Annotated in this window: 88 protein-coding genes, 1 tRNA gene and 2 pseudogenes (2 of these 91 only partly in view); 40 read left to right on the top strand and 51 right to left on the bottom strand. The window is 71.5% G+C overall.

The window, feature by feature from the left end; all coding sequences use genetic code 11:
- From OCT49_RS24880 to OCT49_RS24870, 3 genes are all read left to right on the top strand, one after another.
- Positions 1-273 carry the 3' portion of a sensor histidine kinase gene (locus tag OCT49_RS24880; protein WP_283854045.1) on the top strand. The gene continues 924 nt to the left of window position 1, outside the view, so the window shows 273 of its 1,197 coding nt (coding positions 925-1,197); its start codon lies beyond the left edge, outside the window; the stop codon is at positions 271-273.
- Complete coding sequence (locus OCT49_RS24875) at positions 270-923, top strand: response regulator (protein WP_283854044.1); 654 nt, start codon at positions 270-272, stop codon at positions 921-923. The genes OCT49_RS24880 and OCT49_RS24875 overlap by 4 nt, the downstream gene beginning before the upstream one ends.
- 176 nt (positions 924-1,099) lie before the next feature.
- Positions 1,100-2,971 (top strand): glycoside hydrolase family 18 chitinase, encoded by a 1,872-nt coding sequence (locus OCT49_RS24870; protein ID WP_283854043.1) that lies wholly within the window; start codon positions 1,100-1,102, stop codon positions 2,969-2,971.
- Positions 2,972-3,423: 452 nt separating this feature from the next.
- On the opposite strand, the gene OCT49_RS24865 is transcribed toward OCT49_RS24870, so the two are convergent.
- From OCT49_RS24865 to OCT49_RS24745, 25 genes are all read right to left on the bottom strand, one after another.
- Positions 3,424-3,870, bottom strand: a complete 447-nt coding sequence (locus tag OCT49_RS24865) for a DUF2550 domain-containing protein (protein ID WP_283855933.1) — start codon at positions 3,868-3,870, stop codon at positions 3,424-3,426.
- A gap of 142 nt (positions 3,871-4,012) precedes the next feature.
- Positions 4,013-4,387, bottom strand: coding sequence for a F0F1 ATP synthase subunit epsilon (locus OCT49_RS24860; RefSeq protein WP_259931878.1), 375 nt, complete (start codon positions 4,385-4,387; stop codon positions 4,013-4,015).
- 111 nt (positions 4,388-4,498) lie between these two features.
- On the bottom strand, positions 4,499-5,941 hold the full coding sequence (atpD, locus tag OCT49_RS24855) for a F0F1 ATP synthase subunit beta (RefSeq protein WP_283854042.1): 1,443 nt from the start codon (positions 5,939-5,941) through the stop codon (positions 4,499-4,501).
- The gene (locus OCT49_RS24850; protein WP_148839237.1) at positions 5,941-6,855 is read right to left on the bottom strand and encodes a F0F1 ATP synthase subunit gamma; all 915 of its coding nucleotides are present in this window, start codon (positions 6,853-6,855) and stop codon (positions 5,941-5,943) included. Before OCT49_RS24850 ends, atpD begins: the two co-directional genes overlap by 1 nt.
- A 3-nt stretch (positions 6,856-6,858) precedes the next feature.
- Positions 6,859-8,430, bottom strand: coding sequence for a F0F1 ATP synthase subunit alpha (gene atpA / locus OCT49_RS24845; protein WP_148839236.1), 1,572 nt, complete (start codon positions 8,428-8,430; stop codon positions 6,859-6,861).
- 135 nt (positions 8,431-8,565) lie between these two features.
- On the bottom strand, positions 8,566-9,381 hold the full coding sequence (locus OCT49_RS24840) for a F0F1 ATP synthase subunit delta (RefSeq protein WP_283854041.1): 816 nt from the start codon (positions 9,379-9,381) through the stop codon (positions 8,566-8,568).
- Positions 9,378-9,926 (bottom strand): F0F1 ATP synthase subunit B, encoded by a 549-nt coding sequence (locus OCT49_RS24835; RefSeq protein WP_283854040.1) that lies wholly within the window; start codon positions 9,924-9,926, stop codon positions 9,378-9,380. The genes OCT49_RS24840 and OCT49_RS24835 overlap by 4 nt, the downstream gene beginning before the upstream one ends.
- A 38-nt stretch (positions 9,927-9,964) precedes the next feature.
- A complete protein-coding gene (locus tag OCT49_RS24830; protein ID WP_072483720.1) occupies positions 9,965-10,198 on the bottom strand; it encodes an ATP synthase subunit C-like protein in 234 nt (77 codons plus the stop codon).
- 72 nt (positions 10,199-10,270) lie between these two features.
- Complete coding sequence (atpB, locus tag OCT49_RS24825) at positions 10,271-11,107, bottom strand: F0F1 ATP synthase subunit A (protein ID WP_283855932.1); 837 nt, start codon at positions 11,105-11,107, stop codon at positions 10,271-10,273.
- A 210-nt stretch (positions 11,108-11,317) separates the two neighbouring features.
- Entirely contained in the window at positions 11,318-11,755 is a 438-nt protein-coding gene (locus OCT49_RS24820; protein ID WP_283854039.1) for a Cg1360 family ATP-synthase-associated protein, read from the bottom strand.
- 263 nt (positions 11,756-12,018) lie between these two features.
- A complete protein-coding gene (locus tag OCT49_RS24815; protein ID WP_283854038.1) occupies positions 12,019-13,410 on the bottom strand; it encodes an MraY family glycosyltransferase in 1,392 nt (463 codons plus the stop codon).
- Positions 13,411-13,574: 164 nt separating this feature from the next.
- Positions 13,575-14,840 carry a serine hydroxymethyltransferase gene (glyA, locus tag OCT49_RS24810; protein WP_283854037.1) on the bottom strand — a complete coding sequence of 422 codons (1,266 nt, stop codon included), beginning with the start codon at positions 14,838-14,840 and terminating at the stop codon, positions 13,575-13,577.
- 197 nt (positions 14,841-15,037) lie between these two features.
- On the bottom strand, positions 15,038-15,679 hold the full coding sequence (locus OCT49_RS24805) for an arsenate reductase/protein-tyrosine-phosphatase family protein (RefSeq protein ID WP_283854036.1): 642 nt from the start codon (positions 15,677-15,679) through the stop codon (positions 15,038-15,040).
- Positions 15,676-16,323 carry an L-threonylcarbamoyladenylate synthase gene (locus OCT49_RS24800; protein WP_283854035.1) on the bottom strand — a complete coding sequence of 216 codons (648 nt, stop codon included), beginning with the start codon at positions 16,321-16,323 and terminating at the stop codon, positions 15,676-15,678. Before OCT49_RS24800 ends, OCT49_RS24805 begins: the two co-directional genes overlap by 4 nt.
- A gap of 64 nt (positions 16,324-16,387) precedes the next feature.
- A complete protein-coding gene (gene prmC, locus OCT49_RS24795; RefSeq protein WP_283854034.1) occupies positions 16,388-17,233 on the bottom strand; it encodes a peptide chain release factor N(5)-glutamine methyltransferase in 846 nt (281 codons plus the stop codon).
- Between the two features lie 40 nt (positions 17,234-17,273).
- Positions 17,274-18,350, bottom strand: a complete 1,077-nt coding sequence (gene prfA / locus OCT49_RS24790) for a peptide chain release factor 1 (RefSeq protein ID WP_283854033.1) — start codon at positions 18,348-18,350, stop codon at positions 17,274-17,276.
- Between the two features lie 152 nt (positions 18,351-18,502).
- Positions 18,503-18,727: a 50S ribosomal protein L31 gene (gene rpmE, locus OCT49_RS24785; RefSeq protein ID WP_283854032.1), complete on the bottom strand. Its 225-nt coding sequence runs from the start codon at positions 18,725-18,727 to the stop codon at positions 18,503-18,505.
- Positions 18,728-19,019: 292 nt separating this feature from the next.
- Complete coding sequence (locus OCT49_RS24780; RefSeq protein ID WP_283854031.1) at positions 19,020-20,123, bottom strand: LCP family protein; 1,104 nt, start codon at positions 20,121-20,123, stop codon at positions 19,020-19,022.
- Positions 20,124-20,535: 412 nt separating this feature from the next.
- On the bottom strand, positions 20,536-22,536 hold the full coding sequence (gene rho / locus OCT49_RS24775; RefSeq protein ID WP_283854030.1) for a transcription termination factor Rho: 2,001 nt from the start codon (positions 22,534-22,536) through the stop codon (positions 20,536-20,538).
- 383 nt (positions 22,537-22,919) lie between these two features.
- Positions 22,920-23,837, bottom strand: coding sequence for a homoserine kinase (thrB, locus tag OCT49_RS24770; protein WP_283854029.1), 918 nt, complete (start codon positions 23,835-23,837; stop codon positions 22,920-22,922).
- Positions 23,838-24,388: 551 nt separating this feature from the next.
- A complete protein-coding gene (gene thrC / locus OCT49_RS24765) occupies positions 24,389-25,459 on the bottom strand; it encodes a threonine synthase (RefSeq protein ID WP_283854028.1) in 1,071 nt (356 codons plus the stop codon).
- 6 nt (positions 25,460-25,465) lie between these two features.
- Entirely contained in the window at positions 25,466-26,794 is a 1,329-nt protein-coding gene (locus OCT49_RS24760; protein WP_283854027.1) for a homoserine dehydrogenase, read from the bottom strand.
- Between the two features lie 95 nt (positions 26,795-26,889).
- Entirely contained in the window at positions 26,890-28,281 is a 1,392-nt protein-coding gene (gene lysA, locus OCT49_RS24755; RefSeq protein WP_283854026.1) for a diaminopimelate decarboxylase, read from the bottom strand.
- A 26-nt stretch (positions 28,282-28,307) separates the two neighbouring features.
- Positions 28,308-29,306 carry an ArgS-related anticodon-binding protein NrtL gene (gene nrtL, locus OCT49_RS24750; protein WP_283854025.1) on the bottom strand — a complete coding sequence of 333 codons (999 nt, stop codon included), beginning with the start codon at positions 29,304-29,306 and terminating at the stop codon, positions 28,308-28,310.
- 55 nt (positions 29,307-29,361) lie between these two features.
- Complete coding sequence (locus tag OCT49_RS24745) at positions 29,362-29,796, bottom strand: response regulator (RefSeq protein ID WP_283854024.1); 435 nt, start codon at positions 29,794-29,796, stop codon at positions 29,362-29,364.
- A 231-nt stretch (positions 29,797-30,027) separates the two neighbouring features.
- Here OCT49_RS24745 and OCT49_RS24740 point away from each other — a divergent pair.
- Together OCT49_RS24740 and OCT49_RS24735 are read left to right on the top strand one after the other, a co-directional pair.
- A tRNA-Arg gene (locus OCT49_RS24740) sits at positions 30,028-30,099 on the top strand.
- A 471-nt stretch (positions 30,100-30,570) separates the two neighbouring features.
- Positions 30,571-32,763, top strand: coding sequence for an ATP-binding protein (locus tag OCT49_RS24735; RefSeq protein WP_283854023.1), 2,193 nt, complete (start codon positions 30,571-30,573; stop codon positions 32,761-32,763).
- A 418-nt stretch (positions 32,764-33,181) separates the two neighbouring features.
- Here the strand turns inward: OCT49_RS24735 and OCT49_RS24730 are convergent, their stop codons facing one another.
- On the bottom strand, positions 33,182-34,435 hold the full coding sequence (locus OCT49_RS24730) for a hypothetical protein (protein ID WP_283854022.1): 1,254 nt from the start codon (positions 34,433-34,435) through the stop codon (positions 33,182-33,184).
- 393 nt (positions 34,436-34,828) lie between these two features.
- On the opposite strand from OCT49_RS24730, the gene OCT49_RS24725 reads away from it, so the two are divergent.
- Positions 34,829-38,002, top strand: a complete 3,174-nt coding sequence (locus OCT49_RS24725) for an AfsR/SARP family transcriptional regulator (RefSeq protein WP_283854021.1) — start codon at positions 34,829-34,831, stop codon at positions 38,000-38,002.
- 34 nt (positions 38,003-38,036) lie between these two features.
- Here the strand turns inward: OCT49_RS24725 and OCT49_RS24720 are convergent, their stop codons facing one another.
- Complete coding sequence (locus OCT49_RS24720) at positions 38,037-38,339, bottom strand: hypothetical protein (protein ID WP_283854020.1); 303 nt, start codon at positions 38,337-38,339, stop codon at positions 38,037-38,039.
- A 120-nt stretch (positions 38,340-38,459) separates the two neighbouring features.
- A complete protein-coding gene (locus OCT49_RS24715; RefSeq protein ID WP_283854019.1) occupies positions 38,460-38,840 on the bottom strand; it encodes a hypothetical protein in 381 nt (126 codons plus the stop codon).
- Between the two features lie 697 nt (positions 38,841-39,537).
- On the opposite strand from OCT49_RS24715, the gene OCT49_RS24710 reads away from it, so the two are divergent.
- The 7 genes from OCT49_RS24710 to OCT49_RS24680 all read left to right on the top strand — a co-directional run bounded on the left by OCT49_RS24710 (position 39,538) and on the right by OCT49_RS24680 (position 48,831).
- Complete coding sequence (locus tag OCT49_RS24710) at positions 39,538-41,730, top strand: HEAT repeat domain-containing protein (RefSeq protein ID WP_283854018.1); 2,193 nt, start codon at positions 39,538-39,540, stop codon at positions 41,728-41,730.
- The gene (locus OCT49_RS24705; protein ID WP_283854017.1) at positions 41,727-42,050 is read left to right on the top strand and encodes a zinc ribbon domain-containing protein; all 324 of its coding nucleotides are present in this window, start codon (positions 41,727-41,729) and stop codon (positions 42,048-42,050) included. Before OCT49_RS24710 ends, OCT49_RS24705 begins: the two co-directional genes overlap by 4 nt.
- Before the next feature lie 311 nt (positions 42,051-42,361).
- Entirely contained in the window at positions 42,362-43,120 is a 759-nt protein-coding gene (locus OCT49_RS24700; protein ID WP_283854016.1) for a hypothetical protein, read from the top strand.
- Positions 43,121-43,335: 215 nt separating this feature from the next.
- Positions 43,336-44,655, top strand: coding sequence for an ATP-binding protein (locus OCT49_RS24695; RefSeq protein ID WP_283855931.1), 1,320 nt, complete (start codon positions 43,336-43,338; stop codon positions 44,653-44,655).
- 142 nt (positions 44,656-44,797) lie between these two features.
- The gene (locus tag OCT49_RS24690) at positions 44,798-46,177 is read left to right on the top strand and encodes an FtsW/RodA/SpoVE family cell cycle protein (protein ID WP_283854015.1); all 1,380 of its coding nucleotides are present in this window, start codon (positions 44,798-44,800) and stop codon (positions 46,175-46,177) included.
- Positions 46,178-46,280: 103 nt separating this feature from the next.
- A complete protein-coding gene (locus OCT49_RS24685) occupies positions 46,281-47,738 on the top strand; it encodes a peptidoglycan D,D-transpeptidase FtsI family protein (RefSeq protein ID WP_283854014.1) in 1,458 nt (485 codons plus the stop codon).
- Between the two features lie 4 nt (positions 47,739-47,742).
- Positions 47,743-48,831, top strand: coding sequence for an amidase (locus OCT49_RS24680; RefSeq protein WP_283854013.1), 1,089 nt, complete (start codon positions 47,743-47,745; stop codon positions 48,829-48,831).
- A 193-nt stretch (positions 48,832-49,024) separates the two neighbouring features.
- Here the strand turns inward: OCT49_RS24680 and OCT49_RS24675 are convergent, their stop codons facing one another.
- Together OCT49_RS24675 and OCT49_RS24670 are read right to left on the bottom strand one after the other, a co-directional pair.
- Positions 49,025-49,924, bottom strand: coding sequence for an ADP-ribosylglycohydrolase family protein (locus OCT49_RS24675; RefSeq protein WP_283854012.1), 900 nt, complete (start codon positions 49,922-49,924; stop codon positions 49,025-49,027).
- Positions 49,925-50,105: 181 nt separating this feature from the next.
- On the bottom strand, positions 50,106-51,224 hold the full coding sequence (locus OCT49_RS24670; protein WP_283854011.1) for a ferritin-like domain-containing protein: 1,119 nt from the start codon (positions 51,222-51,224) through the stop codon (positions 50,106-50,108).
- A 179-nt stretch (positions 51,225-51,403) separates the two neighbouring features.
- Here OCT49_RS24670 and OCT49_RS24665 point away from each other — a divergent pair, with 179 nt between their 5' ends.
- Positions 51,404-52,339 carry an AurF N-oxygenase family protein gene (locus OCT49_RS24665; RefSeq protein ID WP_283854010.1) on the top strand — a complete coding sequence of 312 codons (936 nt, stop codon included), beginning with the start codon at positions 51,404-51,406 and terminating at the stop codon, positions 52,337-52,339.
- A 118-nt stretch (positions 52,340-52,457) separates the two neighbouring features.
- Here OCT49_RS24665 and OCT49_RS24660 read toward each other — a convergent pair whose 3' ends face one another.
- The gene (locus OCT49_RS24660) at positions 52,458-52,955 is read right to left on the bottom strand and encodes an SgcJ/EcaC family oxidoreductase (RefSeq protein WP_283854009.1); all 498 of its coding nucleotides are present in this window, start codon (positions 52,953-52,955) and stop codon (positions 52,458-52,460) included.
- Positions 52,956-53,023: 68 nt separating this feature from the next.
- Here OCT49_RS24660 and OCT49_RS24655 point away from each other — a divergent pair, with 68 nt between their 5' ends.
- The 5 genes from OCT49_RS24655 (at position 53,024) to OCT49_RS24635 (ending at position 58,860) form a co-directional block, all read left to right on the top strand.
- Complete coding sequence (locus tag OCT49_RS24655; protein ID WP_283854008.1) at positions 53,024-53,488, top strand: MarR family winged helix-turn-helix transcriptional regulator; 465 nt, start codon at positions 53,024-53,026, stop codon at positions 53,486-53,488.
- A 43-nt stretch (positions 53,489-53,531) separates the two neighbouring features.
- Positions 53,532-54,311 carry a TetR/AcrR family transcriptional regulator gene (locus OCT49_RS24650; RefSeq protein WP_283854007.1) on the top strand — a complete coding sequence of 260 codons (780 nt, stop codon included), beginning with the start codon at positions 53,532-53,534 and terminating at the stop codon, positions 54,309-54,311.
- Positions 54,308-54,574, top strand: a complete 267-nt coding sequence (locus OCT49_RS24645; protein ID WP_283854006.1) for a DUF8847 domain-containing protein — start codon at positions 54,308-54,310, stop codon at positions 54,572-54,574. The genes OCT49_RS24650 and OCT49_RS24645 overlap by 4 nt, the downstream gene beginning before the upstream one ends.
- Positions 54,575-54,710: 136 nt before the next feature.
- Positions 54,711-57,386: an outer membrane protein assembly factor BamB family protein gene (locus OCT49_RS24640; protein WP_283854005.1), complete on the top strand. Its 2,676-nt coding sequence runs from the start codon at positions 54,711-54,713 to the stop codon at positions 57,384-57,386.
- Between the two features lie 298 nt (positions 57,387-57,684).
- Positions 57,685-58,860 (top strand): C40 family peptidase, encoded by a 1,176-nt coding sequence (locus tag OCT49_RS24635; protein ID WP_283854004.1) that lies wholly within the window; start codon positions 57,685-57,687, stop codon positions 58,858-58,860.
- 122 nt (positions 58,861-58,982) lie between these two features.
- On the opposite strand, the gene OCT49_RS24630 is transcribed toward OCT49_RS24635, so the two are convergent.
- The 5 genes from OCT49_RS24630 to OCT49_RS24610 all read right to left on the bottom strand — a co-directional run bounded on the left by OCT49_RS24630 (position 58,983) and on the right by OCT49_RS24610 (position 65,151).
- A complete protein-coding gene (locus tag OCT49_RS24630; protein ID WP_283854003.1) occupies positions 58,983-60,221 on the bottom strand; it encodes a styrene monooxygenase/indole monooxygenase family protein in 1,239 nt (412 codons plus the stop codon).
- 104 nt (positions 60,222-60,325) lie between these two features.
- Positions 60,326-60,976, bottom strand: coding sequence for a GTP-binding protein (locus OCT49_RS24625; protein ID WP_283854002.1), 651 nt, complete (start codon positions 60,974-60,976; stop codon positions 60,326-60,328).
- Complete coding sequence (locus tag OCT49_RS24620; protein WP_283854001.1) at positions 60,957-61,370, bottom strand: DUF742 domain-containing protein; 414 nt, start codon at positions 61,368-61,370, stop codon at positions 60,957-60,959. Before OCT49_RS24620 ends, OCT49_RS24625 begins: the two co-directional genes overlap by 20 nt.
- A complete protein-coding gene (locus OCT49_RS24615; RefSeq protein ID WP_283854000.1) occupies positions 61,367-61,846 on the bottom strand; it encodes a roadblock/LC7 domain-containing protein in 480 nt (159 codons plus the stop codon). Before OCT49_RS24615 ends, OCT49_RS24620 begins: the two co-directional genes overlap by 4 nt.
- On the bottom strand, positions 61,843-65,151 hold the full coding sequence (locus OCT49_RS24610) for a sensor histidine kinase (RefSeq protein WP_283853999.1): 3,309 nt from the start codon (positions 65,149-65,151) through the stop codon (positions 61,843-61,845). Before OCT49_RS24610 ends, OCT49_RS24615 begins: the two co-directional genes overlap by 4 nt.
- 366 nt (positions 65,152-65,517) lie before the next feature.
- On the opposite strand from OCT49_RS24610, the gene OCT49_RS24605 reads away from it, so the two are divergent.
- Positions 65,518-66,303: a protein phosphatase 2C domain-containing protein gene (locus OCT49_RS24605; RefSeq protein WP_283853998.1), complete on the top strand. Its 786-nt coding sequence runs from the start codon at positions 65,518-65,520 to the stop codon at positions 66,301-66,303.
- Between the two features lie 184 nt (positions 66,304-66,487).
- Here OCT49_RS24605 and OCT49_RS24600 read toward each other — a convergent pair whose 3' ends face one another.
- Positions 66,488-66,970, bottom strand: coding sequence for a MarR family winged helix-turn-helix transcriptional regulator (locus OCT49_RS24600; protein ID WP_283853997.1), 483 nt, complete (start codon positions 66,968-66,970; stop codon positions 66,488-66,490).
- Positions 66,971-67,209: 239 nt separating this feature from the next.
- Between OCT49_RS24600 and OCT49_RS24595 the strand changes: the two genes are divergently transcribed.
- Both OCT49_RS24595 and OCT49_RS24590 read left to right on the top strand, forming a co-directional pair.
- Positions 67,210-68,067 carry a lysozyme gene (locus tag OCT49_RS24595; protein ID WP_283853996.1) on the top strand — a complete coding sequence of 286 codons (858 nt, stop codon included), beginning with the start codon at positions 67,210-67,212 and terminating at the stop codon, positions 68,065-68,067.
- Positions 68,068-68,368: 301 nt separating this feature from the next.
- On the top strand, positions 68,369-69,049 hold the full coding sequence (locus OCT49_RS24590) for a polysaccharide deacetylase family protein (RefSeq protein WP_283855930.1): 681 nt from the start codon (positions 68,369-68,371) through the stop codon (positions 69,047-69,049).
- Between the two features lie 207 nt (positions 69,050-69,256).
- Here OCT49_RS24590 and lon read toward each other — a convergent pair whose 3' ends face one another.
- Positions 69,257-71,701 (bottom strand): endopeptidase La, encoded by a 2,445-nt coding sequence (lon, locus tag OCT49_RS24585; RefSeq protein ID WP_283853995.1) that lies wholly within the window; start codon positions 71,699-71,701, stop codon positions 69,257-69,259.
- Between the two features lie 200 nt (positions 71,702-71,901).
- Here lon and OCT49_RS24580 point away from each other — a divergent pair, with 200 nt between their 5' ends.
- From OCT49_RS24580 to OCT49_RS24545, 8 genes and pseudogenes are all read left to right on the top strand, one after another.
- Entirely contained in the window at positions 71,902-72,663 is a 762-nt protein-coding gene (locus OCT49_RS24580) for a TnsA-like heteromeric transposase endonuclease subunit (protein ID WP_283853994.1), read from the top strand.
- Between the two features lie 68 nt (positions 72,664-72,731).
- Positions 72,732-74,696, top strand: a complete 1,965-nt coding sequence (locus OCT49_RS24575; RefSeq protein WP_283853993.1) for a TnsB C-terminal domain-containing protein — start codon at positions 72,732-72,734, stop codon at positions 74,694-74,696.
- Positions 74,693-75,751, top strand: coding sequence for a TniB family NTP-binding protein (locus tag OCT49_RS24570; RefSeq protein ID WP_283853992.1), 1,059 nt, complete (start codon positions 74,693-74,695; stop codon positions 75,749-75,751). The genes OCT49_RS24575 and OCT49_RS24570 overlap by 4 nt, the downstream gene beginning before the upstream one ends.
- 46 nt (positions 75,752-75,797) lie before the next feature.
- Positions 75,798-76,973 (top strand): hypothetical protein, encoded by a 1,176-nt coding sequence (locus OCT49_RS24565; protein ID WP_283853991.1) that lies wholly within the window; start codon positions 75,798-75,800, stop codon positions 76,971-76,973.
- A 149-nt stretch (positions 76,974-77,122) separates the two neighbouring features.
- A pseudogene (locus tag OCT49_RS40155) lies at positions 77,123-77,587 on the top strand (DUF4259 domain-containing protein); the annotation flags it as partial.
- A 109-nt stretch (positions 77,588-77,696) separates the two neighbouring features.
- A complete protein-coding gene (locus OCT49_RS40150) occupies positions 77,697-77,789 on the top strand; it encodes a hypothetical protein (RefSeq protein ID WP_502963412.1) in 93 nt (30 codons plus the stop codon).
- 216 nt (positions 77,790-78,005) lie between these two features.
- Positions 78,006-79,715 (top strand): AIPR family protein, encoded by a 1,710-nt coding sequence (locus tag OCT49_RS24550; protein ID WP_283853988.1) that lies wholly within the window; start codon positions 78,006-78,008, stop codon positions 79,713-79,715.
- 427 nt (positions 79,716-80,142) lie between these two features.
- The gene (locus OCT49_RS24545; protein ID WP_283853987.1) at positions 80,143-80,646 is read left to right on the top strand and encodes a YfbM family protein; all 504 of its coding nucleotides are present in this window, start codon (positions 80,143-80,145) and stop codon (positions 80,644-80,646) included.
- A gap of 230 nt (positions 80,647-80,876) precedes the next feature.
- On the opposite strand, the gene OCT49_RS24540 is transcribed toward OCT49_RS24545, so the two are convergent.
- The 3 genes and pseudogenes from OCT49_RS24540 to OCT49_RS24530 all read right to left on the bottom strand — a co-directional run bounded on the left by OCT49_RS24540 (position 80,877) and on the right by OCT49_RS24530 (position 84,654).
- Positions 80,877-82,880: a DUF6571 family protein gene (locus tag OCT49_RS24540; protein ID WP_283853986.1), complete on the bottom strand. Its 2,004-nt coding sequence runs from the start codon at positions 82,878-82,880 to the stop codon at positions 80,877-80,879.
- Positions 82,881-82,898: 18 nt separating this feature from the next.
- A pseudogene (locus OCT49_RS24535) lies at positions 82,899-83,272 on the bottom strand (hypothetical protein).
- Positions 83,273-83,556: 284 nt separating this feature from the next.
- Positions 83,557-84,654, bottom strand: a complete 1,098-nt coding sequence (locus OCT49_RS24530; RefSeq protein ID WP_283853985.1) for a Gfo/Idh/MocA family protein — start codon at positions 84,652-84,654, stop codon at positions 83,557-83,559.
- Between the two features lie 155 nt (positions 84,655-84,809).
- Between OCT49_RS24530 and OCT49_RS24525 the strand changes: the two genes are divergently transcribed.
- The 10 genes from OCT49_RS24525 to OCT49_RS24480 all read left to right on the top strand — a co-directional run bounded on the left by OCT49_RS24525 (position 84,810) and on the right by OCT49_RS24480 (position 97,161).
- Positions 84,810-85,652: a nucleotidyltransferase gene (locus OCT49_RS24525; RefSeq protein ID WP_283853984.1), complete on the top strand. Its 843-nt coding sequence runs from the start codon at positions 84,810-84,812 to the stop codon at positions 85,650-85,652.
- A 65-nt stretch (positions 85,653-85,717) separates the two neighbouring features.
- Positions 85,718-86,329 carry an RNA polymerase sigma factor gene (locus OCT49_RS24520; RefSeq protein ID WP_283853983.1) on the top strand — a complete coding sequence of 204 codons (612 nt, stop codon included), beginning with the start codon at positions 85,718-85,720 and terminating at the stop codon, positions 86,327-86,329.
- Positions 86,326-87,294 carry a hypothetical protein gene (locus OCT49_RS24515; RefSeq protein ID WP_283853982.1) on the top strand — a complete coding sequence of 323 codons (969 nt, stop codon included), beginning with the start codon at positions 86,326-86,328 and terminating at the stop codon, positions 87,292-87,294. Before OCT49_RS24520 ends, OCT49_RS24515 begins: the two co-directional genes overlap by 4 nt.
- Complete coding sequence (locus OCT49_RS24510; protein ID WP_283853981.1) at positions 87,291-88,127, top strand: ABC transporter ATP-binding protein; 837 nt, start codon at positions 87,291-87,293, stop codon at positions 88,125-88,127. The genes OCT49_RS24515 and OCT49_RS24510 overlap by 4 nt, the downstream gene beginning before the upstream one ends.
- The gene (locus OCT49_RS24505) at positions 88,124-89,515 is read left to right on the top strand and encodes a hypothetical protein (RefSeq protein ID WP_283853980.1); all 1,392 of its coding nucleotides are present in this window, start codon (positions 88,124-88,126) and stop codon (positions 89,513-89,515) included. The genes OCT49_RS24510 and OCT49_RS24505 overlap by 4 nt, the downstream gene beginning before the upstream one ends.
- A 71-nt stretch (positions 89,516-89,586) precedes the next feature.
- Positions 89,587-90,195, top strand: a complete 609-nt coding sequence (locus OCT49_RS24500) for a hypothetical protein (RefSeq protein ID WP_283855929.1) — start codon at positions 89,587-89,589, stop codon at positions 90,193-90,195.
- Positions 90,196-90,373: 178 nt separating this feature from the next.
- Positions 90,374-91,072 (top strand): spermidine synthase family protein, encoded by a 699-nt coding sequence (locus OCT49_RS24495; RefSeq protein ID WP_283853979.1) that lies wholly within the window; start codon positions 90,374-90,376, stop codon positions 91,070-91,072.
- Positions 91,073-91,295: 223 nt separating this feature from the next.
- Positions 91,296-92,033 (top strand): response regulator transcription factor, encoded by a 738-nt coding sequence (locus tag OCT49_RS24490; protein ID WP_148839177.1) that lies wholly within the window; start codon positions 91,296-91,298, stop codon positions 92,031-92,033.
- Positions 92,030-93,106: a HAMP domain-containing sensor histidine kinase gene (locus OCT49_RS24485; RefSeq protein WP_283853978.1), complete on the top strand. Its 1,077-nt coding sequence runs from the start codon at positions 92,030-92,032 to the stop codon at positions 93,104-93,106. The genes OCT49_RS24490 and OCT49_RS24485 overlap by 4 nt, the downstream gene beginning before the upstream one ends.
- 257 nt (positions 93,107-93,363) lie before the next feature.
- Complete coding sequence (locus tag OCT49_RS24480; RefSeq protein ID WP_283853977.1) at positions 93,364-97,161, top strand: multifunctional oxoglutarate decarboxylase/oxoglutarate dehydrogenase thiamine pyrophosphate-binding subunit/dihydrolipoyllysine-residue succinyltransferase subunit; 3,798 nt, start codon at positions 93,364-93,366, stop codon at positions 97,159-97,161.
- Between the two features lie 119 nt (positions 97,162-97,280).
- Here the strand turns inward: OCT49_RS24480 and fxsT (OCT49_RS24475) are convergent, their stop codons facing one another.
- From fxsT (OCT49_RS24475) to OCT49_RS24430, 10 genes are all read right to left on the bottom strand, one after another.
- Positions 97,281-100,748, bottom strand: a complete 3,468-nt coding sequence (fxsT, locus tag OCT49_RS24475; RefSeq protein WP_283853976.1) for an FxSxx-COOH system tetratricopeptide repeat protein — start codon at positions 100,746-100,748, stop codon at positions 97,281-97,283.
- Positions 100,745-102,085 (bottom strand): CHAT domain-containing protein, encoded by a 1,341-nt coding sequence (locus OCT49_RS24470; RefSeq protein ID WP_283853975.1) that lies wholly within the window; start codon positions 102,083-102,085, stop codon positions 100,745-100,747. The genes fxsT (OCT49_RS24475) and OCT49_RS24470 overlap by 4 nt, the downstream gene beginning before the upstream one ends.
- Positions 102,075-103,931, bottom strand: a complete 1,857-nt coding sequence (locus tag OCT49_RS24465) for a hypothetical protein (protein ID WP_283853974.1) — start codon at positions 103,929-103,931, stop codon at positions 102,075-102,077. The genes OCT49_RS24470 and OCT49_RS24465 overlap by 11 nt, the downstream gene beginning before the upstream one ends.
- A gap of 7 nt (positions 103,932-103,938) precedes the next feature.
- The gene (locus OCT49_RS24460; protein ID WP_283853973.1) at positions 103,939-104,898 is read right to left on the bottom strand and encodes an AAA family ATPase; all 960 of its coding nucleotides are present in this window, start codon (positions 104,896-104,898) and stop codon (positions 103,939-103,941) included.
- Positions 104,895-105,308, bottom strand: a complete 414-nt coding sequence (locus OCT49_RS24455) for a CU044_2847 family protein (protein ID WP_283853972.1) — start codon at positions 105,306-105,308, stop codon at positions 104,895-104,897. Before OCT49_RS24455 ends, OCT49_RS24460 begins: the two co-directional genes overlap by 4 nt.
- 85 nt (positions 105,309-105,393) lie before the next feature.
- Positions 105,394-108,387, bottom strand: a complete 2,994-nt coding sequence (gene fxsT, locus OCT49_RS24450) for an FxSxx-COOH system tetratricopeptide repeat protein (protein ID WP_283853971.1) — start codon at positions 108,385-108,387, stop codon at positions 105,394-105,396.
- A gap of 81 nt (positions 108,388-108,468) precedes the next feature.
- Positions 108,469-109,914 carry an aKG-HExxH-type peptide beta-hydroxylase gene (locus OCT49_RS24445; protein WP_283853970.1) on the bottom strand — a complete coding sequence of 482 codons (1,446 nt, stop codon included), beginning with the start codon at positions 109,912-109,914 and terminating at the stop codon, positions 108,469-108,471.
- Positions 109,911-111,263: a radical SAM protein gene (locus OCT49_RS24440; protein ID WP_502963411.1), complete on the bottom strand. Its 1,353-nt coding sequence runs from the start codon at positions 111,261-111,263 to the stop codon at positions 109,911-109,913. Before OCT49_RS24440 ends, OCT49_RS24445 begins: the two co-directional genes overlap by 4 nt.
- Before the next feature lie 214 nt (positions 111,264-111,477).
- A complete protein-coding gene (fxsA, locus tag OCT49_RS24435) occupies positions 111,478-111,687 on the bottom strand; it encodes an FxSxx-COOH cyclophane-containing RiPP peptide (protein WP_283853969.1) in 210 nt (69 codons plus the stop codon).
- 311 nt (positions 111,688-111,998) lie between these two features.
- A protein-coding gene (locus OCT49_RS24430) for an SAV_2336 N-terminal domain-related protein (RefSeq protein WP_283853968.1) crosses the window boundary here: on the bottom strand, positions 111,999-115,343 show its 3' portion. 108 nt of this gene lie beyond the right edge of the window; the window shows 3,345 of its 3,453 coding nt (coding positions 109-3,453); its start codon lies off the right edge, out of view; it ends in the stop codon at positions 111,999-112,001.

The following is a 115,343-nucleotide window of genomic DNA, read 5'->3' as shown; positions in this document are numbered from 1 at the left end:
TTGACCAATGCGCTCAAGCACGCCGCGCCCGGCCCGGTCGGGGTGCGGCTCGGCCGGGCCGGTCAGCTGCTCACGATCGAGGTCAGCAGTGTGATCGAGGAACGTCCCGGGCCCCGCGCGCCGGGGTCGGGAGCCGGTCTGGTGGGGATGCGGGAACGGGTGGCGCTGCTGGGCGGGACCATCGAGGCGGGCCCCTCGGTCGGCGGTGACGGAACGAGAATATGGCGGGTACGGGCCGAACTGCCCGTGACGGAAGGGACATCGAGAACATGACGATCCGGGTGGTGGTCGCCGAGGACCAGTCGGCCGTCCGTGCCGGGCTGGTGCTCATCCTGCGCAGTGCGGCCGACATCGAGGTCGTCGGCGAGGCCGGGGACGGCGAGGAGGCGGTGCGCCTGGCCCGCGAACTGCGTCCGGACCTGGTGCTGATGGACATTCAGATGCCGCGGCTGGACGGGGTGTCGGCGACCGGGCAGGTGGTGTCCGAGCAGCTCGCGGACGTCCTGGTGCTGACCACGTTCGACCTCGACGAGTACGTCTTCGGGGCGCTGCGCGCGGGGGCCGCGGGCTTCCTGCTGAAGGACACCGACGCGCACGACCTGATCGAGGCGGTGCGCACGGTGGCGCGCGGCGAGGGGCTGATCGCCCCGGCCGTGACGCGGCGTCTGATCGCGGAGTTCGCCGGAACCGCCCCCGCACGGCCGGCGAGGACGCCCGATCCCTCGGTGCTGGACGCGCTCACCCGGCGGGAGCGGGAGGTTCTCGGCTGTCTCGGCGCGGGGTTGTCGAACGCCGAGATCGCGGTCCGGCTCTCCATGGCGGAGGCGACGGTGAAGACGCACGTCAGCAGGCTGCTGGGCAAGCTGGAGCTGCGCAGCCGGGTCCAGGCGGCGGTGCTGGCACAGGAGTTGGGCGTGCTCTGAGCGAACGGTCACGAAGCGATCTTTGGTCTGGACCTCTTGACGATTGGTCCAGACCTTCCTAATCTCACCGGACACACTGCGGTGAGTACGCCATGACAAGGCGCGCTCAGGGCGGCGCAGGGTTTGCAGTCCACGGACCACCCCCCGTTTGTCCGGACCTCACCCGAGGAGCACCGTTGAGCATGGAAACCCCCCTACGCCGTACCCGACTCAGATTCGGGCACGGAAGAGCCAACAGATCCAGAGCGGTCGCGGGCCTCACCGCCCTGATCCTTCCGCTCGCCGCGATGGTCGGCCTGGCCTCCCCCGCCGAGGCCGCCACGTCGGCAACCGCCACCTTCACCAAGAAATCCGACTGGGGCAGCGGCTTCGAGGGCCAGTGGACGGTGAAGAACACCGGCACCACCGCCCTGTCCTCCTGGACCATCGAGTGGGACTTCCCCTCCGGCACCGCGGTCGGCTCCGCCTGGGACGCCACCGTCACCAACTCCGGAACCCACTGGACCGCCAAGAACCTCGGCTGGAACGGCACGGTCGCCCCCGGTGCCTCCGTCAGCTTCGGCTTCAACGGCACCGGCCCCGGCGCCCCGACCGGCTGCAAGCTGAACGGCGGCTCCTGTGACGGCGGCAGCGTCCCCGGCGACAACGCCCCCTCCGCGCCCGGCACCCCCACCGCGAGCGCCGTCACCGACACCTCGGTCAAGCTGAGCTGGTCCGCCGCGACCGACGACAACGGCATCAAGAACTACGACGTCCTGCGGGACGGCGCGGTCGTCTCGACGGTCACCGGCACGACGTACTCGGACTCCGGCCTCACCGCCGGCACCGACTACTCGTACACCGTGCGGGCCCGTGACACCGCCGACCAGACCGGCCCCGCCAGCGGCGCGGTCAAGGTGCGCACCACCGGTGGTGGCGGCACCCCGGGCACGGGCGACAAGGTCAACCTGGGCTACTTCGCCAACTGGGGCGTCTACCAGCGCAACTACCACGTCAAGAACCTGGCCACCTCGGGTTCCGCCGACAAGATCACGCACATCAACTACGCCTTCGGCAACGTCCAGGGCGGCAAGTGCACGATCGGTGACGCGTACGCCGACTACGAGAAGGCCTACACCGCCGACCAGTCGGTCGACGGCGTGGCCGACACCTGGGACCAGGAACTGCGCGGCAACTTCAACCAGCTGCGCAAGCTGAAGGCGAAGTACCCGCACATCAAGGTCCTGTGGTCGTTCGGCGGCTGGACCTGGTCCGGCGGCTTCGGTGACGCCTCGAAGAACCCGGCCGCGTTCGCCGAGTCCTGCTACAAGCTGGTGGAGGACCCGCGCTGGGCCGATGTCTTCGACGGCATCGACATCGACTGGGAGTACCCCAACGCCTGCGGTCTGACCTGTGACACCAGCGGTCCGGACGCGCTGAAGGGCCTCGCCTCGGCCCTGCGCACCAAGTTCGGCAAGGACTACCTGGTGACCGCCGCCATCACCGCCGACGCCTCCGATGGCGGCAAGATCGACGCCGCCGACTACGCCGGCGCCGCCCAGTCCATGGACTGGTACAACGTGATGACGTACGACTTCTTCGGCGCCTGGGCGGCCAAGGGCCCGACGGCCCCGCACTCCCCGCTGACCTCGTACGACGGCATCCCGCAGGCCGGCTTCAACTCCGCCGACGCCATCGCCAAGCTGAAGGCCAAGGGCGTGCCCGCGTCCAAGCTGCTGCTCGGCATCGGCTTCTACGGCCGCGGCTGGACCGGTGTGACCCAGTCCGCCCCGGGCGGCACCGCCACCGGCCCCGCGGCCGCCACCTTCGAGCCGGGCATCGAGGACTACAAGGTCCTCAAGAACACCTGCCCCAGCACGGGCACGGTCGCCGGCACCGCCTACGCCCACTGCGGCACCAACTGGTGGAGCTACGACACCCCGGCCACCATCACGTCCAAGATGACCTGGGCGAAGAACCAGGGCCTGGGCGGCGCGTTCTTCTGGGAGTTCAGCGGTGACACCGCCAACGGTGAACTCGTGGGTGCCATCCACAACGGCCTGAAGTAGTCCGTACGGCACCACGCCACACCCCGCAAAGCAGCCGGGGAGACAGGTCCGCCCCCTGTCTCCCCGGCTTTCGCATGCCCACGCTCCCCGCTCGCGTACGGCCGCGCTCCCCCTCCCCCGGCTCCTGTACGGCCCGCGCTCCCCGCCGGTTTCCGTGTCTCCCCGGCTCTCGCACCCACGCCGCTCCCCGGCTCGCGTACGGCCGCGCTCCCCCGCGGGCTTCCGTACCGGACTTCCGTACCGGAGTCCCGTCCCGTAGTCCCGTACCCGTTCCGCCGCCTCCCGACGGGACGGCACAAGGCTTCGCACCCCCTCGCCCGTCCTCCGGACGGCACGAGGCCCCGGGTGCGATCTCTCGCACCCGGGGCCTCGTGGGCGATCCGTCGTTCGTCGTCCGGGGCCGGACGGACGGCCCGCCGTACAAGCCCTCGGGCTCCCGGCCTCCCGGCCTCTCAGGCCACGTTGACCCGCTGGCCGGGCGGGGCCGCCTCCAGCCAGGCGAGGAAACCGGTCAGCGCGTCCTCGCTCATGGCCAGCTCCAGGCGGGTCTCCCGGTGGAGACAGCCGAGCACCACGGCGTCGGACAGGAGCGCCAGTTCCTCCTCGCCCTCGGGCATCCGGCGGGCGATCACCTCGATCGCGGAACGCTCCAGGCCGCGGCGCGGACGGGGCGAGTACGAGAAGACCCGGAACCAGTCGATCCGGTCCTCGCTGTACCGGGCGACCCCGTACACCCAGCCCTTGCCCGAGAGATCGGGCTCCTCCGGCACGTTCCATCGCAGGCTGCAGTCGAAGGTTCCGCCGGAGCGCTGAATCAGCCGCCGGCGCAGACCGAAGACGAAGAGCCCGATCAGAATCAGTGCGACGACCAGGGCGCCCACCCACAGCGCGAGGAACATCTCCACCGACCTCCTCGCGTCGTCGAGTAACGGATACCACCAGGAATACAACCCGCACCTGCATCGCCTCAGCCGCGACACGGTCTGGAGGGTTCTCCAGCTCGGGCCGCGGCTGAGGGTAAAGCTACGTGGTCGCGGTGCGCTAGCGCACCGCCACCGCGCGCAGTCGCACTTCGGCGCGCCGCTCGGAAGCGGCGTCCGTGTCCGACTTCGCACGCTCCAGCGCACGCTCGGCGCGCTGGACGTCGATCTCGTCCGCCAGCTCCGCGATCTCGGCGAGCAGCGAGAGCTTGTCGTCCGCGAACGAGATGAAACCGCCGTGCACAGCGGCGACCACGGTCTGGCCGTCGCTCGTACGGATCGTCACCGGGCCCGACTCCAGCACACCCAGAAGCGGCTGGTGACCGGGCATGACGCCGATGTCGCCGGACGTGGTGCGCGCGACGACCAGGGTGGCCTCGCCGGACCAGACACTGCGGTCCGCGGCGACCAGCTCGACGTGCAGCTCAGCAGCCAAGGGTGGCTCCTCGGGTCACCACCCGGCCGTTCGAGCCGGGTGTTGGGTCAATTCTAAGGGGCGTGGTGAGGGGGACGGGACCACACCCGTCCCCCTCGGTGAGCCATGGGCTCAGGAGACGCCGAGCTCCTTGGCGTTGGCCTTGAGGTCCTCGATGCCACCGCACATGAAGAACGCCTGCTCGGGGAAGTGGTCGTACTCGCCGTCGCAGATCGCGTTGAACGCGGCGATCGACTCGTCGAGCGGGACGTCCGAACCGTCCACGCCGGTGAACTGCTTGGCGACGTGGGTGTTCTGCGACAGGAAGCGCTCGACGCGACGGGCACGGTGGACGACGAGCTTGTCCTCCTCGCCCAGCTCGTCGATACCGAGGATCGCGATGATGTCCTGGAGGTCCTTGTACTTCTGGAGGATCCCCTTGACGCGCATGGCGGCCGCGTAGTGGTCGTCCGCGATGTAGCGGGGGTCCAGGATGCGGGACGTGGAGTCCAGCGGGTCCACGGCCGGGTAGATGCCCTTCTCGGAGATCGGACGGGAGAGAACCGTCGTCGCGTCGAGGTGGGCGAAGGTGGTGGCCGGGGCCGGGTCGGTCAGGTCGTCCGCGGGGACGTAGATCGCCTGCATCGAGGTGATCGAGTGACCACGGGTCGAGGTGATGCGCTCCTGCAGCAGACCCATCTCGTCGGCCAGGTTCGGCTGGTAACCCACCGCGGACGGCATGCGGCCGAGCAGGGTGGACACCTCGGAGCCGGCCTGGGTGTACCGGAAGATGTTGTCGATGAAGAAGAGCACGTCCTGCTTCTGCACATCGCGGAAGTACTCCGCCATGGTCAGACCGGCCAGCGCGACGCGAAGACGCGTGCCCGGCGGCTCGTCCATCTGACCGAAGACCAGCGCGGTCTTGTCGATGACGCCCGAGTCGGCCATTTCCTCGATGAGGTCGTTGCCCTCACGGGTGCGCTCGCCGACACCGGCGAACACCGACACACCGTCGTGGTTGTTGGCCACGCGGTAGATCATCTCCTGGATCAGAACGGTCTTGCCGACACCGGCACCACCGAACAGACCGATCTTTCCACCCTTGACGTACGGGGTGAGGAGGTCGATGACCTTGACGCCGGTCTCGAACATCTCGGTCTTGGACTCGAGCTGGTCGAAGTTGGGCGCCTTGCGGTGGATCGCCCAGCGCTCGGTGACCTCGGCCTCGGCCTCGGGCTTGTTCAGGATCTCACCGAGGGTGTTGAACACCTTGCCCTTGGTGATGTCACCGACGGGGACCGTGATGCCGGTGCCCGTGTCGGTCACCGGGGCCTGGCGGACCAGACCGTCGGTGGGCTGCATCGAGATCGCGCGGACCAGGCCGTCGCCGAGGTGCTGGGCGACCTCGAGGGTCAGCGTCTTGAGCTTGCCGTCCTCGGCCGGGTCGGCCACCTGGACGTTCAGCGCGTTGTAGATGTCCGGCATCGCGTCGACGGGGAACTCCACGTCGACGACCGGGCCGATGACCCGGGCGACGCGGCCCGTGGCAACGGCCGTCTCAACTGTCGTCGTCATTACTTGTCACTCCCCGCGGTCGCGTCGGCCAGCGCACTGGCACCACCGACGATCTCGCTGATTTCCTGGGTGATTTCGGCCTGGCGGGCCGCGTTGGCAAGCCTGGAGAGCGTCTTGATGAGCTCACCGGCGTTGTCGGTGGCCGACTTCATCGCGCGGCGGCGGGCGGCGTGCTCGGAAGCAGCGGCCTGCAGCAGCGCGTTGTAGATCCGGCTCTCGACGTATCGCGGAAGCAGGGCGTCGAGGACGTCCTCCGCCGACGGCTCGAAGTCGAACAGCGGAAGGATCTCGCCCTTGCCGCCCTCCTCCTTCGTGGCATCGAGACTGAGCGGCAGCATCCGGTTGTCCACCGGGTTCTGCGTCATCATCGACACGAACTCCGTGTAGACGATGTGCAGCTCGTCCACGCCGCCCTCGGCGGTCTCCTGGGTGACCGCCTCGATCAGCGGGGCCGCGGCCCGCTTGGCGTCCTCGTACGACGGGCTGTCGGTGAAGCCCGTCCACGAGTCCTCGATCTTCCGCTCGCGGAAGCCGTAGTAGGCGACGCCCTTGCGGCCGATCACGTAGGTGACGACCTCCTTGCCCTCGCCCCGGAGCCGCTCGGTCAGTCGCTCCGCGGCCTTGATGGCGTTGGAGGAGTAACCGCCGGCCAGACCGCGGTCGCTCGTGACGAGCAGGATCGCGGCCCGGGCCGGGGTCTCGGCCTCGGTGGTCAGCGGGTGCTTGGTGGTGGAGCCGGTCGCCACCGCGGTCACCGCGCGGGTGAGCTCACTGGCGTACGGCGTCGATGCCGCCACCTGGCGCTGCGCCTTGACGATGCGCGAGGCGGCGATCATCTCCATCGCCTTGGTGATCTTCTTCGTGGCGGTGACGGAGCGAATGCGGCGCTTGTAAACGCGAAGCTGAGCGCCCATCGATCAGCCCTCGCCCAGGAGCTTGCCGTCCGAGGTCTCGAACTGCTGCTTGAAGGCGGCGACGGCGTCGGCGATCGCCTGCAGCGTGTCGTCGGACATCTTGGCGCCCTCGCGGATGCTGGTGAGGAGGTCCTTGCGCTCGCGGCGCAGGTACTCCAGCAGCTCCGTCTCGAAGCGGCGGATGTCCTCGACCGGCACGTCGTCCATCTTGCCGTTGGTGCCGGCCCAGATGGAGATGACCTGCTCCTCGACCGGGAACGGGGCGTACTGCGGCTGCTTCAGCAGCTCGACCATGCGCTTGCCGCGCTCCAGCGAAGCCTTCGAGGCCGCGTCCAGGTCGGAACCGAAGGCGGCGAACGCCTCCAGCTCGCGGTACTGGGCGAGGTCCACGCGCAGACGGCCGGAGACCTGGCGCATCGCCTTGTGCTGGGCGGAACCACCGACGCGGGAGACCGAGATACCGACGTTCAGGGCCGGACGCTGACCGGCGTTGAACAGGTCGGACTCCAGGAAGCACTGGCCGTCGGTGATGGAGATGACGTTGGTCGGGATGAACGCCGACACGTCGTTCGCCTTGGTCTCGACGATCGGGAGGCCCGTCATCGAACCGGCGCCCATCTCGTCGGAGAGCTTCGCGCAACGCTCCAGCAGACGCGAGTGGAGGTAGAAGACGTCGCCCGGGTAGGCCTCACGGCCCGGCGGACGGCGCAGCAGCAGCGACACGGCGCGGTAGGCGTCGGCCTGCTTCGAGAGGTCGTCGAAGATGATCAGGACGTGCTTGCCCTGGTACATCCAGTGCTGGCCGATGGCCGAACCGGTGTACGGCGCCAGGTACTTGAAGCCGGCCGGGTCGGACGCCGGGGCGGCGACGATGGTCGTGTACTCGAGCGCGCCGGCCTCTTCGAGGGCACCGCGCACGGAGGCGATGGTGGAGCCCTTCTGACCGATGGCGACGTAGATGCAGCGCACCTGCTTGTTCACGTCGCCCGAGCGCCAGTTGTCGCGCTGGTTGATGATCGTGTCGACGGCCAGGGCGGTCTTGCCCGTCTGGCGGTCGCCGATGATCAGCTGACGCTGGCCGCGGCCGATCGGCACCATGGCGTCGACGGCCTTGTAGCCGGTCTGCATCGGCTCGTGCACCGACTTGCGGACCATGACGCCAGGGGCCTGCAGCTCGAGGGCGCGGCGGCTGTCGGTCGCGATCTCGCCGAGACCGTCGATCGGGTTGCCGAGCGGGTCGACGACGCGGCCGAGGTAACCCTCGCCGACGCCGACGGAGAGCACCTCACCGGTGCGCTGCACCGGCTGGCCCTCTTCGATGCCGCTGAACTCGCCGAGGACGATCGCACCGATCTCGCGCTCCTCGAGGTTGAGGGCGAGACCGAGGGTGCCGTCCTCGAACTTCAGCAGCTCGTTCGCCATGGCCGAGGGAAGACCCTCGACCTTCGCGATGCCGTCGCCGGCAACGCTGACCGTACCGACCTCCTCGCGCGAGGCCGCGTCCGGCTTGTACGCCTGGACAAAGTTCTCCAGCGCGTCCCGGATCTCCTCCGGCCGGATCGTGAGCTCCGCCATCTGGGTTCCCTGCTCTCCTTGTTGGGCCCGAAGTTTCTTAAGGGGGTCTGGGGGCCGACCCCCAGGAATCTTCTGCAATTTCTGCACGGCCCAACCGGGCCGCTGGTCTTGCTCTGTCTTTGGTTGCTGCGTCGGTCAGCCGGCCATGCGACGGGTCGCCTCTTCGAGGCGCTCCGCGATGGTGCCGTCGATGACCTCGTCACCGACCCGCACCGCGATCCCGCCGAGGACCGCGGGGTCCACGTCGAGGTTCAGGTGCATCGGGCGGCCGTAGATCTTCGTCAGCGCGGCGCCGAGGCGCTGCTTCTGCCGATCGTTCAGCGGCACCGCCGAGGTGACCACCGCGACCATGCGTTCCCGGCGCTCCGCGGCGAGCTTGGAGAGGGACTCGAGTCCCGCTTCCAGGCTACGTCCACGCGGCTGGGTGACAAGGCGGACGATGACGCGCTCGGTGGCGGGCCGCGCCTTGCCGCCGAGCAGGCTGCGCAGCAGCTGCCCCTTGGCGGCGGTGGACGCGGACCGGTCGGTGAGCGCGGCGCGGAGCTCCTTGTCGGAGGCCACGATCCGGCCGAACCGGAACAGCTCGTCCTCGACGTCGTCGAGGTCACCGCTGCGCTGGGCGGCGGTGAGGTCGGCGATGTTCGCCAGTTCCTCGACCGAGTCGACCAGGTCGCGGGACTGCGACCAGCGGGAGCGGACCATGCCGGAGACCAGGTCGACGGTCTCGCCGCCCACCTGCCCGCCCAGCAGTCGTCCCGCCAGCTCCGCCTTGGCCTCGCCGGCCTGCGACGGGTCGGTCAGGACCCGCCGCAGCGACACCTCGCGCTGGAGCAGCGCCGTGACGGCGGCCAGCTCCTCGGCGAGCTTCGCCGCGTCGACCGACGTGCTGTCGGTCAGCGCGTCGAGACGCTCACGTGCGGCAGCCAGTGCCTCGCGGCTCGAGCCGTTCATCGGACGGCCTCGGCCTTCGCCTCGAGCTCGTCGAGGAAACGGTCGACGGTGCCGCTCTGCCGGGCGTGGTCCTCGAGGGACTCGCCGACGAGCTTGCCGGCCAGGTCGGTGGCGAGCTTGCCCACGTCCTGACGCAGCGCGGCGGCCGCGGCCTTGCGGTCGGCCTCGATCTGGGCGTGGCCGGCAGCGATGATCTCCTCGCGCTGCCGCTGGCCTTCCGCCCGCATCTCCTGCAGGATCACGGCGCCCTGCTCCTGTGCCTCCTGGCGCAGGCGCGCGGCCTCGTGACGGGCCTCGGCGAGCTGAGCCTTGTACTGCTCGAGCACGCTCTGGGCCTCGGTCTGGGCCGCATCGGCCTTTTCGATACCGCCTTCGATGGCCTCGCGGCGCTCTTCCAGAACCTTGTTGATGTTCGGGAGGAGCTTCTTGGCGAGGAAGCCGAAGACGATGACAAAGGCGATGAGGCCGATGACGAGCTCGGGGATCGGCGGAACGAGCGGGTTCTCCGCACCTTCCGACGCGAGCTGCTGAACCAGGGGGTTCACATCAGTGCCTTCCGTCGAATGGGCTGTTCGCGACCAGGTCAGGAGGTCGGGTAGACGAACGGCATGACCAGACCGATCAGGGCGAGCGCCTCACAGAAGGCGAAGCCGAGGATCTGGTTGGCGCGGATCAGGCCGGCAGCCTCGGGCTGACGGGCGAGGGCCTGGGTGCCGTTACCGAAGATGATGCCGACGCCGACGCCGGGGCCGATGGCGGACAGGCCATAGCCGACGGAGCTGAGGGAACCGGTGACGGCGGCAAGGGTCTGGGACATGCCAGTTCTTCCTTCTCTTTCACGGACCGGCGGGGGTTGGCCACCGGACGACTGGGGGTAGGGCAGGCGCGATCAGTGGTGCTCGGCGACAGCGCCCTGGATGTAGGTGCACGCCAGGAGCACGAAGACGTACGCCTGAACGGCCTGGATGAAGAGCTCGAAAGCCGTCATCACGATGACCATCACGAACGACACACCCGCGTAGGCGATGCCGATGCCGTTGAGCAGGTACCAGCTGGCGATGGTGAAGAGCAGCAGCAGCGTGTGACCCGCGAACATGTTCGCGAAGAGTCGGACCGCGTGCGTGAAGGGACGGACCAGGGTGTTCGAGAAGAACTCGATGACCATGATCAGCGGCAGGACCGGGCCGAGCGACTTGTCGTAGCCGGTCAGGTTCTTGAAGCCGCCGACGAAGCCGTGCCGCTTGAAGGTGAGGCTCATCCAGAGGATGTAGACGATCAGCGCCAGGGCGGCCGGGTACGCGATGATCGACGTCACCGGGAACTGGGCGAGCGGGATGATCGACCAGAGGTTCATCATCCACACGAAGAAGAAGATCGAGACCATCAGCGGGACGTACTTCTCGCCCTCGCGCTTGCCGAGCGTCTCGTAGACGATGCCGCGGCGGACGAAGTCGTAGCCGGCCTCGGCCACCATCTGCAGCTTGCCCGGAACGATCTTCGGCTTACGGAAGGCGGCCCAGAAGAAGCCGACGATGATGACCGTACCGAGGAGCGCCAGCAGCATCGTCTTGTTGAAGTAGACGTTGCTGTCCGCGTCACCGAAGATCGGCTCGAACAGGAAAGAGTGCAAGCCGGGACCCGGGAAACCACACCCGTCGAAGATGTGGCAATCGGTCTCGAAGGCGAGCACCTGCGTCGGGTCAGCACTCACCGCGGGCTCCTTCAGCGTGGCGCATAGGTACGGCAACCTCGTTGTGTCGGCGCGGCGCGCAGCCGCGGTTCGGCACTGGACTGGTGTTACGGATGTGTGAGCGGCAGTCAGGCATTGAGCCTCGCGATCGAGCAGGCGTCAGCTCACATGCCCGCGCCCGCAGTGCCGCAGTTGGAACCGGACGATAGCAGGGTCTTGAACCCGCACTTATCCCGCCCCTACCCTTCACGACTTCGAGCCCGTGTTCTTGGGCTTTTCCGCCTTGTCGGACTCGGGTTCGACGTAAAGGATCTTGGCCTTCATGTGCGCGCGCGTCTGCGCGCCGATCCACACGAGGGTCAGTGCGACCAGAGTGATCGCGAACGCCTTCGGGTTGAACATCGTCGTGTCCTTGAAGACGGCGACGAAGACGAACAACAGCAGAAGTTGCGTCGTGTAGAGCATCAGGCCCATTGCCTGGAACAGCTGGGGCAGGGACCGCGCGGTCCGCTGCAGGACGACCAGGCCGATCCCCATGAAGAGGACCACCACGAGCGTCGCGACGAGCGCGCCGATGGCTCCCTTGCCGCCCGCGACACCAGCGCTGACGGCGACGGCGACGGCGCCGGCGGCAGCGGTGGGTACGGCGGTCTGGAGGAGAGTCCGGGCGTCGTTGGACGGCATGGCGGCAGCTCCGCTTGCAGGGGGTGGGCAGGGTGTCGTCATGGACGATCGTAGGCCCGGTCCGGGGCGATGCCTCGGGCCGATGGACCGCGCTACTACAAGTCCTTCGGCTCCGTCACCGGGCTTCGTGAACGGTATCACAAACTATTTGATGAGGTCTTTACCAAGAAAGTGTGCTCACAGTCACACGTGAGAGTGAATCTGCGCATGTGAGCAAGACAACTCAATATCTTGCCTGGTATTGCCCTCTGGTGACCGAATCATCAACGTGCGGATTCGGCCTTGCCTCTGTCCGAAAAATGAGTTCGCCCGCCGATCGCGGTCGCTCCGTTGACGCCGGAGACTCCCACCACGACCGGGGGCCGCTCCGTCGTCCCCGGCCCCTCGGCCCGCCTCATCTCCCCTGCCGCGGCCCCCTGTTGGGCTTCGGGAGCCGCCGGAAGGGGCGCCTGGGGATCACCGTCCCCCGCGCGGCGCCGACGGCGGTAGCGGGGCGGCAGGAAGCGTTCCGCCCAGTACGGCGCCTTCGGCGTGAAACGGGGCATCAGCAGCAGTACGAGGCCCAGTGCGCTCAGCCCCATGATGACCAGGACGATCCACAGCGACGTCGAATGCACGGAATATCCGACCGCACCGAAGGCGATCAGGGCCGACCAGAAGTACATGATCAGCACCGACCGGCTGTGCGAATGGCCGATCTCCAGCAGCCGGTGGTGCAGATGGCCGCGGTCCGCGGCGAACGGCGACTGCCCGTTCCAGGTGCGGCGCACGATCGCCAGCACCAGGTCCGCGGCCGGGACCGCGATGACCGTCAGCGGCAGCAGCAGCGGGATGAAGACCGGCAGCATCGCGTGCGTGGCCTCGCGCTCGCTGCCCGCGAAGAGCTTCATCGTGTCCGGGTCGACCTGCCCCGTGACGGAGATCGCCCCGGCCGCCAGCACCAGGCCGATCAGCATCGAGCCCGAGTCGCCCATGAAGATCCGGGCCGGGTGCATGTTGTGCGGCAGGAAGCCCAGGCACATGCCCATCAGGATCGCCATGAAGAGCGTCGCCGGGGCCGCGGCCTCGATCGTGTGCCCGTACCAGAGCCGGTACGTGTACAGGAAGAACGCGGCGGCCGCGATGCAGACCGTGCCGGCCGCGAGGCCGTCCAGACCGTCGACGAAGTTGACCGCGTTGATCGTGATGACGACCAGGGCGACCGTGAGCAGCGTGCCCTGCCACTGGGTCAGCGCGACGGTGCCGACACCGGGGATCGGCAGCCACAGGATCGTCAGCCCCTGGATGACCATGACCGCGGCGGCGATCATCTGGGCGCCGAGCTTGATCAGGGCGTCCATCTCGAACTTGTCGTCCAGCACCCCGATCAGCCAGATCAGGGCGGCCCCGGAGAGCAGCGCCCGCGGTTCGTTGGAGAGCTGGAAGACCCAGTCGAGGTTGTGGAGATGGGCCGCGACGATCAGCCCGGCGCACAGGCCGCCGAACATGGCGATGCCGCCGAGCCTCGGTGTCGGTTCCCGGTGGACGTCACGCGCACGGATCGCGGGCATCGCCCCGATCGCGATGGCGAACTTGCGCACCGGGCCGGTCAGCAGGTAGGTCACCGCAGCCGTGACACAGAGCGTCAGCAGATAATCACGCACGGGCTGCCCCATAGATTTCGCCGGCCATCTCAGCCCACACCTTAGACCGTCCGGCGCTTGCGGACGGCCGTGGTGCGTCGGCCTCACAGGTGAGGACACGGGGACCGGACCCCACGGTTGCACGGAGGGCGACCAGGGGTTTTCCGGCCGGGTCCGGCCCGTCCGGACGGCTCGCCCTACCCCGGATAGGGCGGGTGCTTCCCGACCAGTTCCCGCACCTCGTCACGGACGTCGCCCTCCTGTCGCACCGCCGTCCCGAGGAGCGCCGCGAGCCGCGCCATGTCGGTCTCGTCCATGCCCTGGGTGGTCACGGCCGCGGTCCCGAGCCGGATGCCGCGGGCGTCCCCGTACGGCAGCGCGCAGGTGTCCAGCACCACGCCCGCCGCCGCCAGCCGGGCCCGGGCGCCCGGCCCGTCGACGCCCAGCGGGGCCGGGTCGGCGACGATCAGGTGGGTGTCCGTGCCGCCCGTGGTGATCTCGAAGCCCTCCGCCTCCAGGCCGGCCGCCAGCGCCCGGGCACGCTCCACCACCCGGTGGGCGTAAGCCGTGAACGCCGGGGTGGCCGCCTCCCCGAACGCGACGGCCTTCGCGGCGATCGTGTGCATCTGCGCACCGCCCTGGGTGAACGGGAAGACCGCCCGGTCGATCCGCTCCGCCAGCTCCGCCCCGCACAGAATCATCCCGCCGCGCGGCCCGCGCAGCACCTTGTGCGTGGTCGCGCAGACCACATCGGCGTACGGCACCGGGCTCGGCGCCGCTCCCCCGGCGATCAGCCCCATCGGGTGCGCGGAGTCGGCGATCAGGTACGCGCCCACCTCGTCGGCGATCTCCCGGAACAGGGCGTGGTCGGGATGGCGGGGGTAGGAGATCGAACCGCTCACGATCGCCTTGGGCCGGTGCGTACGGGCCAGGGCGCGCACCTGCGCGTAGTCGATCAGGCCGCTCTCGGAGTCCACCCCGTAGCCGACGAACTCGAACCAGCGGCCGGAGAAGTTGGCGGGCGAGCCGTGGGTGAGGTGGCCGCCGTACGGGAGTCCCATCGCGAGCACCGTGTCGCCGGGGCGCAGCAGGGCGGCGTACGCGGCGAGGACCGCGGAGGAGCCGGAGTGCGCCTGGACGTTGGCGTGCTCGGCGCCGAAGAGGGCGGTGGCCCGGCGGCAGGCGATGCGTTCGGCGGCGTCGGCCTGTTCGCAGCCGCCGTGGTGGCGGGCGCCGGGGTAGCCCTCGGCGTACTTGTTGGCGAGCGGCGAGCCGAGGGCGGCGAGGACCGCGGGAGAGGTGAAGTTCTCGGCGGCGGTCAGCTGGAGGGTGTCCGACTGCCGGCGCAGCTCCCCCAGCAGCACGTCGGCGATCTCCGGGTCCTCCCGGCGCAGGGCGTCGAAGTCCTGCGGCAGGGCGGTCCCGGGGGCGGAGGGGGGTGCGGCGGGGGTGGTGACCGGCATCGGGGAACTCCGGACCTGGAGGGGGTGCGCTGGCGTCAGCTCCAATGTAGGCCCGCGACGGCCCCCCTGCCCGCTGTGCGGCGCCGTCGTCCCTCCGTCGGCCCCTTGGGTGCCCGGCCGGTGCGTACGGCCGCCGGAGTGGCACGGGCGGGCCTTGCGGGGCGGGCGGGCCTTGCGGAGGCGGGCGGGCGCGCGCGTCAGTGGTGTGCGGGAACGCCCGTCAGCGCGGTGACCACCGGGTCGAGGGCCTGGTTGATTTCGTCGCCGATGGAACGGAAGAAGGTGATCGGGGCCCCGTACGGGTCGTACACCTCGTCCGCATCGGCGGTGGGGGCCAGCAGCCAGCCGCGCAGCGCGGCGGCGGCGCGGACCAGCGCGCGGGCGCGCTCCACGACGCCCTCGTCCCGCGGGTCCGGCAGGGTGGCGGGGTCTATCGCCCGGACCAGCCGGGTGAATTCCTTGAGGGTGAAGGTGCGCAGGCCGGCCGAGTGCCCCATCGAGATCACCTGGGCGCGGTGGTCACGGGTGGCGGTGAGCACCAGATCGGCGCGGATCACGTGCTCGTCGAGGAGTTCCCGGCCGACGAAGCCGGCCGGGTCGGCCCCGAAGTCGGTGAGGACGGTCTCCGCGTTGGCCTCCATGGGTGCCCCCTCGTGCCCCCAGGTGCCCGCGCTCTCCACGATCAGCCCGCCGCCGAGCGGATCGCCGAGGCGGTCCACCAGGGCGTGCCGGGTCAGCCGCTCGGTGATCGGTGAGCGGCAGACGTTGCCGGTGCTGACGTGGAGGATGCGGAAGGTGTCGGCCCGCCCCGTTATGCCACGCCCCTCAGGGGCGGTCAATTCGCCACCTCGAGGTCGGGTACCACCTTGCGGAGTTCCTCGACGGAGAGCGCGCCGGCCCTCAGCAGCACGGGGACCTTGCCGGTCACGTCGACGATCGACGAGGGCACGATGCCGGGCGTCGGGCCGCCGTCCAGGTAGACGGAGACGGAGTCCCCGAGCATCTCCTGGGCCGCGTCGCAGTCCTCGGGGGCCGGGTGGCCGGTGAGGTTGGCGCTGGAGACGCCCATCGGGCCGACCTCCGTGAGCAGCTCGATGGCGACCGGGTGCAGCGGCATCCGGATGGCGACGGTGCCGCGGGTGTCGCCGAGGTCCCACTGGAGCGACGGCTGGTGCTTGGCGACGAGCGTGAGGGCGCCGGGCCAGAAGGCGTCGACGAGCTCCCAGGCCTGCTCGGAGAAGTCGGTGACCAGGCCGTGCAGGGTGTTCGGGGAGCCGATCAGGACCGGGGTCGGCATGTTGCGGCCGCGACCCTTGGCGTCCAGCAGGTCGGCGATGCCCTCGGCGCTGAAGGCGTCCGCGCCGATGCCGTACACGGTGTCGGTGGGCAGCACGACCAGTTCGCCGCGGCGGACGGCCGACGCTGCCTCCCGCAGGCCCGTCTTGCGGTCGGTCGCGTCGTTGCAGTCGTATCGCCGTGCCATCAGTCGGCCTCCTCGAGCGTGTACGGGTATGACGGGTACGGGCCGGACGTACGGTGGTCCCCGGTCACGGCATGGCCTTGCGGGCCGTGGCGAACCTCGGCCGGTTGTTCAGGTCGGGGTGGTCGGCCGCGTCCGCCCAGCCCCGTTCCTCGGTGAAGATCCACGGCACCTGGCCGCCCTGGGTGTCGGCGTGCTCGATGACGACGAGTCCGCCGGGGCGCAGCAGGCGGTGCGCGGTGCGTTCGATGCCGCGGATGGTGTCGAGGCCGTCCTCGCCGGAGAACAGTGCCATCTCCGGGTCGTGGTCGCGGGCCTCGGGCGCCACGTACTCCCACTCGGTGAGCGGGATGTACGGCGGGTTGGAGATGACCAGGTCGACCTGGCCGTCGAGTTCGGGCAGGGCGGTCAGCGCGTCCCCCTGGTGGACGGTGACCCTGGACCCGTCGGCGTTCTTCCGGGTCCACTTCAGGGCGTCGTCGGAGAGCTCTACCGCGTGCACGCGCGAGCGCGGCACCTCCTGGGCCATGGCCAGGGCGATGGCGCCCGAGCCGCTGCAGAGGTCGACGACGACCGGTTCGACGACGTCCATCGCGCGCACGGCGTCTATCGCCCAGCCGACGACCGACTCGGTCTCCGGGCGCGGCACGAAGACGCCGGGGCCGACCTGGAGCTCCAGGTAGCGGAAGAAGGCGCGGCCGGTGATGTGCTGGAGCGGTTCGCGGGCCTCGCGGCGGGCGACGGCCTCCCAGTAACGGGCGTCGAAGTCCGCGTCCGGCACCCGGTGCAGCTCGCCCCGCTTGACGCCGTGCACGAACGCGGCGAGTTCCTCCGCGTCGAATCGCGGCGAGGGCACACCGGCGTCGGCCAGCCGCTGGGTGGCCTGGGCCACCTCGGCGAGCAGCAGGTTCATCGCGGTTCTCCGTACGGTGTTACGGGCGGGGCTGACTTGTTTACGCGGCGGCGAGCTTGGCTGCCGAGTCGGCGTCGACGCAGGCCTGGATCACGGCGTCCAGGTCGCCGTCGAGCACCTGGTCCAAGTTGTACGCCTTGAAGCCGACGCGGTGGTCCGAGATCCGGTTTTCCGGGAAGTTGTACGTACGGATCTTCTCGGAACGGTCGACCGTGCGCACCTGGCTGCGACGTACGTCCGAGGCTTCCTGCTCGGCGGCCTCCTGCGCGGCGGCGAGCAGCCGGGAACGCAGGATGCGCATGGCCTGCTCCTTGTTCTGGAGCTGGCTCTTCTCGTTCTGGCAGGAGGCGACGACGCCGGTCGGCAGGTGGGTGATGCGGACCGCGGAGTCGGTGGTGTTGACGGACTGGCCGCCGGGGCCCGAGGAGCGGTAGACGTCGATGCGGAGGTCGTTGGCGTGGATCTCGACGTCGACCTCCTCGGCCTCGGGCGTGACGAGCACACCGGCGGCGGAGGTGTGGATGCGGCCCTGGGACTCGGTGGAGGGCACCCGCTGCACGCGGTGCACCCCGCCCTCGTACTTCAGCCGGGCCCACACGCCCTGGCCGGGCTCGGTGGCGCCGTTGCCGCCCTTGGTCTTCACGGCGACCTGGACGTCCTTGTAGCCGCCGAGCTCGGACTCGGTGGAGTCGATGATCTCGGTCTTCCAGCCGACGCGCTCGGCGTAGCGCAGGTACATGCGCAGCAGGTCGCCGGCGAACAGGGCGGACTCGTCGCCGCCCGCGCCCGCCTTGATCTCCAGGAGCACGTCCTTGTCGTCGCTGGGGTCGCGGGGGACCAGGAGGAGGCGGAGCTTCTCGGTGAGCTCCTCGCGCTGCTTCTCCAGCTCCTTGACCTCGGCGGCGAAGTCGGGGTCGTCGGCGGCGAGCTCGCGGGCCGTCTCGATGTCGTCGCCGGCCTGCTTCCAGGAGCGGTACGTCGCGACGATCGGGGTGAGCTCCGCGTAGCGCTTGTTGAGCTTGCGCGCGTTGGCCTGGTCCGCGTGGACCGCCGGGTCCGCAAGCTGCTTCTCCAGATCGGTCTGCTCGCCGATCAGTTCCTCGACCGCCTCGAACATCTTCGGGCTCCTGGTTCCTTCACTCTGCGTGCCTGCTGGACGGCGTGGGGCCGGCCGGGCGGGAACGTGGTGGGCCCTGCGGCCCCCGGCCGGAAAAAACGCCGGTCTCGATGCCCCCGGAAGAGGGCACCGAGAACCGGCGCAGTGGCTCGCTACTTGCTGGCGGAGCCGGCAGCCTTGCCGAAGCGGGCCTCGAAGCGGGCCACGCGGCCACCGGTGTCGAGGATCTTCTGCTTGCCCGTGTAGAACGGGTGGCACTCGGAGCAGACGTCGGCGCGGATGCTGCCGCTCGCGAGGGTGCTCCGGGTGGTGAACGACGCGCCACAGGTGCAGCTGACCTGCGTCTCGACGTACTCGGGGTGGATGTCGCGCTTCAAGGGTTTCTCCTAGGTTCGGGAGGGCGCCGGGTCGCACGCACGGATTGCGCGTCCGTGAACCGGGGCCGACGTACCAGTCTGCCAGGACCGGCCGTATCTCCCAAAACCGGGGGCGGTCCGCAGCTATTCCCGGCTTGTCCGGTCCTCCGCTCCCCCGCCTTCCGGGCATCCCTTCCCGGTCCGCCGGTCAGCACTTCCGCGCTTCCGGTCGGCGCTTCCCGGCCCACCGGTCGTCGCGCACGGCCCGCCCCGCCCGGGTCGCCCGGTCATCCGTTCCACGGCCGCCCCGGGGTCACCGGACGATGCCGCCCGCGACGCCCTTGTCGCCCGCCGACCCCCGGGTGGCGGAGGCGGGGATCGGCCGGTCCGCCTTCAGCGCCGCCCACACCTGCCGGGCGGACTTCTCCAGCGGCACGACGCGGTTCGGGTCGGCCGGGTCGTACTGCACGGGCAGGGTCACCATGTGGACGTCCTTCGGGGCGAGGCCCTTGAGCCCGTTGGCGAAGGAGGTGAGCTCCTCGACCGAGCCGAGGTCGGAGTCGGTGGTGACGGCCTTGGTGGCGGTGTCCGCGAGGTCGAACAGCTTCTTCGGGTTCGAGAACACCCCGACGCTCCTGACCTGCTCCATCAGTGCCTTGACGAACGCCTGCTGGAGCTGGATGCGGCCGAGGTCGCTGCCGTCGCCGACGCTCTTGCGGGTACGGACGAGGCCGAGGGCCTGCTCGCCGTCCAGGGTGTGGGTGCCCGGTTCGAGGTTCAGGTGGCTCTTGGGGTCGTCGATCGCCCGGGTGGTGGTGATCTCCACACCGCCCAGCTCGTCGATGAGCTTCTTGAAGCCGGTGAAGTCGACTTCGAGGTAGTGGTCCATGCGGATGCCGGACATGGACTCGACGGTCTTGACCGCGCAGGCCGGCCCGCCGGCCTCGTACGCCGTGTTGAACATCGCGCGCTGCTCGCCGGCGACGGGCTCCCCCGTGGTGTCGCTGGTGCAGTCGGGGCGGGTGATGAGGGTGTCGCGCGGGATGGAGACGACGGAGGCCGTTTCGTGGCCCTTGTTGATGTGCAGGACCATCGCGGTGTCGGAGCGCGCCGTGCCCTCGTCGACGCCGTACTCGGAGTTGGCGCCGGACCGGGAGTCGGAGCCGAGCACGAGGATGTCCTCGGAGCCGTCGTCGATGTCGTCGGGGCGGTCCTTGCCGAGCGCCGCGTTGATGTCGACGGCCTTGAGGTTGCCGTTGAGCGTGACGTAGGCGTATCCGAGCCCGGCACCGCCGAGGACCACGACACCGGCCAGGCTCCAGGCCGCGATCACTGTTGCCCTGCGGCGACGGGAGGGCTTCTTCCGGCGCTTGCCGGTGGGGCGTATTCGCCCGCCGCCCCCTCTCTGCTCGGCCACGGCCACCCCTCTCCCTCGCTCGTCGGCGTCCGCCGGACCGCTCGGCCCCGGCCGCCGGACGGGTCCGCGCCGACGGCACGCCCCGGTCCCCTTTTCGCCGTCTTTGGCGACTTGTCGGTACTTGGTACGACGCGGCGGTACGAAGAAGGGTTGCACAGCCGACTGTTGGGTCCGTGTGAGGAAATACGGAGCGGTCGACACCGGTGGACAGTCGGTCACACCCCGCTCACCTGCGGTTTCTCGCTCTTTGCGGGCACCGCTGCGGCGTCCGGTGCGACGGCCGCCGTGTGGCGAAGGTCTCGGACCGGACGAACGGGCCGGCGGGGCCGGTACGCGGAACGGGGCCGCCCCCGTCACCGAAGTGACGGGGGCGGCCCCGCGGTTCGACCGGTCCGGCCGGTCCGCTGCGACGTCAGTCGTTGCCGTTGCCCGGCGCCGGCGTCGTCTTCTGGATCTGGAGCAGGAACTCCGCGTTGGACTGGGTCTTCTTCATCCGGTCCAGGAGGAGCTCGATCGCCTGCTGCTGGTCGAGCGCGTGCAGCACCCGGCGCAGCTTCCAGACGATCGCCAATTCCTCGCCGCCCAGCAGGATTTCCTCCTTGCGGGTGCTGGACGCGTCGACGTCCACCGCCGGGAAGATGCGCTTGTCCGAGAGCTTCCGGTCGAGCTTGAGCTCCATGTTGCCGGTGCCCTTGAACTCCTCGAAGATCACCTCGTCCATGCGCGAGCCGGTCTCGACGAGCGCGGTGGCCAGGATGGTCAGCGAGCCGCCGTCCTCGATGTTGCGCGCCGCGCCGAAGAAGCGCTTCGGCGGGTACAGCGCGGTCGAGTCGACACCACCGGACAGGATGCGGCCGGAGGCGGGGGCGGCGAGGTTGTACGCGCGTCCCAGACGGGTGATCGAGTCCAGCAGGACGACCACGTCGTGACCCAGCTCGACGAGGCGCTTGGCGCGCTCGATGGCCAGCTCGGCGACGGTGGTGTGGTCCTCGGCGGGGCGGTCGAAGGTGGAGGAGATGACCTCGCCCTTCACCGACCGCTGCATGTCGGTGACCTCTTCCGGACGCTCGTCGACCAGGACGACCATCAGGTGGCACTCGGGGCTGTTGACCGTGATCGCGTTGGCGATCGCCTGCAGGATCATGGTCTTGCCGGTCTTCGGCGGGGCCACGATCAGACCGCGCTGGCCCTTGCCGATCGGGGCCACCAGGTCGATGATCCGCGTCGTCAGGACGTTGGAGTCGGTCTCCAGACGGAGCCGGTCCTGCGGGTAGAGCGGCGTCAGCTTCTGGAACTCCGGGCGGCCTCGGCCGCTTTCGGGCGCCATGCCGTTCACCGAGTCCAGACGCACCAGGGCGTTGAACTTCTCACGGCGCTCGCCGTCCTTGGGCTGGCGCACCGCACCGGTGACGTGGTCGCCCTTGCGCAGGCCGTTCTTGCGGACCTGGGCGAGCGAGACGTACACGTCGTTCGGGCCCGGCAGGTAGCCGGAGGTCCGGATGAACGCGTAGTTGTCGAGGATGTCCAGGATGCCCGCGACGGGGATCAGGACGTCGTCGTCCGAGACCGGGACCTCGCCCGCGAACTCGTCGCGGCCCCGACGGCCGCGGCGGTCGCGGTAGCGGCCCCGACGGCCGCGCCGGCCGCCCGCCTCGTCGTCGTAGCCGTCGTCCTGCGGGCCGCCGCCGCCCTGCTGGCCCTGGCGCTGCTGGCGCTGGCCGGCCTGCTGGCCCTGGTCGTCGCCCTTGCCGCGGCGGTCGCGCTGCCGGTCGCGGCGATCCCCGCGCTCGCCGCGCTCCTGGCGGTCGCCGCGCTGGCCGCGCTCCTGGCGGTCGCCGCGACGGCCCTCGGCCGTGTCGGCGGCCGTCTCGGCCTTGGCCTCGGCACGCTCCTCGCCCTTCGGCTCGGCCGGCGCCTCCGCCTTGGCCTCGGCGGGCTTGCTCTCGGCCTTGGTCTCCGGGCTGCCCGCCTGCGCGGTCGCACGGCGCCGACGGCGCTCGCCCGTGGGCTGGTCGTCGCTGGCCGGCTGGCCGGGGATGTCGATCTGCTGCTGGGCCGCGGCCTTCTCGGCGGGCGCGGCGGCGGAGTCGTCCCCGGTGCGCGCCTTGGAGGTGGCCCGGCGCTTGGGCTTGGTCTCGGCCTCCGCGGCGGGCGCGGCGGCCTTGGGCGCGGCGGAGCTACCGGCCTGCGCCTCCTTGATGACCTCGATCAACTGGCCCTTGCGCATCCGCGCAGTGCCCCTGATACCGAGGCCGGACGCGACCTGCTGCAGCTCGGCCAGGACCATGCCGTCAAGGCCGGTGCCGGAGCGGCGGCGCCGTGTGGTGGTGCCAGTGGCAGCACCTTCGGCGGGCGCGGCGCTGTCGACGCTCTTGTCGGCAGTCACGCCCATCAGATCGGTGGTGTCGCTCACGAAGGGTCCTTCCCTGGAGCGGACGTCGGCCTTCTGGCTCGGCGACCGGTTGTGCTGTCCGACTGCGGTCTTTTCTTGCGGACCGTGCCGGGGCGGTGGTCCGCCGGGTACGGCGGAGAGATGAAGGTGTGCAAGGGCCCGGCGCGAGATCCCCCTGCTCGGCCCACTCCTGGACGAGCGAGGGGTGTCGTGCCGGTTCCGGAGCGTGCACGAAACTGCTCAGGCGGGCTGCTCAGGCAGTTGGGGAGGCTCCCGGAAGAATTGGTGGTCCCGGAAAGGGACACGAAGCAACGCGCCACATAGACGTCGGTTGCAGACTTGAGGTTAACACTACCGGCTCCAACAAACATTCCCCCTCTCACTCACCGGCAATCACTTCTCGGCTACGGGGCGAGCGGCAGCACACTCGCGCCCGGGGCGTCGAGGGCGAGACGGTTGGCCGCCCACCCCTCGCCCGCCAGCTGTGCGACCTTGTCGGCCGCACCGTCCTCGGCCAGTGCGAGCACCGTCGGCCCGGCACCGGAGATGACCGCGGGAACGCCCTCGGCGCGCAGTCGGTTCACGAGCTCCACGCTCTGCGGCATCGCCGGGGCGCGGTATTCCTGGTGCAGCCGGTCCTCGGTGGCGGTGAGCAGCAGCTCCGGCCGCCTGGTCAGGGCCTCGACGAGGAGTGCGGCCCGGCCGGCGTTGAAGGCGGCGTCGACGTGCGGGACCGTGCGCGGCAGCAGTCCGCGGGCGGTCTCGGTCAGGACCGGCTCACTGGGTACGAAAACCACCGGAACGATGGATTCTGCGGGGTCCATCCTGATCGCGCGCGCCGATCCGCCGTCCATCCACGCAAGGGTGAATCCGCCGAGCAGACAGGCCGCGACGTTGTCGGGGTGGCCCTCGATCTCGGTGGCGAGCTCCAGCAGCGCGGCGTCGTCGAGCCGGGCGTCGGCGCCGGTCGTCACGGCGCGGGCGGCGACGATCCCGGCGCAGATGGCGGCCGAGGAGGAGCCGAGGCCGCGCCCGTGCGGGATGCGGTTGGCGCAGACGATCTCCAGGCCGCGGGGCTGTCCGCCGAGCAGGTCGAAGGCCGTGCGCAGGGAGCGCACGAGGAGGTGCCTCTCGTCGCGGGGCAGGGTGTCGGCGCCCTCGCCCGCGATGTCGATGTGCAGTCCGGAGTCGGCGACGCGTACGACGACGTCGTCGTAGAGACCCAGCGACAGGCCGAAGGCGTCGAAACCCGGGCCCAGGTTGGCGCTGGTCGCGGGGACGCGCACCCGGACGGCGGCGGCTCGGAAGGCAGGACCGGCCATCGGTTGGACGACTCTCCTTGTGAGGCGGCGGGGGTGGTGAAGCGATGTGGCTGTCGGCGGGAGGTTGTGGCGGCGGGGAGTGGAATTCCGGGGAACCCGATGGCCACAACGGCCCCTGCACCGCGGCAGATGCGGTGGTACGGCTTGAGTACAGCTTATCGAAGGAAGGTTCTGTGGCGACATAGGGCGCACAGGAGGCGCACGATGCGTGTCGCACGCCTCCTATGCGCTCTCCGTCCCGAAAAGGGCGGTTGAGCTGGATTCCGCTCACCGGGGAAGGCTTTCCGGCAACGCCGTACGGGCGTTTGCCGACTGGGACGCCGGGGTTTGCGGAGCGGCTTTGCCGGGCAGCTCCGCGGGCCTTCGCCGAACGAATTCACCGGGCCCTTCCGCAGCAGGACTTTCCGGCGCCGGAACGGGGTTCCCCTTCCCTCGGCGGCAGCGGGCCGGATTTCCGTCGGCCGCTCGCCCCGGCCCGCCGCGAACGGCCGGCGCGGGCGCTTCCGGGCCCGGCCGGCCGGAAAGAGCCGCACCGGCCGGGCCCGGAAGCCCTACGCGAGGCCCAGCTTCTCGGCGGCGGTGGCCGCGTCGACGGGGACCGTGACCGGCTGCGGGGCGCCCGCGACGGCCCAGTCGGGGTCCTTGAGGCCGTTCCCGGTGACCGTGCAGACGATCTTCTGGCCCGGGTCGACCTTGCCCTCCTCGGCGGCCTTCAGCAGACCGGCCACGGACGCGGCCGACGCGGGCTCGACGAAGACGCCCTCCTGCGAGGCCAACAGACGGTAGGCGGACAGAATCTGGCGGTCCGTCACCTCGTCGATGAAACCGCCCGATTCGTCCCGGGCGTTCAGCGCGTACTGCCAGGAGGCCGGGTTGCCGATCCGGATCGCGGTGGCGACGGTCGACGGGTCCTTGACGATCTCGCCGCGGACGATGGGCGCGGAGCCGGACGCCTGGAAGCCCCACATGCGCGGGGTGTGCGTGGACACGCCGTCCCCGGCGTACTCCTTGTAACCCTTCCAGTAGGCGGTGATGTTGCCCGCGTTGCCGACCGGGAGGACGTGGACGTCCGGGGCGTCGCCGAGCGCGTCGACGATCTCGAACGCGGCGGTCTTCTGGCCCTCGATGCGGACCGGGTTGACCGAATTGACCAGCGCCACCGGGTAGTTGTCCGAGAGCGAGCGGGCCAGCGTCAGGCAGTCGTCGAAATTGCCGTCCACCTGGAGGATCTTGGCGCCGTGCACGAGTGCCTGGCCCATCTTGCCGAGCGCGATCTTGCCCTGCGGCACGAGGACGGCGCAGACCATGCCGGCCCGCACCGCGTACGCGGCGGCGGAGGCGGAGGTGTTGCCGGTGGAGGCGCAGATGACCGCCTTGGCGCCCTCCTCCTTGGCCCGGGTGATGGCCATCGTCATGCCGCGGTCCTTGAAGGAGCCGGTGGGGTTGGCGCCCTCGACCTTGAGGTGCACCTCGCAGCCCGTGCGCTCGGAGAGGACCTGGGCGGGGACGAGCGGCGTACCGCCTTCACGGAGCGTGACGACCGGCGTCGTGCTCGTGACCGGAAGGCGGTCCCGGTACTCCTCGATGATGCCGCGCCACTGGTGGGTGCCCTTGGTGGTCATGGGTCTTTACTCCCCTTCAACACGCATGATGCTGGCGACACCGCGCACGGTGTCGAGCCCGCGCAGCGCTTCGACGGTCGCCGAGAGGGCGGCGTCGGCCGCGCGGTGGGTGACGACGACGAGGGAGGCCTCGCCGCCCTGCCCGGCGGTGGCCTCGTCGCCGCCGCTCGGATTCCTGCCCTGCTGACGGACGGTATCGATCGATACGCCCTGTTCGGCGAAGACCGTCGCGACCTGGGCGAGCACGCCAGGCTTGTCGGCCACGTCGAGACTGATGTGGTACCGCGTGACGACGTCGCCCATGGGGCTCACCGGCAGTCGGGTGTACGCGGAGTCACCGGGGCCGGTGGCCTCGTTGAGCTTGTTGCGGCAGACCGCGACCAGGTCGCCGAGGACCGCGGACGCGGTGGGCGAGCCGCCGGCGCCGGGGCCGTAGAACATGAGCTGTCCGGCCGCCTCGGCCTCGACGAAGACCGCGTTGTACGCCTCGCGCACGGAGGCCAGCGGGTGGCTCAGCGGGATCATCGCGGGGTGCACGCGGGCGGTGACGGAGTTTCCGTCGGCGGCGCGCTCGCAGATCGCGAGGAGCTTGACGGTGCAGCCCATGCGGCGGGCGGAGACGATGTCGGCGGCGGTGACCTCGGTGATGCCCTCGCGGTACACGTCGCCGATCCTGACCCGGGTGTGGAAGGCGATCCCGGCGAGGATGGCGGCCTTGGCGGCGGCGTCGAAGCCCTCGACGTCGGCGGTCGGGTCGGCCTCGGCGTAACCGAGTGCGGTGGCCTCGTCGAGCGCCTCGGAGTATCCGGCCCCGCTGGTGTCCATCCGGTCGAGGATGAAGTTGGTGGTGCCGTTCACGATGCCGAGGACCCGGTTGACCTTGTCCCCGGCGAGGGACTCGCGCAGCGGCCGGACGAGCGGGATGGCACCGGCCACGGCGGCCTCGTAGTAGAGGTCCCGGCCGTGCTGCTCGGCGGCGGCGTGCAGGGCCGCGCCGTCCTCGGCGAGCAGCGCCTTGTTCGCGGAGACGACGCTCGCGCCGTGCTCGAAGGCGGTGGTGATGAGGGTGCGGGCGGGCTCGATGCCCCCGATGACCTCAATGACGACGTCGATGTCGCCCCGTTTGACCAGGGCCGTCGCATCGGTGGTGATCAGTGCGGGGTCGATGCCCTCGCGCACCTTGGCGGGCCGGCGCACGGCGACCCCGGCGAGTTCGACCGGGGCACCGATGCGCGCGGCGAGGTCGGCGGCGTGCGTCGTCATGATGCGCGCCACCTCTGAGCCGACCACTCCACAGCCCAGCAGCGCCACCTTCAGCGGACGCGTACGCATCATCCGACCTCGTTTCCTTTACATCCGATGTGTGGACCAGTCTCACTCACCGGACGGGAGTTTCTGCTACCCGTCCGGATCCTGAGACATCTATTTCATCAACCGACATCGAGACGCAGGAGATCTTCCTCCGTCTCGCGCCGGACGATCACTCGCGCCGCCCCGTCGCGCACGGCGAGGACGGGCGGACGCAGGGCGTGGTTGTAGTTGCTCGCCATCGAGCGGCAGTACGCGCCGGTGGCGGGCACCGCGATCAGGTCGCCGGGGGCGATGTCGGAGGGCAGGAACGCGTCCTTGACCACGATGTCACCGCTCTCGCAGTGCTTCCCGACGACCCGGACGAGCATCGGCTCGGCGTCGGAGGTGCGCGAGGCGAGCGCGACGGTGTACTCGGCGTCGTACAGCGCGGTGCGGATGTTGTCCGACATGCCGCCGTCGACGCTGACGTACGTGCGCAGCCCATCCAGGGGCTTGACGGTGCCGACCTCGTACAGCGTGAAGGCGGTCGGTCCGACGATGGCGCGGCCCGGCTCGACGGAGATCCGCGGGGTGGCGAGCCCGGCGGCCTCGCACTCGCGGGTCACGATGTCGCCGAGGGCCTTGGCGATCTCGTGCGGCTCGCGCGGGTCGTCCTCGGAGGTGTACGCGATGCCGAGGCCGCCGCCCAGGTCGATCTCGGGCAGTTCCACGCCGTGCTCGTCGCGCACCTCGGCGAGCAGCTGCACCACGCGCCGGGCGGAGACCTCGAAGCCGGCCATGTCGAAGATCTGCGAGCCGATGTGCGAGTGGATGCCGATGAGTTCGAGCCCGTCGAGGGTGAGCGCCCGGCGCACCGCCTCGGCGGCCTGTCCCCCGGCCAGCGCGATGCCGAACTTCTGGTCCTCGTGCGCGGTGGCGATGAACTCGTGGGTGTGCGCCTCGACGCCGACGGTCACCCGGATCTGGACGCGCTGCCGCTTGCCGAGCCGCTGGGCGATGTGCGAGACCCGGGCGATCTCCTGGAAGGAGTCGAGCACGATGCGCCCGACGCCGACGGTGACCGCCCGCTCGATCTCCTCGGCGGTCTTGTTGTTGCCGTGGAAGGCGATGCGCTCGGCGGGCATCCCGGCGTCCAGGGCGCAGGTCAGCTCTCCGCCGGAGCAGACGTCGAGGTTGAGTCCTTCTTCCTTCAGCCAGCGCACGACGGCGCGCGACAGGAACGCCTTGCCGGCGTAGAAGACGTCGGCGTCCTGTCCGAAGGCGTCGGCCCAGGCCCGGCAGCGGGCCCGGAAGTCGCTCTCGTCGAGGACGTAGGCAGGGGTGCCGAATTCCTCGGCCAGCCGGGTGACCCCGATCCCGCCGACGGTGACCGCGCCGTCCTCGTCCCGGGTGACGGTACGGGCCCAGACCTTGGGGTCCAGGGCGTTGAGGTCGGCGGGCGGGGCCGTGTAGTGGCCCTCCGGCATGACGTCGGCGTGGCGGGGACCGGCGGGGTGTGCGGATCGGCTCATGGTGTTGCTCTGCTCTCTCGGGTCTCTCAGAGGACTTCGGGTGCGCTGACGCCGAGCAGGGACAGGCCACCGGCCAGCACCGTCCCGGCGGCTTCGGCGAGGGCGAGCCGGGAGCGGTGGGCGGCCGAGGGTTTCTCGTCCCCGACGGGGAGCGGCGAGGCACTGTCGTGGAAGTCGAAGAAGGCCGCCGCGACGGCCTCCAGCTGCCGGGCGACCCGGTCCGGCTCGCGGTGCCGGGCGGCGGCGGCGAGCACCTCGGGGTGGTCGGCGAGCAGCGCGCCGAGCGCGGGCGCGTCCACCTCCTGCTCGTACCCGGCGTCGAACCCGAGCCGGCGGGCGTTGCCGCTCAGCGCGCGGGTCCGGGCGTACGCGTAGCGCACCCGGAACAGCGGGTTGCCCTCCTGCTGCACGAGCAGTTCCGTGCCCCCCGTGCCCCGGGGCCGGTCGTGCGGGGCGGCCCGCAGCAGCGCCCAGCGCGCGGCGTCGGTCCCGAGCCGCTCGTAGAGGTCGCGGTCGGCGGCGGGCACCGGCACCACGTGCAGCGCCTCCCCGTCCGCGGTCCGCTCCCCCACCGTCGCCCCCCGGGCCCGGAGCAGTCGCTCGACGGTGTCGGTGACGACCCGGGCGCGGAGCTCCTCGACGGGTGCGAACGAGACGGAGGTGCCGGCGAGGGCGTCCCCGTGCCCGTATCCGGTTCCGCGCTCCCGGATGGTCCGGACGAGCGGCCCGAGCCCGCGCGCGGCGGCCGGCAGGGTGAAGTTCAGGAAGCCCGGTCCGGTGACCTCGACGCCCGCGATGCCCGGCGCCTCCCGGATCCGTTCCCGGAGGATCTCGGCCACGTCCCTGGCGGGCAGCGCGGCGGGTCCGGCCAGCTGGAGCGCGACGGCGCAGGCGTAGTGCCCGCGCCCGCCGGGCCTGGTCCGCTCCACCCGCACGCGCGCGGGGACGGGCGCGCGCAGGGCGTTCTCGTCGACCGCGCGGCGCACGGCGTGCAGCACGGTCCTGGAGAGATCGGCGGGGGTCACGGGACAAGCGTAGGGGAGAAAGGGGGGCACATCGCGACCCCGTTTCGCCATGCGGTCACCCCGCGGCGCTCTCCGCCCTCCCGGCTCCGTGCCTGCCGTCGAGCGACGAGGGCGCCTCCCGCTCCGCCAGCCGCCGCACGAGCCGTACCAGCTCGCTCGGCTCGAAGGGCTTCGCCAGGAACGCGTCGACGCCCGCGGCGACCCCGCTGTCCACCTCGTAGGGCGTGCAGGCGCTGATGATCGCCACGGGCAGATGTCTGGTCTGCGGGTCGGAGCGCAATCTGGTGGCGGTCTGCAGACCGTCCAGCCGGGGCATGACGACATCGAGCGTGATCACATCGGGAAGGACCCGATGCACCAGATCCAGACACTCGACACCATCGGTCGCGGTCACGACCTCGAAGCCCTCGAGCTCGAGATTGACCCTGATCAACTGCCGGATGACCTTGTTGTCGTCGACAACAAGCACGCGGCCACACGCCCCTGACACACTCCGAGAGTAGGGGCGCCCCCGTGGCTGCGTCCGGGTTTTACCCACTTCCGCCCCCGGACGGGTGGCGCGAGGCGGTGGCCGGATGCATCCGGCGCACACTGCACGCCCCCTCCCCGACCCTCCGCCCGGCCCCCTCGACGCCGCTCCCGGCGGCCCGGAAATACCTGTTCACGGACACCCTCCGGAAGCTGGTAGTGTTTCCCCCGTCGCCGAGCAACACAGCGATACGCCCCCGTAGCTCAGGGGATAGAGCATCGGCCTCCGGAGCCGTGTGCGCAGGTTCGAATCCTGCCGGGGGCACCTTGCAAAAGGTGCCGAACAGGCCCTCTGATCAGGCAGCAAGCCCGATCGGAGGGCCTTTTTCGTGGACCTCCACGGACGGGTCCGTATGGCCCGGCGCGACCGGTCCCCGGTCTTCGGTCATGCGCCCCGCCCACCGCGGCCGGTTCTGAATTTTTGACGTCTCCCGCCCTGCGGCGCCGCCGGGCCGGTTCGGGCGACCCCGGAGGCAGGCTGCGGGCACGCCGACGGCCTCACCGGCCCGCTCCGAGCACCCGGCGGTCACCCGTACCGGGGTGATGGCTGCCTTTCACGCCCCCGCCCGAGCCACCCGTGGTAGTCATATGCCATCGGCATGCACCAAATCGTCCATCCCTTGGGCAGTATCAGGACATGAGGCGAAGTCGGGTATCCGGTGGGCCGGGTACCGGACGCCCATACGGAAAGGATGTCCCCAAGGGACATTGCCGGTGACCGTTCGTAGGGGGACCGATGCGGGGGCACGAACGCAGTGACAACGACCTGAGCGGCACGGTGGAGGGTCCCGCGATCCAGGCGGGCACCGTGCACGGGGGCATTCACATCCGGTCGGTCGTGGAACCGGCCGACGAGCCGGGCACATCGCCCTGGCAGCTGCCGCCCTCGATCCGGATCGTCGACCGGGCGGCCGAGGTGGGCACGCTGGAGAGGCATCGGACCAGGGCGAGGCTGGAGGGTCGGCCCGCCCTCGCCGTGGTGAGCGGGCTGGGAGGGGTGGGCAAGACCGCGGTCGCGCTGTCCTGGCTGCACAGCCTGCGTCCGCACTTTCCCGGTGGCCAGCTGTACGCGGACCTGCGGGCCCAGGCGCCGGGTGGACCGGTCGATCCGGCCGAGGTGGTGGGGCGGTTCCTGCGGGCGCTCGGCGTGCCGGATCCGCAGGTGCCCGGCGGATTCGCCGAACAGCTGGCGTTGTACCGGTCGTTGACCGCCAACCGACGGCTGGTGGTCATGCTCGACGACGCGGCGACCGCGGCCCAGGTGCGACCCCTGCTGCCCGCGGGGCAGTGCGTGACGGTGGTGACCAGTCGTCGGCGGTTACCGGGGCTGACCGTGGACGGCGGGCAGGTGATCCACCTGGAGCCCCTCGCCCCTGAGGCGGCGGTCGAGTTGCTGGACTCCACGCTCGCCGACGGACGGGTGGCCGCGCAGCCCGAGGAGGCGCGCGCCCTGGTCGAGCTGTGCGCGGGACTGCCGCTCGCGGTGCGCATCGCCGGTGCCCGGCTGGCGGCACGTCCCCGGCACGGCATCACCACCATGGTCCGGGCACTGGCCGCGGAACACGACCGGCTGGAGGCGCTCGCCATCGAGGGCGACCACGACGTCCAGGCGGCACTGGATCTCTCGTACCGGGGGCTGCCGGACAGCGCCGCCCGCCTCTACCGGCTGTTGGGGCTGCACCCCGGGCGGGAGTTCGGCGGGCCGGTGGGCGACGCGGTCCTGGGCGAGGACGCCTCCGAACCGCTCGACGTGCTGTACGACGCGAATCTGCTGATCGACGCGGGTCAGGCGGCGGGCAACGAACGGTACCGCTTCCACGACCTCGTACGACTGCACGCCATCACGCAGGCGAACCGGGACGATTCCCCCGAGGAGCGGGACGCGGCACTGCGCCGCATCGGGTGGTACTACCTGGCCAGTGCCACCCGGGCGGAGGGGATCATCGACCCGCAGCACCGCACCATGGCCCGCTCCTACGGTCCCGGCCCGTCCGTCGTCGCGGACTTCGGGGACGGTCCGGACGCCGCTCTGGACTGGCTGGAGCTGGAGCTGCCCAATCTCATGGCGGTGCTCCGGCAGGCCCGTTCCGCCGGGGTCCCGGAGCTCGCCTGGCAGCTCGCCGACGCGATGTGGCCGTTGTTCCTGCGGCGCAAGTTCTACGCGGAATGGCGCGAGGCCCACCGGGAAGGGCTGCTCGGGGCGCAGGAGACGGACGACGAGGCGGCGGTGTGCCGGATGCTCACCTCCGGCGGCCTGGGCGAACTCGACATGGGACGTCCTGGACCGGCGCTGGAGATGTTCGAGCAGGCCGCCGAGCTCTTCCGGCGTTCGGGCGACGCCCTGGGACACGCGCGCACACTCAACTACCGCGGCCTGGCCCATCAACGGCTCGGCGAGCCGGACCTGGCCGCCGGGTTCTTCGGCCGGGCGGCCGCCGAACTCCTGGACTGCGGGGACCACCGGGCCGCCGGGCTGGCCCGGTTCAACCTCGCCGATGTCGCCGTGTCGCGGGGGCGGTACGAAGCCGCCGTGCCCGATGCCGATGCCGCCCACACCGCGTTGCGGGAGGCGGGAGACACCTACAACACCGCACGCGCCCTCGCGTTGACCGGGCGGGCGCACCTCGGCCTCGGGCGGCTCGACCGGGCCGAGGAAGTTCTGCTGGCCGCCCTGGAGACGCTGCGGTCCATGGCGGCCGATCACGAGGCCGCCCGCGCGCTGGGAAGCCTGGCACAGGTCTCCGAGCGGCGCGGACAGCCGGAACTTGCCGGTGAGCGTTACCGGAAGGCGCTGGTCCTGTACTCCGAGGCCGGCCAATCGGACTCGGACGAGGCGCGGGAGGCGGGTGACCGGCTCAGGGCACTGGACCCGGAACCGGGGCCGGACGGCGGGGGCAGCGACGGTCCGGCCGCCGACCCCGCGGGCTGAACGCGGACGGTTCTGATCACACGTACCGGCGCCGTGCCGAACTCCGCCGTGGGCAGCCCGGCCACCAGCCAGGCGTGGGCGAGCGAGGCCCGAACCGCCCAGGACGGTCCGGGGCCGCGGGCCTCCAGCAGCACCCGCCCGTGGCGGCCGAGCCGCAGCCAGCAGCGAGCCCCCCGGTGCACCGCCACGACCAGTGCCGCCGGGTACCGCGCCGCCAGGGCCGCGACGCCTCCCGGTCCGTCCCCCCGGGCCACGAGCACATCGGCGAGTCCGGGCAGCGGAGGTGGCGCGGGCAGCCGGACCCGGAGGTGCTCGTCCACCAGCGGGACACCGGAGCCCGGGAGCAGCAGTGCGACACCGGTGTGGCGGAACGGTCCCGGGGCCCCGGGGTCCTCGGACAGCACCATGGTGACCGGTGTCATCGGATGCTCCTGCCCGGCTCGTCGTACCGCAGAGTGAACGGCAACGGCGCATGCTCCGCCGCGGGCCGGACGGCCGGCGCACGCAGTCTGAGCTTCCGGTAGATCAGCGCGCGCATCCGGCAGGCGAACCTGCCGGGCTCGGAGGTGATCCGGGCGGCCACCTGCTCGTACCGCTGCTTGCGGTACAGCGCTGTCGCCCGGCTCAGCTGCCGGCCGATCGGACGGTCCGCGTCCAGCCTGGGTGCGATGGCGGCCAGTTCGGCCACCGGTGAGCCGGGGTCCACATCGGCCTCCGGGGCGCCCGCCATCAGTACGGGCACGCCGGTCGTCGCACCGTAGAGCGAGACGGAGCCGTGGTCGCCGACGACGTAGTCCGCGGCAACCAGGGCCCCGACCCAGTCGGCGTACTGGCTGATCACCGTCAGGCCCACCCGGCCGGGGCTCGCGAGCCAGCTGCGGATCTGCCACTCCCCATGGGCGTTCCAGATGTTCGGGTGAAGCAGCACCGCCACCCGGTAGTCCTCCTGCGGCAGTTCGGTGACCAGCCGTTCCAGGAGTTCCGGGGCCCGTCCGAACAGGGAGCGCGTCCCCCAGGTGGAACAGACGAGCACCAGCCGCTGCCGGGCCCCGGTGCGCAGTGCCTCGCGGTAGAGGGCACGCAGGGGCAGGCTCGCCGCGATGCGGTCGTAGCAGGGGTCGCCGATCACTTCGGCCGCGGGCAGCGCCTCGGGGCAGTCACGGCCCAGGCGGTGCAGGTCCTCATGGTGCGCCAGCACGATCGACTCGGGCACCAGCCTGCCGTCGCGGACGAGCCACTCCCGGTTGAGGCCGTACACTCCCCGCTCCGCGACCGGCCGTCCGCGTTGCCCGCCGGGGACCTTCTTGTTGTGTCCGGCGCCGTGCGGCAGCACGATCACCGGGGCGTGCAGGTCGTCGAGACCTCCGTGGGCCGCGGCCAGCGCCAGGTCGAAGGGCATCTGACACGCTTGCGGCCAGGGCAGGACCAGCCCGTTGAGCTCCTCCAGGAAGGAGTGCACGCCGTGGCTGAACACATCGGGCGCCGCGGTGAAGAACACCTGCACCCGGGCGTCGCCCTCCAGTAGCCGGATCGCCTCCAGCAGCCGTTGTCCGGAGGTCACCGTGTGCACCACGGCCAGGACCGTTCTGCGGATCTTCCGGGTGATCCAGCGTTCCACGTCCAGGCGTATCGGCACGGGCGGCCGATGGGTTTCGGCCATTGTCGGACTCATCGAATCGATCCCCCGATTCCTCTCCCCCGGACCGGCGGTTCCGGCCGGGACCGCCGCGCCGTTCGCGGCGTTCGGTACAGGGGTGCCCTGCGGAGTTGACGGGTTGCTTGAAGGAATCCTGCACTCCGGGTGCGGCCCGATCCGGGCTGCCGGGGCCCCGGTTCCGGTTGCCGATTCCGGTCGTCGGACCGGTTCGGAGGTGCGCCCAGCACGCCCCCATGCGCCCCTGTCCGCTCCCCGAGCGGGGCGAGTAACAGTGAGAGGTCCTGCACATGTGTGCGGGCGCTGCCGACGGCAGCAGGAAGTAGCACACCCAGCGGGGGCGATGTGGAACTTCTTGCTCTGGGACCTCTTGAACTATGGCATCAGGGCCGGCAGTGCCCGCTCGGTTCGGTGAAAACGCGCTGCGTACTGGCGGTGCTGCTGCACGCACGCGGTGAACCGGTCTCCATGGAGGCGCTGATCGACCGGGTCTGGGGCGACGGCCCGCCCGTCACGGCCGTGGACACGATGCAGAGCTACGTGTCGCGCCTGCGGGGCCTGCTGCGCAAGGCGGTCGGTGACCTCGTCCAGGTGGATCGCCCGTCGCCGCGCCGGTACCAGCTCTGGCTCGATCCCCGCGTCGAGGTCGACCTGAGCCACTTCCGGCGGTTGCGGAAGGAGGCCCGCGCGGCGGCCGGGCAGGGCAGGCAGGAGCTGGCCGTCGGTCTGCTGCGCGCGGCGGAGGACAGATGGCGCGGCGACCCCCTGCCGGAGTCCACGAGCGACTGGGCGGATTCGGTACGGGGCCGCCTGGTGGAGGACCACCGCAGCGTACGGGGGGAGCGCATCCGGTTGGAGCTGGAGCTGGGGCGGCACGCCGATCTCATCGGGGAGCTGCATGAACTGGCCGCGGAGAGCCCGCTGGCCCAGCAGGTGATCGCCTCGTTGATGCTGGCCCTCTACCGGTCCGGCCGACCCGACGAGGCGCTCCAGGTCTACCGGAACACACGGCAGCGGCTGCGGGACGGGCTGGGTATCGAACCAGGCCCCGACCTGCAAGAACTCCATCAGAGCATCCTGAAGCAGGACCGTACGCTCACCAGGACGGCGACCGTCGTCGAACTGTCGGCGGCCCGGGAGCCACGTTCCAACCTTCCGCGCGACAGCCGGGACTTCACCGGGCGCACGGAAGAACTCCGCCTGTTGCTCGGCGATGCGGAGCACCTCGCCGCCGATGCCGGCACGAGAGCCGATGCCGGCAGAGCAGCCGCCGGTCCCCGCCCGCACGACGCCACCCGGTACGCCATGCCACTGACCGTGATCCACGGGATGCCCGGCATCGGCAAGACGGCGCTCGCCGTCCATGCCGCGCACCGGCTCCGCGCCGCGTACCCCGGGGGTCTGCTCTACGTCGATCTGCACGGGTACAGCGGACGGCCGCCGTACGAGCCCGCCGAGGCGCTCGCGGTGTTGCTCCACGCGGCCGGGGTCGACAGCGGGCTGCCGGATCCCGTCGACGGCGAACCGCCGGATCCTGTCGATGTGTGGGCTGCCCGGTGGCGGGAGTGGACGTCACGCCATCGGGTGCTCGTGGTGCTCGACAACGCCAGAAGCTCTTCCCAGGTGCGTCCGCTCCTGCCCGGATCCGCCGCCTGCAGGGCGATCGTGACCAGCCGGAAGCGGCTCGCCGGACTGGACGGGGCCACCGCCCTGCGGATGGAGGTGCTGCCGGGTCCGGAGGCCGCTGCCCTGTTCACCCGCATCGCGGGAGCGGACCGGGTCCCCGCCGACCCCGGGGCCCTCACGGCCGTGACGGATGCCTGTGGCTGCCATCCACTGATGATCCAGCTGCTGGCGAGCCGCTTCCGGCACCGGAAGTCCTGGGATCTGGGCCATCTGCTGGACCGGCTGGCCGCCGCCGCGGACCCGCTCGACGAGTTCGACGACGGTGAGCTCGTCTCGGTGATGCGCTTCTCCTACACCGAACTCGCCCCTCCCACCCGGTCGTTGCTGGCCCGGCTGGCACTGCACCCGGGTCCCGACATCACCGTCGCCGCCGCCACCGCACTGGCCGGGACGGCGCCGGACGGTGCCCTCGTCCGGCGCAGCGTGGACGAGCTCCAGGACTTCCACCTGCTGGAGGAGCCCTCTCCCGGCCGGTACCGCCTGCACGAGCTGACCAGGGCCTTCGCCCTGCGGGAGCTCACCCGTACGGAGCCGCCCGAGGCGCGGACGGAAGCACTGGACCGGCTTTTCGCCCATTACCTCACCACCGCGCACCACGCGGACCGGCACACCCGTCCCCTGCGCCGACGGCTGCCGTCGGCAACCGAACACGTCTCCGCGTACGCACAGGACTTCGCCTGCGCCGACGACGCCGCCGAGTGGCTCGTCCTGGAACGGGCCAACCTCCTCGCGGTCGCGGTCGCGGCGGCCGGCGAGGCTTCCAGGTACGCGGCGTTCTTCCCCCATGTGATCGCCCCCGAACTCAAGCAGTGGGGTACCTGGGCCGTCACCAACAAGCTGTACGGAGCGGCCGTACCGGCCCTGCGTGCCCGCGGCGACCGGTACGCACTGGCCCAGACCCTGGTGGAGGCGGCCGAGGCACTGGCTCAGACCGGCCACGACGAGGCCCTCAGCTGTGCGAACGAGGCACTGGTCCTGTTCCGGCGGCTGGACCGGCCGGACGGTTGTGCGGACGCCCTCCTCCAGGCGGGCCGGGCGCATCTGGCGGCGGGGCGCGGAAAGGCGGCACTAAAGGTCCTCGACGACGCGCTGACGGAGTGCCGGCGCATCGGCATGCGCGAGAGGGAAGCGGACGTGCTGAACGTCCAGGGGGCCGCGCTCTTCCAGGCGGGGCGGTACGGCGAGGCCCTGGACAAGGTCCGGGTGATGCTCGGCATCCATCAGGAAACCGGGAACTTTCTCGGGCAGATCCACGCGCTGAACAACTCGGGCGACGTGTGCGCGTCCCAAGGACGGTATCCGGAAGCCCTCGAATTCTACGAACGCTCCCTGGAGCTGGCCCGGCTTCACGGCGGACGCCAGGAGCTGGACATACTCGACACCAACATGGGGGCCGTGTACCAGGCGACCGGGCAGACCGCCCAGGCCCTGGCGTGCTTCCAACGCTCCTTGGAGAGCCATCGCGCCCACGGCGACGCGCTGGGCGAGATCAACGTCCTCATCCAACTGGGAAAGACGCATGCGGAGCTGGGGCGGCGGGACGAAGGGCTGGCCCATCTGCTCACGGCGGTGGAGGTGGCCCGCAGGATCGACAGCCCGTACGAGTGTCAGCGCGCCCTGCTCGGTGCGGCCGATGTCCAGTACGCCTCGGGGCAGTTCGCCGCGGCGGCCCGGGGGTACGAAGAGGCACTGGCGGTCGCCCGCGCGGCGGCTTCCCTGCTCGGTTGCGCACGGGCGGTCGCGGGACTGGCCCGCACGGCTCTGCGCACGGGCAACCTGGGGCTGGCAAAGCGCCGCACGAGGCTGGGCGCGGCCCTGTACTCCAGGCTCGCCATGCGGGAGGAGGCGGATGAGCTGCGAAACCTGCTGCGGGATCATCCTCGGGTGGCCGACTCCTGAACGGATGCCCCGGAGCCGGCCGGCAATGAGTCGATCAGACCTCGATCAGGCTGTCCACGACGTCTTCCGGCGCCGCCGGTGCACTCCCGGCACCCACCGGGATCATCCACATCCACTGGTCCTGCCCGGTGCGCACGGGTATGACGGCGGCCGTACGCGCGGCCGTCGGCTGCGCGACGGCCTCCCGCTCAGAGGTGGCGGTCAGGACCGGCATGGCCTCGCGGGGCACTTCGGTGGCGTGGTGGGACCCGACCGTCAGAACTCCGGCGACGACAAAGGCAGCAGCGGTTGCTTTCGCAACAGTACCGAAGGCGCTGTACAACTCTTCAACTCCCATGGCTGTATGTGAATTCGAGGGGAGCTCCCTCGATATACCATTCACGGGGGCAACCACTGTTGGTCACCCCTGGAGCGAACCTACCGCATCCAGGGGAACACCGAACGTAATATATTCGGGCTACGCTCCCGGCTCCTCCGGCCCCCCGGAGGAGCCGATTTGTTCGGCCTTCAGGGCCAGGTCCTGGAGCACGTCGGCGGAGGTCACGTCCGTCCGGCCGGAGTCGTGCACCTGGGCCAGCATCGCGAAGGCCAGGGTGAACGCGCCGACCAGTTGTTCCACCGCGGCGCCGACCTCGCGGCCGACGAGGGTCGCGACCTCGTCGATCGAGGCGTTCTCGGGTACGGAGATCCGGGGCATGGTCTCGTTCAGGAGGACCGTCACCACGCCGGGGTCGGTGTCCAGGTCATCACGGTCGGCATTCTCCTCCAGGAGCCGACGGATCTCGCCCGCCTCCGTGAGGATGCCCACCACGCGCTTCACCACTTCGCTCTGCTCCATCCGGTGAGCATAGGTGCGGGGTGGCGCGACCGGCCCGACGCCGGGATCACCGACACGCCGTCACCCGTACCCGGCCACGGGGACCGAACCGTGATCTCGCAGTGATCCGTGTCGTTTTCGCCAACGGCGTGGACGCTTCGGGCGGCCTGCCGGCATCGGTGGGGAGCCCGGGCGAGGGCGAATCGCCCGGGCGATCGAGGGCTGCGACGACGCGAGGGGGGTTGGTGCTCCGGCGGCCGGAGGCGTCTACTCGCACCGGCCGCGCCACCGGCTCCGCCGACGCGGCACCGGTACGGCCGGGGGCGACTTTGGGGGTGAACCTCCTTGCGGGCACGTGTCGTTGGGCGTTAGCCCCTCCGTGTCGGCACCCCTTCGCGCTGGTGGATGCGCGCCGGTGGACGCGCCCCCGAGGGCGCGGCGCGACACGTATGCGCCGATGGCCGTTCGGGGCCGGCCCCGGGGTGGCCGTCGTGTGCGTACAAGTGTGCGGAGGGTACGCGATGCGGTTTCCGACAGGTAGTCAGAAAGCTTTCCATTGGCTGGTTCTGGCTGGTCGTCAGCGGGTGTTGATAGCGCATGGAACCAGCCTTTGTCATGCCCGCCAGGAAAAGACCGCATGTGGAGGGCGGATCGTCCGACCTGTGGTGCACACTCCTCGCAGACACTGCTTCGTTGAATTGCGTGGGGAGGCGATGGCGTGTTCGCAGGAATCGACGAGGTCGACTGGGCCTCGATGGAGCATGCCTACGGGCCGGCCGATGACGTGCCCGCGATGCTGCGGGGGCTGGCGTCCGCAGACCCGGCGGAGCGCGAGACGGCCCTGGACGGGATGTACGGGGCCGTGCACCACCAGGGCGATGTGTACGCCTGCACACTGGCCAGTATTCCTTTTCTCTTCGAGCTGGTGGCGGATCCGGGCATCCAGGACCGCGGCAGCATCGTCGAGTTGCTCACCAGCATCGGCGGCATCGATCTGGACGAGGACGACGAGGAGGAGATCGACGAGGAGGAGATCGAGGGCGCGGCCAACTACGCGATGGCGGCGACCGCCGTCACCGCGGGGGCCGGGGTCTTCTTCGAGCTGATGGCCGACGAGGATCCGGGGGTCCGGCTCGCCGCTCCCCTGGCGCTCGCCGCGCTGCACGGCCGCCCGGACCGGGTCCTCGCGCTGTTGCGGGAGCGCATGCCGATCGAGCCGGCCGAGGAGGTGCGGCTCGCCCTGGTCGAGGCCGCGGGGCGGGTGGCCCTGCGCCACCGCGCGCTGGCCGGGCAGGCCGCGGCGTGGCTGAGCCGGCTGGCGGGCGAGGGTTTCCCGCCGGGGCTGCGGCTGGCCGCGCTCGCCCAGCTGGCGCGGTGCGCGCCGGACGCGCTGCCCGGCGACGTCGTACGGGTGGTGACGGGGCTGCTGCGGCAGCTGCGCTCGAAGCCCGACCGCCGGGGCGGGGCGGGCGCCGGGAGCGGGACGGCCCCCGCGGCCGACGCGCAGCCGACCGAGGCGGGCGGGGCCGTGGAGGCACACCCGGACACGGGCGGGACCGGCGAGCCGCCCGTCGAGGAGCGGTCCGTTCCGGTGACCCTGGTGGGACAGTGGCGGGGGCTGTCCGACGGGGAGGGCGCAGGACATCCCGCCCCCTGGACCGCGGATCTGCTGCGCACCCTGCACGTCGGGCTCGACGACCGGGTCGCCGAGCGCACGGCGCTGCTGGCCGACCAGCTGCGCAGCCCCGACCGCCGGCAGCGGATCGACGCGCTCCGGATGAGCAGCGGGCTGATCCGGGCCTGGCGCGGTTCGTACGGGGAGCTCGTCCGGCTGGTCGGTGAGCAGCTCGCCACCCCCGATCCGCAGCTGGCCGAGGCCGCCTCGCACGTGCTGGAGGACCTCTTCGGGCTCGCGGCGCCCGCGGCCGACGCGCTGGCGGCTCGGGTGGCGGCGGACCCCGGTGCCTGGGTGAAGGACTGGTCGAGCGGGCCGCCGGAACTCGGCGGCGCGGTGAAGGCGCTGGCCCGGCTGGGGGACGCCCGGTCCCTGCCCGCGCTGGCCGCCGCGCTGGAGCGGCCCGAGGTGCCGCACGACGTGGGGTTCGCCATCGGCTTCCTGGGGGCGGCGGCCGACCCGCTGGCCGAGGTGCTGTGCCGCAGGCTCGGCGAGGTCCCGCTGGACGGGAGGGCGCACGACCGGGCGGGCCCGCTGCTCACCGGGCTGGCCGCGCTGCGGGCGAAGGAGGCGCTGCCGGAGGTGCTGCGGATACTGCGGGGCACGCCGGCGCACCGGGGCGAGTGGCTGCGCACCGCGGCGCTGCGGGCGCTCGCCGCGTTCGGGCCCGCGGCGCACGGTGCCGTGCCGGAGCTGCGGGCGCTGCTGCGGAGTCCCGGGGCGGCGTCGGCGACGGAGGTCGCGCAGGCCCTGTGGGCGGTCGACGCCGACGCCGACGCGGTGCTGCCGGTGCTGATCGAGGGCCTCCAGGCGGAGCGCGTCCACGAGCGGCGGTCCGCGGTGAACGCGCTGGGCGGGCTCGGGGCGTGGGCGGAGGTGACCGCGCCGCGGCTGCGCGCGCTGCTGCGGCACGAGGATCCGTGGCTGCGGCTGGACGCGGCGATCGCGCTGTGGGACGTGACCGGGCGGGCCGACGAGTCCGTACCGCTGCTCCTGGCGGCCTGGGAGGCGAACCGTCACTCCAGGGTCCGGGTGGCGGAACGCCTGGCGCAGTCGGGGGTCACTGGTGCAGGGTCGGAGTCGGCACGCGCGCTGCGCGCCGAACTCGCCTCCGTCCGCCGCCACAACGCGATGGACGGCGGATACGGCAGCCACGACACATACGAGGACGAGAAACTGCTGGCGCTCTGTCGGCAGGCCCTTCGGGGCAGTACGGGGAAGGGACCCGCCACATGATCATTTTCGGCACGCGAGGCTATCTGTACCAGCTGGCCGTATTGACGCTCGTCTGCGGCTGGTGCGGCAATCCGGCCGCCCACACGCTGCGCAAGAGGGTCACGAAGTTCACCCTGTTCTTCGTGCCGCTGTTCCCGTTCTCGACGAAGTACGCGACCCAGTGCACGTTCTGCGGCGGCGAGCAGCAGATACCGAAGGAGCAGGCCGACCAGCTGCTGGCGCAGCAGGCTGCCGCGCAGAACGGCAACCCGTTCGGCGGGCCGCAGGGGCAGCCGGGGTACGCGCAGGGCGCCCCGGGGCAGAACCCGTACCAGAACTGAGATCCGTACCCGTACCGGCGGGGAGGACCTGGGCCCTCGTCGGCACCGGGTCGGTGGTCGGCATCGGCCGGGGTCGAGCGGCCCCGGCCGATGCCGACGCCGAGCGGCGGCCGAGTGGCGGCCGAGTGGCGGCGTCCCCGACGTCCCACAGCGTCCATGGCGTCCCCCGGTGCCCCACAGCACCCACGGCGTCCCACAGTGCCCCCGGCATCTGCCGGCACCGGACCACCCCTTCTCTGTACTGAACGGGCGCAACGGACTTACCTCCCCATAAGGTCTATCTGGTATGGACCGCCGGAAGGGAGGGAGTCATGCGCCCGCATCGCCGGACATGGCGCCGTGCGGCGGTGCCCCTCGGCGTCGCCGCCGGTTTCGCGCTGTCGTCCGGCTGCGGCGACACCGGCGGGCTGCACAGCGCCGGGCCGACCCCGACGGCCATCGGTCCCACCCGGCTCTGGCCCCGGCTACCGCCCGCCTCCGCCGCCCCGTACGACTACGGCGAGGGCGAGACCGCCCGCATCCCGGGGATCGTGGTGCCGGACGGCGACGTGCGGCGGCTGGATCCGGTGGCGGTGGTGCGGGCCGGCATCAGGGCCCGTACCAACCGGACCAGCAGCACGGCCGATCTTCCCGCCGATGTCGTCCGGAGGATCGAGGCGTGCCCCGCCGAGCCGGCCTCCTGTCCCGTGCTCCCGCCCCACTTCCGCGATCTGACGGGCGACGGCCGGGAGGAGATGGTCCTCGGCATCGAGCTGCCCGGCCGTCAGGTCTCCATCCGGGTGTACATGCCGGATTCGGGCGGGCTGACCCGGATCCTGTCCACCTCGGACGCCGTGATCAGCGTCGAGCTGGCCGGGCGGGACCTGATCGTGCGGGTGCTGTCGGCGATCACCGGGTACGAGTACCGCACCGCCTGGTCCTGGGACGCCGGGCAGCGCGCGATGCTGCCCGCCCGGGACGAGATCCTGCGGATGCCGCCGTCCCGGGCGCCGCAGCCGTCCCTCACCACCTCACGGCCCGCCGTCCCTCCCCCGGCCACGTCGCCCGGGGTCCTCGCGGAACGCCGATGAGCCGCCGCGCCGCGGGCGACCGGGAGCCGGGCCGGAGCGGCACAGGGCGGCCCGGCACGGTACGAGGCGGCACGGGAACCCGGCGGTCCCGCCGGAGCGGCGCGGTACGGGGCAGTGGGGGAACCCGGGGGTCCGGCCGGAGCGGCTCGGCCCGGCGCGGTACGGACGGGGCCGCGCCGCGTCGGCGCAGGTTCCGGTTGCCCGCCTGGACCGCGATGCTCACCTGGAAGTCGGCCCTCTTCATCACCGTGATGTGCTGCGCGCTCGCCGCGCTGCTGGGCGCGCTCGTGCACACCGGAATGACTCGCGAGACCGTCGGCCAGTCCCGTGAGAAGGCCCTGGCCCGGCTGGCGGACGCCACCGTCGCGTACCAGGCGGGCGAGGCGATGCCGCCGGGGGCGGGGCTCGATCCGCCCGGACTGCCCGCCGGGCTGCGCGCCCTGGCCGTGAGCGGCGAGCGCGGCACGCTGGTCGGCGACCTGGCTGGCCGTCCGGTCATGTGGGCGGCGGCCCCGGCGGACGGCCGGGCGCTGGCCGTGGCGGTGGACCACGGCCAGAGCGCCCGCACGATCGACAACCTCGACAGGGCGATCGTCGGCTCCGCCCTGCTGGCCATCGCCGTCACCGTGCTGGTCGGCGCGTTCGCCGTCACCCGGGTCACCCGGCGGCTGCACCAGACGGCCCGGGTGGCCCGCCGGATCGGCGCGGGCGACCTGGACGCCCGGGTGGCCGACCCGCGCACGACGGACCCCTCGCGGCCGCAGGACGAGGTCGCGATCGTCGCCGGGGCGCTGGACACGATGGCCGCCACGCTCCAGCGCAAGCTGCAGACCGAGCAGCGTTTCACCGCCGACGTGGCGCACGAGCTCCGCACCCCGCTGACCGGCCTCTCGGCCGCCGCCGAGCTGCTGCCGCCGGGGCGGCCGTCGGAGCTGGTGCGGGACCGGGTCCGGGCGATGCGGGCGCTGACGGAGGACCTGCTGGAGATCTCCCGGCTCGACGCCCGCACGGAGCGGGTCGATCTCGCCGTGTACGAACTGGTCCCGCTCGTCGAACGGGTGGTGCGCGCCTCCGGGACGCAGACCGCGGTCCGGATCGCGGACCCGTCCCCCGACCGGCCGGGGCGGCCCGCGCGGGTGCGGGTGGAGACCGATCTGCGGCGGCTGGAGCGGGTGCTGGGCAATCTGATCGCCAACGCCCACAAGCACGGCCGTCCCCCGGTGGTGCTGACGGTCGACGGGCCGGTGGTGACCGTGCGCGACCACGGGCCGGGTTTCCCGGAGTACCTGCTGACCGACGGCCCCCAGCGGTTCCGCACCGAGGGTGCCGGGCGGGGACACGGCCTCGGGCTGACCATCGCCGCCGGGCAGGCCGGGGCGATCGGCGCCGAACTCGTGTTCCGCAACGCCCCGGACGGCGGGGCGATGGCCCGGGTGGTGCTCCCCGAGGCCCCGGACCCGGACGGCGGGACGCCAGGCGGTGGGGCGAGGAGCGGCGGGGGCGGCTCGGAATCCGGCCCGCACGAGGAGGGGTGACGGGCCGTCGGGCGCCGCCCGGAAGCAGGTCCGGCCGGGACCGGGCGGAGCCGGGGCCGGTCCTCGTCCGTCGTCGGCCCGCCCGGACATACTTGCTACGACATAAGGGAAATAGGCACCAGCTCTTGCTACGTTGCGTGGCATGACCGCAACGACGGCGGACGCGCTCCCGCCCGCTCTCCGCCTGCCCAAGCGGCGCGGGGTCGAGCTGCTGCTCCTCGTCGGGGCCGTTCTCGTCCCCGTCCTCGGTTACACCGCCGTCGGCCTGGCCAGGAACGGCGCGGTGCCGCCCGATGTGGCCGGTTACGGGGCGGGCCTGGGGCTGCTCGCCCTCCTCGCCCATCTCGCGGTCCGGTTCCGCGCCCCGTACGCCGATCCGCTGCTGCTGCCCATCGCCGTACTGCTCAACGGGCTCGGCCTGGTGCTCATCTACCGGCTCGACCTGGAGACGCCGAAGGACCAGGCGGCCCCCACCCAGCTGATCTGGTCCACGCTCGGCGTGTCGCTGTTCATCGCCGTGGTGGTCCTCCTGCGCGACCACCGGGTGCTCCAGCGGTACGCGTACCTGTCGGTCGCCGCGGCCCTGGTGCTGATGATCGTGCCGATCTTCTTCCCGGCGGTGAACGGGGCCAAGATCTGGATCCGGATCGGCGGTTTCTCCTTCCAGCCGGGCGAGTTCGCCAAGATCCTGCTCGCCGTGTTCTTCGCCGCGTACCTCGCGGCGAACCGCAACGCGCTCGCGTACACCGGCCGCCGGTTCTGGAAGCTCCAGTTCCCCACCGGCCGGGTGCTCGGCCCGATCGTGGCGATCTGGCTCCTCAGCGTCGGCGTGCTGGTCCTGGAACGCGACCTGGGCACCTCGCTGCTCTTCTTCGGCCTCTTCGTGATCATGCTGTACGTGGCGACCGGCCGGACCGGCTGGATCGCGGTGGGCCTGCTGCTCGCCGCCCTCGGTGCGTTCGTCGTCGGCTCCTTCGAGCCCCATGTGCACAGCCGGGTGCAGGACTGGCTCGATCCGTTCGCCTCGATCGACGCCGGTCGGGGCCCCGGCCAGCTGGCCCAGTCGCTGTTCGCGTTCGCCGCGGGCGGGATGCTCGGCACCGGGCTCGGCCTCGGCCACTCCATCCTCATCGGCTTCGCCGCCAAGTCCGACTTCATCCTGGCGACGGCGGGCGAGGAACTCGGGCTGACCGGGCTGACCGCGATCTTCCTGCTGTACGCGCTCCTGGTGGCCCGCGGCTACCGGGCCGGTCTCGCCCTGCGCGACCCCTTCGGGCGGCTGCTGTCGATCGGCCTCGCCTCGATCCTGGCGCTCCAGGTGTTCGTGATCGCGGGCGGGGTGATGGGGCTGATCCCGCTGACGGGCATGGCGATGCCGTTCCTCGCCCAGGGCGGTTCGTCCGTGGTCACCAACTGGATCATCGTGGCGCTGCTGATCCGGGTCAGCGACCAGGCCCGCAGACCGCAGCCCGACGCCGTGGAGACCGGAATCATCGCGCGGGTGCCGGAGGAGGACCGGTGAGCCCGTCCCCCCGCCCCCGTGTCGCGCCGCTCCCGTCCCCGTACCCGCACCTGTCGGCCGGGCCCCCGTACCCGTGCCCGCCCCGAGCACCGGAGGTCCGGTCGTGATCCGCTGCATCCGCCGCGCCGCCGCGCTCTGTCTGCTGCTGCTCGTGGCACTGCTCCTGAACGCCGCCCGCATCCAGGTCTTCGAAGCCGACAGCCTGGACCACAACCCCGCCAACCGCCGCCTGACGATCACCCGTTACGGCCAGCCGCGCGGGAACATCCTGGTCGACGGCAGGTCCGTCACGGGTTCCGAGGACACCGGCGAGCAGCTCAGGTACGAGCGCACGTACCGGAACGGTCCGCTGTACGCCCCCGTGACGGGCTACGCCTCGCAGACGTACGGCACCTCCCTGATCGAGTACACCGAGGACGACATCCTCTCCGGCACCGATCCGATGCTCGCCCCGTTCCCGCTGTGGAACGACATCACCCGCGCCCAGCAGCCCGGCGGCAACGTCGTCACGACCGTCGAGGACGCCGTGCAGCGCGCCGCCTACGACGGGCTCGGCGGACGACGGGGCGCGGTCGCCGCCCTGGAACCGGCGACCGGGCGCGTCCTGGCGCTGGTCTCGACCCCCTCGTACGATCCCGGGCTGCTCTCGGGCACCGGTTCGTCCGTCACCGACGCCTGGCAGCGGCTGAACGCGGCGGAGAGCCGGCCGATGCTCAACCGGGCGATCCGGCAGACCTATCCGCCGGGTTCCACCTTCAAGATCGTGACGGCCGCGGCGGCGCTCGACGCGGAGGTCGTCACAGATCCTTACGCGGAGACCGACACCCCGTCCCCGTACGTGCTGCCGGGTACGACGACGACGCTGCCCAACGAGTCCCGGGGCTGCGAGCAGGCGTCGCTCGCCGAGGCGATCCGGATCTCCTGCAACACCGTGATGGCGGATCTGGGGGTGCGGGTCGGGCTGGCGGACATGGTGGAGGCGGTGGAGAAGTTCGGCTTCAACGACACCGGGCTGAAGATCCCCCCGGGGGTGGCGAAGAGCAACTTCGACACCGGGATGTCCGAGGACCAGCTCGCGCTGTCCTCGATCGGGCAGTTCGACACGACGGCGACCCCGCTCCAGATGGCGATGGTGGCGTCCGCCGTGGCGAACGGCGGCGATCTCAAGTACCCGTACCTGGTGGACCGTACGACCACCCGGAGCGGGGCGACCGTCCGCCAGAACGGGTCGCGCACCTACCACCGGGCGATGAACCCGCGGACGGCGATGCAGCTGCGCGAGATGATGGTGGACGTCGTCGAGAACGGCACCGGCTCCAACGCCGCGATCGACGGGGTGACCGTCGGCGGCAAGACCGGCACCGCGCAGCACGGCGTCGACAACACGGGAACACCGTACGCCTGGTTCATCTCCTGGGCTCAGGCACCCGGTTCGGCGCAGCCGGCCGTCGCGGTCGCCGTGGTCGTCGAGGACGCGGCGGCGAGGCGGGCCGACATCAGCGGCGGCGGCAGCGCGGCCCCGATCGCGCGTGCCGTCATGGAGGCGGCCCTGCGAGACTGACCGGATGAACGACACGAGGGACGGGGTGCGCCGGACGCTGGAGCGGATCGACCGGACGGACCCGTGGCTGTGCGCGTTCGTCGAGGTGTGGCACGAGCGGGCGCTCGCCGACGCCGGACCGGCCCGTCGACTGCCCCTGGCCGGTCTGCCGTTCGCGGTCAAGGGACGCTCGGGCATCCGGTCGTACGCGGCCCGGCGGCTGATCGCGGCCGGTGGGGTCCCGGTCGGCTCGACCTCGGTGCCCGGCCCCGGCACGCCCTGGCAGACCTGGGGGCTGGGCGCCCACGGCCGTACGGTCAACCCGTGGCGCCCCGACCGCACCCCGGGCGGCTCCTCGGCGGGCTCGGCGGCCGCGGTCGCGGCGGACCTGGTGGAGCTGGCGACCGGCAGCGACGGGGCGGGATCGGTACGGATTCCGGCCGCGTGGTGCGGGGTGTTCGGCCTGAAGACGACGAACGGCCTGCTGCCCTCCCCCGATCGTTCCGGACTGGCGTCCGCCGGGGTACTGGCCCGGTCGGCGGCCGGGGCCGGAACGTATCTGCGCGCCGTCCTGGGCGAGGACGAAGACGAGGAAGAGGACGAGCCGGTGCCGCCGATCCTTCCTGTGCCGGCCGTCTTCAGCCCGGATCTGGGGTACGCCGAGGTCGATCCGGAGGTCGCCGCAGTGGTGCGGCGCGCGGTGGAACGGCTGGTGGCGGCCGGGGTGGTGCGGCTCGTGGGCGGTGCGTGCGAGCTGCTCGACCCGGGCGGGGCGTGGTCGGCGGTCCGGGGCGGGGAGGAGTCCCCCGCCGCCGCGGAGGTCCGGCGCGAGAACGACCTCCGGCTCGACGCGCTGTTCGCCCGTGCCCCGCTGCTGCTCACCCCGACCACGCCCAACCGCCCGCATGGGCACGACGGTCCGGGCGAGCTCTACTCGACTGCGCTGACCTGGGCGTTCAACCTCAGCGGGCATCCGGCCGCCAGTGTGCCGGCGGGCTTCACGGCGGACGGCTGCCCGGTCGGGCTGCAACTGGTCGCGGAGCGCGGGGCGGACGTCTCACTGCTCGCGGCGGCCGGCGCGGTGGAGAGCGCCCTGCCCGCCGTACGACCGTGACCCGATGGCCCTCCCGTCGGCGGTGACGGCTTGTGGCGATGGGGGCCGGCGGCGGTGAGGGCCGGCCGGCCACGGCTCGTGCTCGGCGGTGGCCGGCCACGGCTTGGGGCTGGTGGTGGCGCGAGCGGGACGCGGTGACGGACGGCAGGCGGTGGGTGGCGGGCGGAACCGGACCGTCCGCCACCGTCCCCGCTCAGCCCAGCGGCTCGCGGCGCCGCAGCCACGGTTCGGGCGCACCGTCGATTCCGGTGGCCGCGCCCACGACGCCGCCGGTGATGGCGCAGGTCGTGTCGACGTCGCCGAGGCCCTCGGCCGTCGCCCAGAGCGCCGCCTCGAGGTCGTCCGGATGCCGGGCCGCGGTCCACAGGGCGAACGGGACCGTGTCGTCGGCGCGGATGCGCTGTCCGTTGCCCAGCAGATCGGCCGCCTTCCACGGCTCGGTGGTGAAGGGGACGTCGACGGCCCGGCACAACCCCTCGTGCACGAGTCCCCCGGGGGTCCGGTCGGCGACCGCGGCCAGGGTGAACTCGCCGCGGACCATCAGCGCCGCCGCGACCGCCACCGCCACCGCACCCGCGATCCCCTCCGGGTGGGCGTGGGTGACGGTCGCCTGCAACGTCGCCTGTTCGGCGGCGAGCCCGACGTCCCGGTGGAAGTACGCGCCGAGGGGTGCGACCCGCATCGCCGCGCCGTTGCCGAGGCTGCCGCCCTCGAAGAGTCCGGGCGCCAGGGTGCGCCAGTCGGCCGGTGCGGCCAGCAGCTGGGGCAGCAGCATGTGCATGCCGTGTCCGTAGCCACGGGCCCGATCGGCCTCGTAGGCGAGGGCGAAGCAGAGCGCGAGGTGGTCCTGCTCGACCCGGCCGTGCTCCTCCAGGGACCGCAGCAGGGCGCGGGCCAGTGCGGTGTCGTCCGTCCAGTGCCAGTCGGGTTCCTCGGGGGTGCGGCGCGCCTTGATCTCGTTGAACGCCCGGCGGGGCTCACGGAAGAGGGGGAACCAGCGCTCGCCGAACGCGTCGCCCAGGGCCAGCGCTTCCAGGCTGCGGCGGGCGGCTGCGGGGTCTGCGGCGGCGGGGAGCGGGGGCGGTGGCGTCATGCCGTCATCCTCCCCGCCCCGGCCGAGGGCGTGCATCCGTTTGCCCTGTCGTCCCGCGAAGACGCCCCGTTCCGTCGCACCGCCGGGGTGCCTCCGGGCAACCGTTCCTGCCGGGCGGCTCCTCACCTCCGGACAGCTCCTCGCCTCCGGGCGGTTCCTCGCCCCGGGGGCCGACGTGGCGTCAGTCCCCCGGCGTGCCGGAACCGCCCCGGGTTATCGCCTCCTCGACCTCGGCGACCCTGGCCCGTTCCTCCACCGCGAAGCGGTCCCGGTCGAGTTGTTCGGCTATTTCCTCGTCCTGGGCCATCAGCAGGTCGAGGTTGGAGTCGCCGAGTTCGAGGACGCCCATGTCGACGTATGCCTTCTGGAGCCGTACGCCCCACAGTCCGATGTCCTTGACGCACGGCACTATCCGGCTGAACAGCAGCTTCCGGAAGAGCTGCAGGAACTCCGAGTGCTCGGAGAGGTCCTTGGCCTCCTGCTTGCCGATGCCGAAGTTCTCCAGCACCTCGACCCCGCTGAGCCGGTTCCGCATCAGGTAGCAGCCCTCGATGACGAAGTCCTCGCGCTCCCGCAGTTCGGCGTCGCTCAGCTGCTTGTAGTAGTCGCGCAGCGCCATCCGCCCGAACGCGACGTGCCGGGCCTCGTCCTGCATGACGTACGCGAGGATCTGCTTGGGCAGCGGCTTGGTCGTCGTGTCGCGGATCATGCCGAACGCGGCCAGGGCGAGCCCTTCTATGAGGACCTGCATGCCGAGGTAGGGCATGTCCCAGCGGGAGTCGCGCAGGGTGTCGCCGAGCAGCCCCTGGAGGCTGTCGTTGACCGGGTAGAGCATCCCGACCTTCTCGTGCAGGAACCGGCTGTATATCTCGGCGTGCCGGGCCTCGTCCATGGCCTGGGTCGCGGAGTAGAACTTCGCGTCCAGGTCGGGGACGGACTCCACGATCCTGGCCGCGCACACCATGGCACCCTGCTCACCGTGGAGGAACTGGCTGAACTGCCAGGCGGTGTAGTGCTTGCGCAGCTCGCCCCGGTCCTTCTCGGTCATCTTCGCCCAGTGCGGGGTGCCGTACAGGGTGAGGGCCTCGTCCGGGGTGCCGAGCGGGTCGGCGGGATCGACCTCCAGGGACCAGTCGATGCGCTTGTTGCCGTCCCACTGCTTGTCCTTGCCCTTCTGGTAGAGGGCGAGCAGCCGGTCCCGGCCGTCGTCGTAGTCCCAGGTGAAACGGGCGGCGCCGGAGGCCGGCACCTGCCACAGCGGTGCTTCGGGGGCAGTGGTGTAGAGCTCGTGGGTCGCCATGGACGGCTCCTTCGCCTGGCATGTTTTCGGCAATTCCCGTGGCGTCAGCGTCAGTGGGCAGGTTCACACGTTGGTAGACACCGGGTCAACAAGTCGCACCAGAGGGATTGACGACCTTACTGACGAGGCGTCTCATAAGGGGTGACCACCGGTAACCCACGCGCGAGGTGCCTCCAGTCATGACCACCGTGTCCGAACACGACATCCAGCTGCTGCGCGACGCACTCGGCCCGCTCCGGGACCGGGAGCAGGTCGCCGAGCGGCTGCTCGAATCCTCGGCCAAGCACTCCTTCGACCCGGACAAGGAACTCGACTGGGCCTCGGCGGTCGAGGAGGGCAAGTGGTTCTGGCCGCCCGAGCTCGTCTCCCTCTACGACACCCCGCTGTGGCGGAAGATGTCCGAGGAACAGCGGCTCGACCTCTCCCGGCACGAGGCGGCGTCACTGGCCTCGCTGGGCATCTGGTTCGAGATCATCCTCATGCAGCTGCTGGTCCGGCACATCTACGACCGCCCGGTGACCAGCAACCACGTCCGCTACGCGCTCACCGAGATAGCCGACGAGTGCCGGCACTCGATGATGTTCGGCCGCATGATCAAGTGGGGCGGGACGCCCGATTACCCCGTGCCGCGCGTCTACCACAACCTCGCACGCGTGCTGAAGACCATCTCCACCACGCCCGGTTCGTTCGCCGCGACACTGCTCGGCGAGGAGATCCTCGACTGGATGCAGCGGCTGACGTTCCCGGACGAGCGGGTCCAGACGCTGGTGCGCGGCGTGACCCGCATCCACGTGGTCGAGGAGGCCCGGCACGTCCGGTACGCCCGCGAGGAGTTGCGCCGGCAGATGGTGACCGCCCCCGCCTGGGAGCGCCGGCTGACCCGGCTGAGCTGCGGCGAGGCGGCCCGCGTCTTCTCCGTCTGCTTCATCAACCCCCAGGTGTACGAGAACGTCGGCCTGAACCGGCACGAAGCCGTCGCCCAGGTGAAGGCGAGCGGTCACCGGGCGGAGGTCATGCAGACCGGCGCGAAGCGGCTGACGGACTTCTTCGACGACATCGGGGTGCTCAACGGGGTGGGGCGCAGGATGTGGAAGAAGTCCGGCCTCCTGGCCTGAGCCGCCCGGCCCGGGCGGCCCCGCCCCCACCCACGCGCGACCCCACTCCCGACACCGACACCTACGCCTGCACCGGTGTCGACACCGACACCGGCTCCGCTCCCGTCCCGGCCCCGGCTCACGGCAGGGTGACCTCCCGCGCCCGGCCTATGCCGAAGCGCTGCGCGAGCCGCGTCATGCCCTGCGACATCCTCGACGGCATCGAGCCCGGCTCCGGTATGGTCACCGGCCGCTGCCGCCCGTTCTGGATCGCCGCTATCCGCCAGCCCCGCGGGGTCCGGACGCAGACGATGACCTGGCGCGACAGCCGCCGCTTCGGCAGCTTGTCGCGCCAGGGCATGAGGACCGACCCGTTGCCCACCAGCACGGCCACGGAGTCGGTGACGAAGCGCAGGGACTCGATCTCCCCGACCATCGCCGAACCGGCGATCACGCCGCGGAACAGCTTGTCGTGGTTGTCCTCCAGCTTCGCGGCGCCGGCCGCCCAGCTTCCGTCGTAGGAAACGTAGTCGGCGTCTTCGGTGAACAGCCGCCCGAATCCGGCGGAGTCCGCCTCCGTCCAGGTCCTGCAGTACTCCGCGAAGAGCTCGCGGATCTCGGTCTCCCGGGTGTCCATGCGCTTCCCTCTCCCCCGTCCGCCTCTGCTATTATTTCGTTCGGTCGAACTAAATATAGGGAGCGCTCATGGGAACGTCAAGGGAAGAACTCCTCGCCCGGCTCGGGGAGGCAGGACGGGTGCACAGCAACGCGGCCGTCATGTACCACGCGGCGATCAGCACCCGGATGGGTCTCAGCACGGTCGAGGAGAAGACGCTCGACCTGCTCCAGCGGTCGGGCGCGCTCAGCGCGGGCGAGCTGGGGGAGCTCACCGGCCTGGCGCCGGCCTCCGTCACGGGGCTGGTCGACAGGCTGGAGCGCAAGGGGTTCGCCCGCCGGGTGAAGGACCCGCAGGACGGCAGACGGGTCAACGTCGAGATCGACCCGGGCATCGAGGCCCGGTTCGCCCCGCTCTTCACCCCCTTCGCCGCCCATCTCGCCGAGCTGTACGCGGAGTACTCGGACGCGGAGCTCGCCGTGATCCTCGGATTCCTCGACCGCTCGGCGCACATACAGCGGGAGGCCACCCGCGCGCTCGGGGAGCAGCCGTGACGGTCCGCTCCCCGCCGCGCCCCCGGTCGTTAGGCTTCCGGTCATGACTGCCGCCACCGTGCCGCCGACCCGCGCGTACCGAAGGCTCAGCGTCGAGGAGCGCCGCGCCCAGCTTCTCGGCGCGGCCCTCACCCTCTTCGCCCACCGGGCCCCCGACGAGGTCTCGCTCGACGAGGTCGCCACGGTCGCCGGGGTGTCCCGGCCGCTCGTCTACCGCTACTTCCCCGGCGGGCGGCAGCAGTTGTACGAGGCGGCGCTGCGGTCCGCCTCGGACGAACTGATCCTGTGCTTCGCCGAGCCGCCGGTGGGGCCGCCCACCGAGCGGGTGGCGCGGGTGCTCGACCGCTATCTCGCCTTCGTCGACGAACACGACACCGGGTTCAGCGCGTTGCTGCGCGGCGGCAGCGTCGTCGGGACGTCCCGTACCACGGCGATCGTCGACGAGGTGCGCCGCGCGGCGGCCGAGCAGATCCTGCTGCACCTGGGCAGGTTCGACGCGGGCGCCGGGGCCACGCCCGGCCCCAGGCTCCGGATGATGGTGCGCACCTGGATCGCGGCGGTCGAGGCCGCGTCCCTGATCTGGCTGGACGAGGGGAAGCAGCCCGCCGCGGCCGAGCTGCGCGGCTGGCTGGTCGATCAGCTGCTCGCGCAGCTGGCCGTCACGGCCACGACGGACCCGCAGACCGCGTCGGTGGTGGAGGCGCTGCTTCCGTTGGAGGACGCCGGGGGCCCGGCCGGGCGGCTGGCGGAGCGGCTGGCCGCGGTGGCCGACGGGGCGGGCCACCTGCTGCCCGCGGACCCATCGGTCAGACTGGGGCGGTGAGAAGCGAGAACACCCCCTTCACCGGTGGTCCCCTGGACGGGCGGGTGCTGCCCGTCCTGGTGGGTGCGACCGGCCATCCTCCCAAGTGGTACGAGGTCCCGGTACCGGCCACCGACGGCGGTCCTCCGACCGTGTACGCCTACCGTCGTGCACCGGCCGGTCACTCCAAGCGGCTGGGCATTCCGCGCGGCTGGGTGTACGAGTACGTCCCCGAGGGGCGGGTACGGAACACCCCCAAGTGGCCCTGGTCCAAACCGCACTGAGAGCGCGGCGGGTGCGGGCCCCGCGCCGGTTTCCGAACGCTCTAAGATCGACGCTCCGGTGCTCGGGCACGGTCAGCGAGGGTCTTTCGTTCGGATCCGGCCTGATCCAAACGAAAAACCCTAGGGGGGATGCGCCATGGAGGCGCCGCGTCAGGACGATCCACGCCGCTTCGGTCCGTACACCGTGCTGGCACGGCTGCGCGAAACCGCGAGCGCCGTGCGGTACCTCGCGCACGACCCGGCGGCCGACGACCCCGTGGTGATCACCGCGGCCCGTCCCGAACTCGCCCCGCTGCCCGCCTTCCGGCGCCGTTTCCAGGCGGAGGCCCGTACCGAGGAGCAGCTGGCCGGCGACGGCCCCCGGCCGGACGTCCCGGCCGACGCCCCGGACTCCGAACTGCCGTGGACGGCCGGGCCCTACGTACCCTCGATGACGCTCTCCGAGGCGATCGGTTTCACGGGGCCGCTTCCCGAGCACGCCGTGCGGATCCTGGGCGCGGGCATCGCCGACACCCTCGCCCGGGTGCACGCCACCGGCGCCGTGCTCCAGGGCCTGGCCCCCCGGACGGTGCTGCTGGCCGCGGACGGGCCGCGGCTCACCGCGTTCGGCCCCCTGGGCGCCGCGGCCTCCGCCGAGGCCCGGCCCGGCGGGCAGTTGTCCGTACGGCTCGGCTACCTCACCCCCGAGCAGGTCGAGGGCGAGGAGCCCGGTCCGGCCTCCGACCTCTTCGTGCTGGGCCTGCTGCTGGCGTACGCGGCGACCGGTACCACCCCGCTCGCCGACGGTCCGGCCGCCGAGGGTGCCGAGCGCATCGCCCGCACGGACCCCGAACTGGGTGCGGTTCCCGAGGAGTTGCGCGATCTGATCGCCCGCTGCCTGGCGAAGGACCCGGCCGACCGGCCGAGTGCGGAGACGGTGGCGGCGGAGCTGGCCCCGGAGGGGGTCGCGGAACTCGCGAAGGACGGCTGGCTGCCGGAGCGGCTGGTCGCGGCGCTGGCGGAACAGGAGGCGCGGGTACGGGAGTCGACGGCGTCGGGCCTGCCGCTCGCGGCCCAGCCGGAGGCTCCGACAGAGGCCCCGGCCGAGGCCCGTGCCGAGGCCCCGGCCGAAACCCCCGCAAGCACCTCGGGCGAGGGAGTAACCGACGGGTCGGGGGCCGGAACCGCCGAGTCCTCCTCCCTCGTCGGGGACACCCGGACCACCCAGCTCAGCGGCATCGGACGGCACGTCCCGAGGACCGACCGTCCGACCACCCAGCTGTCCGTGCCGCCCGAGCTCACCGGCCCGCAGTCGGGCCCCGCCCCGGCCCCGCCGACGGGCTCCGGCCCCGGCACGGACCTCGTTCCCGCTGTTCCCGCGCTTCCCGCCGGCTCCGCCCCCGCTCTTCCCGCGCTTCCCGCTGCACTCCCGCCCGCCGTCCCGCCGACGGCGGCTCCCCCGCTTCCGGTCCCCGCCGGGCCCGCTTCCGCCCCCTCCCCCGCCCGGCGGCCCGTCGAGGCCGCGCTCGGCCGGCGCGGGCTGCTCGTCGGGCTCGCGGCCGGGGCCGCGGGGCTGCTCGTCGGCGGGGGCGGCGTGCTCGCGCTGGGCGACGGCGACGGGTCGACGGACGACCCCAAGCCCGCACCGAAGCGCAGCGTTCCCCGCCCCGCCGGGCTGCCGCCGTCCCCCCGCTGGATATACGCCCACCCGGATTCCCTGCCCGCGCCGCTCACCGCCACCCTCTGGAACGACCGGCTGCTGGTGCTGACCGGGGAGAACGGGGCGACCGCCGTCGATCTGCAAACCGGCCGCCATGCCTGGGAGAACGCGGCCGCGGCGCGGGGGAAGGCGGCCGTCACCGCCGGGGATTCCGTCTGTTTCGTCATCGGCCCGACCGAGTTCCTGTGGCTCTCGGCGAAGAACGGCAAGGTCACGCACCGGGAGGCCCACGCGGACCTGTTCGCCGGGGCGCCGGGCCTCACGGTGTCGGAGATCGTCGGCTCGTCCGACCCGGTGGTCTGGTTCACCGGCTCCCACAAGGTCACCGTCAAGGCCCCGCCGCCCAAGAAGGGCAAGAAGCGCGGCAAGGACAAGCAGGTCGTCAAGTCGTACCTCTTCGCCTACGACATCGCGCGGCGCAAGGAGCTGTGGCGGGCCGCCGTGCCCAACGGGCGCGGCGGCGCCCCCGTCCACCGGCTGATCGCGCTCCGGGAGAACGACATCGTCGTGCGCCAGACCCCGGGCACGCTCTCCCCCGGCGATGTGCGCGCCGCCAAGGGGAAGGCCCTCTTCCGGTGCTTCGACCGGAGGACCGGCAAGCAGCTGTGGAGCAAGCCCTTCGGCTCCGTCGCACCGGACGGGGCGGCCTCGGGCGACGAACAGGGGCTGCTGTACGCGGCGGTGGGCGACGACCTCCTGGCGTTCGAAACCCCGTCCGGCAAGCCGAAGTGGACGCTGAACGGCACCGGAAGCCCGTTCGGCACCCCTGTCGTCAGCGGGGCGCTGCTCCACACCGCCAACCGCTCCCAGGAGGTGGGGGCGGTCGAGCGGGAGACCGGGCGGCTGCGCTGGCGGCGCTCCACGGAGGTGCTGCCCGGTGCCGCCGCACCCGCCGTCTCGCTCAGCACGACCGGCAAGACGCTGCTGGCCTCGGACCGGTCCCAGGTCACCGCGTTCGCGGCGCAGGACGGGCGACGGCTGTGGAAGTTCCAGGACATCGGGGTCCAGGACCCGAAGGGCCCCGCGGTCACCGCCCCGTACCGGGTACTGCCGACCGGACGGCTGGTCGTCGTGCAGCGCGACCGGATGTTCTACGCGCTGCCCGTCGACTGAACCCGGGGCCCCGGGGCCCCAGTCCCCTTCGTCCGGAGCGGCGCGTCCCGGCAGCCGCTCCGGACGAAGGGGACCGGAACCCGGACCGCCCCCGGACGAAGGAGGCCGGAACCCGGGCGGCGCACCGGACAAAGGAGGCCGGAACCCGGGCGGCGCACCGGCCCCGCCGCCTTCCGGGCGAACCCGTCCACCGCCGCACGCCCGGTTCTTGCATCTCCCGGCACCGAGTGACCGTATTGACCCGTTGCGCTCACTCATGGGGTAGTTCCGCGACCGCCCCGTCACCGGAGGTGATGTCGTGTCAGGCGGAGTCCTTCGTACGGTCTGCACCGCGACCCTGGCGGCCCTCGTCGTGACCTCGCCGGCGGGGGCCGCGCCCGGGGCCCCGGACCCCGTCGCGGGTGACACGGCCGGGTCGTCCGGCTCCCCCGCCACTGCGGTCAGGAGCGTCTCCCGGCTCCTGACCGACCTCCGGAAGCTGTACCAGCAGGCCGAGGAGGCCACCGAGACGTACAACGGGACCGCGGCGGAGCTGAAGAAGCGCACGGCGGAGGCGAAGAAGCTCGACACCGCGCTCGTCGCCGCCCGTACCGCGCTGGCCGACAGCCGCGACGCGGCCGGGCGGCTGGCGCGGGAGCAGTACCAGGGGCGGTCCGACTTCTCCGCGTACATGCGGCTCCTGCTGTCCCCCGATCCCGAACACCTGCTGGACCAGGAGCACATGATCCGCCGGGCGGCCGCCGGGCGGGCGGCGACCATGAAACGGCTCACCGCCGCCGAGAAGCGCGCCGACGAGCTGGCGGCCGAGTCCCGCAAGGTGCTCGACCGGCAACAGGTCCTGGCCGCACGGCAGAAGAAGCAGCGGGACACCGTCCGGACGCGGCTGCGGGCGGTGGAGAAGATGCTGTCCACGCTCTCCGGCACGCAGCTCGCCGAACTGTCCCGGCTCGAACAGGAGGGCACGGCGAAGGCCCAGGGCGCCCTGGCCGCCTCGGGGGCGCTGTCCTCGACGAAGCGGCCGTCCGGGGCGGGTGCCGAGGCGGTGGCGTACGCGATCGACCAGATCGGCAAGCCGTACGTGTGGGGCGCGGAGGGGCCGGACTCGTTCGACTGCTCTGGGCTCACCTCCCGGGCGTGGGCGCGGGCGGGCCTGGTCATCCCGCGGACCTCGCAGGAGCAGTGGCGGCAGTTGCGGAAGGTGCCCCTGAACGCGCTGCGCCCGGGTGACCTGGTGATCTACTTCCTGAAGGCCACCCATGTGGCGCTGTACATCGGCAACGGCCTGGTGGTGCAGGCGCCCCGGCCGGGCTCCCGGGTGAAGGTCTCGCCGGTGGCGTCGAACCCGCTGCTCGGCGCCGTGCGGCCCGACCCGCAGGCCGCCTCGCTGTCCTCGTACCGCCGGCCGGCACTGCCGTCGGGCGCCTCCGCCGGCTCGGACACGGGGTACGGCTCGTCGTCGGCCCCGGGGCGATAGCCCGCGGGCACACCCCGGGAACGGCCCCCGGGAACGGCCCCGCAGGACAGGGGGACGGCGACGGGGCCGGGCCCGTCGGTGTGTCCCCGGCCCGGCCCGGCCCCGTCGCGATGTCCGGACGGCTACGCGGCGCCGGTGACTTCGGCGAGGTAGGCGTTGGTCTTCTCCGGGTCGAAGAAGAAGTTCTCGAAGTCCGCCGGGTCGTTGAAGCCGTTGGCGAAGCGGTCGGCGACCGGCTGGAGTTGGCCCGCGGCACCGATCAGGTTCAGCACGTGCTCCGGCGGTACGCCGAGCATCGCGTTGGTCCACTTCACGACGTGCTGCGCGGTCTCCCAGTAGCGGTCGAACGTCGCCTGCATCCACTCCGCGTCGAACTCCCGGTCGCCGTGCTCGACGATCGCGTCCAGGTAGGTGTTGGCGCACTTGGAGGCGGAGTTGGAGCCCTGGCCGGTGATCGGGTCGTTGGCGACGACGACGTCGGCCACGCCGAGCACCAGGCCGCCGCCGGGCAGCCGGCCGATCGGCTTGCGGACGGTCGGCGCGTAGCGGCCCGCCAGGGTGCCGTTGGCGTCGGTCAGTTCGACCTTGGTCGCGCGGGCGTACTCCCACGGCGTGAACCGCTCCATGAGCTCCAGCGTCTTCGCGAGGTGCTCGGAGGGGTCCTTGATGCCCTGGAAGACGTCGAGCGGCCCGCCCGGGACGCCTTCCCAGAACAGGATGTCGGCGCGGCCGGACGTGGTCAGGGTCGGCATCACGAACAGTTCGCCGACGCCGGGGACCAGGTTGCAGCGGACCGCGTCGAAGTCGGGGTGCTCCGGGCGCGGGCCCATGCCGTGGACGTACGCGACGGCCAGGGCGCGCTGCGGGGCGTCGAACGGCGAACGGGACGCGTCCCGGCCGAACATGGAGACCAGCTCGCCCTTGCCCGCGGAGACCAGCACCAGGTCGTAGGTGCGGGAGAAGTAGTCGAGGTCGGAGACGGCCGCGCCGTGGATGACGAGCTGGCCGCCGCGCTGGGCGAACGTCTCCATCCAGCCGGCCATCTTCACGCGCTGGTCGACGGACTGCGCGAAGCCGTCCAGCCTGCCGACCCAGTCGACGGCGCGCGAGGAGTCGGGGGCGGCGACGGAGACGCCGAGGCCCTCGATGCGCGGGGCCCGGGACTCCCAGAAGTTGAGCTGGTAATCGCGCTCGTGCTGGAGCGCCGTGTGGAACATGCACTGCGTCGACATGACCCGGCCGGACCGGATCTCGTCGGCGGTGCGGTTGGACATCAGGGTGACTTCGTAGCCCTTGGACTGCAGTCCGAGGGCGAGCTGGAGTCCGGACTGACCGGCTCCGACTATGAGTATTCTCCGCATCGCGGTTCTCCGTTACGTGTTGCGTACGAGCCGGGCGGGGGCCGGAGGCCGGGGCCGAAGGGCCCGGCCCGGCCCCGCGAGCCCGGGCCGGGCTTCGGGCCGGGTCAGGCCGGGGTGGCGTCGAGGGCGTGGCCGACGAGGGCCAGCAGCGACTCGACGACCGTGATCCTGTCGCGCGCGTCCATGATCACGACGGGTACGTGCGGCGGTACGGTCAGGGCCTCCCTGACGTCCTCCGCCTCGAACGCCGGCGTTCCCTCGAAGTGGTTGACGGCGACGATGTACGGCAGGCCGCAGCTCTCGAAGTAGTCGAGTGCGGCGAAACAGTCGGCGAGCCGCCGGGTGTCGGCGAGCACCACCGCGCCGATCGCGCCGCGCACCAGGTCGTCCCACATGAACCAGAAGCGCTGCTGGCCGGGGGTGCCGAACACGTACAGCACGAGGTCGTCGTCGAGCGTGAGCCGGCCGAAGTCCATCGCCACGGTCGTGGTGGTCTTCTCGGGCGTGGCGGAGAGGTCGTCGGTCTCCTCGCTGGCCTGCGTCATCAGCGCTTCGGTCTTCAGCGGGGTGATCTCGGAGACCGATCCGACGAAGGTCGTCTTGCCCACGCCGAAGCCGCCCGCGACCACGATCTTCGTGGCGACGGGGGCCCTGGTGTGGTCCAGCTGCCAGGCCTGCGGCGCTTCCTCGGCCCGGTTGTCGGTGCCCGGCTGACGAGGGGCGAAGAGCGGCGACTCAGAGACGGCGGAGGCCATTGAGCACCCTTTCGAGCAGTGCGCGGTCGGGCTGGCCGGTGCCGTGACCGGTCCCGTACACGCGGATCCTTCCTTGGTCGGCCAAGTCGCTGAGCAGCACCCGGACCACCCCGAGCGGCATCTTCAACAGGGCCGAGATCTCCGCGACGGTACGCATCCGGCGGCAGATTTCGACGATGGCCCGCAGCTCCGGCATGAGGCGGGCGGGCCCCTTGCCCTGGGGCAGTTCGCGGCGCTCCTCGGGCGCTTCGAGCGCGGCGACGAACGTCTCGACGAGCAGGACGTGACCGAAGCGGGTGCGGCCGCCGGTGAGCGAGTACGGGCGGACCCGTGCGGGCCTGCGGTCGGCACCGCGGACGGGGAGCCTGCGGGCGTTTTCGGCGGCGGGCTTCACTCGGCGCTCTCCATCGACTTGCGCAGCTCACTGCGGAGTTCGGGGGTGAGTACGTGTCCGGCCCGGCCGACGAAGAGCGCCATGTGGTACGCGACGACGCTCATGTCGCAGTCCGGCGTGGCGTGCACCCCGAGCAGCGAGCCGTCGCTGATCGACATGACGAAGACGCTGCCCTCGTCCATGGCGACCATGGTCTGTTTGACGCCACCGCCGTCCATCAGTTCGGCGGCGCCGATGGTGAGGCTGCCGATGCCGGAGACGACGGTCGCGAGGTCCGCGCTGGAGCCCCTGGGCCCGTCCTGCGGGCCCTCGGTCCGGGTGACCAGGTGGCCGGGGTCGGAGGAGAGCAGCATCAGTCCGTCGGACGAGACGACGGTGACCGAGTGGACCCCTGGCACCTCCTCCACCAGATTGCTCAGCAACCAGTGAAGGTTCCGGGCCTCGGTACTCAGCCCGAGCGTGCTGGGCGCAGTCAACTGTGTGCCTCCTCGACTGTGTCCCCCGTCTCATCCGTCTGGTCGTTTCGGACAGTGCCGCGGCCGGTCATGCCGCGGTCGCTCTCGCCGCGCCCAGTGGGTGCGGGGCCCCCGCCGGGCGCGGAAGCCACCGGGAACGACCCGGTCGCCGTGAGTTCGGCGATCTCCGCCTCGACGTCCCTGCGGCCGTCCTTCGCGCCCTGGTGGAAGCCGCCGAGCCGACGGCGCAGCGCCTCCTTGTCCAGGGTTCCCTTGCGCTCGGCGGCCGGTGCCGTGGCGGGCTTGACGACCTTGGGGGTGCGCTTGGGCAGCCCCTTGTCCGTGAGGCGCTCGGCCGTCGCCCCCGGTCGGGCCTCTTCCTGCTCCTGCTCCGGTTCCGGCCGTGTCGGCTCCGGTTCCGGCCGTCGGGGGCCGGGCAGGGCTTCGGCCACGGTCGTGGGGGCGGGGGCCGGTACGGGAGCCGCGCCGGAGGCCGGTGCGGGGGCCGCTGCAGGGCCCGGCGCGGGGGCCGGTACGGAAGTCGGTGCGGTGTGCGGCTCCGGGGCCTCGTCCGCGGTGCGCTCGTGGCGGTCGGGGCCGATGGCGTACGGGTCGGGCGCACCGGCCCCGGAAGCGGACGCGGGGTCCACCGGGGCGGGAGCAGCCACCCGGGCGACCGGAAGCCGGACCTGCATCGTGGTCTCGGACTCGAACTCTGGGACGGGGACGGGGGCGGGGGTGGGCGCGGTGTCGGGCCCCGCCTCGGCCTCGGGGGTCGGCCCGGTGCCGGACTCGGGCTCCGCGTCGGCACCCGCCTCCTCGGCACCCGGCTTTCCGGTGCTCGCCGCTTCGGGGTTTGCCGCTTCGGTGCCTGCCGCTTCGGGGCTCGGCTTTCCGGCGCTCGGCCCGTCGGCCTCCGCCGCTTCGATGCCTGCCGCTTCGATGCCCGCCGCTTCGATGCCTGCCGCTTCGGTGCTCGGCCCGTCGAGGCCCGAGGCGCGGATCGCCCGCTCGGCCGCCTCGATCAGCGGGTCGCCGGAACGGCCGGGCTCGCGGACTCCCGGCAGCGCGTTGGAGTTGGCCTCGGCGACCGAACCCGGCAGGTTCAGCGCGGGCGCCTCGCCGGGGACCCGGACCGGCGGCGGCGTGGCGGCCGACGGCGCCTTCGGCAGCAGGGCCTCGGGCAGGACGACGACGGCCGTGATCCCGCTGCCCTGGTGCTCGCGCAGCTGGATCCGTACGCCGTGGCGCGCGGCCAGCAGGGAGGCGACCCGGAGGCCGAGCCCGGCCTCCGGCGCTCCTTCGCCGCGCTGCTCGCCCGGGTCGAACAGCGCGGGGTCGCCGAGGCGGGCGTTGAGCTCGGCCATCCGCTCGGGCGACATCCCGATGCCCTCGTCCTGGACGGAGAGCATCACCTCGCCGCTCTCCAGCAGCCAGCCGGAGAGCTGGACGTGGGAGTCGGGCGGCGAGAAGGAGGTCGCGTTCTCCAGGAGTTCGGCGAGGAGGTGGCTGAGGTCGTCGGCGGCGAAACCGGCGATCTGGGCGTGCGGCGGCAGGGACTGGATCGTGACCTGCTCGTACCGCTCGATCTCGGACACGGCCGCGCGCGCCACGTCGACCAGCGGGATCGGTCCCGCGTGCCCGTGGCTGTGCTCGGTGCCCGCGAGGACCAGCATGTTCTCGCTGTGCCTGCGCATGACGGTGGCCATGTGGTCGAGCTTGAAGAGGGTCGCGAGCCGCTCCGGGTCGTGTTCCTGCTCCTCCAGGCCCTCGATGACACCGAGTTGGCGCTCGACGAGGCCGAGGGTGCGCAGCGAGAGGTTGACGAAGGTGTGGTGGACCGTGTGCTCCAGCCGCTTCAGCTGGGCGGTGAGGTCGGCGGTCTGCGCCTGGAGCTCGGCACGCTGGGCGGTGAGGTCGGCGGTCTGCGCCTGGAGCTCGGCGCGTCGGGCGTCGAGGGCCTCGCGCCCGGCGACCAGTTCGGCGCGTTCGGTCCGCAGTTTCTCGAAGCGGCCGTTGAACTCCTGGAGGAGCCCCTGGAGCCTGCCGTGCAGGCCGTTGAGGGACCGTACGACCTGGGCGAACTCGTCGTTGCGGCCGGTGTAGCGGATCGGCTCGGCGGTCTCGGGCTCCCCGGCGAGGCGGGCGGCGCCGATCCGCAGGACGGCGAGCGGCTGGGTGAGGGTGCGGGCCACCGCCGTGGAGACGCCGACCGCGATCAGCAGGCAGCCGCCGAGCAGCGCGATGCGCAGTTCGAGCGCGGTGACGTCGTCGTCGCGCAGCTGCTCCAGGCGCTGCACCTGCTGGGTGCCGAGGGCGGACTCGACGCTCCGCATCCGGTCGACCCGGGCGGAGAGCGCCGCCTGGACCTTCTTCCGGCTGGTCCGCAGGTCCGATTCGGACAGTTCGGGGCGGTCGGTGAGGGTGTTGAGGTACTTCTCCGCGCTGTTGACCTCGGGCCCGGTGACGGTGGACGACAGCTTGTCCCGGGCGGGGGCGCCCGCGGCCTGGTCGAAGTCCGAGAGCGCGGCGAGTTCGCGGACCCGGGACTGCTGGGCGGCGGCGCTCAGCTCGTCGCGGACGCGTTCGTTCTTGTCGCCGCCCCCGTCCTGGGGCTGGGTCGGCAGGCCGGTGATCGGGTCCGTCGGCGGGGTCGCGAGCGACTGGGGCACCGAGAGCGCGGCGATCAGCAGGCCCCGGGTGGCGGACGCCTGCTCGGTGGCCTGCCCGAGGGCGAGCGGGGCGCGCGTGGCGTCGGCGGCGCGCGGCGGGGTCTTCTCGGCGAGTTCGTCGGCGAGGTCGTGGAGTTTGGCGATGACCTCGGAGTACGCCCGGTGGGCGTCCAGCGCCGTGCCCTTGCCGCCGAGCGCGTCCCGGCGCAGGGAGGGGATGGTGGAGAGATCGCGGCGCAGTGCGGCCGGGGCCGCGTCCCTGATCTCGTCGACCCGTTGGTCGACGCGGGCGCTCCGGCTGTCGGGGCCGTCCTTGCCGTCCGACGCCGGGCCGGACTTCCCGTCCCGGCCCGCCGCGATGTGGGCGGTGAGTTCGTCGCGCTCGTCCGCGAGGGCGTGGGCGAGCGCGATGGCCTGCTGGTTCAGCTCGGCGAGGGTGACCAGCCGTTGTGAATCGTTCAGCGTGGAGGAGGCGGTGAGGATCGCCGGGGCGCCCGCGGCGATGACGGTGATGCCGACGACGGCGACACCGGCGACCAGCCGGCTCCGTACGCGCACGGGGCGCCTGGTGCTCCCGCTCCCGGCGGCTTCCGGCGGCGTGCCCCCGGAATCGCCGTGCCTGCTGCCCTTGCTCCGAGGCCGCTTCTTCTGCACCGGTGCTCGCAATCTTGTACTCGTCCGCCCTTGAAGCAGAGGTGACGCACGGTCAACAAGTGATGAGCGCCCCGACCCCTGGTACGGCTTCTGACCATTCCAGTGCTTTTGAGAGGGGGGCACGCATCAACCACTCCGCCACCTGAATGAGTGAACATCACTCCAGAGTTAGCAAACAAGTTTCCTCTCAAACCTTCTCGGGTATCCGTGATCCGCCGGTTGGAACTTCCGCGCGGGCTTTGGCAGGATGCCCGCCCGCATGCCGCACGAAGGCCCCCCTTCCACCCCGACGCACCTCTGACCTGCTGGTACAGGCCAATATCGGCCCGATGCGGACATCGTGAAGGCATCGTGCAGACTGACCGCATGCGCATCGACCTGGCCACCGCCGCCGGCAGCCCGGAACGTCCGAACGAGGACTGGGCCGCCACCGCGCTGCCCGCGTCCGGCCAGGGTGGGGCGCTGGTCCTGCTCGACGGGGTGACGCCGCCCCCGGACGACGACGGTTGTGTGCACTCGGTCCCCTGGTTCACCGCGCGGCTGGGCGGCGCCCTGGTGGAACTGTCCGGTTCGCGACGGGATCTGACCCTCCAGGAGATTCTGGCCACGTCCATTCGACGCACCGCCGACGCACACCGCACCTCCTGTGACCTTTCTCACGTCCGTACGCCACAGGCGACGGTCGTCATGGCCCGCTGGGACGAGGGCGGGGTGGAACATCTGGTGCTCTCCGATTCCGTACTGCTGATCGAGGCGCACGACGGAACCGTGCGCCCCCTGCTCGACGACCGGCTCGACCGCCTGCCGCCGGGTTCGCTGGCCAGTGCCGCGGTCGCCGACGCCCGGGTACGGAACAAGGAGGGCGGCTTCTTCACCGCCGCCGCCGACCCCTCCGTGGCGGACCGCGCGGTCACCGGACGCACCCCCGCCGACCAGGTGCGGGCCCTGGCCGCGCTGACCGACGGGGCGGCCCGCTGGACGGAGATGTTCCACGAGGGCGACTGGGCGGACTGCCTGGGAGTCCTGCGCAAGGAAGGGGCCCAGGGACTGATCGACCGGGTGCGGACCTTGGAGAGCACGGACGTCGGGCGCACGCATCTGCGCCGCAGCAAGACCCATGACGACGCGACGGCGCTCTACGCGGTGTTGTGACGGAGAGTTGAGGGGACGAAGGGCGAAGAGCCCGAAGGGCGGAGGGCCGGAAGGGCGGAGATCCGGAAGGGCGGAGATCCGGAAGGCGGCAGCCCCGAAGGACGGAGAGCCCGGAAGACGGAGGCCCGGAAGGGCGAAGGAGCCGACGGGCCGGATCGGCGGCCCCGGCCGTCCCGCCCCGGCGTCACTCCTCGGCGCGGGCGTTCAACTGGTGCAGCAGCCGGGCGAGTTCGGCCACCTCGGCCCGGTCCCAGTCGTCGAGCTTGCGGACGTAGCGCTCGCGGCGGGCGTCGCGCACGCTGCGGTACCGGGCCAGCCCCTCGGGGGTGAGGTGGACCAGGAAGGCCCGGCCGTCGGCCGGGTCGGGCTCGCGCGCCACCAGCCCGAGGCCCTCCAGGGCGCGCAGTTGACGGCTCATGGTCGCCTTGCCCACCCCGAAGTAGGCCGCGAGATCGGTGGCCCGCTGCTGCCCCGCCGACTCCAGCCGGACGAGGAGTCCGTACGCGGCGGCCTCCAGCTCGGGATGGACCTCGCGCGCCATCTCCCCGGAATTGGCCCGCGCCCGGCGCAGAAAGACGGCCAACTCGCGCTCCAGAGCGAGGAACGCGTGGTCCACACCACTCCCTCCGGTCGCGCCGCGTTCACTACCGCTTTCGCTCCCGTGCACGTCAACACCCCTCACAAGCTTTCCTGCTGCTGAAAAATTCTTTCGCCGCTGGTCATCGCCGCAGCTCGGTCAGTATTTCGCAGGCATAGACCAACGACGGCGCCCGGAGCCTCTTCCGCAGCGCGTTTCTACGTGCGTAGAGTCATGCCTGGCATGTCCACACCATGACATGCGGCAGGGGGCGCAGGGCGCCTCCTGGGATCAGCGCGTCCCCCCACCGAGTCCTCGGAGGCACTCCCATGCCGGTGCTCAGATCCACGTCCGGAAAGTCCCGTCGCCCCCGTCTCGCCGCGGCCGGAACCCTGCTCGCGGCCCTCTCCCTCCTCATCGCCCTGCCGGGCGCGGCCGGCGCCGCCGACCACGACAGGGCCACCAAGAAGCCCGCACGCGGCACGGCGACCATGGGCATGGGCGTCATCGCCCACGACGGCCAGGGCAAGCAGCCCGACGGGGCGGTCGACGCCCTCGCCGTCCAGACCGAAGGCGTCGACGTCTCCGGCCACCAGGGCAACGTCAACTGGTCGACGCTCTGGAACAGCGGCGTGAAGTGGGCCTACGTCAAGGCCACCGAGGGCACGTACTACAAGAACAACTACTTCACCCAGCAGTACAACGGCTCGTACAACATCGGCATGATCCGGGGTTCGTACCACTTCGCCACCCCCAACACCACGAGCGGCGCCACCCAGGCCGACTACTTCGTGAACAACGGGGGCGGCTGGTCGCGGGACGGCAAGACGCTGCCCGGCGTGCTCGACATCGAGTGGAACCCGTACGGCGACCAGTGCTACGGCAAGACCCAGGCCGGCATGGTCTCCTGGATCCGCGACTTCGTGAACCGGTACAAGGCGCGCACCGGCCGCGACGCGGTCATCTACACCGCGACCAGCTGGTGGAAGACCTGCACCGGCAACAACAGCAGCTTCGGCACCACCAACCCGCTGTGGGTGGCCCGCTACAACTCCACCGTCGGCGAACTCCCGGCCGGCTGGGGCTTCTACACGATGTGGCAGTACACCTCGTCCGGCCCCTACGTCGGTGACCACGACCGCTTCAACGGCGCCTACGACCGCCTCCAGGCTCTCGCCAACGGCTGATCCGACCCGCCGCGAGCCGCGTGCACGCCTCCCCCGCATCGCGACGCCCCGGTGACCCACCCGGTCACCGGGGCGTCGCCACTTCCCGCCCCCGGCCGGGCTCTTCCTCTCCGGCCCGACGGGCAGGACCCCCTATAAACCCGATGTATACACCCTATGTATAGTCCTTCTCCGCCGCACATCGTGTGCTCGCGCAGCTACGGAGGAGTGAGTCGCCTTGTCCCTGAAGACGAAGTCGATCGGTACGGGGTTGGCCGCCGCCCTTGTGACGGCCCTCACTCTGACGCTGAGCGGCTGCTCCATGGAGACCACCGCGCCGGGCTCGGCACGTGAGGACGCGGGTTCTGACGCCAAGGGCTCCTTCGGTCCGGTGGACTGCCGCAAGGCGAAGTGCATAGCCCTGACCTTCGACGCCGGACCGGGCAAGGACACCCCGCGCCTGCTGGACATCCTCAAGGAGAAGAAGGTGCACGCGACCTTCTTCCTGCTGGGCAAGAACCACGTCAAGAAGGACCCCGACACCGTGCGCAGGCTCGCGGCCGAGGGGCACGAGGTGGCCAACCACACCTGGACCCACCAGGTCCTGACGGACCGGGAGCCGGACGAGATACGCGCCGAGCTGGAGAGGACCCAGGACGCGATAGCGGAGATAACCGGCAAGAAGCCGCGGCTGATGCGCCCGCCGCAGGGCCGCACCGACGACACCGTTTCGGAGATCAGCAAGGAGCTGGGGCTCTCCCAGATCCTGTGGAGCGCCACCGCGAAGGACTACTCCACGAACGACTCGGCGCTGATCAAGAAGCGCATCCTGGACCAGGCGGACAAGGACGGCATCATCCTGCTGCACGACATCTACAAGGGCACGGTGCCCGCGGTGCCGGGCATCATCGACGCCCTGAAGAAGCAGGGTTACACCTTCGTCACCGTCCCCGAGCTGATGGCTCCCGCCGAGCCGGTCCCCGGCACCATCTACCGTCCCTGAGCGCCGCCTTCCGCCCCTGGACCGTCCCTGGACACCGTCCCCGGGGCGTTGTCCGGGGCCCCGACGCGCCGCCCCGAGCACGCGGAACGGCCCGAAGACGGCAGGGGCGGCCCGGACGCGCGGAACGGCCCGCCCCCCGTCATGCCGGGGAGGCGGGCCGTCCGTACCGGTCGCGCGCGCGGCGCCACGTCCGTCACGCCGTGACGGTCACGCCGCGGCCGGGATCCTCTCGTCGGTCTTCTCGTCGGTCCGGTCGTCGGTCCGGGACGAAGCCGGGGCCAGGGCGATCTCCAGCACCTGGCGGACGTCCGTCACCGGGTGGACCTCCAGCGTGTCCAGGACCTCGGCGGGCACGTCGTCCAGGTCGGCCTCGTTCCGCTTCGGGATCACCACGGTGGTGATCCCGGCCCGGTGTGCGGCCAGCAGCTTCTGCTTCAGGCCGCCGATCGGCAGCACCCGTCCGGTCAGCGAGACCTCACCGGTCATCGCCACGTCCGTGCGGACCAGCCGCCCGGAGAGCAGCGAGGCCAGCGCCGTCGTCATGGTGATGCCGGCGCTCGGGCCGTCCTTCGGGACCGCGCCCGCCGGGAAGTGGATGTGCACGCCACGGTCCTTCAGGTCCGCGACCGGCAGCTCCAGTTCCGCGCCGTGCGACCGCAGGAAGCTCAGCGCGATCTGCGCGGACTCCTTCATCACGTCGCCGAGCTGACCGGTGAGGGTCAGTCCGGACGCCCCGGTCTCCGGGTCGGCGAGCGACGCCTCCACGAAGAGCACGTCGCCGCCGGCGCCGGTCACCGCGAGCCCGGTGGCCACGCCCGGCACCGACGTCCGGCGCTCGGCCGGGTCCTGGGCGGACTCCGGGACGTGGTGCGGGCGCCCGATCAGGCCCCGTAGGTCCGCCTCGGTGACCGTGAACGGCAGTTCCCGGTCACCCAGTTCGTGCTGGGCCGCGATCTTGCGGAGCAGCCGGGCGACGGCCCGTTCCAGGTTCCGTACGCCCGCCTCGCGGGTGTACTCGCCGGCCAGCTTGCGCAGCGCGGACTCGTCGAGCGTGACCTCGTCCTTCTCCAGACCGGCCCGCTCCAGCTGGCGCGGGAGCAGGTGGTCGCGGGCGATGACGACCTTCTCGTCCTCGGTGTAGCCGTCGAGCCTGACCAGCTCCATGCGGTCGAGCAGGGCCTCCGGGATGGCTTCGAGGACGTTGGCCGTGGCGAGGAAGACCACGTCGCTGAGGTCGAGTTCGACCTCCAGGTAGTGGTCGCGGAAGGTGTGGTTCTGCGCCGGGTCGAGGACTTCGAGGAGGGCGGCGGCCGGGTCGCCCCGGAAGTCGGAGCCGACCTTGTCGATCTCGTCGAGCAGGACGACCGGGTTCATCGAACCGGCCTCCTTGATCGCCCGGACGATGCGTCCGGGGAGCGCACCCACGTATGTACGCCGGTGGCCGCGGATCTCCGCCTCGTCCCGCACGCCGCCGAGGGCGACGCGGACGAACTTGCGGCCCATGGCGTGCGCCACGGATTCGCCGAGCGAGGTCTTGCCCACGCCGGGCGGACCCACCAGCGCCAGCACGGCCCCGCCGCGCCGTCCGCCGACGACCCCGAGCCCGCGGTCGGAGCGCCGCTTGCGCACGGCCAGGTACTCGGTGATGCGTTCCTTCACGTCCTGGAGACCGGCGTGCTCGGCGTCGAGCACCTGCTGGGCGCCCCGGATGTCGTACGCGTCCTCGGTCCGCTCGGTCCACGGCAATTCGAGGACGGTGTCGAGCCAGGTCCTGATCCAGGAACCCTCGGGGCTCTGGTCGGAGGAACGCTCCAGCTTCTCGACCTCCTTGAGCGCGGCCTCACGGACGTGCTCGGGGAGGTCGGCGGCCTCGACGCGGGCCCGGTAGTCGTCGGACTCGTCCTCCGGGTCGCCGTTGAGCTCGGCGAGCTCCTTGCGCACGGCGTCGAGCTGGCGCCGCAGCAGGAACTCGCGCTGCTGCTTGTCGACGCCCTCCTGGACGTCCTTGGCGATGGACTCGGCGACGTCCTGCTCGGCGAGGTGCTCGCCGAGCCACTGGATGGCGAGCTTCAGCCGGGCGACCGGGTCCGTGGTCTCCAGGAGCTGCACCTTCTGGGCGGTGGTGAGGAAGGGCGAGTAACCGGAATTGTCGGCGAGCGCGGAGATGTCCTCGATCTGCTGGACCCGGTCCACGACCTGCCAGGCGCCGCGCTTCTTCAGCCAGCTGGTGGCGAGCGCCTTGTACTCCTTGACCAGCTCGGCGGCGACACCGGGGAGCGGGTCGGGAACGACCGCGTCGACCCGGGTCCCCTCCACCCACAGCGCTCCGCCCGGCCCACTGGTCCCGGCCCCGATCCGCACCCGGCCCCGGCCGCGGATGAGCGCGCCCGGATCTCCGTCCGAAAGCCGTCCGACCTGCTCGACGGTGCCGATCACACCGGTGGCGGCGTACGTGCCGTCGATCCGCGGCACCAGGAGCACCTCGGGCTTGCCCCCGCCGTCCCGGGCTGCGACCTGCGCGGCCTCCACCGCGACGCGTACATCGGTGTCGGACAGGTCCAGAGGCACCACCATCCCGGGCAGCACGACCTCGTCGTCGAGCGGCAGCACGGGCAGGGCGAGCGGAGTGACCGCATTGGAATCGGTAGCCATGATCTCCCCTTCGGCAGTCAAGTTGAGCTATGCAGGCTCAATGCTCCTGAGCCGCCCATTGTTCCCCGGGAGATGTTCGCTCTGAGCGATCACACCGTTGCTGTCCTGTAGCGGCGGACCTTGCACAGGTCAGATCGAAGTTGCACGGGACTTTGCACTGGTCAGCGTGACCTTGCATCCGGCGGCACGGTTAGCTGGTCGTGAGACATGCGTTAGACCTGGTGGCGGGTGGTGCGAGCGGGCCGCCGCCCGAGGGGTTCGAGGTCGGATACGTCGACCAGAGCGGGTCGGAGTTCCGGCGTCCGCTGGCGGACGTGTGGGCGGTGCGGTTCGAGGGCTGCGTGCCGGTTCGCGATTTCAAGTCGTACAAGGGCCAGCGGCACCTGCCTGGCCTGTGGTGGTCGTCGACGATGGGCGGGCACATCGGGTACGAGTCCTGGCTGGAGCGGGATCACGTGATGCTGCTCGACTTCGATCCGTCGGTGGTCGGGGTCTCGTCGCAGCCGTTTTGGCTGTTCTGGGCCTCCGAGACCGGCAAGGGCCTCTCCCACGCTCCGGACTACTTCGCGAGGCGGGAAGACGGCTCGGCGGTTGTGGTCGACTGCCGCCCGGTGGACCGGCGTCGACCTCGGGACTGGGTGAAGTTCGAGGCGACGCAATCGGCCTGCGGCCAGGTCGGATGGCACTTCCGGCTGGTGGGGGCACCGGACGGGATCGTGATGCGGAACGTTCGATGGCTGGCCGGATACCGACACCCGAGGCATCGCGTCGAGGATGCCGTTTCCGACTTGCGGCGAGTGTTCGCCGAGCCAAGGCCGTTAATGGACGGGGCTGCCAGCGTGGGAGACCCCATCGCGGTCTTGCCCGTGTTGTTCCACATGTTGTGGCTGCATGAGCTGGTGGTGGACGTCTCAGTGCCGCTGCACGCCGCTTCACTCGTGGCGCCCGGAGTGCGGCGGTGAAGGCCAACGAGAACAGGTCTGTGCTGAGGCCAGGCGACTGGATTACATACGCTGACGGGGACCACCAAGTGGTGGCCCTGTCCGGAACCTCGGTACGGCTGCGGTCGGAGGACGGGGCCGAGTCGGTCGTCCTCGCCTCCTATCTGATGGCATCCCCGGGTTTCTCCGTCACTGGAACTGAGCCACTGCCGGCGCTCGAACCGTTCGGGCTGCTGGCGACGCTGCCGGACTCGGTCCGCATGGCAGCCATCGAGTGGGAACAGCACGTCCTGGAGGTCGACACCGGACTGCCGCCCGATGCTGCCCCGGGCACGAGTCCGCGGCCGGAGTACGACCCTTCCTCGTGTTCGCTGCTCCAGAGGGCTGAGGCGAAGGCCACGGAGCTGGGGGTGAGTCTTCGTACGGTTCAGGGCAAACGGTCGCGCTACGCCCAGCAGGGCTTGTGGGGTCTGGTCGACCAACGCATGGTGCGGCTGTCCGGGGTGACCGGAAGGGCTGATGCCCGTCTCGTCGCTGCGATCCAGGAAGCACTGGAAGCGGAGACTCACAGCTCCACGGGGACCCGATCCCGCCTGATCCGCCGGGTGATCAAGATGGTGGAGGCCACCCATGGTGAAGGGGTGGTGTCACTGCCGAGCAAGAACACCTTCTACAAGCTGATCGGCGCGCTCTCCGTCGGCCGCCACACCTTCGGCTCTTCGGTCACCCGACGGCAGATGGCGAACCGGCCCCAGGGACCATTCACACCGACGTTCGCTGCCCGGCCCGGGGAACAGGTGCAGATCGACTCCACCCCGCTGGATGTGATGGTGGTCTTGGACTCCGGGCTGACGGCCCGGGCGGATCTAACGATTGCAGTCGACGTCGCCACGCGCACGATCTGCGCCGCTGTGCTCCGGCCGGTGGGCACAAAAGCCGTGGATGCCTCGCTCCTGCTGGCCCGAATGCTGGTCCCGGAGCCTATGCGGCCGGGCTGGTCCCAATCGCTTCGGATGGCCGCCTCACGCATGCCGCACAGACGCCTGCTGGAGGTTGACTCCCGGATGACTCAAGCAGCCGCAAAGCCGGTGATCGTGCCCGACGGCGTGGTCATCGACGGCGGAAAGGTGTTCATCTCGGACACATTCATCCGCTCCTGCAGTCGCCTCGGAATCTCCGTCCAGCGGGCCAGGCCCCGCACGCCCACGGACAAGGCGATCGTCGAGGCCACGTTCTTGGCGATCAACACTCTGTTCTGCCAGCACCTGGCTGGCTACACCGGACCGAACATCTCGCGCCGCGGGCACCGCGTCGAGGAGCAAGCCGCCTGGACGGTTCACGAACTTCAGGACCTGCTGGACGAATGGCTGGTGGTTGGCTGGCAGATGCGACCACACGACGCTCTGAGAGACCCTTTCCGCCCCAAGAGGGCGATCTCGCCGAACGACATGTACGCCTCGCTGGTCGCGGCCAGCGGCTACCTGCCACTGGTTCTTCGCGGCGAGGACTATCTGGAATTGCTGCCGGTGGCCTGGCGAGCAATCAACGACTACGGCATCCGCATCGGTTACCGCACCTACGACAGCCCTGATCTCGGCCCGTGGCGACGCGAGCACTCAGGGAACACCGCCAAGCGGGGACTCTGGGAGGTCCATTTCGACCCCTACGACCTCTCCCACGTGTTCGTGCGCACCCAACAGGGCTGGATCACTGTCCCCTGGGTTCATCTGCCGCTGGTCACAGCGCCTTTCGCAGACTTCACCTGGCAGCAGGCCCGCCGCCTGGCCGCTGAGACCGGGCTGGACAACACCCATGAAGCCGCTGTTGCCCGCGTTTTGGACGGACTCCTGACTCGCGCGGAACACGGACCAGACAGACGCACAGCCAAGGCAGTCGGCCGCACGCGCGCCGCGGCCTCCGGGCTTCCGCCCAGCACTACGGCCAAGGCGGATCCCGCGGCGGCACCGGCACGATTCGCAGCAGCAGATCCACCCAAGACCGAGGTGGCCTTCGAAGTGTTCGATGCTCACGCAGAAGCCGAAAGGTGGCTATGACCAGGTCCGTCCGTTCCAAGGAACCGCCCCCAGATAATCCGCTGACTACGAAGGAGGGATGGCGCAGGTTCGTCGAGCACGAGCCTGCCCCTCCCGTGCTGCTGTCAGCGGCCGAACGAGCCGCCCTTGACGAGCGAGAGCTCCTTCAACAGGACGATCTGCGTCGCGAATACCACGCAAGCCTTCCCATGGTGAACACCCCGACGATCCGCAAGGTCATCGCCACCTCCCGTCTACTCATCCAGCTCAACCGGAATCAGATCTCCGCCCGTCGGGGTGTGATCCTCAGCGGCGCCTCAGGAACGGGAAAGACCACGGCTCTGACGCAATTGGGGCGGGCCCATGACCTCGCCATCCGCAAGCGTCATCCCCGTGACAGGAACCGGCTTCCAGTCGTCTACGTGACTGTCCCGCCCGCGGCAACACCGAAGATGCTCGCAAAGGAATTCGTCCGGTTCTTCGGCCTGACCTTCCCCATCGGGGCCAACCTCACCGACATCGTCGACGGGGTTTGCGCCACAGCCGCACACGTCCACGTCGACCTCGTGCTCGTAGACGAACTGCACAACCTCAATCTGGCCACACGCTCCGGTGCGGAAGCATCCGACCAGCTGAAGTATTTCGCTGAACGGCTCCCTGTGACTTTCGCCTACGCGGGCATCGACATCGAATCCCAGGGCCTGTTCGCCGGCACCCGCGGGCGGCAGATCGCCGGACGGTTCGTCGTGATCCCAGCAGCCCCGTTCTCCCACGCAACCGCCGATGATCAGGGCACCTGGCGGGCCCTGGTGCACACTCTCGAATCCATGCTCAGGCTGCACAATCACCGACCGAACACCCTCACTGAGCTGAGTGAGAATCTCTTCCACCGCACGGGCGGCATGATCGGCAGTCTGTCCCAGCTCATCCGAGGCGCCGCTGTCCTGGCGATCGAGGACGGCAGCGAGAAGATCACAAAGGATCTGCTGGACATCGTTCCGATCGACTACGCAGCCGAGCAGTCCGAAAGGCTGACAGCACCGGTCAGGTCCTCACGGCGGAAGCAGAGTGCCTGACCTCATGCGCCGTCTGCCTGATCCCGTACCGCCCGCTCGCCACGAGATGGCTGCCTCATACATCAGCCGCCTAGCCGCCATCCATGGCCTCGACATCAGCCATCTGTGGGTTCAGGTCACCGAGCGAGAGGCATCCGGGGGCATGCGCCGCGTTGTCGTTCCGGAGAAGTTGGCCGCCCTCACCGGCCGCGACATCCACGACCTCGCTGGCGCCATGCCTGAACTTCGCGATCCGCAGCCCAACTGGGCGATGTTCCGCCACCAGCCGCAAGTTGGATGCCACCTCTGCGACGCCAAGTACCCAGGTGGCGTGGTTACTCGGCTCCTACCGCATCATCGCTACGTCTGCGTGCGGCACCGCACGTGGATCGGCCCACCTGACATCAACGGCAATGCCGCTGATCTGAGCCTTCTTCCCGCGGTCGTCAATGCCCAACGACGCCACCTGCGTCTCATGCGTCGACGTGGCTGGGCACTCACATTCGATGCTGTCCTGACGGGCTTTATGATCTGCGGACATATCTGGAACAGCCCGTCGCGTTCAGAAGCAACCGACATCCGACACATCTGGGAGGCCCGGGCACTCATCCTGATCCCACCCGACGAAGAAGTAGGATTTACCTACCTCAACTACAGCACATCCAAGCTCTTTGCCGCCGTATACCCACAGGCTGTAGAGATCGCTATCCTCCTAGCCTCCCCCTATTGGCGACGGGCCGCCGATCATAGACACCCCGGCCGCGATCGCTTCTTCGAGGAAATGAGCCGCCGCATCACATATCCCTACAGTGACGACCCGGGATCCAGCGATGCCATCGCCCACTGGAGCGACACGTTCGCCTGGCGCCCGCCCTCTCGGCCCATGAGGACGCACTCACCTGCCCGGTCGACCGGCATCGTCCCACCTGCCAGTGAGACTCAACTGAAACGGGACCTCAACAGCGGGTTCCATTTCGCTAGCAAACGCCGAGTTGGATCCACGCTACTTCGACACAATCACATCCGACCCGTCATCGCACGTGAGTGGAACCAGAAGCACGGACGAATCGACGAGGCCATCGAGCGAACCAGGCGCTTTGATGCGGCATTCCGAGTTGAGGCGGCACTCGAAAGAGCCGAATTCGGGCACTACCTCCTCGCATTGAGAACTGCCCATGAAGCATCAAAAAAGGGGCGCCGCGAGGGCGTCGACGCAGAGCTGGAAGTATCGTTCCCCCCTTAACCACTGCGCTCTCGCTATGATTCTGCGTCGGCTGGAGGGGGCATGACGCTCAATCGCAAGGGGTCGCGTCGCATCGTCGTCGGCGACGTGACCTATCGCTGGCGCCTTCGCCGGAAGCCGACCTACAGCCAGGCTCTCTGCTGGTCAGCATGCGCCTACGCGGTCGAACACGCCGACCACTCCGGATCCGTCCTCATTGTGACCACGAACCAAGCCCACCCAGGCAACTGGTTGAGCTGGCCACCCCAACCCGTCCCACCCTCAGATGTCGCCCGCGCCATCCAGCTCGCCCTCAGCCGGGGATGGGCGCCGACCACCGCCGGCTCACCGTTTCAACTCGACTTGTCCGAGGGGCTCAGCCCCTCCGGATGAGGACCCCAGGGTTCCTCCACGACGGCCCGCTGCCAGTGCCAGTGCCAGTGGGTACGGATGCGCGGGCTCATCACGATCGGAAGAGAGGCAGGGGCACCTGGAACGTCGTCCCCTTCGACAACGACATCGTAGGGGACTTCCGCGACGGGCTCTATGAGGCGACCACGGATGCACGCAAGGCCATCATTCGCGACGCGCTGGTCCGCGTGATCAACACCAGCAGCCACCTCGACGCGACCCTCTCAGAAGTGGCCTTCACCGCAGCCGTCCTGGGCGCCGCACAATGCCTCCGGCGGCGAGCCCGCCGACCCCCATTACGGACCGGAAAAACCTCCCCCTGGCCCCACCGACTTGCGCAATCTCGCCGCTCAACCCCTCCACCGAGTCATGTCCGAACCATTCGAGTTAATGGAGCTTTGGGCAGAATCACTCGACGGTCCCTGACATACGACCGTCGCCCGACTACGAAGCAGGCTCCTGCGGCAGCCGCTGGGGCAACCACACCTGAGCTGATCGACGTGGCTATATGGACCCCTGCCTCACCTCCTCCTCACTGTGAGTGCCGACCGCGTCGAGGGCGACGCCCTCCCTCCTTTGGTAATCCCTTCACGAGCCCCATGCCAAAGGGATATGGTGCTGCAAGGCCATAGGGAGGGCGTCGTGGATCGAGTCACCAAGTCGTATATCGAAGAGTTCAAGAAGGATCAGTCCCTGGGCGGGACCTCCGACTCCGAGACCTTTGAACATTTCGCGAACTACTGCGTCACGTCCGATATCCACGATGACGAATTTCTGCTCGACGATGTACACACGGGGAAAGCTAACGATCTCGGGATCGATGGAATCGCCATCTTGATTAATGGCACGTTGATCACCTCGCCCGAAGAGGTTCACGATCTGCTCATCGTTAACGGGACCATGGACGTCACGTTTTCGTTCGTGCAAGCCAAGAGTGGCGGAAACTTCAGCGCCGAGCAGATTGGTAGCTTCTTCGACGGCGTTAAGGACTTCTTCTCTGAAGATCTCGAAGTTCCCGTAAATCAGAACATCGAGAACGCGCGCGAAACCATGCAGGAAATCTATCAGAACAGCACAAGGTTCCGCAAGATCAAACCTTCCTGTCGTCTGAGTTTTGTCACCACGGGAGAGTGGAAGGCTGACGGGCACATCGTCAGTAAAGTCAAGAAGTGGGAAGGAGAGCTGAAGTCTCTCAGCCTGTTCTCCTCGGTTACCTTCACCCCCATGGGGGCCGACGAGATTCAGAGTTCTTACCAGCGGAGCAAAAACAGCGTTACGACTGAATTCTCCTTCGTCAACAGGGTTGTACTTCCTGAGATTGCAGGCGTTAACGAGGCATACCTCGGAACCGTACCAGCTACAGAGTTTCTTCGCCTCATCATCGACCCATCAGACAACATCAGAAAGCCACTCTTCACCGAAAATATTAGAGACTTCCTGGAGTACAACTCCGTCAACACTGAGATCCAACAAACGCTGCGCGAGTCAGCCACGCATGACCGTTTCGCAGTCCTCAATAACGGCGTAACGGTGGTCACCCGCGACCTCCAGGTCACGGGCAACAAGTTCGAGATCTCGGACTATCAGATCGTCAACGGATGCCAGACGAGCCACGTTCTCTTCGACGAGCGCAGCGAGGTGTCAGACCGCATCCATGTGCCGCTGAAGGTCATTTTCACCCAGGATGAAGAGGTAATTAACGCGGTAATCACAGCCACCAACAGGCAGACCGCGGTGACCGGTGAAGACCTGTATGCCCTTAGCAGCTTCCAAAAGAAGCTTGAAGCCCTCATGGCAGCGTACCCGTCAAAGAAGAAGCTCTACTACGAGCGCCGGTCTAGGCAGTACAGCTCGGCAATTGGCGTCGAGAAGGTTCGGATCGTCACAAAGCAGCAGCAGATCAAGGCATTTGCAGCAATGTTCCTCGACGAGCCACATAAAGCGAGCCGCTACTACGCCGACCTGCGGGCCATGGTCGGCAAGAAGATCTTCCACAAGGATCACAAGCTAGACCCTTACTACACCTCCGCATACGCCCAGTATAAGCTTGAGTACTTCTTCCGAAACGGCGCCCTCCCGGTCCGCTACAAGCCAGCTCGGTACCAACTCCTCATGGTCGCTCGCTACATTATCGCCAGCGCAGAAATGCCTTCGTTTTCAGCGAACAAGATCGAAGCGTATTGCGCGAAGATCTGCAATTGCCTGTGGGACGACAAGGCGATCCTTGAAGCCTTCATCAAGGCCATCGAGGTGGTCGAGACAGCCGAGGATGAGCTGGGCGAACTGTCACGAGAGATCGTGAAGACCCAAGCTTTCACAGATGCCACCAAGAGAGCCCTCAAGAATATCTGACAATTAGTCAACTACGGGCATCTCATCACCGTTTCCGGGCAGCCATTCATGCCGGAGCGCCGAGCGACGCCAAGTTGACCAGTACAGAGACGCGGGCACCCATCGTCGAAAATGCAAAGTCAACCTGCGCAGCATCGAGCGGGACAGATCAAGTGTTCGTTCATCCTGCAGGCCAGCGTCCGGTCACGGTGCAACAACTAACGTGACCGGACAGTTGCTGTCCAGAACCGGTGAACCTTGCGCAGGTCGGCTCGGCTGCATGTGGGCTGGCACCGGTCAGCGTGGGCCCGTGTTGGTCGGCATGAGCTCGCGCCGGTCGGCGCGGCCCTGCGTCGATGGGTGGGGCCGGACGGCCGTGGGGCTGTGCCCGGCGCACGGGCCGGCCTTGTGCAGGCCCGCTGTCGGCACCCGCCCCTACCATCCGGCCATGAGCATGATCGGGGAGTACGCCCGCCTGACACCCGCCGAACTCGACCGCGCGATCCGCGACCCCGAGGGGGCCCAGGAGTATGTCGTCGAGCTGATCGAGAGGGAGCTGGACGCGGAACCCGCAGCATCCGAAGCACGTTGCCACGACATCGACAAGGCCTGGCACGCGCTCGACTTCCTGCTGCGCCGCATCGCTTTTCCCGTCGATATCGTGCACGGCGAGGAGGAGATCCCCTGGGCCGAGGACTGGGGCTATGAGCCACCCCGCTACCTCGCCCCGGAGCGCGTACGCGTCGCAGCGGAGGCGCTCGCCATCACGCCTCGCGAGGCCCTGGTCGGGGGCGTTCGTCCGGCAGAGCTCGCCGAGGCCGAGATCTACCCCGCCACCGTCTGGGAGCGCGGCGAATCACTCGACTACGTGACCAGCCACTACCAGGCACTGGTTCCGTTCTTCCGAGCAGCGGCAGACGCCGGGGACGCCATGCTCATCCGGCTGGACTGACGGCCGCCGAATGGAGGCCGGGGAGTCACGCACGAGACGGAAGGAGGCCGGGACAACCGAGGACTCAACTTCCACCACCTGCCCCACAATTCAACTCACGCCGAACAAATTCCACCAACTGTCGAAGCAGCTTCGGCAGGACGGTCGGAAGCTTGGATTTATCTGGCGCATCGTCCGCACTGACATAGAGATCCAAGTACTTTCCGGGCGAGTTGGACCCCTTGGAGGATTCACAAATGAAATAGGCGGAAGCACCTGTTCCCCAGAAGATACCCTTTTCCCCACGATGATGTCGAGGACACGATTCGCCCACTTCGAATTTCTGCGACACCCTGGTTGTATTCCTCATCCTCGGCGACCTGCGCATCGTGGACACCTTGCGCCCTCGCCTCGGTCATGATGCCGGCGATCTCGCCGCCCGGATGGACGGCATTCCGTATCGCCTCGCCCGGGTCACCGTGTTTCTCGGGGTTCTGGAAGACGTCGGAAATCAGTGCTGTGGCGTATGCCTGTTGGGCGTTGGTGATTGCTCCGTACGCCTGGGGGTCCTGGCCGACCGCGCCGAGGAAGAAGGCCATCTCGTCCTTCTTGAATTTCGCGGGTTCACCGAACGGCTTGATCTGACCGGCGCCGTTCTCGGCCGTGGCCTGCAGGTCGGGCATGTACTCGGCGGCCATGTTGCCGAAGTTCTGGGACAGCCCGCTGAGCCGCCCGCCCTCTGCCACGAGTTCGGGCTCCGCGCCGATCTTCGCGACGATCCTCTCCATCAAGCCGCTCATGGTCTTGCTGTGCGACACCGGCCGCGCGTCCTCGTCGTCCGGCACCCGCCCCGTGGTCGCCGCTTCCAAGGCGTTGCCCATGGCCGTCTGGCCAGGATTCTGCTCACCGCCGGTGGCCGTGTCGTACCAGTCGCTCTCGGGCTTCTTGTCGAGCATGTAGTCGATGACGTCCTGCGCCTTCTTCCCTTTGAGCGCGGCGTCGTCCGTGGTCACGATGCCGTCCTTGTCGGTGTCCTCGCGGAGTGGCTCGGCGAAGAAGGCCGCTGACGCCTCGGGGTTGTTGCTCATGGCCTGCATCAGGCCGGTCAGGGGGTTGAAGCCCCTGCCGCCCGTCTCGTCGAGGTTGATGAGCGCCTTCTGGTCCCACGGCAGGTTCTCGTGCCAGATGTCCGGGTTCTTCTTGTCCATGGCCACCATGTCCCGGCCGACCGACAGCAGAAAGCTCTTGTCGTACGTTCCTTCCCGGAGGAGCGCGCCCAGCGCCTGGTAGCCGTACAGCTTCGCGGAAGCTGCGCCCGGTACGTCGATCTGCTTGTGACCCGCCTTCATGAGTTGCGTGGTCCACCCGGGGCCGAGGTAGTCCAGTGTCGAGGCCCTGGTGGCGAGACCCAGCATGGCGCCCATGCCGCTCTGGATGTTGCGGACCATGTTCACCCGGTCCTGGCCGGCCGGTCCGAGGGACGTCGCGTCCAGCGACATCTTCGTGTAGGCCTCAAGGGTGCCCTCGGGAGTCAGTTTCCGGTAGAAGTCCGGGGCGAACTCCGGGTCGCCCCGGTTGTCGTCCAGGAGGTCCTCGAGTTCCCTCAGTGCCGCCACGTTGCGCGCCGTGCCGCCGTCCCCGGTGACCTTCTTCATCAGTTCCACCGCCCGGTCCACCTGCTCGGCGTCCAGGGTCGTGTACTTGGGAGCCGTGAAGTCGTGGTCGTCCTTCACATTCGCCGCGAGAGCGCGCTTCAGCGAGTCGTCGGCGTCGGAGCAGTCCTCGACGAGCCTGTCGATCCTCTTCTGCCAGGAGGCCACGGCATCGTTCTGCTTTCGCAGGGCTTCCGCGTAACCCGGTTCATGGCGCGCCGCGGTGTCGCTCTCCAGGTCGTACCGCGGCCTGACCTTGCCCTTGGCGTCCACATGGATGCCGGCGGCCGGGCCCTCCTCGTCCCTGATCCTGACGAGCGCGTCCTTGGCGGTCCTGAACGACGTGTACGCGTCCGAGAACAGCAGCTTGATGCCCTCGGCCTGGGCCTTGGCGTCCTCGAACTCCTTGGCCGTCTTGGCCATGAAGGGTCTGGTGACGTCGGAGTTGGCGCCCTGCCATCGCGCCTTGTCGGACTTGGCCTTCATTCCCTGCCGGGCGTCCTCGGCAAGCCTCCCCGGCTTGGCCGCCATCTCCGACCAGTCGTCCGCGGCTTCCTTCAGCTTGCCGACGGGTGCGTTGACGACGTCATCGAATGTCAACATGGCGCCGCCTTCCACGTCCTACTTGTAGTAATCGCTGATCTTGGAAACGGAGAGCAGCTTGCCGCCGATGTCGGCGTCGTTACCGGCGTGAACGGACTTGCTGTAATCGAGGTGATCGGAAATCCGGGCGCAGGCGTCCAGGAGCGTTCGCAACTGGCTGTTCCACCGGTCATGCACCTTCAGCAGCTGCGCTCCGCTGGTGAAGTTGCCGTTCGTCAGGGCGACCGCCGCATCGAAAGTGGCACAGGCCGGGCATGGTCACCGTCCCGGGAGAGCCGGCTCCGCAGCAGGTACGCCTCGTGTCCGACTGCTCCGAGGTCGTCCTGGTTCACCACCAGATCAGCCGCACCTCCTGAGGCTCCGGAGCTTCCCCCGACTCCGTTCGTCTGCATGTGAGCCGTGTTCTGCCGGGCGGCTTCGGACTTGATCTGCTCCCACTCGTTCCAGGCCATCGTGCACCCCCGTTTCGGCCGGTTCTCGTTTTCTCCTGCGGGCAATACGAGCCTCGCCCCGCCCCATGGCGGGCCATGCATTTCATCTGAAGGATTGCCGTTCGATTCGACAACTCCCTTGCCACACACCGCGATTCGGCCAGATCAAGGCCGACAAAGCCCCCTCCGGAATCACGATGGCCCGGCAGTCCTCGTCCCGGTCGGGAGATGAGGCGACAGGGTGATCAGCGCCGGGGCTGCTCAGTGGAAGAAGTGGGAGGAGTGGGAGGAGTGGGAGAGAAGTCCGGCACCGGTACCGGGCGTGAACCGTTCCTCAGCGACTCCGCACCGGCCACGCCGACCAGCGACGCGGCCACCGCGGGCCGCACCGGGACCAGCGGCGGCTCCCCGCGTTCCACCGTGGCCCGGAATCCCTGGAGGATGCGCACCGTGCCCTCGGCCCGCCGCTCCACCGGCTGCCCGTCCAGGGCGAGGGGCGGCGCGACCCGCTCCTCCTCGTGCGCGACGCCGTCGTCCCGGGTCCACCCCTCCGCCCGGACCCGGACGGACCAGGACCGCTCGCCCGACGCGCGCACGGACTCGGCCAGCGCCCGGGTGCCGCGGACGGACAGCCAGCTCCAGTGGCTGTCGGGCTCGCCCTGGAGGAAGCCGTGGCGGGTCACGGCCAGCGCGCCGGTGGACAGCCGGACGGTCATGACGACGGCCCGGGCCGGGTCCGCCTCGTGCACCCGGAACGCGGACACCTCCACCGGCCAGGCGTCCGTGAGGGCCAGCACCGGCGAGACGGTGTGCGTGCAGTACGCCGTCGCGGGGATGCGGCCGCGCCAGCTGCCGGGGGCGCCGATCAGCACCTCGACGTCCTGCGGCGACATGCCGTGCAGGTAGTCGGCCTCGATCAGGTCGATCCGGCCCAGCTCCCCGGCCCCGATCGCCTCCCGGAGCAGCCGGACGTGCGGGTGGAGGACGTAGTTCTCGGCGAAGGAGTAGGTGGCGGTGGACCGCTCCGCCGCCTCGACCAGTCGCCGGCCCTCCTCCTCGTCCACGCAGGCCGCGCACTCGGAGAGCACATGCACGCCCCGCTCCAGGAACGCGATGGCCAACGGCGCGTGCGCGTCGAAGTCGTTGGCCAGGACGACCCCGTCCAGGGGGAGGTCCAGCAGGTCCTCCCACCGGTCGGTGAGCACCGCTCCCGGCAGCTCCTCCCGCGCCGCCTCCAGGCGTTCGGCCTCCCGGTCGCAGGCGGCCACCACCTCCATGCCCAACCGCCGGCACCAGCCCGCCAGGTACAGCCCCATCCTCAACCCGATCACCGCAACGCGCATACGCGCATGCTCCCTTGGCTCCGTCGGCCCGCGCCAAGTCTTTTCCGGCCGTTCTGCCCGGTGCGTACGGGGCCCCGCCCGACACGTGCGGGTCCTGCCCGACACGTGCGGGAAAACCGTTCGGCTCCGCACGGCGCACCGGGCACAGTGCCCCCATGGACGACGACAACGGCAGGGGCGGCAGCGGGGACCGGGGGCTGGACGCGGACGGAACGATCCGGCGGGAGGGCTCGCTGGGCCGGGTGCCCTCGGTGTTCACCCCCGTGGTGGCGGCGGCCCGGTCCCGGATCGCCGCGGCGTTCGACGGCACGCGGCTGCACAGCGCGTACCTCTACGGCAGCATTCCGCGGGGCACGGCCGTGCCCGGCGTCTCCGACCTGGACCTGCTGCTGGCGCTGCACGACGCGCCCTCCCCGGCGGACGAGGCCGCGGCCCGCGCCGTCGAGGCCGACCTGGACGCCTCGTCCGGCCTGATCGACGGGGTCGGCCTCCTCCTCTCCGACGTCGGGACGCTCACCAGCGAGCTCGAACGCGACGACCTCGGTTTCTTCGTCGCCTGCCTCTGCACGCCGCTGCTGGGCGAGGACCTCGCCCAGCGGTTGCCGTCCTACCGCCCGACCGCGCAGCTCGCCCGGGAGACCAACGGGGACCTCCATCTGCTGCTTCCCCGGTGGCGGCGGAGGGCTGCCGAGGCCGCCACGGACGCCGAGCGCCGGTACCTCAGCCGCGGGGTCGCCCGCAGGCTCGTCCGCTCCGGCTTCACCCTCGTGATGCCCCGGTGGGGCGGCTGGACCAGTGACCTGGTCGAGTCGGCCGAGGTGTTCGCCCGTTACTACGCCGACCGCCCGGAGCGGGTCGAGCAGGTGCGGTCGGCCGCGCGCATCGGGCGCGCCCCGTCGGCCGACCCCGCCGTCGTCGCGATGCTCGTCGAGGACCTCGCTCCGTGGCTGGCGGCCGAGTACCTCGCGGTGCACGGCCCGAAGGCGCCTCGCCCCTGAGCACCGCAGCAGCGCCGTCCGGCCGTCCGTGAACCGGTCCGCTCCCGGTGCCCGATAGAAGGGGTGTGAAGTTGTTGCACCCCTCGGGGGAGGACCGGGACGACGAGGCGCTGCTGCGTGCCGTCGCCCGCGGGGACACGGAAGCGCTGGCGACGCTCTACGACCGGCACGCCGGCTGGCTGCTCGCCCGGCTGAGCAGGCGGTGCGCGGACGGCGAGACCGTGCGGGAGGTGCTCCAGGACACGTTCGTGACGGTCTGGCGCTCCGCCGGTTCGCACCGCGGTGCGCAGGTCGGCGGCTGGCTGTGGGTGATCGCCTCGCGCCGTCTGGCGGACGCGCAGCGGACGCACGCCCGCGTCCGGCTCGCCGCGCTGGCCGAGCGGGCGGAGCACGAGGAGCGGGCCGCCACCGCGCCGTCCGCCGAGGAGCGGGTGCTCGCCGGTCTGGAGTACGGGGACGTGGGCGCGGCACTCGACCGGATCTCGCCCGAGCTGCGGGAGGTCCTGCGCGCCACCGTGATCGACGGGCTGACGACCCGTGAGGCGGCCCGGCTCCTCGGCATACCGGAGGGCACGGTCAAGACCCGGGCGATGCGGGCCAGGCGCGAGCTGCGCGCCGCGCTGGAGCTGCTGGAACTGCCGGTGCCGGGGGCCGGACCGCTGGGAGGCACGGCATGACCGCGACGGGAGGTGACGGGATGGCCCCGTGGCACGTGGACGGGGGACTGGCCGGGCGGTACGCCGCGAACGCGCTGCCCGAGACGGACGCCTGGTCCGTGGAGAAGCACGTGGAGGCGTGCGGGCGGTGCGCGGCGGAGGTCTCGGCCGCGGTACGCGCGCGCCGGGAGACGGCCGCGGTGCTGGACGCGGTTCGGGAGGGGGTGCTGAGCGCAGTGACCTCGGAAGCCGGGGCGACCTCGGAGACCGGGGCGCGGGAGGGGGTGCCGGCCGGGGTGGCCTCGGAGGCCGGGGCGCCGGACGGCGCCGCTCCGGGCCCGCACCGCTCCGCGCCCCGGGCCCGGGGCGGGCGTCTGCTGTGGGCCGCAGGGCCCGCGCTGCGCGGGCCGTGGCTGCTGGCACTGGTGCTGGTGGCCGTGGGGGCCATCGCCCTGGCGTACGGGGCCGGGCTCGGCGGCGTCGCGCGTCCGCTGCTGCTCGTCGTCGCGCCGGTGCTGCCACTCGCCGGGGTCGTCGTCTCCTACGGGCGGCACACGGACCCGATGCACGAGATCGCCGCGGCCACCCCCTCCGGCGGGCTGCGGCTGCTGCTGACCAGGACCGCCGTGGTGCTGGGCGTGAGCATCCCGGCGCTCACCCTCGCCGGGGCGGCGCTGCCGCCGTCCGCCGCCGGGCCGGGCCCGGCGGCCTGGCTGCTGCCGGGGCTGGCGATGACGCTGGCGGCGCTCGCGCTCGGTTCGTACGTCGGCTGCCGCACCGGTGCCTCGTCCGTGGCCGCCGCCTGGGCGGTCGCCGTCGTGCTGTCCTCGGGTGCCTCGTCCCCCGCCGTGGAGGCGCCGGTGACCGAGGCCGCGCGGTACTTCGCCGGTCCTTCCGCACAGGGCGCCTGGGCCGCGGCGGCGCTGCTGTGCGCCGCGCTGCTCGCCGCGCGCCGCAGATCCTTCGACCATCTGGAGACGTCGTGAACACGAACGGCACCACGGCCGCGAACACGGTGGAGGTCAGGGACCTGACCGTCCGGCACCGCAGGACGACCGCGCTGGACGCCGTCGACCTCGACTTCGCCCCCGGTGTGCACGGGCTCCTGGGCCCGAACGGGGCGGGCAAGACCTCGCTGATCCGGGTGCTCGCCACGGTCGCGGCACCGTCCGGCGGCCGGGTGGAGCTGCTCGGCAGCCAGGTCGGCGACCGGGCGGACCACCGCAGCCGGGCGGCGGTCCGGCGCAGGCTCGGCTATCTGCCGCAGGAGTTCGGCTACTACCCGGGCTTCACGGTCCGTGAGTTCGTCTCCTACGTGGCCTGGCTCAAGGAGATGGACGCGGCGGCCGTCCCCGCCGCCGTCGAACGCGCGGTGGACCGGGTGGGCCTGACGGACCGGATCGACGCCCGGGTGAAGACCCTGTCGGGCGGCATGGTGCGACGGGTCGGCATCGCCCAGGCGATCGTCAACGACCCGGACCTGCTGCTGTTCGACGAGCCCACCGCCGGTCTCGACCCGGAGCAGCGGGTCGAGTTCCGGGCGCTGATCCGGGAACTGGGCCGCACGGCCACCGTGATCGTCTCGACCCACCTGGTCGAGGACGTGGCCGCGGCCTGCACCGGGGTCACCCTGATCGAGTCGGGCCGGATCGCGTACCGGGGCACGACGCGCGAGCTGACGGAACTCGGCGGAACGGATAATACGAACAACAGGGACGACCCGGCAGGCGACGGAACGGGCCTGCCGGACGGCAACCCCGTCGAGCGCGGCTACACCGCCGCGCTGCGCGCGCACCGGGCGGCGGTGGCGAACCGATGACGACCCCCGCCGGGTCCATGAGGACCGCGCCCGAGGAGTCCGCACCCGAGGAGTCCGTGCCCCGGAAGCCCGTGCCCGGAAAGCCGTCGCCCGGGCGGCCCCCGTCCGGGAAGCCCCGGGCCCTGGCCGCCCTGCGGACCGAACTGCGGCGCGGGGTCGCCCCGTGGACGGGCCTCGCCGTCGCCCTCACGCTCCTCGTCCCGCTGGGGAGCAAGGCGACCCACTGGCAGGGGAGCTGGGGCGAGACGCAGACCGAGCTGCACGCGGCGGTGACGCTGCTCGGCGGCCCGCTCGTCGCCGCGGCGGCCTGCTGGCAGGGCGGCAGGGAGCACCGGCGGCGCACCGCCGAGCTGCTGCTCTCCGTGCCGCGCGGCCGGCTCGCCCGGGTGGTGACGGCCATGATGCCCGTCGCGCTGTGGGCGGCGGCCGGGTACCTGGTCGCGCTGGCCGCGGTGTTCGCGGCGACCGCCCCGTACACCGGTGCGGGCGGCCCGTCCCTCGCGATCGTCGCCACGGACCTCGGCTTCCTGCTGTCCGTCGCCCCCGTGGGCTTCGTCGCCGGCCGGCTGGTGCGGTGGCGGCTGACCGCCCCGGTGCTCGCGGCCGTCCTGTACGTCGCGCTGGGCGCCCCGGGCTATCTGAGGACGGGCGCCCGCTTCCTGAGCCCGGCCGAACAGTTCTCCCTCGAAGGGTCCGTACCCGTGTGGTGGTTCGCACCGGTCCTGCTGGCCTGGACGGGCGGCATCGGCACCACGGTGCTGCTGGCGTACGCGGCCCGGCGGCGGCTGACGCTCGTCGTACCGCTCGTGCTGGCGGTCGCGGCGGGGACGGTGATCGCGCGCACGGGCGAGGACCTGTTCCGGGACGACCCGGCCACGACGCGCAAGGTCTGTTCGAAGGCCGCCCCCGGCACTCCGCAGATCTGCCTGGCCGCCCCCGACTCCCCGGTGCTGCCCCGGGTGGCCGAGGCGCTGGAGGGGATGTTCTCCCGGCTGGAGGGGGTGCCGGGCGCGCCGGTCCGTTACGTGGCCCCGCCGTACGAGCCGAAGGACGGCGAGGCCTCCCTCGCCCACGCCGTACGGGGCTGGGGCATCACCCGTGACCGGCTGAGCGACCCCCGGGCGTACGCGGCGAACACCGCTCTGAGCCTGACCGCCCGCGACTGCCCGGACGGCGAGAACCGCAGGACCGCCCGGGAGGCCGACCGGATGGAGCGCACCGACGACGCGGTACGGAGCTGGCTGGCCGACGAGGAATCGCCGTGGTACCCGGAATCCCGCCGGCTCGCCCGGCTCGAAGCCATGCCGGACGCCGACCGCAGGGCCTGGCTCGGCCGCTACCTGGCGACCCGGAAGAGCTGCACGCCCGCGGAGGTCCCGGCCCTGTGAGCACCCGTCCGACCCCCGCCGCGCCCCTTCCGCCCCTGCCTGGTCCCTCTCCTCTTCCGTTCCTCCCGCGCCTGCGGTCCCGTCCCCCTTTCCCGTACCTGCGTTCCCGCGCGCTCCCGCTCACCGTCGTCACCCTGGTCTGCGTCGCCCTCGTCGCCGCCTGGGCGGCGCACTGGCTGGAGAGCCGGCCGTACTTCGACCACACCGCCCGCGTCCCGGTCGTCGTGCTGGCCCCGCTGCTCGCCTCCGCCACGATCGGCACCGGCCTGTACGCGCACTCCGACGAGCTGGACCGGACCGCGGTGCGCCGCTGGTGGCCGCGCAGACTGCTGCACCTGCTGGCCTCGACCGCGCTGGCGGCCGGCGCGCTCGCGGCGGCCGTCCCCGGGCATCCGGAGGCGTACGGGGCCCCCGGCATGGTGCGCAACGTGCTCGGCGCGACCGGGGTGACCGCGGCCTCCGCCGCCCTGATCGGCGCCCGGCCGAGCTGGCTGCCGATGACGGCCTACGGCGGGGCGGTCTATCTGGCGGCGCCCCGCACCCCGGGCGGCGCGGCGGCGGTGTGGGCCTGGCCGATGCAGCCGGGCCCGCAGGGGGCGGCGTGGGCGGTGGCCGTGGCGGTGTTCGTGGCGGGCTCGGCCCTCCTCGTGGTAGGCGGCGCGCGCCCGGAACGCGGGTAGCCCGACGCCGGACGGACCGGACGCCCCACCGGACCCCCGGCCCTCCCGGTCACCGCCCCTCCGGCAACGAGAACGACGAACCGACCGACCTGCCGACCCGCCAACCCGCTGGCCTCCGAACGCGCCGACCGGACAGGATGGCGGGGACCTCGTCCGCCGTCCACCGGAGACCCGCACCATGTCCCACACGTACCGCTCCGACGCCCCCGCCCCCACCCCCGTCACGCTCGACCGTCGCGAAGGCCCGTACGGCGAGGTCGTCCTGCGGGAGCGCGGTGACGACTTCGAGATCATCGCCAACGGGTGCTTCCTGATGGACACCTCGGACGGGCGCTCCGAGCGGCTGCTGATCGACGCGGCGCTGGCCGCCCTGCCCGCCGACCGGCCGGAGCCCTCGGTGCTCATCGGGGGGCTCGGGGTCGGTTTCTCGCTGGCCCGGGCCGCCGCCGAGCCGCGCTGGGGGCGGATCGTCGTGGCCGAGCGGGAGCAGGCGATCGTGGACTGGCACCTGGAGGGCCCGCTGGCCTCGATCTCCGGCCCGGCGCTCGCCGATCCGCGGGCCTCGATCCTGACGGTGGACCTCGTCGCCCACCTGCACACGACCACGGAGCGTTACGACGCTCTGTGCCTGGACATCGACAACGGGCCGGACTGGACGGTCACCGAGGACAACACGAGCCTGTACTCGCCCGCCGGTCTGGCGGACTGTCTGGAGCGGCTGACACCGGGCGGCGTGCTCGCGGTGTGGTCCGCCCAGCCTTCCGCCGACTTCGAACAGGCCCTACGGAATGCCGGATTCAGTGGGGTAAGGACTGAAGAGGTCAATGTTGCCCGAGGTGTTCCCGACGTGGTGCATCTCGCACTTCGGACGGGCTGAGATCCCCCCGCCGGGTATCGCCGGCCCCGAAAGCCCCGGGGCCAAGCATCACAAGGCCGACACTCCGCCACTTCCTCGCGTCCGAGCCGTTACACCCTGCGTAGCCGAGAGCAGTCCGCTGCCTTTACGCTGCTGACCCGTAACGGGGTCACCCACGAAATCCACAAGCGAAGACCGTGCGTCCGGGGGAACGGCCCCCGCGAGGACGGGCAGGGGCGGGGCGATGGAACAGACACACACCACCCACAACAACGTCGCGGCCACCCCGGGAGCGCAGCGCCGGGTGCTGGTGGTCGAGGACGACGCCACGATCGTCGATGCCATTTCCGCCCGGCTGCGGGCCGAGGGCTTTCTGGTGCAGACCGCACTCGACGGCCCCGCGGCGGTGGACGCGGCCGAGGCCTGGCAGCCCGATCTGATGGTGCTCGACATCATGCTTCCCGGCTTCGACGGCCTGGAGGTCTGCCGCCGGGTGCAGGCCCAGCGGCCGGTGCCGGTGCTGATGCTGACGGCGCGGGACGACGAGACCGACATGCTGGTCGGCCTCGGGGTCGGCGCCGACGACTACATGACCAAGCCGTTCTCGATGCGCGAGCTGGCGGCCCGGGTGCACGTCCTGCTGCGCCGGGTCGAGCGCGCGGCGCTGGCCGCGGTGACGCCGCGGAGCGGGATACTGCGCCTCGGCGAGCTGGAGATCGACCACGCCCAGCGGCGGGTCCGGGTGCGCGCCGAGGACGTCCACCTCACGCCGACCGAGTTCGACCTGCTGGTCTGCCTGGCGAACACCCCGCGCGCCGTCCTGTCCCGGGAGCAGTTGCTGGCCGAGGTCTGGGACTGGGCGGACGCCTCCGGCACCCGCACCGTGGACAGCCACATCAAGGCGCTGCGCCGGAAGATCGGCGCGGAGCGGATCCGGACCGTGCACGGGGTCGGCTACGCCTTGGAGACCCCGGCCCCATGAGCGCCTCCGGCCCCGGGCTGAGGCCCTTCTCCGTCAAGGCCAAGCTGGGCACGCTCGTGGTGGTCTCGGTGTTCATCACCACCGGGCTGCTGATGGTGGCCGTGCGCACCCGGACCGAGCTGCGGTTCATCACGGTGTTCTCGGTGATCGCGACCCTGCTGATCACGCAGTTCGTGGCGCACGGCCTGACGGCGCCGCTGGACGAGATGACGACGGTGGCCCGGTCGATATCGCACGGCGACTACACCCGGCGGGTGAGCGGCGCCGACCGGCGCGACGAACTGGGCGACCTGGCCCAGACGATCAACCTCATGGCGGACGACCTGGAGGCCGTGGACCGGCACCGCAAGGAGCTGGTGGCCAACGTCTCGCACGAGTTGCGCACTCCCATCGCGGCGCTGAGAGCCGTGCTGGAGAACGTCGTGGACGGGGTGTCCTCGGCCGATCCGGAGACCATGCGCACCGCGCTGAAGCAGACCGAGCGGCTCGGCCGGCTGGTGGAGACGCTGCTGGACCTGTCCCGGCTGGACAACGGGGTGGTCACGCTCAAGGCCGGTCGTTTCGAGGTGTGGCCGTATCTGTCGGGGGTGCTGAAGGAGGCGAACCTCGCCGTCTCGCACCGCAGGCTGTCGTCCGGTTCCGGGAACCACACCCGCAAGGACGTGCACCTGCACCTGGACGTCTCGCCGCCCGAGCTGACCGCGCACGCGGACGCGGAACGCCTGCACCAAGTGGTGGCCAATCTGATCGACAACGCTGTCAAGCACAGCCCGCCGCACGGCCGGGTCACCGTGCTGGCGCGGCGCGGGCCCGGCCCGGAATCCCTCGTGCTGGAGGTTCTGGACGAGGGGCCGGGCATTCCGGAGGCGGAGCGGCACCGGGTCTTCGAGCGCTTCAACCGGGGCGAGGTGCCGTCCCCGCACGGTCCGGGCAGCGACGGGGGCACCGGGCTCGGCCTGGCGATCGCCCGCTGGGCGGTGGATCTGCACGGCGGGCGCATCCGGGTGGCCGAATCTGCTCGCGGTTGCCGAATTCAGGTCACTCTTCCGGGGACCACACAACCGCGCGGTTGACATAGGGTTCGAACCGGAAGGGCACGTTCTGCGTGTTCCGTTCAAGGGGTGCGGTCCAGGTGGCCGCAGCCCCGGTTCGGCATGTCCGCAGTGAAGCGGAACCATGCTTGTTTCCCGCCATTTCCTGCCCCGAAACCCGCCTTCCAGTGTGACTTGCGCGACGAAGACCGGCCCGGCCTGCAAGTAACGGCCCGGGAGGCGTAGCCTTGATTTCCGCTGTCCATCACCTTGTGAAGCGGAAGAGGGCGGTTGCCGCCGTGTCGTCTCAGTCCCCCAGTAACTCGAGCATCTCGACCGACCAAGCCAGCGCGGGTGCGAACCCCGCCGCGGCTTTCGGCCCCAATGAGTGGCTCGTCGACGAGATCTACCAGCAGTACCTCCAGGACCCCAATTCGGTCGATCGCGCCTGGTGGGACTTCTTCGCCGACTACAAGCCGGGCACGTCCGGCACGGCGGACAAGCCCGTTCCCGGCGCCCCGACCCCGGCGGCCCCGGTGACCCCGGCCGCTCCCGCACAGCCCGCACCGGCGCAGACTCCCGCGCCGGCCGCGAAGACCCCGGCTCCCGCGGCTCCGGCCCCGGCTCCCGCACAGGCCGCCGCTGCCCCCGCGGAGGCCGCCCCGGCCCCGGCCGCGAAGGCAGCCGCCCCCGCCGCCAAGGCCGCACCGGCCACCGAGGCCGCCGAGGGCCCCGAGTACGTGACGCTGCGCGGCCCCTCGGCCGCCGTCGCGAAGAACATGAACGCCTCGCTGGAGCTGCCGACGGCCACGTCCGTCCGCGCCGTCCCGGTGAAGCTGCTCTTCGACAACCGCATCGTCATCAACAACCACCTCAAGCGCGCCCGGGGCGGGAAGATCTCCTTCACGCACCTCATCGGGTACGCGATGGTGCAGGCCCTCAAGGCCATGCCGGCGATGAACCACTCCTTCGCGGTGAAGGACGGCAAGCCGACCCTGGTCAAGCCGGACCACGTGAACCTCGGTCTCGCCATCGACCTGGTGAAGCCGAACGGCGACCGCCAGCTGGTCGTCGCGGCCATCAAGAAGGCCGAGACGCTCAACTTCTTCGAGTTCTGGCAGGCCTACGAGGACATCGTCCGCCGCGCCCGCAACGGCAAGCTCGGCATGGACGACTTCACCGGCGTCACCGCCTCGCTGACCAACCCCGGCGGCATCGGCACCGTCCACTCGGTGCCCCGCCTGATGCCCGGTCAGGGCCTCATCATGGGCGTCGGCGCGATGGACTACCCCGCCGAGTTCCAGGGCACCTCCCAGGACACCCTGAACAAGCTGGGCATCTCCAAGGTCATGACGCTGACCTCGACGTACGACCACCGGGTCATCCAGGGCGCCGCCTCCGGCGAGTTCCTGCGGATCGTCTCCCAGCTGCTGCTCGGCGAGAACGAGTTCTACGACGAGATCTTCAAGTCGCTGCGCATCCCGTACGAGCCGGTCCGCTGGCTGACGGACATCGACGCCTCGCACGACAACGACGTGACCAAGGCCGCGCGGGTCTTCGAGCTGATCCACTCCTACCGGGTCCGCGGCCACGTCATGGCCGACACCGACCCGCTGGAGTACCGCCAGCGCAAGCACCCCGACCTGGACATCACCGAGCACGGCCTCACCCTGTGGGACCTGGAGCGCGACTTCGCGGTCGGCGGTTTCGCCGGCAAGTCGATGATGAAGCTCCGTGACATCCTCGGCGTGCTGCGCGAGTCGTACTGCCGCACCACCGGCATCGAGTTCATGCACATCCAGGATCCGAAGCAGCGCAAGTGGATCCAGGACCGGGTGGAGCGCACCCGCACCCAGCAGCCCGAGCGCGAGGAGCAGCTGCGCATCCTGCGCCGGCTGAACGCGGCCGAGGCGTTCGAAACCTTCCTGCAGACCAAGTACGTCGGCCAGAAGCGGTTCTCGCTGGAGGGCGGCGAGTCCGTCATCCCGCTGCTCGACGCGGTCATCGACTCCGCCGCCGAGGCCCGCCTCGACGAGGTCGTCATCGGCATGGCCCACCGCGGCCGGCTGAACGTGCTGGCGAACATCGTCGGCAAGTCGTACGCCCAGATCTTCCGCGAGTTCGAGGGCAACCTCGACCCCCGGTCGATGCACGGCTCGGGCGACGTGAAGTACCACCTGGGCGCCGAGGGCACCTTCACCGGTCTGGACGGCGAGCAGATCAAGGTCTCGCTGGCCGCCAACCCCTCGCACCTGGAGGCGGTCGACCCGGTCCTGGAGGGCATCGCCCGCGCCAAGCAGGACATCATCAACAAGGGCGGCACGGACTTCACCGTCCTGCCCGTCGCGCTCCACGGCGACGCGGCCTTCGCGGGCCAGGGCGTCGTCGCCGAGACGCTCAACATGTCGCAGCTGCGCGGCTACCGCACCGGCGGCACCGTGCACGTGGTGATCAACAACCAGGTCGGCTTCACCGCCGCCCCGGAGTCCTCGCGCTCCTCGATGTACGCCACCGACGTGGCGCGCATGATCGAGGCCCCGATCATCCACGTCAACGGCGACGACCCCGAGGCCGTCGTCCGCGTCGCGCGGCTGGCCTTCGAGTTCCGGCAGGCGTTCAACAAGGACGTCGTGATCGACCTCATCTGCTACCGCCGCCGCGGTCACAACGAGGGCGACAACCCGGAGTTCACCAACCCGCAGATGTACACCCTGATCGACAAGAAGCGCTCGGTGCGCAAGCTCTACACCGAGTCCCTCATCGGTCGCGGCGACATCACGCTGGAAGAGGCCGAGCAGGCACTCCAGGACTTCCAGGGCCAGCTGGAGAAGGTCTTCGCGGAGGTCCGCGAGGCCACCTCGCTGCCGGCCCCGGCGCACTCCCCCGAGGTCCAGCCGGAGTTCCCGGTCGCCGTGACCACCGCGGTCTCCCAGGAGGTCGTGAAGGTCATCGCGGAGTCCCAGGTCAACATCCCCGACCGGATCACCGTCCACCCCCGTCTGATGCCGCAGATGCAGCGTCGCGCGGCCTCGGTGGAGAACGGCACGATCGACTGGGGCATGGGCGAGACCCTGGCCATCGGCTCGCTGCTGATGGAGGGCACCCCGGTCCGGCTCGCCGGCCAGGACAGCCGCCGCGGCACCTTCGGCCAGCGCCACGCGGTCCTCGTCGACCAGGTGACCGGCGAGGACTACACCCCGCTGCTCTACCTCTCCGACGACCAGGCCCGTTACAACGTCTACGACTCGCTGCTCAGCGAGTACGCGGCGATGGGCTTCGAGTACGGCTACTCGCTGGCCCGTCCCGAGTCGCTGGTCATCTGGGAGGCCCAGTTCGGTGACTTCGTCAACGGCGCGCAGACCGTCGTCGACGAGTTCATCTCCTCGGCCGAGCAGAAGTGGGGCCAGACCTCCGGCGTCACGCTGCTGCTGCCGCACGGCTACGAGGGCCAGGGCCCGGACCACTCGTCCGCCCGCCCGGAGCGCTTCCTCACGCTGTGCGCGCAGAACAACATGACGGTCGCCATGCCGACCCTGCCGTCGAACTACTTCCACCTCCTGCGGTGGCAGGTGCACAACCCGCACCACAAGCCGCTGATCGTCTTCACCCCGAAGTCGATGCTCCGCCTCAAGGCGGCCGCGTCGAAGATGGAGGAGTTCACCAGCGGCGGCTTCCGCCCGGTGATCGGCGACGACTCGGTGAACCCGGCCGACGTCCGCAAGGTCGTCTTCTGCGCCGGCAAGGTCTACTACGACCTGGAGGCCGAGCGCGCCAAGCGCGGCGTCACGGACACCGCGATCATCCGTCTGGAGCGCCTGTACCCGCTGCCGGGTGCCGAGATCCAGGCCGAGATCGCCAAGTACCCGAACGCCGAGAAGTACCTCTGGACCCAGGAGGAGCCCGCCAACCAGGGTGCCTGGCCGTTCATCGCCCTGAACCTGATCGACCACCTGGACCTGGCCGTCGGTGCCGACGTCCCGCACGGTGAGCGCCTGCGCCGCATCTCGCGCCCGCACAGCTCGTCCCCGGCGGTCGGCTCGGCCAAGCGCCACCAGGCCGAGCAGGCCCAGCTGGTCGCCGAGGTCTTCGAGGCCTGACCCGCTGCCGCACGAAAGGGGCCCGTTCCCGCGAGACGATCGCGGGGGCGGGTCCCTCGGCATGACACGCCGGCCACTCCCGTACGAGCATCCCCAACGACGCTGCGGGGCGGCGCAGTTCAGACGATCATGGGCTCGAAGTCCCAGAACTCCAGGTGCCCGGCACGCGCCGGTTCCTCCTCCGCCCGCCGGTAGGCCGTGGCGAGCGGGTGGTCCGTCCCCAACAGGGCCGTCGCCCGCGGGCCGTTCGCCCGGACCAGCTCGTGCGCCTCGTCGGTCCGCCCGTTCCGGGCCCGGACGACCACCGCGTTGAACGCGCAGCCGAGCGCCCAGGGATGCCCGGGGCCCACCGCGCGGGACATCAGGGAGCGGGCCCGCTCGATCTCGTAACCGGCGGTGTCCCGCTCCTCCAGCGTCCAGCGCATCAGCCCGAGGTTCCCCTCCGTCCCGATGGTGTACGGGTGTTCGGGACCCAGCATCGACCGGTAGCCCGCCACCACCTGCTCGTGCAGCGTCAGCGCCCGGTCCGGGTCCCCCGCCCGCCGCTCCGCGCAGGCCGCGCTCGCCGTGATCAGCAGGGTGAGCGGGTGGTGCTCGCCGAGGAGCCGCAGGCAGTCCCGCCGGACCCGGGCGAGGCCGGACCGGGCGGCGCCCGCATCACCCGCGGAGTACCGGCACAGGGCGAGGTTGTGCCGGGCGCGCAGGGTCTGCGGGTTGTTGGCGCCGATCGCCTCCAGGTGCCCGCGGACCGTCTGTTCCAGGACCTCCTCGGCCTCGCGGTGGTGTCCCAGCAGCCGCAGGTCGATGGCGCAGTTGAGTTCCGAGTACAAGGTTGCGGGGGCCTGCCCGCCCAGCACGGAACGCCGCAGGTCCAGGGTGTGCCAGTCCTGTTCCAGCGCCTCGCCGTAGCGGCCCAGCAACCGCAGCGACACCGCGAGGTTGTTGTCCGCGTTCAGGGTGCGGTGGTCCTGTTGGCCGAGGACGTCGAGGTAGCGGTCCCGGATCGAGGTGGAGAGCCGCAGCGCCTCGTCGTACCGGCCCAGGCCCCGCAGATCGGCGGCGAGACCGCCGGCGGCGCGCAGGTGCGCCAGGTCGTGCCCGCCGCGTTCGGCCTCCAGGTAGTCGGCCGCCTCGCGCTCCACGCATGCGCTTGTCGTGTAGTCGCCCAGGGCGCGGAGCAGATTGGCGTAGTGGTGGCCGAGGTCCCAGATCCTGGGGTGGGTCGCGCCGAGCAGGGTCCGCCAGGAGGTCATGGCCGGTCCGGCGAGCCGGACGCCGCTGCCGTACTCGCCGGAGAGGTACATGTGGCGCAGGCAGTCCAGGACGAGGTCCTGCACCGCGGGTTGGGTGCTCTCCAGCACCTCCGCCCATTTCAGGTGCGGGGTGAGCGTGGCGTACACGGGCCACGCCCGGACGTCGGAGGGCCGGCCCCTGGCGACGGCGGCCAGCGCACCGCGGGCCGCCGCGGCACAGGTCGCGTGGTCGGCCACCGTCAGTTCGTCCCGCACCATGCGGTGGATCATGCGGTGGATGTGGAGGGCCCCGGACGGGTCCGCCGTTCCCCCGAGCGGGAGGGTCGTGGCCTCCAGCCTGACGACCGAGTAGCGCAGCAACTGCTGGAGCGCACGGTCGAACACGTCGGGGTCCGCGAGCGCCTCCAGGCCGCCGACGGTGCCCCAGGCGACCCGGTGCAGCAGGTTCAGCGGGATGGCATGGGGGGCGAAGAAGCCGCACAGCCGCAGCAGGCCGACGGACTCCGGGGCGGTCTCCTTGAGCTTGTTCAGCAGGATCGACCAGGCGGTCCGGAAGGTCTGCGGGAAGTCGGCGGAGACCTTGACGACGTCCTGGCCGTTACCGCCGTCGAGAAGTCCGATGTACTCCTCGACGGACATGTCGGAGTCGTTGAGCCAGCCGGCGGTCTGGTCGAGGAGCAGCGGGAGGTCTTCGAGGGCCTCGGCGAGCCGGTCGGATTCGTACGGGGTCAGGCGCGGTGCCCGACGTTGGATGAAGGCGACCGACTCCTCACGTCCGTAGACCGGGACCTCGACGAGGTTGCTGTTGTGCTCGCTCCAGCCCGGGTTGCGGGAGGTGATCAGCACGTGCCCGGGACCGGTGGGGACCAGGTCCCAGATGTGCTCGGGTTCGTCCGCGCCGTCCAGGACCAGGAGCCAGTGGGAGTGCGGTTCGCCGCGGCGCAGCGCGTCGCGCACCGCCCGCAGCCGCTCCCCGTACTCGGCCCCCGTGGGCAGGCCCAGTACGGATGCCAGCTCGGCCAGCTTCTGCCGGTAGAGGGACCGGCGGTCGGCCGGTACCCACCACACGACGTCGTACTCGGAGCCGAACCGGTGGACGTACTCCGCCGCCAGCTGCGTCTTGCCCACGCCCGGCATGCCGTGCAGGGTCACGACACCAGCGCCGGGGCGGGCCCCGTGCAGTGCCTCGTACGTCGTGGCGAGCAGCTCGTCGCGGCCGGTGAACCGGGTGTTGCGGCGCGGGACCCCGCCCCACACCTCGGGGGTGTCGGCCGGATACCGGGGCCCCGGCCGGGCCTCGGCCGCCTCGGGCAGCGGGTCGGTGGGCAGGCCCAGCCGGACCAGGAGCCGGCGCTCGGCCTCCTCGGCACCGACGTTGGTCAGGTCGGCCGCGCCGAGGGCCGAGGTGGCGCCGGGCAGGGCGGAGGTGGTGACGCGCACGGCGGCGAAGCGGTCGGGGACGGGGGCGACGACCTCGCGCAGCGCCCTGTTCCACTCCTCGTGGCCGCGCTCGCCGAGCCGGAAGTACCAGTCCCCGAGGACCGCGAGGACCAGTCCCGGAGAGAGCGTCAGATCGCGCAGCGACTCCTTCAGCGGCACCTCCACCGGCGGGTCCCAGCGCTGCTGGACGACCGTCACCCCGCGCCGCTCCAGCCGGTCCCCGATCCACACCGCCCAGGCACGGTTGAAACCGGCGAAACTGATCGTGACGTGGTCCACCGGGCCCGGTGTGGTGCGCGGGACCGGGAACGCTTCGAGGGGCGCGAGGTCTTCGGTGTCCGTCCCGGTGTCCGTGGACCGGTTCGCATCCGCCGTCCCGTCCGTCGCCCTGTCCGGCGCCTCGTCCGCCGCGTCCTCCTCCGGCCACCCGGCCGGTCCGTGCGGCGCGGGGACGGCCGACCGGTCGGGTACGTATCCGGCGACCGGAACCGGCAGCTGCGCACCGTCCTCCGCCGACGGGACGATCCGGCAGGGCAGGGCGGCCTTGCGGACCGGCATCCCCCACTGGTTGGTGAGGGTCAGCCACAGTTCGGCGGGCCCGGTGGCCGGGCCCGCCGTGACGACGAACCGGGCCGGGCCGTACGTACCCCCGTAGCGGTGCAGCACGAGGGCGGGGTCGTCGAGCACCTCGCAGACGAAGTGCCGTCCCCCGTCCAGTGCGACGGTGAAGGTCAGCTCCTCGTCCTGGTACGGCCAGGCTTCCGGGTCCTCCTCGCCCCGCGGCCCGAGCGGACCGCGCAGGTCGACGGTGACGAGGTAAGCGCAGCCGGCCTCGGCCTCGCGGGGCCGGCTGACGACGGGTTCGATGAGCAGGGCAGGATCGTCGCCGTTCACCGTGCGTCCCCTTCCCCGTGCGCCGTCCCGCCGGGGCGTGGGCCGCTCAGGCTGAGCGTGCTGAGCGGATGCCCGTAGTACTGGAACATGAGGCTGTACAGCAGGCGCAGGACGGGCCGCTGGCCGTCCACGTTCCGCCGTCCTTCGTGCCGGGCGCGCGGCAGGTTCGTCAAGGGGCCGAACTCGTCCAGGGCGCGGGCCCGGAACAGGCGCAGCGAGTCGGCGACCGGCCGCCAGGGTTCGGCCGCCAGGGTGTCGACGAGCTGCCGGATGAGTTCGCGCGCCTCGCTGTCGCCGACCTGTCCGGCCGCGACGACGCAGCCCCCGGCGCCCTTGCGGAGGAAGAGTTCGGTGAAACCCCGCAGGTCCGTCTCCCCCAGTCCGGTGTTGCGGACGAACCTGGCCGAGTGGCAGGCGTTGAGGCAGACCATCGAGTGGTCCTTGTCGAGCACCGTCATCGGGCGGTCGTCGTACTCGGCCCAGGTCACCTCGGCGAGGGTGAGCGCGTCGACCCGGTCGTCGTAGGTGCCGTGGGCCGCCATGTAGACGAGGCCGACGGGATCGGTCGGACACGCGTCGAGTTCGTCGAGGAAGTCGTCGATCGTCACGTGCGGGCGGTGTGCGTATCCCTGGAAGACCGTCATGTCGGCCCGCATGTCATGGATGCGGCGTACTCCGTCGCGGTGCGGGCGGGCCGGGGGCGCGGCGTGGAAGTAGTAGCCGAGCACATCGCCCGTAGCCGCCACGGACGCCTCGGGCAGCACCAGGTCGGCGCTGCGGATGGTGAGCCACCGGGTGACCGGGACCAGGGCGCCGAGGAGCCCTTCGTCCAGCCCGTTCGCCGGGTCGGCCGGCAGCCAGAACGCCTCCCAGGGGATCTCGTAGCCGGTGTCGTCGTGGACGGTGATCCGGAGCTCGTCGCCGTGCACCGCGCGGGCGTGGTTGATCCAGGCGGCGAGCCGTCGCTGATTGCGGGACCAGTGCCGGATGTCGCGGAGCAGTTGGGAGGGGGCGGGGCCGTCGCCCAGCGCGTTGCCCAGGCCGATGTCGGCGGGGCGCAGTTGGGTGGGTCCGGTGGTGTACGGGAGCCGGGGGATGCCTTCGCACCAGGCGCTGACCCCGAACGCCGGGACTCCGACGTGGCCTTCGTGGTGCGGGACGACCGTGATCCGGGCGGTGTGCGGCGGGGGCCGGCTGTCGGCGTCGGCCTCCGTGAGCCCGAGCCGTTCGCGCAGTCCGGTGCGCACCCCGGCGGGCACGGGGGTCCTGGCCAGGCGTCGGCCGGTGGCCACGGAGTTCTCCAACAGGCGGCGCAGGCCCGCGGATTCACCGCCCATGACCGGCCGCCTCGGGTTCCGGCCTGCCGGTGACCACCCTGCCGTCGAGGGCCTCGGCCAGCAGGTGCGGGAGTTCCGGGTACGGCTGTCGGCCCGGGTCGACGACCAGGATGTGCAGCCGGGTCCGGTCCATGCCGCTGATCCGGCCGGCCGCGGCGAGCGCGTCGTCGATGCCGGTGCGGCCCACGGCGCCGCGCCCGGCCCGGCCGAGGTGGCTCGCGGCGAGCGGGACGTTGCCGCGCCCGTCGGTCACCACGACCAGCAGGGCTTCCACCAGGCCGGCGCGGTGGTGCTGGAAGGCCCGGCGCAGGGTCTGTTCGGCCAGTTCCAGTCCGTGGGCGAGCGGGGTGGCCCGGCCGGGCGGCCGGTCGAGGGCGGCGGCGATGCGCGGGGAGCGGGTGGACGGCGCGGTGAAGGACTCGGCCCGTACCTCGTTCGGGGCCCCGCGTCCGCCGATCTCGACCACGTGCACCGGGGCGCGGGTGACGTAGGCCCATTGCAGGAACGGTTCGAGCGCCGGGTGCCAGTCCCAGTCCTCGCGGCAGGTGTGGTCCAGGACGAGGGTGAGCATCCGGACGGGTTCCGGGGCCCGGACGTATCCGCGCAGGTCGCGCGGCAGGATCACCAGGCGGTCGCCGCCCTCCCGCACCGCCCGGTACTTGGCCGCCTCCATGGCCGTGCGCACGGGTGCGAGGTCCCACAGGTCCCGGGCGGGGCGCACCCCGACGACGGGGCCGCGTGCGGCCCGGGGGCCGGTGGCGCGCCGGTCCGGGGTGCGCAGGGCGGTGTCCTCCGGCGGTGGTCCCGGGGCGTCCTCCGGGTACGGGTTGTCGGCGGCCGGCCAGGGTCCGGCCGCGCGGGCCGACCCGATGTGTTCGGCGGGCCCGGGTTCCAGGACGGGTGTGCCGGGTGCGGGGTGCCGGTCGGTGCCGGGGCGGGGTTCGGGGAGGATGCGGGGAGCGCTCCGGGCGGTGGCCGCGGTGCCGGGCTCGGGCGGGGGTTCGAGGGACGGGTGCCGGGCGCCGCGCAGCCGGAAGAGGCGGGCGGCCGCCTCGGCGTGCCCGGCCGTGAGCCGTCCGGCGCCGTCGAGCCGGGCCAGGGCGCGGGCGGTCCGGGCCAGGGCGAGGGGTCTGCGCTGCCCGGTGCCGTCCTGGTCGTCGAGGAGTTCCAGCACCCGGGACGCGAAGTCGGCGTCGGGGTGGAGGGGCGGCCTGGGGCCGGGGGCGCGGGAGTGGTGCAGGGTCGTGCTCCAGGCGGTGGGGAGGGGGCCGAGCGGGGTGTCGCCCGGCCGGGTGCACAGGTCCGGGAGGGTGAGGCGGAGCGGGAAGCGGTCCAGGAGGTGCGGGGGGACCCGTTCGACGTCCTCGGTGCGGCAGGCGGCCAGCCAGCGGGCCTCCGGCCGCCAGCGGCGGCTCAGTCCGGCGTGTTCGACGGTGGCGACGTCGGCGCCGAGGAGCTGCACGGCGGCCCGTTTCCCCGGCACGCTGAGCCTGGCGAGGTCGGGGACGACGACGAGGGAGGGGCCGGGCACCGGCTCGGTGAGCGGTCCGGGGTCCAGGGCGAAGTCGATGCCGTGCGGGCCGCGGCGCACCCGGGGCCGTAACCACAGGTCCTCGTCCGTGGTGGCCGCGGTGAGGGTGGTGCGGGGCACGGGCGGGCCGGCGGGTCCGGCGAGCAGCCGGTCGAACGCGGCGGCGACGGCCGCGAGGTGCGGGGCGGGGAGGTCGAACAGCAGCACCCCGGACAGTCCCGGTTCGACGGCGGCGCAGGCCAGTGCGGTGAGCAGCCGCCGGGGCGGTCCGTCGGGATCCGCGGCGGGCGAGGGCCGGGGCACGGGTGCGGGCATCGGCGGCTCAGTCGAAGAGGTCGGCGACGCGGTCGTCGTCGTCCGGCCCCCAGACGAGGGCGGCGCCGTGGGCGGAGTCCGGTCTGCGGTGGCGCAGGGCGAGCGGCAGCACCCGGCGGACGTGGTCCGGGCCGACCCGTGGGTCCCCGTCCCGGGCGGCCAGTGCGCGGGCGGTCCTCGCCACGAGGAGGTCGCCGCGCTGCCCGACCGCGCCGACCCGTTGCGCCGCTTCGGCGCAGAGCCCGCTCACGTCCTCGTCGATCCCGACGTCCCCGAGCCGGTCCCGCGCCGCCAGGAGCGCGGCGCGCAGGGCGTCGTTCTCCTCCTGTGCGGCGCGCAGCCAGGCGGAGTCCTCGTTCTCCAGCTCCTCCTCGAAGGCGAGCACGGTCGTGATCGTCCGCCGGCGTTCGTCGAGGTCCAGTTCGGTCGCCGACACCATCAGCCCGAACCGGTCGAGCAGTTGGGCGCGCAGGCTGCCCTCCTCGGGGTTCATGGTGCCGACCAGTCCGAACGACAGCTGTCTGGACACGTCGATGCCCTCCCGCTGGATGGACAGCACACCGGTGGAGACGACGTCCAGGATGATGTTGACGAGGTGGTCGTCCAGCAGGTTGACCTCGTCGATGTACAGCAGCCCTTTTCCGTCGGCCTCTTCGAGCAGTCCGGGCTGCGGCTTCGCCACGCCCCGCATCAGCGAGTCCAGCTCCCAGCCGCCGACGACCCGGTCGTCGGTCGCGTTGATCGGGAGGGTGACGGGCAGTTCGCCGCCGGACATGAGGGCGAAGGCGCGGACGACGGTGGACTTGGCGGTGCCCCGCTGCCCGGCGATCAGCACGCCGCCGATCCTCGGGGAGACGAAGTTGAGTTCCAGGGCCAGTTTGAGTTCGCCCTGTCCGACGATCCGGCTGTACGGGAGGATCGGCATCCGGCCGGGCGGGATGGCGGGCGGGGGTGGCGTCCCGCTCATGAGGGAGTGGCCACGGCGGTGGCCCGTCCCTCGTTGCCGGGCTGCCAGCGGAAGGTGACCTGGATCTGCGCTTCGGCGCCGGCCTTCACCACGGCCGCCATACCGGCCTCGAAGGTGATCCCGACCTGGAGTTCGATCTCGTCGGGGCGCATCCCCTCGCCCAGGTCGCCGAGTCTGCGCATCGCCTGGGCGGCGCAACGTCGCGCCAGGTCGAGCCCGTCGCCGTACAGATCACCGGCACTGCTCAGGGCGCGCCGGGCGGCGTCCGCGCCGCCCCGGGTCTCCTCCGGGCTGTAGAAGGACTCGTCGGCCCCGGCCGGTTCCGGGTCGGCCGCGAAGGTTTCGATGTCCACGACGACCGGGATCGGGCCGTCCTCCCCCGGTGCCGCAGATCCGACGACGACCGCCATTCGCTCCCCCGATCCATCTCAACACACGTGCTGAGCAAGGATACTGACGGTCATTCACTTGTTGAGCCGCTTTCCTCGAAACGGATCAGATCATCTGCGGCTCGAAGTCCCAGTACGGGCGGTTGCGGGAGCGGGCCGAGACGGTGTGGACGTGCTGGTCGCCCAGGGTCGCCCTCAGGTCCTCCAGCGCCTCCGTCTCGACCTTGTCCGCGCGCTGCCGTTCGCGCAGGCCGCGCAGGTCCGCGGCGTGCGCGATCCGGGCGGACAGGGTCAGCGGGTGGAGCCGGCCGAGCACCTCGGTGGCCCTCGTGCCGACGGCGTCCGTCAGCGCGGCCGCGGACTCCGGGTCGCCCACCAGGTTGCGCAGCGCGGAGGCGTTGATCGCGCAGCCCAGGGTCCAGGGGTGGTGCTCGCCCACGGCCCGGGTCATGTCGGCGAGCGCCTGTTCCAGGAGGGCGTGGGCCTGGTCGCGTTCGCCCACGTTGCGCAGGATCAGGGCGTGGTTGGCGCGGGTTCCCGCCACGTACGGGTGTTCCTCGCCGAGCATGTCCGCGTAGCCGTCGACCACCTTCTCGCTTATGGCCCTGGCCTGGTCGATGTCGGCGTGCTCCCGGGCGAAGAAGCTCTGGCTGGCCGCGAACATCATCGTCAGCGGGTCGTTCTCGCCGAGCACCCGCTCGGACCGTTCGAGGACCCGGGTGAACAGGGCCGCGGCCTTGGAGCGTTCCCCCGAACGGTACTGGCACAGCGCGAGGTTGTGCTCGGCGCGCAGGGTCTGCGGGTTGTCCTGGCCCATGACCAGGCGGTGCACCCGGACGCTCTGGTTCTGGAGCGACAGGGCCTCGCCGTACCGGCCGAGCAGCCGCAGGTCGGTGGCGTAGTGGATCTCGGAGTAGAGCGTCCAGCTGTGCCGGGGGCGCAGAACCTGCCGCCGGGCCTCCAGGGTCCGCCGGTTCAGATCCAGGGATTCCTCGTAGCGGCCGAGCAGTCGGAGCGACATGGCGAGGTTGTTCTGCGCGCTGAGCGTGCGCGAGTCCTGGTCGCCGAGCAGTTCGCGGTAGGAGGCCAGGATCCGGGTCGACATCTCCAGGGCCTCGTCGTACCGGCCCAGGCCCCGCAGGTCGGCGGCGAGGCCGCCGGCGGCGCGCAGGTGCTCCAGGTCCTGGGCGCCGCGTTCCTCGCGCAGGTGGTCCACGGCGGCGCGTTCGATGGCTTCCGTCCCGGCGTAGTCGCCGACGGCCCGCAGCAGGTTCGCGTAGTGGTGGCTGAGGTCCCAGACCCGGGGGTGGTTCTCGCCGAGGAGTTCCCGCCAGGCCTTCATCGCGCGTTCGCCCAGCTTGATGCCGGCCCGGTACTCGCCGGAGAGGTACATGTAGCGCAGGCAGTTGAGCACCAGGCCGTGCACGGCCGGGTCGGTGCTCATCAGTACGTCGGCCCACTTCAGGTGCGGGGTGATCTCGGCGTAGGAGGGCCACAGCCGGGTGTCGTGGGGGCGGCCGGGGTCCGCGGCGGCGAGGGCCCCGCGGACCACGTCGATGAACTCGTCGCGGTCCCGTTCCGGCATGTCCTTGCCGACGATCTGGTGGACCATGCGGTGCATGTAGAGCGATTCGCCGGACGAGGCCTCCTCGCCGGCCGTCTCGTGGGACTCCAGGCGGACCACGGAGTACTGGCGGAGCTGGCCGATCGCCCTGTTCCACAGCAGCGGGTCGTTCATCAGGCCGGAGAGCTGTTCCGGCAGGTTGCCGGGGGGCATCTCCCGCAGCAGCCGCACGGGGATGGAGCCGGGGGCGAAGAAGCTGCACAGCCGCAGCAGGTCGACGGATTCCGGGACGGTCTCCTTGAGCTTGTTCAGCAGTATCGACCAGGCGGTCTGGAAGGCGAGCGGGAAGTCGGCGGAGACCTTGACGACGTCCTGGTCGATGCCGCCTTCGAGGAGTTCGATGTACTCCTCGACGGACATGTCGGAGTCGTTGAGCCAGCCGGCGGTCTGGTCGAGGAGCAGCGGGAGGTCTTCGAGGGCCTCGGCGAGCTGGTGGGCCTCGTTCGGGGTCAGGCGTGGTGCGCGGCGGCGGATGAAGGCGACCGACTCGTCGCGGTCGTAGACCGGGACCTCGACGAGGTTGCTGTTGTGCTCGCTCCACTCCGGGTTGCGGGAGGTGATCAGCACGTGCCCGGGACCGGTGGGGACCAGGTCCCAGATGTGTTCGGGTTCGTCCGCGCCGTCCAGGACCAGGAGCCAGTGGGAGTGCGGTTCGCCGCGGCGCAGCGCGTCGCGCACCGCCCGCAGCCGCTCCCCGTACTCGACGCCGGTGGCCAGGCCCAGTTCGGGGGCGAGTTCGGCGAGCTTCTGGCGGTAGAGGGCGCGGCGGTCGGCGGGCACCCACCACACGACGTCGTACTCGGAGCCGAACCGGTAGACGTACTCCGCCGCCAGCTGCGTCTTGCCGACGCCGGACATGCCGTGCAGGGTCACGACCCCGGCGCCGGAACCCGCGTCCTGGAGGGCCTCGTACGTCGTGGCGAGCAGCTCGTCGCGGCCGGTGAACCGGGTGTTGCGGCGCGGCACCCCGCCCCACACCTCGGGGGTGTCGGCCGGGTACCGGGGCCCCGGCCGGGCCTCGGCCGCCTCGGGCAGCGGGTCGGTGGGCAGGCCCAGCCGGACCAGGAGCCGGCGCTCGGCCTCCTCGGCGCCGACGTTGGTCAGGTCGGCCGCGCCGAGGGCCGAGGTGGCGCCGGGCAGGGCGGAGGTGGTGACGCAGACGGCGGCGAAGCGGTCCGGGTCGGGGGCGACGACCTCGCGCAGCGCCCTGTTCCACTCCTCGTGGCCGCGCGGGCCGAGTTGGAAGTACCAGTCGCTGAGGATCACCAGGACCTGGCCGCGGGAGAGCGTCAGGTCGCGCAGCGACTCCTCCAGCGGCATCTCCACCGGCGGGTCCCAGCGCTGCTGGACGACCGTCACCCCGCGCCGCTCCAGCCGGTCCCCGATCCACGCCGCCCAGGCACGGTTGAAACCGGCGAAACTGATGGTGACGGTTTGCCCCCCGGTTGCTCCAACTTGCTTACGCGTTCCGGGCATTCAGCCGTCTCCCTGCCTCGATCCGAGCCTTGTCAACATACACCGGAGCACGGTCGCTCCGGTGGACGATCCCGGGGTCCCTCACGGCCTTCGCGGGCCGTTCCTCTGCTGCCATATCACCTTGGCGGTGGCCACGTACGCCTCCGCGCGCGCGAGGTGCCCCGCAGGGGGCGGACAATCGTCCAGACGGTGGTAGAGCGTGATCATCTCGTTGACCAGTACCCGGCCCTCCCGGGTGAGTGCCGCCGAGCCGGCCAGTACGGGCAGTACGGCTCCGACCTGTTCGCGGCAGCGGGCGTGCTCGGCCCAGGCCAGGTCCCGGTGGGTGACGCGCCGGGCGCCGAGCGCGAACCGCTGCCAGTAGTCGGCGAGCGCGAGGTGCGAGTAGGCGCCTTGCAGGAGGCCGTCGAAGGGCCGGGGGTCGGATCGCCAGGGGGCGAAGTGGCGCGGCTCGGCGTCCTCGTGGTGCAGCGGTACGAGGGCGCAGAGCGCGGCCAGTTTGGTGTGCTGGAGTTCGTGGACGAGGGTGGAGGCGAAGTAGGCGGGGGTGGCGGGTCTGCTGCTGAGGACGGCGCCGAACGCCTCCCGTCTGGTGCCGCTGCAGTGTGCCGCGCTCTCGCCGACGGGTCCGGAGCCGGGCGGCGGGCCGAGCGGGACCAGGCAGCGCAGCAGGAGCGCCGCTTCGGTGAGGCGGTGTGCGCCGCCGATGCCGAGCAGGGGCGCCACTCCGGCCCAGGACTCGGCCCAGGACTTGCGTGCGCGGTCGTCGATGTGGGTGGCGGCGCTCAGCCCGTGCCGCTGGAGTCCGCGGCCGTCGGTGCGGTAGGGGTCGACGTCGTCCAGGGGCACGGGGCCGATGCCGTGCGGCAGGGCGGGCAGGGCGAGCACCGGCAGCCAGCGCGGGTCGGCCGAGCCGGTCGCGCCGTCCGGCTGCGGGTGGGCGACGAGGGGCGGTACGGCCGCGCCCTCCTCACGCAGCGTCAGTTCACCGGCCCGGAAGGCGACGTCGACGGACACGGGGGCGGTGGACGTCGTGCGCAGGGCGCCCAGGGTGGGCAGCGACAGGAGTCCGTCGTGTGCGGTGAGGCGGGTCGTGAACGGGATTCCGGCGCGGATCGCGGCAGCGGCCGCCAGGGCGCTCAAGTGGTCCAGATCGGCGCGCAGTTCGGGGACATTGCCGGTACGGGAATGTGTACCGGTGCCGGTGCGGGAAGCGGGGGCGGGGGCGGAGAGGCCGCGCAGGCAGCGTTGGGCCCAGGGGCCGGTGAGCGGGTGCAGCAGGACGGCGCGCACCGCGGCCCGGTCGGCGCGTTCGGCCGTCTCCAGCAGGTCCCAGTCCGCGCGGAGGCGGTCGAGCGCCCGGGGCGGGCAGACGGCGGCGGAGGCCGCCCCGGCCGCGTCGAGCAGGGCCCGCAGCAGGACGAGCCGGCGGGTGTCCTGGTCGCGCACGAGGACGCCGAGGGTGTGGGAGTCGCCCTCGGTGCGGCCGAGTTGGCGCAGCATGTGGTCCGTGAGTGGGGGGATCATCGGCGTTCTCCTGCGGTTGCGTCGGACAGCCGGGCGGCGACGTGGCGCACCAGCCGTTCGAGGTCGGCGCAGTAGACGGACGGGTTGGCGAAGCCGTTCTCTGCGCGGTAGCGGTGGGCGTAGTGGCCGCCCCCGCAGACGGTCAGCAGCGGGCAGGCGCGGCAGGCGGCGGCGAGCGCGTCGGCGCCTGCCCGGCGGGCGGCGACGCCGGGGTGGCGCAGGGCGTCGTCGAAGGTGTGGTGGAAGACGTCGAGCCCGGTGGCCGCGGCCGTGTCGTAGGCGGACTTGAGGGAGTCGACCTGTTCGATCGTCCCGTCCGTCTCGACCACGATCGCGTCGACGGGGTCGAGGCCGAGGGACTCGGTGGCGCCGGGCAGGCCCAGCAGCAGGGCGACGCACTCCTCGAAGAGCCGGACCCGGGTCTCCCGTCGGCCGGTGCGCCACCAGCGGTCGAAGACGGTGACGAGCCAGTCGCCGTACGGGGTCGGGCGGGCGGGACCGGGGCGTGACGCGTCCCCGGGCGGGAGGCCGGGGCCGGGGCGCGGCGGGTCCGCGGGGGTACGGCCGGGGCCCGGGTGGGGCGGGTCCGCGGGGGTACGGCCGGGGCCCGGGTGCGGCAGGTCCGCGGGGGTACGGCCGGGGCCCGGGTGCGGCAGGTCCGCGGGCGGGAGGCCGGGCGGTGGGTTGGTCCAGTTGCCGTGCGGCAGCAGCAGGTCGATCGCCGGGGGGCGCAGGTCGAGCAGCGACTCGTATGTCTCGATCGGGTCGCTGCGGGCATCGACGACGGTGAGGATGCCCGCGTAGGCGTCGGGGTGCCGGTCGGCGAGGAGCCGGGCGCCGCGTGAGGCGGCGGGCCAGGAGGGGCGTCCCGCGTGGTCGGTGCGCCGGGCGTTGTGGGCGGCCAGGCCGCCGTCGAGGCTGATGCCGATGCGTATGCCGTGCCGGGCGAGCGTGGCGGTGCGGGCTTCGGTGAGGAGGGTGGCGTTGGTCTGGAGGGTGGGGTGGACGGTACAGCCGTCGGGTGCCAGGTCGCGTACCCGGTCGGCGAAGGCGGCCAGCCGGTCGGCGCCCGCGAGGAGGGGTTCGCCGCCGTGCAGGACGAGGGCAACGTCGCGCAGTCCGTGGGCCGCCGCGTGTTCGGCGATGCGGTGGGCGGTACGGTCGAGGACGGCGGGCGCGGCGGCGGCCGGGCGGTCGCGCCAGGTGCGGTCGGGGCCCTCGTAGAGGTAGCAGTAACGGCAGGCGAGGTTGCAGCGGCCGTGCATCTTGACGATGAACTGGCCGAAGGAAGGCCGGATCCGGCCGTTCCCGGCGCACGGGGGCGGTTTCGGCGTCGCCTGTCGAGACACTCCCGCACCCCCGCGCCGCTCACCTTCGCCGGTACGGCCCCCGTTGCCGTCCCGAGGCGAGTATCCCTGGCCTGCCGGGCGGGCAAACCCGTCCCGCGTCACGATGTCCTGTTCAACCGGCCCCCGGACCGAAATCGTGTGGCCCCGGCACCTTTCTTCCGGTGCCGGGGCCCGAAGGCCGGCGAAGGGGCGCCGGGGCCGGAAGCGGCGGGGGTCAGAACGCGTTGGTGAACCCCCACAGCATCTCCCGCGGCTGCTCGGCCCGCCCGCGCAGATCCGCGACCACCTCGGCGAGCACCGGATGGTCCAGTGTCCGCAGCGACTCCAGGTCGAGCCCCAGCAGGTCCGGCAGCGCGTCCGGCCCTTCGCCCGGCCCGCTGTCCGGCCCGCCGTCCGGGATGTTCCTGTGTACCGTCCCGCTCATCACGCCTCCCCGTGAGCACCGCTCGTGCCCGCCCCGGCGCGCTCGCCCTCGAACGCACCGCACCGGACCCACGTCCTTGACCTGCGATCTGCAACCTGCGAACTCGCGAGCCGTGACCCGTGGTCCGTGCACCGGCACGCACCCCGTCCCCGTAGCGGTCGCCACTGTACGGATGCCCCGCAGGGCCGGGGCTACGCCTTGCGGAACGTGCGGCCCGGCAGCACGCCGTTCGTACGCCGGTTCGCGGGTCTGCGTACGACGGCGTCCCCGCGCCGCACCACGGTCCCTCCGCCCCGCCGGCCCCCCGCCGCTCAGCGTTCCAGTTCCGCCAGCCGTTCGGCGGTCGATTCGCCCGCGGCGCCGCCCCCGTCCGGCAGTTTGCGCCACTCCCGCCGGGCGGCCCAGTACGCCGCGCGGGCCGCCCTGGGGCGTTCCGCCCGCTCGTACGTCACGCCCCGCCAGTGGTGGGCCGTGGCCTGCAACTCGACGGCCCGGCGCGCCTGTTGCGGTGCGTCCCGGTCCTCCTCCTCCGCCACGCCCGCCGCCTCCGCCGCGCCCCGGAACGCCTCGGCCGCGTCGTCGAGCCGTGCGGGGCGCCGCAGCACCCGGGAGGCGTCGAGGTGGGCGCGGCCCAGCTCCAGCCAGCAGCGCGCCTCGGTCAGCGGGTCGGCCGCCTCCTGGGCCGCGAGGCCGAAGAGGTGCTCGGCCTCCCTCAGGTCGACCCGGTCCTCGGTGGCCCGGTGCCGCAGCATCAGCGCCCTGCCCAGCATCAGCAGCCGCTCGGCCTGGTGCGCGCTGCCCGCCGCCGTCTCCGTGCGGCAGTCGCGCAGCACCCGGATCGCGGCGCCGACGTGCGGCCCGCCGTCGGGCAGCCGGGCCCGGCGCAGCAGGGTGCCGCCCCATTCGGCGAGCAGGTCGGCGTGGGCCTGCGAGTCGCGCGGGACGCCCCGGGCGGCCTGGGCGAACCGGTCGGCCGCCGCCACGAGTTCGTCCGGCTCGCCGGTGTGCTCGTACCGTGCGACGCGGACCCGTCCGGCCCTGATCCGCAGCGAGGCGCGCAGCCGCTGGTCGCGCACGGTCTCCAGGGCCTGCTCGATCAGGGTCGCGGCCTCGTCCGGCTCCTCGCCGGAGCCGAGCAGGGCGTCCACCAGGTCCAGCAGGATGCGCACCTCGGTGCCCATGGTGTACCGGCCGCCCTGCTCGAACGCGGTGCGCAGGGAGCGGGCCGCCTGTCCGGCGTAGACCCGGGACTGTTCGACGTCGGCGGTGGCGCCGGCCAGTTTCAGCAGGGTCCTGCCGTGGGCCAGGGGGAGGGAGGCGGGCCGGTTCTCCTGGTCGGGCCAGACGTCGGCGAACGCCTCCAGCATCCCGCACGCCGCCTGCAGCAGGGCGGTGTCGCCGTCGAGCCGCCACTGCGCCTCCAGGGCCCGGACCCGTTCCAGGGTGAGCCGGAGCGCCTCGGCGGGTTCCAGGCCGGGGGCCGCGCAGGCGGCCGTGTACTCGCGGTCGGCGCGCCGCAGCAGCTCCACGGCGCCGCGCCGGTCGCCCCGCAGCCGCCGGTCGTCGGCCGCGGCGTGCAGCACCTTGGCGAGCACGGCCCGTTCGCGTACGGAGCCGGGGTGCCCGGCGGCCCGTTCGGCGGCGTACTCGGCCTCGCGGAGCAGTTCCGCGTCGCCCTGGACCTCCCACAGGCGCAGGACGCAGCGGGAGTACTCCGCCCACAGCCCGGGTTCGGCGCCCTGCTCCCCCTCGCGTCCGGCGGCGCCGCGCAGCAGCTGCACGGCGTCGATCAGGTACTGCACCATGCTGTCCGACTCGAATTTCCGCAGGAGGCTCCGGGCGCTCTCCACCGCGGCGTTCGGGGTCCGGACGGCGCTCGTGGAGCCGCTCCGTCCGGTCCGCGCCACGAACTGTTCGGGCAGAGGCATGAAGCGTTCCAGCACGCGGACCGCCACCTCGGCGAAGGGGTGCGGGACCCGCGACGCGCCGCCCTCCCCGTTCTCGTCGCCCTCCTCGGCCTCCTCGTCGGGTGCGCCGTTTGCGGCGGCGCCCGTGGGACGGGCGTGCCGTGACGGTCCGTGTCTGCCCTCGCCGAGCTGGGCGAAGGCCAGGGCGGGGAAGTTCGGCCCGCCCTTCCCGAACCGCTGCTCGATGTACTCCGAGCAGTGCTTCAGCACGAGCAGCGCCTCGTCGCGCCCCAGCGGGCCGAGCAGCGCCTCCCGGACGCCGGGCGCGAACTCGAACCACTGCCCATCATCGCCGCCGCCGTCCTCGCCCCTGCTCCGGGTGAGCAGGCCGCTGAGCAGCACCTCGGCCAGTTCGGAGGGGCCGGAGTGGGGCAGCATCGTGCGTTGCACCAGTTGCATCACCGGCAGGTGCAGCGGCGCCGCCGCGAGGTAGACGGCCAGTTGTCCGGCGACCGGCGAGGCCGCCGACCGGAAGCGGCTGACCAGTTGGAGCGAGGACGGGCTGCCGCCGGAGCGCTGGGCCGCGGCGGCCGGCTGGTCGGCCCGCACCCAGCCGACCGCGCCGGAGATGTGTCCCGCGCCGCTGCCGGAGAGCAGCCTCGCCCAGGCCGCCAGCGCGGCCTCCACCGGCGGGAGCACGGGGACCGCGAGGGCGCCCGGGTGCACGGCTGGGCCGGTGCCCGGCTGTTCCACCACCTTCAGGACGGCGGCCCCGCCGGGTCCGTCGCCCCGGGACAGCGAACCGTGGGTGACCGGCAGCCTGGTCCGGTTCCACATCCGCTGCGGCAACGGCTGGAGCACGGCGGCGGGGGCCTGTCCTGCCAGGTGGTGCAGCAGCCGGTGGGCCCGTCCGCTGTGCCAGAGCGGGCCGGCGCAGTCGCTGACCAGGACGGTGACCCGGCGCCCGGTCGGATCGCTCAGCCGGTCCGCCGAGCTGAGCGGCGCGGCGGCCGGGTCGGGGCTGCGGCTCACCGCGGCCGCGCCGTCGGGCCCCTGGTGGAGATAGCGGACCTGGACGTCCCGGAAGGCGCCCAACTGGGCGAATATCTGCTGGAGTTCACTGAACATCCGGTCCCACACCAGCATCGAGGACGAGGCGTCCATGACGCACTGGAGGACCGCTTCGCGCCGGGACTCGCCCCGGAACACCGGCATGACCAGCCCGCCGGCCCGGGCGCTGCGTTCCGCGGTCGCCACCTCGTCGAGGGTGCGGCGCAGCGGCGGGGCGGCCGGGCGGTAGCGCTGCAAGGGGCGCATCGCGCGCTGGAGCCGCAGCGGCGCGGGGAGGACCGGCGCGGCGGGCACCCCGAAGGTGAGGGCCCGCGCACCGCCTCTTCCCGTGCCCGCTCCCGCTCTTCCCGTGCCCGCCCGGCCGGCTTCCGGCGGGGTGCCGGGCCGGGCGGCGGGGGCTCCGGTGCGCGGTACGGGGTGGAGGGTGATCCGCCGGTCGGCGTCCGCCCGGGCCTCCCGTGCCGGGGCCCCGTCGTCCGGTGCGTCCCCGGTCCCGTCGTCCGGCCCGGTGCCCGGGGGTTCCACGGCGCCGGGTCCGGGGCGTACGGACGGCCCGGCCGTCCCCTCCTGCGGCGGGCGAACGAGCGGAACGTCCCCCTCCGCGAGGTCGTCGACCAGTGGTGCGTCCGGATGCCGAGCCCATCGGGCCAGCCAGAAGGCGTCACGGAGCTGCTCGAC

The sequence above is a fragment of the Streptomyces sp. ML-6 genome (genome assembly GCF_030116705.1).
GTDB lineage: Bacteria > Actinomycetota > Actinomycetes > Streptomycetales > Streptomycetaceae > Streptomyces.
This window is presented reverse-complemented; position numbering and strand designations above follow the sequence as displayed.

Bases quoted from the DNA above. Each gene is read 5' to 3' on its own strand.
- OCT49_RS24720 (WP_283854020.1), bottom strand. From the start codon at position 38,339: ATGGGAGTTGAAGAGTTGTACAGCGCCTTCGGTACTGTTGCGAAAGCA.
- OCT49_RS24715 (WP_283854019.1), bottom strand. From the start codon at position 38,840: ATGGAGCAGAGCGAAGTGGTGAAGCGCGTGGTGGGCATCCTCACGGAG.
- OCT49_RS24875 (WP_283854044.1), top strand. From the start codon at position 270: ATGACGATCCGGGTGGTGGTCGCCGAGGACCAGTCGGCCGTCCGTGCC.
- OCT49_RS24445 (WP_283853970.1), bottom strand. From the start codon at position 109,914: ATGATCCCCCCACTCACGGACCACATGCTGCGCCAACTCGGCCGCACC.
- OCT49_RS24525 (WP_283853984.1), top strand. From the start codon at position 84,810: ATGGACGACGACAACGGCAGGGGCGGCAGCGGGGACCGGGGGCTGGAC.
- OCT49_RS24830 (WP_072483720.1), bottom strand. From the start codon at position 10,198: ATGTCCCAGACCCTTGCCGCCGTCACCGGTTCCCTCAGCTCCGTCGGC.
- OCT49_RS24655 (WP_283854008.1), top strand. From the start codon at position 53,024: ATGGGAACGTCAAGGGAAGAACTCCTCGCCCGGCTCGGGGAGGCAGGA.
- fxsA (WP_283853969.1), bottom strand. From the start codon at position 111,687: ATGAGCGGGACGGTACACAGGAACATCCCGGACGGCGGGCCGGACAGC.
- OCT49_RS24650 (WP_283854007.1), top strand. From the start codon at position 53,532: ATGACTGCCGCCACCGTGCCGCCGACCCGCGCGTACCGAAGGCTCAGC.
- prfA (WP_283854033.1), bottom strand. From the start codon at position 18,350: ATGTTCGAGGCGGTCGAGGAACTGATCGGCGAGCAGACCGATCTGGAG.
- OCT49_RS24545 (WP_283853987.1), top strand. From the start codon at position 80,143: ATGAGCATGATCGGGGAGTACGCCCGCCTGACACCCGCCGAACTCGAC.
- OCT49_RS24565 (WP_283853991.1), top strand. From the start codon at position 75,798: ATGGCTGCCTCATACATCAGCCGCCTAGCCGCCATCCATGGCCTCGAC.
- OCT49_RS24540 (WP_283853986.1), bottom strand. From the start codon at position 82,880: ATGTTGACATTCGATGACGTCGTCAACGCACCCGTCGGCAAGCTGAAG.
- fxsT (WP_283853971.1), bottom strand. From the start codon at position 108,387: ATGCCCGGAACGCGTAAGCAAGTTGGAGCAACCGGGGGGCAAACCGTC.
- OCT49_RS24815 (WP_283854038.1), bottom strand. From the start codon at position 13,410: ATGGGGCAGCCCGTGCGTGATTATCTGCTGACGCTCTGTGTCACGGCT.
- OCT49_RS24690 (WP_283854015.1), top strand. From the start codon at position 44,798: ATGACCGCAACGACGGCGGACGCGCTCCCGCCCGCTCTCCGCCTGCCC.
- atpD (WP_283854042.1), bottom strand. From the start codon at position 5,941: ATGACGACGACAGTTGAGACGGCCGTTGCCACGGGCCGCGTCGCCCGG.
- OCT49_RS24760 (WP_283854027.1), bottom strand. From the start codon at position 26,794: ATGATGCGTACGCGTCCGCTGAAGGTGGCGCTGCTGGGCTGTGGAGTG.
- OCT49_RS24850 (WP_148839237.1), bottom strand. From the start codon at position 6,855: ATGGGCGCTCAGCTTCGCGTTTACAAGCGCCGCATTCGCTCCGTCACC.
- glyA (WP_283854037.1), bottom strand. From the start codon at position 14,840: ATGCCGGTCACCACCCCCGCCGCACCCCCCTCCGCCCCCGGGACCGCC.
- OCT49_RS24455 (WP_283853972.1), bottom strand. From the start codon at position 105,308: ATGGCGGTCGTCGTCGGATCTGCGGCACCGGGGGAGGACGGCCCGATC.
- OCT49_RS24625 (WP_283854002.1), bottom strand. From the start codon at position 60,976: ATGGCCTCCGCCGTCTCTGAGTCGCCGCTCTTCGCCCCTCGTCAGCCG.
- OCT49_RS24675 (WP_283854012.1), bottom strand. From the start codon at position 49,924: ATGACGCCACCGCCCCCGCTCCCCGCCGCCGCAGACCCCGCAGCCGCC.
- OCT49_RS24530 (WP_283853985.1), bottom strand. From the start codon at position 84,654: ATGCGCGTTGCGGTGATCGGGTTGAGGATGGGGCTGTACCTGGCGGGC.
- OCT49_RS24820 (WP_283854039.1), bottom strand. From the start codon at position 11,755: ATGCCGTCCAACGACGCCCGGACTCTCCTCCAGACCGCCGTACCCACC.
- lysA (WP_283854026.1), bottom strand. From the start codon at position 28,281: ATGAGCCGATCCGCACACCCCGCCGGTCCCCGCCACGCCGACGTCATG.
- OCT49_RS24865 (WP_283855933.1), bottom strand. From the start codon at position 3,870: ATGTTCCTCGCGCTGTGGGTGGGCGCCCTGGTCGTCGCACTGATTCTG.
- OCT49_RS24840 (WP_283854041.1), bottom strand. From the start codon at position 9,381: ATGAACGGCTCGAGCCGCGAGGCACTGGCTGCCGCACGTGAGCGTCTC.
- OCT49_RS24605 (WP_283853998.1), top strand. From the start codon at position 65,518: ATGCGCATCGACCTGGCCACCGCCGCCGGCAGCCCGGAACGTCCGAAC.
- OCT49_RS24630 (WP_283854003.1), bottom strand. From the start codon at position 60,221: ATGCGGAGAATACTCATAGTCGGAGCCGGTCAGTCCGGACTCCAGCTC.
- OCT49_RS24670 (WP_283854011.1), bottom strand. From the start codon at position 51,224: ATGGCGACCCACGAGCTCTACACCACTGCCCCCGAAGCACCGCTGTGG.
- OCT49_RS24735 (WP_283854023.1), top strand. From the start codon at position 30,571: ATGCGGGGGCACGAACGCAGTGACAACGACCTGAGCGGCACGGTGGAG.
- OCT49_RS24570 (WP_283853992.1), top strand. From the start codon at position 74,693: ATGACCAGGTCCGTCCGTTCCAAGGAACCGCCCCCAGATAATCCGCTG.
- OCT49_RS24495 (WP_283853979.1), top strand. From the start codon at position 90,374: ATGTCCCACACGTACCGCTCCGACGCCCCCGCCCCCACCCCCGTCACG.
- atpA (WP_148839236.1), bottom strand. From the start codon at position 8,430: ATGGCGGAGCTCACGATCCGGCCGGAGGAGATCCGGGACGCGCTGGAG.
- OCT49_RS24460 (WP_283853973.1), bottom strand. From the start codon at position 104,898: ATGAGCGGGACGCCACCCCCGCCCGCCATCCCGCCCGGCCGGATGCCG.
- OCT49_RS24640 (WP_283854005.1), top strand. From the start codon at position 54,711: ATGGAGGCGCCGCGTCAGGACGATCCACGCCGCTTCGGTCCGTACACC.
- OCT49_RS24800 (WP_283854035.1), bottom strand. From the start codon at position 16,323: ATGGCACGGCGATACGACTGCAACGACGCGACCGACCGCAAGACGGGC.
- OCT49_RS24490 (WP_148839177.1), top strand. From the start codon at position 91,296: ATGGAACAGACACACACCACCCACAACAACGTCGCGGCCACCCCGGGA.
- lon (WP_283853995.1), bottom strand. From the start codon at position 71,701: ATGGCTACCGATTCCAATGCGGTCACTCCGCTCGCCCTGCCCGTGCTG.
- OCT49_RS24465 (WP_283853974.1), bottom strand. From the start codon at position 103,931: ATGCCCGCACCCGTGCCCCGGCCCTCGCCCGCCGCGGATCCCGACGGA.
- OCT49_RS24730 (WP_283854022.1), bottom strand. From the start codon at position 34,435: ATGAGTCCGACAATGGCCGAAACCCATCGGCCGCCCGTGCCGATACGC.
- OCT49_RS24695 (WP_283855931.1), top strand. From the start codon at position 43,336: ATGCTCACCTGGAAGTCGGCCCTCTTCATCACCGTGATGTGCTGCGCG.
- OCT49_RS24595 (WP_283853996.1), top strand. From the start codon at position 67,210: ATGCCGGTGCTCAGATCCACGTCCGGAAAGTCCCGTCGCCCCCGTCTC.
- OCT49_RS24505 (WP_283853980.1), top strand. From the start codon at position 88,124: ATGACGACCCCCGCCGGGTCCATGAGGACCGCGCCCGAGGAGTCCGCA.
- OCT49_RS24515 (WP_283853982.1), top strand. From the start codon at position 86,326: ATGACCGCGACGGGAGGTGACGGGATGGCCCCGTGGCACGTGGACGGG.
- prmC (WP_283854034.1), bottom strand. From the start codon at position 17,233: ATGAACCTGCTGCTCGCCGAGGTGGCCCAGGCCACCCAGCGGCTGGCC.
- OCT49_RS24665 (WP_283854010.1), top strand. From the start codon at position 51,404: ATGACCACCGTGTCCGAACACGACATCCAGCTGCTGCGCGACGCACTC.
- OCT49_RS24680 (WP_283854013.1), top strand. From the start codon at position 47,743: ATGAACGACACGAGGGACGGGGTGCGCCGGACGCTGGAGCGGATCGAC.
- OCT49_RS24700 (WP_283854016.1), top strand. From the start codon at position 42,362: ATGCGCCCGCATCGCCGGACATGGCGCCGTGCGGCGGTGCCCCTCGGC.
- thrB (WP_283854029.1), bottom strand. From the start codon at position 23,837: ATGGCCGGTCCTGCCTTCCGAGCCGCCGCCGTCCGGGTGCGCGTCCCC.
- OCT49_RS24470 (WP_283853975.1), bottom strand. From the start codon at position 102,085: ATGGGCGGTGAATCCGCGGGCCTGCGCCGCCTGTTGGAGAACTCCGTG.
- OCT49_RS24590 (WP_283855930.1), top strand. From the start codon at position 68,369: ATGGAGACCACCGCGCCGGGCTCGGCACGTGAGGACGCGGGTTCTGAC.
- OCT49_RS24660 (WP_283854009.1), bottom strand. From the start codon at position 52,955: ATGGACACCCGGGAGACCGAGATCCGCGAGCTCTTCGCGGAGTACTGC.
- thrC (WP_283854028.1), bottom strand. From the start codon at position 25,459: ATGACCACCAAGGGCACCCACCAGTGGCGCGGCATCATCGAGGAGTAC.
- OCT49_RS24485 (WP_283853978.1), top strand. From the start codon at position 92,030: ATGAGCGCCTCCGGCCCCGGGCTGAGGCCCTTCTCCGTCAAGGCCAAG.
- OCT49_RS24705 (WP_283854017.1), top strand. From the start codon at position 41,727: ATGATCATTTTCGGCACGCGAGGCTATCTGTACCAGCTGGCCGTATTG.